A 113,382-nucleotide genomic window follows, 5' to 3' on the forward strand; every position below is an offset into this window, starting at 1 on the left:
GCGACGGCGGCGGCCTTCTTGGCAATGCTGAACCCGAACATGGGTCTCCTTGGGAGTTGCCGGTGGGGGGTCGCGCGGGTGGTGGTGCACGGGGACCCTGACGCCGTTGTTCGGATCTCCGTGTGCCCGGCGAGCGGCACGCCCCAAAGCTAGAGCCAGCACTAGGGGGCTCCCAATGAGGGAACCCCCTAAGGGAGTTGGGCAGGGATAACCCTCGGTCCGGCTCCGTAAACCCAGGTGGGGTCAGGTCGTGCGACGGCCCGCGGCCAGCCGGACGATGTCCACCCGGGAGCGGATCCCGAGCTTGCGGTAGACCCGGGTGAGGGTCGCCTCGACGGTCTTGACGCTGATGAACAGGCGCCCCGCGATCTCCCGGTTGGTCGCGCCCTCCATCACCAGCGAGGCGACCTGACGCTCCATCGCGGCGAGCCCCTCCAGCGCGTCCAGGGCGACGGGCGGCGCGGCGGCGGCCGGTTCCACCGCCGTGGGGCCGGCCGTGGCGGCGGCGTCGACCTGCCGCAGCCAGGGCAGCGCGCGACAGCGCCGGAACAGCCGGGCGGCCTCGTCGTACGACACCGGTCCCGGCAGGGGCCTGGCGCTGGCGCGGGGGGAGGCGGCGGCCAGGGCGCGCAGGCGGGCCAGCGCGAAGGCGGCCCGGGCCTCCTCCAGCCCGTATCCGAGTCGGCCGAGCCGGTCCTGCACGGACGCCAACCGGACGATGGCGGCCTCGTGTTCGCCGCGTGCCGCCCGCACCAGCGCCTCGGCCCGGTCCAGGACGGCCAGCACGCTCTGCCGGCCCAGCCGCAGCGCGTGCGCCCGGGTCGTGTCGATGACGTCCTGGGCCTCGCCCGGCTCGCCGATGCGGACCAGGGCCTCGGCGAGGTCGCCGTGCCAGCGCCCGCGCCCGGGGTCGTTGATGCCCAGGCCCTGCTCCAGCTCCCGCACCCGGCGCAGCGACCGGACGGTGGCGGCCGGGTCGCCGGCCACCAACTGGGCGTAGCCCAGCGCCGCCAGGGCCCGCGACAGGTACATCTGGTCGCCGTCGACCTCGGCGTGGTCCGCCGCCTCGCGGGCGAAGGCCAGGGCCCGGTCGACGTCCCCGGCCGAGGCCTCCGCGAGGGAGGCGAGCATGGCCGAGGCGCCCTCGCCGATCCCGGAGTCCCGGGCGAGCCGCAGGCTCTCACGGGCCAGGTCCAGGGCCCGGCCGCAGTGTCCGGAGCGCAGTTCCGTGTCGGCGAGGAAGCGCAGGAAGTGCACCTCGCTCTCGACCATGCCGCGCCGGCGCACCTCGCGCAGCAGCGCGGTGATGGTCGCCCGCGCCTCGGGCAGCTGGTCGCTCATGATCAGCCAGCGGAACCGGGCCGACCCGGCGCCGTTGTGGTGGCAGGCCACGTAGGGGTCCTGGGGTTCCTTCAAGGCCCGTTTGACGGTCACGGGGGCGTCCGGGTGGCCCATCAGGGTCTCGGTCGAGGCCTGGAAGGACAGCGCCATCAGCTCGGTGCGCCGGTCCCCGCCCCGGGCGGCCAGCTCCGCCGCGTGCGCGGCCTCCTGGCGGGCCTCGGCGAAGTCGCCCTCGACGACCAGGCCGCGCCAGGCCAGCTGGTAGTGGACCTGGGCGAGGAGGCACGGGTCGTCACCCGCGTCGGCCAGGACCTGCGGGAAGACGGCGTCGACCTCGCCGAGGGCCTGCCCGGCCGCCTCGATGACCACCATCCAGGCCCGCACCCGCTCGGCGGGCACGGTGGCACGCGTCAGTACGTCGCGTGCGATGTCCCGGGCGAGATCGGCCTCGCCGGCGGTGATCGCGTCCTCCGCGGCCAGCAGACGCCGCTCGTCGGGGCCGGGCGTGCTGTCCGCCGGTGTGTGCCGGGCGGACAGCAGCCCGAGCGAGGCGGCCACGGAGGGCGCCCCGCGGTCCCGGGCCAGCGCGCCGGCCTCGGCGAGCCGGGCCGCGACGTCCGGGTCGGTGCCGGTGCTCGCCAGGGCCAGGTGCCGGGCCCGCTCGATCGGGTCGGAGGCCGCCGTGGACAGCGCGGCGTGCACGGCCCGCCGCTCCTGCGCCGGGGCCTCCGCGTACAGCGCGGCCGAGATCAGCGGATGCGCGAACCGCAGGGCAGGCGCCTCGGGGTCCGTGGCCAGCAGCCCCAGGGCCGCCGCCTGGGCCGTCTCGGCCTCGGCGTGCTCCCGCCCGGCGGCGTGCAGCAGCGCCAGGGTGGGACGGGCACCGGCGCTGGCGACGAGCAGGGTGCGGCGCGCCTCGTCGGACAACATCTCCAGCCGGCTCAGGACCAGGGCCCGCAGCGAGGTGGGCACGGGCAGCGGCTCGCCCGGCCGGGGCCGGGCCGGGCTCTCGGCCAGGGCCCGGCCCAGCTCCAGCGCGAAGAGCGGGTTGCCGCCGCTGGTGCGGTGGATGTCGCGGATCGTGGAGCGGGACAGGGACGTGTAGCCGCGGTGGTCGAGCAGCGCGGAGACCTGCGTACGGGTCAGCGGGCCCAGCCGGACGGCGAGCGTGTCGGGCGGGGACGCGGGCAGGTGGCGGTCGTACTCCTGGCCCTCGGTCCGCACCGCGCACAGCATCTGCACGGGCGTGTCACCCAGCCGGCGGGCCGCGAAACCGAGCAGTTCCGCGCTGGCGGCGTCCAGCCACTGGAGGTCGTCGGCGACCACGAGCACCGGGCCCTTCGCGGCGAGGACGCGCAGCGCCGACAGCACCGCCAGGCGCAGCGCGAGCCCGTCCCGCTGGAGCGTGGACTCGCCGCGGCCGGTGAGCGCCGACTCCAGGGCGGTGCGCTGCGCACCGGGCAGTGCGCCGGACACCTCGTCGAGGACCAGCCCGAACAGGTCGGCCAGCGCCAGGAAGGGCAGGTGGGATTCGGACTCGGTCGCCGAGCAGCGCAACACCGTCCGGGCGGAACCGCCGTAATCCGCGGCCAGCGCCCGCAGGACCGTCGACTTTCCAATTCCGGCGGGCCCGTGGAGCAGCACACTGCCCCCTCGGCCGAGCTGCTCACGCGCCGAGGTGAACAGATCCTCCCGGCCGATGACCAGGTCGGGGCGGCTCCTGGGAGGCTCCTGGAAGTCCCGTCGTACGGTCACCGCTCCCCTCCCTGTGTCGTGTCCTGGCCAATATTAGGCAACAGCTGTTTGAATTTCGGAGGGACGACCTCGTGAGGGAAATAACAACACGTGACGGCGGGAGAATTCACCGGACTCCCGAATGCCGCGGAACACGGGGTCGGCGCCCCCCGGGGGAACCCGTCGGCAGAGCGATCGTGCAGGCACCACCGAAAACACCACCAACCTACGGCAACCACCCGGCCCGCCGCGCGGCGACCACGGCCTCGCCGCGGGTGCGGGCCCGCAGCTTCCGCATGGCCGATCGCAGGTATCCCTTGACGGTTTCCGGCGTCACGCCCAGCCGCTCCGCGGCGACCGCGTTCGTCGCCCCCGCCGCCACGCACGTCAGCACGTCCACCTCGCGCGGTGCGAGCCGGACCCGCGCCGGCCCGGCGGACTCGGCCGTCAGCAGCGCACACACCTCGTGCACCTCCGCGCGCAGCTGCGGGTCCGCGATCCGCGGGGTCAGCGCCCGCAGGGCCGCGTGCGCCTCCCGCACCCGCTCCCACCCCGGGCCCGCTCCGGCCCCGGCGGCGAGCGTTCGGGCCTCGTCCCGGACCACCAGGGCCCGCTCCACGTCCCGCGCCGCCTCCACGGCCGCGTCCAGCATCCGCTCGCCCAGCGGCTGGGACGTGCGCAGGGCCCCGTACAGCACCCCGCGCACCCGGTGCCGCACCACCACCGGCACGGCCAGCACCGAGCGCAGCCCCTCCGCGGCCACGGGAGCGTCGTACTCGTGGCTGATCTGCCGCGACGCCGAGTAGTCCGTCACCACGCACGGCCGGGCCAGCGCCACCGTCTTGCCGCCGAGACCGGTGCCGGACGTCACCACCAACGACCGCAGGGCGTGCGTCGCCGTGCCGCTCAGTTCGCTGATGCGCATCTGCTGCCCGGCCTCCAGCAGGCCGCCGAAGGCGACGGGAAGGCCGGTGCCCCGCCGCAGACGCAGCAGCGCGTTGCGTATCTCGACCGCGTCGGACGCGTCCGTCGTCACCTGATCCGACCCTTCATCACGGCTCCTGTGCGGGCGCACCCCCCGTTCGGGGGTAGTGAGACCTGCATCACGGATTACACGATGGCTCAGAGCCGCCCGGCAATGGTCCGGCACCCAGGAGGACAGATGACATCGGCGACGGAGCTGTTCCGCGACGCGCGGGATTTCCTGCTCGAACACCGCGAGGACTACCCGACCGCCTACGAGGGCTTCCGCTGGCCCCGCCCCGAGTACTTCAACTGGGCGCTCGACTGGTTCGACGCGATCGCCGACGGCAACGACCGCACCGCCCTGCACCTCGTCGAGGAGGACGGCCGCGAGACCCGGCTGTCCTTCGGGGAAATGTCCGTACGGTCGGACCAGTTCGCCACCTGGCTGCGTCAGCGGGGCGTGCGCGCCGAGGACCGGATCCTCGTCATGCTCGGCAACCAGGCCGAACTGTGGATCACCGCCCTCGCCGCGATGAAACTGCGCGCGGTGGTCATCCCGGCCACCCCGCTGCTCGGCCCCGCCGACCTGCGCGACCGGGTCGAACGCGGCCGGGTGCGGCACGTCATCGCGCGCTCCGAGGACACCGGGAAGTTCGCCGAGGTCCCCGGCGACTACACACGCATCGCCGCGGGCGCCGCCGGTGCGGTGCCGGACGGCTGGCTGCCGCTGGACGACGCCCACGGCGCCTCCGCCGCCTTCACCCCCGACGGCCCGACCCGGGCCGACGACCCGCTGATGCTCTACTTCACCTCGGGCACCACGGCCCGGCCCAAACTCGTCGAGCACACCCACACGTCGTACCCGATCGGCCATCTGTCGACCATGTACTGGATCGGCCTGAAACCCGGCGACGTGCACCTGAACATCTCCTCGCCCGGCTGGGCCAAGCACGCCTGGTCCAATCTCTTCGCCCCCTGGAACGCCGAGGCGACGGTCTTCCTGCACAACTACACGCGTTTCGACGCCGTCCGTCTCATGACCGAGATGGACCGGGCCGGCGTCACCACCTTCTGCGCCCCGCCGACGGTGTGGCGCATGCTCATCCAGGCCGACCTGACACAGCTGCGCACCCCGCCCCGCGAGGTCGTCGCGGCCGGCGAGCCGCTCAACCCGGAGGTCATCGAGCAGGTCCGCCGCGCCTGGCACCTCACCATCCGGGACGGCTTCGGCCAGACCGAGACGGCGGTCCAGGTCGCCAACAGCCCCGGCCAGCCGCTCAAGACCGGTTCGATGGGCCGGCCCAGCCCCGGCTACCGCGTCGAACTCCTCGACCCCGTCTCCGGCGCACCGGGCGCCACGGAGGGCGAGATCGCACTCGACCTGTCGGAGCGCCCCGTCGGCCTGATGACCGGCTACCACGGCGACGCGGACCGCACGGCGGAGGCCATGGCCGGCGGCTACTACCGCACGGGCGACGTCGCCTCCCGGGACGACGAGGGCTACCTGACGTACATCGGGCGCAGCGACGACGTCTTCAAGGCCTCCGACTACAAGATCAGCCCGTTCGAGCTGGAGAGCGCCCTGCTGGAGCACGAGGCGGTCGCCGAGGCGGCGGTCGTGCCCGCCCCGGACGAACTGCGGCTCGCCGTCCCCAAGGCGTACGTGGTGCTGGCCGAGGGCTGGGAGCCCGGCCCCGACACCGCCAAGGTCCTGTTCGAGCACTCCCGCGAGGCCCTGGCCCCCTACAAGCGCATCCGCCGCCTGGAGTTCGGCGAGCTGCCCAAGACCGTCTCCGGCAAGATCCGCCGGATCGAGCTGCGTGAGGCCACGGCGGCCGGGTCGGACGCCGAGTACCGCGAGGAGGACTTCCGGTGAACTCCTACAGCCACGGCACCGGCGCGACGGCGCTGCTCGGCGACACCATCGGGGCCGATCTGGACCGGGCCGTGGCGGCCTGGCCGGACCGCGAGGCCCTGGTCGACGTGCCCTCCGGACGGCGCTGGACGTACGCCGAGTTCGGCGCGGCGGTCGACGAACTCGCCTCCGCCCTGCACGCCTCCGGTGTCGCCAAGGGCGACCGGGTGGGCATCTGGGCCGTCAACTGCCCCGAGTGGGTGCTCGTCCAGTACGCCACCGCCCGCATCGGCGCGATCATGGTGAACATCAACCCGGCGTACCGCACCCACGAGGTGGAGTACGTCCTGAAGCAGGCGGGCGTGTCCCTGCTGTTCGCCTCCCTGAGTCACAAGACGAGCGACTACCGGGCGATGGTCGATCAAGTCCGCGGCGCGGTAACGGAGTTGCGCGAGGTGGTCTATTTCGGCGATCCGAGCTGGGAGGCGCTGCTCGGGCGGGCGACTCCCGAGGCGACGTACGACGAGCTCTCCTGCGACGACCCGATCAACATCCAGTACACGTCGGGCACGACGGGCTTCCCGAAGGGCGCGACCCTCTCCCACCACAACATTCTCAACAACGGCTACTTCGTGGGTGAGTTGGTCGCCTACTCCGAGCAGGACCGGATCTGCGTCCCGGTGCCCTTCTACCACTGCTTCGGCATGGTCATGGGCAATCTCGCCGCCACCTCGCACGGCGCCTGCGTGGTCATCCCCGCCCCGTCCTTCGACCCGAAGGCCACCCTGGAGGCGGTCCAGCAGGAGCGCTGCACCTCGCTCTACGGCGTCCCGACCATGTTCATCGCGGAGCTGAACCTCCCCGATTTCGCCTCCTACGACCTCTCCTCCCTGCGCACCGGCATCATGGCGGGCTCGCCCTGCCCGGTGGAGGTGATGAAGCGGGTGGTCGCCGAGATGCACATGGCGGAGGTCTCGATCTGTTACGGCATGACCGAGACGTCCCCGGTGTCCCTGCAGACCCGCAGGGACGACGACCTGGAGCACCGCACCGGCACGGTCGGCCGGGTCCTGCCGCACATCGAGGTCAAGATCGTCGACCCGGCCACGGGAGTCACGCAACCGCGCGGCACGGCGGGCGAGTTGTGCACCCGCGGCTACAGCGTGATGCTCGGCTACTGGAACGAGCCGGAGAAGACCGCCGAGGCCGTCGACGCCGGCCGCTGGATGCACACGGGTGACCTCGCCGTGATGCGCGAGGACGGTTACGTCGAGATCGTCGGCCGCATCAAGGACATGATCATCCGGGGCGGGGAGAACATCTACCCGCGCGAGATCGAGGAGTTCCTCTACGGCCATCCCAAGATCCAGGACGTCCAGGTCGTCGGCGTCCCGCACGAGCGCTACGGCGAGGAGGTCCTGGCCTGCGTCATCGCGCGCGACCCCGACGATCCGCCCACGCTGGAGGAGCTCCGTGCCTTCTGCGAGGGGCGGTTGGCGCACTACAAGCTCCCCAGCCGGGTGCGGATCCTCGACTCCTTCCCGATGACGGTGTCCGGGAAGGTCCGCAAGGTGGAGCTGCGGGAGAGGTTCGCAGGCGGCTGAGGGCACGGCGCGGCACGGCTCGGCCGCTCCGCCGGAGGGCACGGCACGGCACGGCCGCTCCGCTCACAGCGGCTTGCGCATGCACACGCGCGGCCAGCGGTCCAGGCCGAGTTCGGCTTCCGCCGCGCGGATCGCGCGCAGGCCGGGCGTGAGGTCCGCCTCGGCGAGGGGCCGGAAGCCGAGGCGGGCGTAGTAGGGGGCGTTCCACGGCACCTCCGTGAAGGTGGTGAGCGTCAGGGCCGTCAGGCCCTCCTCGCGGGCGTGGCCGGCGGCGTGGTCCAGCAGGGCGCGGCCCACGCCCTGGCGTGCGGCGCGTGGGTGGACCGAGACCTGCTCGATGTGCAGGGCGCCGTCGACGGGTTCGGCGAGGAGGTAGGCGGCCGGCCGGCCCCGCTCGTCCACCGCCACCCAGCAGCGGCCCGCCCTTCGGTGGTGCTCCAGGGTGTCGAGCGCGGGTGGTTCGTCGTCCGCGATCTCCGGCATGCCGAGGTCGCGGAAGGGGGCGCCGGCGGCACGTTCGACGTTCTGGAGGGCGGGGAGTTCGGCGGGGGTGGCGGGACGGATGCGCATGCGGTGAGTATGCGGTGCGCGGGGGTGGTCACGGGGCCCGGTTCTCGGTACCGGTGCCGGTCATGGCCAGGGCGTCGGCCGGGGCGTTCACCGGCCTCGGCGTGCCGGTGAGGTCGAGGACGAACAAGGCGATGCCCAGGGCGTCGGCGCGGGCCCGGGCGTCGTCCGCGTACCCGGCGAGGGAGAAGTAGAGGCAGTCCGCGGACTCCGTCATGGCCGTCAGCCACAGACATTCGACGTCCCTGAGGGTCGCCGGGCGTACGGCCGGGTCCACCTGCGCGACGACACCGCGGGCGGCGAGACCGATGCCGGAGGGCGGGCGCTGGTCCGCCCTGCGTACGCCCCGGTAGCCGAGCCAGCGCAGATACAGGGCGGTGGCCGTGACGGCGTCGCGCGCGGTGCGGATCGTGACGGAGAGGAAGGGGGGCCGGGCGGCCGGGGCGGCGCGCCGGACCGTCGCCGCCTCCGGGGCCGGTGTGACGTCCGGACCGGGTGCGCCGTCCCGAGCGGCAGCGTCCTGCCTGCCCTCCACCACCGCCACCCGCAGCACCACCCCGCACGCGCACCCCACTTCCGGGCGCGGCCACTCGCCGCGTCGCCCGCAGGAGCCGCACCGCACCGTCACCCAGTCGTCCTGCCAGACCCGGTGCGAGACGGGCGTCGCCGTCCCGTCCCGGTCCAGTCGCGGGGCGACCGGCGCGCCGCACACGCACGGGTACGCCGGTGTCGTGTAGCGGTGTTCGCGGCGGCAGGCCGGGCAGCGCACCGCGACGGTCTCGGTCATGGCACTCCAGAACCGTGTCGTATCGGGACGGCGTGCCCATCGTGCCCCCTCCGGCCCTGCCCTGTCCGGCGCTTTCCGTCTCTTGACGCCCTTCGCGCGCCCCGCATACATTAATTCCAGATAGTAGAAAGTAATTTCCGCAATACGGAAGAGCTCACCGCGGGGCGCGACGGGAGTGCGAATCCGACAGCCGAAGCAGGAGTACTCGATGGCTCGAATGACCGCTGCCCGCGCGGCAGTTGAGATCCTCAAGCGCGAGGGCGTCGCCGACGCGTTCGGTGTCCCCGGCGCGGCGATCAACCCGTTCTACGCGGCGCTCAAAGCCTCCGGCGGCATCGCCCACACCCTCGCCCGGCACGTCGAGGGCGCCTCGCACATGGCCGAGGGCTACACGCGCGCCCACCCGGGCAACATCGGTGTCTGCATCGGCACTTCGGGCCCGGCCGGCACCGACATGATCACGGGTCTGTACTCCGCGACCGGCGACTCCATCCCGATCCTGTGCATCACGGGCCAGGCCCCGACCGCCGTGATCCACAAGGAGGACTTCCAGGCCGTCGACATCGCCTCCATCGCGGGGCCGGTCACCAAGATGGCCGTCACCGTGCTGGAGGCCGCGCAGGTCCCGGGCGTCTTCCAGCAGGCTTTCCACCTGATGCGCTCCGGCCGCCCCGGCCCGGTCCTCATCGACCTGCCGATCGACGTGCAGCTCACCGAGATCGAGCTCGACCCGGAGACCTACGAACCGCTCCCGGTCTACAGGCCCGCCGCGACCCGCGCCCAGATCGAGAAGGCGATCGGGATGCTGAACGCGTCCGAGCGGCCGCTGATCGTCGCCGGTGGCGGCATCATCAACGCCGACGCCGCCGAACTCCTCGTCGAGTTCGCCGAGGTGACCGGCACCCCGGTCGTCCCGACCCTGATGGGCTGGGGCACCCTGCCCGACGACCACGAGCTGAACGCCGGCATGGTCGGCCTGCAGACCTCGCACCGCTACGGCAACGCCACGTTCCTGGAGTCCGACTTCGTCCTCGGCATCGGCAACCGCTGGGCCAACCGCCACACCGGCAGGCTCGACGTCTACACCGCCGGACGGACGTTCGTCCACGTCGACATCGAGCCCACCCAGATCGGCAGGATCTTCGCCCCGGACTACGGCATCGCCTCCGACGCCAAGGCCGCCCTGGAGCTGTTCGTCGAGGTCGCCCGCGAGCTGAAGACGGCCGGCACGCTCCCCGACCGCTCCGCGTGGGCCGAGGCCGCGCAGGAGCGCAAGGCGACGCTGCAGCGCCGTACGCACTTCGACGACATCCCGATCAAGCCGCAGCGCGTCTACGAGGAGATGAACAAGGCCTTCGGCCCGGAGACCCGGTACGTCTCCGCCATCGGCCTCTCGCAGATCGCCGGTGCGCAGATGCTGCACGTCCACAGGCCCCGCCACTGGATCAACTGCGGCCAGGCCGGCCCGCTCGGCTGGACCATCCCGGCCGCCCTGGGCGTGGCCAAGGCCGACCCGGAGGCGTCCGTCGTCGCCCTCTCCGGCGACTACGACTTCCAGTTCATGCTGGAGGAGCTGGCCGTCGGCGCGCAGCACAGGATCCCGTACGTCCACGTCCTGGTGAACAACTCCTACCTGGGGCTGATCCGTCAGGCACAGCGGGCGTTCGAGATCGACTTCCAGGTGAACCTGGAGTTCGAGAACCTCAACTCGCCCGAGCTCGGCGTCTACGGCGTCGACCACGTCAAGGTCGCCGAGGGCCTCGGCTGCAAGGCGATCCGCGTCACCGATCCCGCCGAGCTGGGTGACGCCTTCGAGCAGGCCAAGAAGCTGGCCGCGGAGTACCGCGTCCCGGTCGTCGTCGAGGCGATCCTGGAACGCGTCACCAACATCTCCATGTCGACGACCAACGACATCGGCAACGTCGTGGAGTTCGAGGAGATCGCCACCGAGCCCGGCCACGCGCCGACGTCGATCAGGGCGCTGAAGGTCTGACGCGCAGGGGAGCGGAGGGGCGGCCCGTCCATGGGAGACGGGCCGCCCCCCTCGTATGCCCGTGCCGCGTCGCCGCGCATGACCGCTCACTCACGCACGGGGGGCCGGCTCCGGGTCAGCTCCCGCCGCCTCCGCATCCGCCCCCGCCTCCGCCGCAGTAGTGGTGGCCCCCGCCCCCGCCGGCCCCGCCGCGCGGTGAGTTCTTGAGGAGGCTCTTGCCTCCCACCTCGGCCCGGCGGACCAGACCCGCCCGCAGGGCGAAGCGCGGCACCAGCACCCGCAGGGCCGCCTCACCGTGCAGGGCGACCAGCAGCAGGCGTTCGCGGTCGGTCAGACCCTGCCGGCTCGTCGGCAGGGGATGGACGTCCTGCACAGCCCGGACATGGCGGCGGGCGGCGCGCGTCGGGCCGAGCAGGGGATAGCGCAGCAGCCCCGCCTCGGCGAGCGGGATGCGCATGACGGCCACCGCGAGGCGGACTTCCGGATCCTTCACCAAGGCCTTCGGAGCCGCGGGCGCGCGCAGACAGGCGTGCACCGCGGCAGCCAGGGGAGAGGGCGGCCGCTCCGCCCGCCCGGCGTCCGCGACACCCGCCCGGACGGTCCCGGGCAGATCTGCCTCCACCAGGCCCCTCAGATGCAGGTCCACCACGGCGACGGTGATGGCGGCCCGCGGGCCTTCCCCCAGCAGTGCGATCTCGTGCGGCTCCAGCCGGACCGCCGTGCCGTCGCTCATGGCCTCACCCCCGTACCGGGGCCCGCAGCCCCCGTGCCGGCGGGCCCCGTGTGACGAGAATGTGCCCGGCCCCGGGGGCAGTTGAAGCCCCCGGGGCCGGGTTCAGAGGTTCATTTGAGGGTTCCGTACGGGCTGTACGACCGGTGCCGTAGGCGCGCTCACACCTCGTGGTGTTCCGACAGCCCCGGCCAGTCGTCCGGCCCGCCGCCCTGCCACTCGACGAGGTCGCTCTCGGCGACGTCGGTGACGTACAGGTCGGCCAGGCGCAGGATCTCGGCGACGTCGTCGGTGTGGGTGGCGACGCCCAGCGGCTCCTCGCCCAGGGTGACCCGGCGCGAGCCGTCCAGGGCGGGGGCGTGGACCACGACGTGCGGTTGCTCGGTGGGAGGTGCCATGCCTTCAGGCTGCTGCGAACGGGACCTATCCGCACCCTGAGAGGGCTTGGCCGTCCGGCGGCGCGAGGCTGGGCGCGACAGGACGTTCGCGCCGCCGGACGGGGTCTGGAGGACAGGGGTGGTGCTGGGACCGCGGCGGGTGCGACGGGCGCCGGGGCGGGCTTCCCTCAGGTCGAGAAGCCGGCCCGGGCCCTTCACCACCGCACTGGCTCGCAGCCGCCGCGGTCTGCGCCCTGACCGTGTCCGTGCCCGGGGGACCACCCCTCATCCGGGTCGCCCCGGGCGGTCGGGCACGGTCAGGGAGTTCGGTTCTCGCGCAGGGCGCGGACCGCCTCCTCCACGCGCCGCCCGTACCCGGGGTCGGCGGCGTGGAAGTGTGTCTCTGGGCGCGACAGGACAGGTGTCAGCGGTGGCGCCGCCCGGGATCGGGCCCCCGGGCTGCGAGGGCCGGGGGAGGGTCAGAGCTGCGCGCCGGAGAGCCGCTCCACGGCCCGCAGCAGCGCCGAGTGGTCGAGGCCGCCGTCGCCCTGCGCCCGCAGGCTCGCGATGAGCTGGGCGACCACGGCACCCACGGGCAGGGCCGCGCCGACGTTGCGGGCGGCGTCCGTGACGATGCCCATGTCCTTGTGGTGCAGGTCGATCCGGAAGCCCGGCTCGAAGTCCCGGCCGAGGAAGTTGTCCTTCTTGCGGGTCAGCGCGGTCGAGCCGGCGAGTCCGCCGCCCAGGACGTCCAGGGCGGCCTTCAGGTCCACGCCGGACTTCTCCAGGAACACCACGGCCTCGGCGCACGCCTGGATGTTCACGGCGACGATCAGCTGGTTGGCGGCCTTCACCGTCTGGCCGGAGCCGTGCGGGCCGCACAGCACGATGGTCTTGCCGAGCGCCTCGAAGATCGGCTTCGCGGCGTCGAAGTCGGCCTGCTCGCCGCCGACCATGATGGACAGCACGGCCTCGATGGCACCGGCCTCGCCGCCGGACACCGGGGCGTCCAGGACGCGGATGCCCTTGTCCTTCGCCGCCTTCGCCAGGTCGACCGAGGTCTGCGGGGTGATCGAGGACATGTCGATCAGCAGCGCGCCGGACCTCGCGTTGGCCAGGATGCCGTCCGGGCCGTAGGCGATGGCCTCGACCTGCGGGGAGGCCGGGACCATCGTGATGACGACGTCGGCGTCCTTCACGGCCTCGGCGATCGATCCGGCGGCGGTGCCACCGGCGGCGGCCAGGCGGTCCAGCTTGTCCCGCTCCAGCGTGTAGCCGGTGACCTGGTAACCCGCCTTGATCAGGTTCTCGGACATGGGGGAGCCCATGATGCCGAGGCCGATCCAGGCGACCGCCGGGCGGGTCGGGTGGGGGGAGGCCGCGAGTGCGTTGCTCATGCTGGGGTGCCTTTCGGTACGGGGGTCAGCGGGACAGCCAGTCGAAGGCCTCGGCGCTCGGGCGGTCGCCCGGCTTGTACTCGAGGCCGACCCAGCCGTCGTAACCCGCCTTCTTCAGCCGGTCGAGGAGGTCTTCGAGGGGCAGCGAGCCCGTGCCCGGTGCGCCGCGCCCCGGGTTGTCGGCGATCTGCACATGCCCGGTCTTCGAGGCGAACCGCTCGATCACCGCCGGGAGGTCCTCGCCGTTCATGGACAGGTGGTAGAGGTCCATGAGGAAGCGGGCGTTGCCCAGCCCCGTCGCCTCGTTGACCCGGTCGACGACCTCGACGGCCGCCGGGGCCGACACCAGCGGGTACAGCGGCGACTCGGGCTGGTTCAGCGCCTCGATCAGCAGGACCGCGCCGACCCGGTCGGCGGCGCGGGCCGCGAGGACCAGGTTCTCCAGCGCGAGCGCGTCCTGCTCGGCCGGGTCCACGCCCTCGACTCGGTTGCCGTACAGGGCGTTGAGGGCCGGGCAGCCCAGGGTGGCGGCGAAGTCGGCTGCCACGTCGATGTTGGCGCGGAACCGATCCGACTCCTCGCCGGGAACCGACAGGGCGCCGCGGTCGGGGCCCGGCAGCCGCCCGGCGTAGAAGTTCAGGCCGGTGAGCTGGACGCCGGCGTCCTCGATCGCGCGCTTGAGGGCGTCGGGCCCGGACCGCTCGGGGACGGGCGAGTCGGCCCAGGGCCACCACAGCTCGACCGCGGTGAAGCCCGCCGCGGCGGCGGCCGCGGGGCGCTCCAGGAGGGGGAGCTCCGTGAAGAGGATCGACAGGTTGACGTTGAAGCGCTGGTCTGCGAATCCCATCGGGGCGGCGCTCCCTTCCTTGTCTGCCGTGGTGAGCCTTCCACGGCATCATTTCCGTATTATGGAATCTCATTTCTGCTTAACGGAAGACTGCCCGTGGGGTGAGAGGGCTGTCAAGAGGGGCTGCCGGAAAGCCCGCCCCGCGCGTTAGGTTGAGCGCGTGCGACTGAGAGTGGAGTTCACGACCGAGCCGTTCGACCTGGACGAGGCGCCCGCGCACGCGGTGGTGGCCCGCGAGGTCGTGGAGGCCGCCGAGCTGGACGCCGTCGACGTGGGCCCGTTCGGCAACACCGCTGAGGGCGGTGCCGACGCGGTGCTCACCGCCGTGGACACCCTCCTCCGCAAGACCCTGGAGGCGGGTGCCACCCGCGTCTCGCTCCAGGTCAACGTGGTCAAGGAGGGTCAGGCGTGAGTGGCACAGGGGACGAGCCGTTCATCGCGGCCGTGAAACCCCTGGTCGACGCCATGGGCGGCGAGATGATCCCGCCCGACGAGGCCGGCCCCGACGACGTCGTCCTGGCCTGGGAGGGCAGGGGCGCCGTCGCCGTACGGCTGCCGCAGCTCGCCGACTCCCTCGATCACATCCTGGCCGCCATGGAGCGCCGCAAGGGCATGCCGCTGGCCGATCTGGACCGCAGGGCCAAGCAGGAGGTCGTACGGATACTCGAGGCGCGCGGCGCCTTCTCCGTGCGGCACGGGGTGGAGACGGTGGCGAGTGCCCTCGGCGTCAGCCGCTTCACCGTCTACAACTACCTCAACCGTGAGAAGGGGGCCTGACGGGCCCCGGACACAACCCGGGGCCTGACGGGCCCCGGACGGCAACTGTGAGGCCGGAGCCTGACCGGCCCCGGGTGTTTCGGTCCGGTTTCGTGCCGCCGAATTTTCAACAAACTGTTGACGTGCTGTCGGGCGAGGGCGTTAGCTGTCGGCACGCCCGTTCAGCACGAAGGCCGAATCCGGCCACGGAGGCTCCCGTGACGTCCACTTCCACGCCGCCGGGCCTGACCCGGTTCAACACCCTCGAGGAGCACGCGGCCTTCACCGCACTCCACGAGGCGTGCGCCGCCACGGCGTGGGCGAAACGCCTGCTGTCCGCCCGCCCCTACGCCACCGCCGAGGACCTGTACGCCGCCAGCGACGCCGCCATGGCGGAGCTGACGGCCACCGACCTCGACGAGGCGATGGCCGGCCACCCGCCCATCGGCCGTCCCAAGCCCGGTGACCCCACCTCGGCGCGGGAGCAGCGCGGCATGGCCGGTGCCTCCGACGCACTCAGGGCACAGATGCTGGAGTTGAACCTCGCCTACCAGGAGAAGTTCGGCCACGTCTTCCTGATCTGCGCCACCGGCCGCACCGGCGAGCAGATGCGTGACGCGGTCAGAGAGCGGCTCGGCAACACGCCGGAGCAGGAGCGGGAGATCGTCCGCACCGAACTGGGGAAGATCAACCGCATCCGCCTGGCCCGGCTCGTCGAAGAGGAAGCCTGACCCCATGAGCACCAGCACCACCGCCTCCGTGTCCACGCACATCCTGGACACCAGCGTCGGCCGCCCCGCCGAGGGCGTCGCCGTCCGGCTCGCCGCCCGCTCCGGGCGCGCGGCGGACTGGCAGGCGCTCGGCGGATCCGCGACCGACGCGGACGGCCGGTGCAAGGACCTCCCGGCGCTGCCGGAAGGCACCACCCACGTACGGCTCGACTTCGCGGTGGAGCCGTACTTCGAAGAATCTGCGAAGAAGCAAGCCGATGCGCAGCAGGACGCCCCCGCGAATCGGGACAGCGGTGCCTTCTTTCCGGAGGTGGCGATCACCTTCGCCGTCGAGGCCGGTGAGCACTACCACGTACCGCTGCTGCTCAACCCGTTCGGCTACTCCGTATACCGAGGGAGCTAGCTAAAGATGGCAGACACTTCCCGCCCTGCCCGCCCCGTGATCCTGGGACAGAACCAGTACGGCAAGGCCGAGAACCGAGTCGTCAAGATCACGCGGGACGGCGCCATCCACCACATCAAGGACCTCAACGTCTCCGTCGCGCTGAGCGGCGACATGGACGAGGTCCACTACTCCGGCGCCAACGCCAACGTCCTGCCGACCGACACCACCAAGAACACGGTGTACGCGTTCGCCAAGGAACACGGCATCGAGTCCGCCGAACAGTTCGGCATCCACCTCGCCCGGCACTTCGTCACCAGCCAGGAGCCGATCCACCGGGCCCGGATCCGCATCGAGGAGTACGCCTGGGAGCGGATCGAGGCCTCCGACGCCACCTCGCGGTCCAGCGGCGCCGACGAGGCCAAGCACTCCTTCGTCCGCAAGGGCCAGGAGGTCCGGCTGACCCAGATCACCTACGACGGCTCGTCGTGGGAGGTCGTCTCCGGCCTGAAGGACCTGGTCGTGATGAACTCGACCGACTCCGAGTTCTGGGGTTACGTCAAGGACAAGTACACGACGCTGAAGGAGGCCTACGACCGCATCCTGGCCACCGAGGTCTCCGGCCGCTGGCGGTTCAACTGGACCGACGACGAGCAGCGCATGCCGAACTGGGAGAAGTCCTACGAGCAGGTGAAGAAGCACATGCTCCAGGCGTTCGCCGAGACCTACTCGCTCTCGCTCCAGCAGACCCTGTACGAGATGGGTTCGCGGATCATCGACAACCGCGGCGAGATCGACGAGGTCCGCTTCTCCCTCCCGAACAAGCACCACTTCCTGGTCGACCTGGAGCCGTTCGGGCTGAAGAACGACAATGAGGTGTACTACGCCGCCGATCGCCCCTACGGCCTGATCGAGGCGACGATCCTGCGGGACGGATGCGAGGCGCGGATCCCCGTGGACCTCACCAACCTCTGAGGTTCCCTCTTTCGGCACCCGTGGCCGGGGAACCCTTCTCCCGGCCACGGCACTCAAATCTCCCGGGGTCCTGCCGTGCCCTCTCCAATTCAGCACACTTCGTGAAAAGGGACGAACCATGGCAGCAGACCGGCGCATCGTCATCGAGAACTGCGCGATCGCGACCGTCGACGGACACGACACCGAGTACGCCTCCGGGCACGTCGTCCTCACCGGCAACCGCATCGAGTCCCTCGGCGAGGGCGCGGCCCCCGAGGGCCTGGAGAACGTCGTACGCCGCATCGACGCCTCCGGCCACCTCGTGACGCCCGGGCTGATCAACACCCACCACCACTTCTACCAGTGGATCACCCGCGGCCTGGCCACGGACCACAACCTCTTCGACTGGCTCGTCGCGCTGTACCCGACCTGGGCGCGCATCGACGAGCCGATGGTCCGCGCCGCCGCCCAGGGGTCCCTCGCGATGATGGCCCGCGGCGGCGTCACCACCGCCATGGACCACCACTACGTCTTCCCGCGGGGCTCCGGTGACCTCTCCGGCGCGATCATCGGCGCCGCCCGCGACATGGGCGTCCGCTTCACCCTCGCCCGCGGCTCCATGGACCGCAGCGAGAAGGACGGCGGTCTGCCCCCGGACTTCGCCGTGGAGACCCTCGACGGTGCGCTCGCGGCCACCGAGGAGACCGTGCGGCAGCACCACGACTCCTCCTTCGGCGCCATGACCCAGGTCGCCGTCGCGCCCTGCTCGCCCTTCTCCGTCTCCACCGAACTGCTCCGCGACGGCGCCCGGTTGGCCCGCCGCCTCGGCGTCCGCCTCCACACCCACGGCTCGGAGACCGTGGAGGAGGAGAAGTTCTGCCACGAACTGTTCGGCATGGGCCCGACCGACTACTTCGAGTCCACCGGCTGGCTCGGCGAGGACGTGTGGATGGCGCACTGCGTCCACATGAACGACTCCGACATCGCCGCCTTCGCCCGGTCCCGGACCGGCGTCGCGCACTGCCCGTCCTCCAACGCCCGCCTCGCCGCGGGGATCGCCCGCGTCCCCGACATGCTCGCGGCCGGCGTCCCCGTCGGCCTCGGCGTCGACGGCACCGCCTCCAACGAGTCCGGCGAACTCCACACCGAGCTGCGCAACGCCCTCCTCATCAACCGCCTCGGCGGCCACAAGGAGGCCGCGCTGAACGCCCGTCAGGCCCTGCGTCTCGGCACGTACGGCGGCGCCCAGGTCCTCGGCCGGGCGGCGGAGACCGGCTCCCTGGAGCCCGGCAAGCTCGCCGACCTCGTGCTGTGGAAGCTGGACACGCTCGCCCACGCCTCCATCGCCGACCCGGTGACCGCCCTGGTGTTCGGCGCGGCCGCCCCGGTCACCGCCTCGTTCGTGGACGGCCGGCAGATCGTCGAGGACGGGCGGCTGCTCACGGCCGACGAGGACGCCATCGCCCGCGCCACGCGGGACGAGGCCCGACGGCTGGCGAAGATCGCCGCCGAGGCCTGACCACCCGGATGACTTCCGGCCGGGAGGGACGGCTCCCGGCCGGTGGCCGTGGACCCGAGCGGGGTCCACGGCGGTCGTCTCCGGGGTGCACGCCCACGCGTGCGCCCCGGAACGGCCAACCCCGCCCGCCGCACGTCCGGTCCCGCACGACCACTCCCGCACCACCTCCTTGACACCCACGGCGGCGTTCCGACGCGGCCGTGCAACCGACCGGAGGGACGCCGCCGTGGCCGACCACCCCGTTGACGAGAAACTCCCCGCGCTCAAGATGGCGACGACCGGCCTGCAGCACGTGGCCGCCATGTACGCGGGTGTCGTCGCCCCGCCCCTGATCGTCGGCGCGGCCATCGGCCTCACCGCCGGCGACCTGACCTTCCTCACCGGCGCCTGCCTGTTCACCGCGGGCCTCGCCACCTTCCTGCAGACCCTCGGTGTCTGGAAGATCGGCGCCCGGCTGCCGTTCGTCAACGGCGTCACCTTCGCCGGTGTCGCCCCGATGACCGCCATCGTCGCCTCCACCGACGACAAGTCCCACGCCCTGCCCGTCATCTTCGGCGCGGTCATCGTCGCCGGGCTCCTGGGCTTCCTGGCCGCCCCCGTCTTCTGCAAGGCGATCCGCTTCTTCCCGCCCGTCGTGACCGGCACGGTCATCACCCTGATCGGCATATCCCTGCTGCCGGTCGCCTTCGGCTGGGCCCAGGGACCGAACCCGGCGGCCCACGACTACGGTTCGGCGACCAACCTGGGCCTCGCCGCCGTCACCCTGCTGATCGTGCTGCTCCTGCGCCGCTTCACCACGGGCTTCGTCAAGCAGATCGCCGTGCTGCTCGGGCTGGTGATCGGCACGCTCATCGCGATCCCGTTCGGCGCCACGGACTTCGGTCCCGTCACCGACGCGGCCGTCATCGGCTTCCCCACCCCCTTTCACTTCGGCGCCCCGCAGTTCCAGCTCGCCGCGATCGTCTCGATGTGCGTGGTGATGGTGGTGTCGATGACCGAATCGACCGCCGACATGCTGGCGTTGGGCGAGATCGTCGAGCGCCCGGCCGACGAGAGGACCATCGCGGCCGGCCTGCGCGCCGACACCCTCGGCTCGGCGATCAGCCCCCTCTTCAACGGCTTCATGTGCAGTGCCTTCGCGCAGAACATCGGCCTGGTCGCCATGACGAAGATCCGCAGCCGATATGTCGTGGCGGCGGGCGGCGGCTTTCTGGTGCTGATGGGCCTGTGCCCGATGGCGGCCTCGCTGATCGCCGTCGTGCCGCGCCCGGTGCTCGGCGGGGCGGGCGTGGTCCTGTTCGGCTCGGTCGCCGCCAGCGGCATCCAGACCCTGGTCCGGGCCGCCCTGGACAAGGACAACAACGTCCTGATCGTGGCCGTCTCCCTGGCCGTCGGCATCGTCCCCATCACGGCGCCGGAGTTCTACCACGCCTTCCCGGAGACGGCCCGGATCGTCCTGGACTCGGGCATCTCGACGGGATGTGTGGCCGCCGTGCTGCTCAACCTCGTCTTCAACCACCTGGGCCGGGGCGACCGCGACGCCCACGACGTGACCCACCCGATGGAGGCGGGCGAGGAGCTCACGAACGTACCGAAGGCGCCGGCCGCGTCATGAGGCGGCCGGCCTCCGCTTAGGCTTCTGCCTTGGTCAACTCCTGGTTGACCGAGGGATCAGGGGACGAGGGGGAGAGGGGCCGATGAACCACGCGACCGAGGTGTTCCAGCCGTTACAGGCGGACGATCCGCCTGTGGTCGCCGGGTACCGCCTCGCGGCCCGGCTCGGCGCGGGCGGCATGGGCCGGGTCTTCCTGTCGCACACGCAGGGCGGCCGGCCCGTGGCGATCAAGGTGGTACGGCCGGAACTGGCCGACGACCCGGCCTTCCGGCGGCGGTTCCGCCGGGAGGTGGAGGCGGCCCGGCGGGTGCGGGGCGCCTACACCGCCGAGCTGATCGACGCCGACGCCGACGGCACACCGCCCTGGGCGGCAACGTTGTACGTCCCCGGCCCGTCCCTCACCGACGCCGTCGCCCGGCGCGGACCGCTCCCCGTCCCCGCGGTGCTGTGGTTGGTGGCGGGGGTGGCCGAGGCGCTCCAGGCCATCCACGCCGCCGGGATCGTCCACCGGGACCTCAAGCCGTCCAACGTGCTGCTCGCCGCCGACGGGCCGCGCGTGATCGACTTCGGTATCTCGCTGGCCGCCGACTTCACCTCGTACACCGCCACCGGCGCCGCCGTCGGCACGCCCCACTTCATGGCTCCCGAGCAGGCGTCCGCGGGTGAGGTCACGGCGGCGACCGATGTCTTCGCACTGGGCCAGACGGCCGCGTTCGCGGCCCTGGGCCGCCCGCTGTACGGGGAGGGCTCCGCGGTCGGTGTGCTGTACCGGATCGTGCACGACCAGCCCGACCTGTCCCTGCTGCCCGAGCAGCTCCGACCGCTGTTCGCCCGCTGCCTGGCCGCCGACCCCGGGGAGCGGGCCACCCCGGCCGAGATCGTCGGCTGGTGCCGGCAGCGGCTGGGCGCGGACGCCGACGCGGGTGCCGGCCCGGCCGTCTGGCGGGACGTCACGGGGCCGGAACCGACGGTGCCGGCGCCGCTCTCCACTCCCACCCGGGTGCTGCCGCAGCCGCTGGTCGTCACACAGCCCCAGCCGCTCCCGGACGGGCCGGGGGAGCGGCGCCGGCGAAGACGGCGTACGGCGCGTACGGCGCTGATCACGGCCGCGGCCGTGACGGCCGGAGTGGTGGCGCTGGGCGGTCTGTTGTGGACGGTGCAGGACGCGGGGAACAGGTTCCGCGACTGGGTGGCGGGCGCACCGTCGACGCCGGGCCCGGACACGTCCGGACGGTCAGATCGAGTGGAGTCACCGGCCGCGTCTCCGTCGGCTTCCCGTCCCGCGGCGGCTGGTGACGGTACACCGCGGGCATCGGACCCTTCTCCGAGTGCCCCCCGGACGCCGCGCCCCATCGGCCGCTATCTCCAGAGGCTGGACGCGAAGAGCTCGCTGAGCTTCGAGGAGCCGTTCCGGCGCGAGGACCGCAAGGGCGACATCCGCCTCGACTGCGAGGACACCGGCTGCGCGCTGAAGAGCGACACCAGCGTGCTGGTGCAGATGTTCACCGACGAGGGAGTCTCCCTGGACGAGTGCCGACTCATGCTCCGCAGTGCCGACCGGCACCGCTGGACGCTGGCCTCGGCGCCGGTCGGCACTCAGTTCTGCGTCAAGCACTCCAACGGGGACATCGCCCTGCTCGTGCTCACGACGAAGTCGACCGCGCTGCCGGAACTCGCCGCCCTCACGATGGACATGACGATCTGGCGCGACGCCGCCTAGAGCCCGAACATGCCCGGGTCCGCCGCCAGCTTCTTGAAGACCTCTGCGGGATCGGCGACCAGCCTGCGCTTCTCCAGGTCCAGGATCCCGCCGACCGCCGTGATCTCGGCGGCGACCGTGCCGTCGGCCTTCAGGACGCTCTGGTCGATCCGGAACGTCTTCCCGCCGCCCCACTCGAACACGCACGTCACCTCGACCTCGTCGCCCGCGAGGAGCTCGCTCTTGTAGCGGATGGTCGTCTCCAGGGCGACCGGGCCCACGCCGCTGCCGATGAGGGCGGCCTGGCTGATCCCCGCGGCCTGGAGCAACGACCAGCGGGCGTGCTCCGCGTAGTTCAGATAGACCGCTTGGTTGAGATGTCCCTGCACATCCGTCTCGTATCCACGGACGGTCACAGGGACGGAGAACGGCTCGCTCACGGCTTCCCCTCCGGGGTCTCGTGCACTGCACAACGATCCACCGATCTTGGCATGCTCCTCACGCCCGGCGCGGTGAAGCCAGCAGATACCGGTTCCCGGTGCGTGGCTCGCGGTGCTCGCTCACCTGCCAGCCTGCGCCTTCCAGGGTCGTCGCGCAGGACCGCAGCGCCTCGCCGTCCGGCTCGTGGACGGCGACGGCCTCCGGCTGCGGGGTCTCCCGCACGCGATACCCTCCGCCCGCCTGCCCCGCCTGCCCCGCCTGCCCCGTCTGCCCCGTCTGCCCCGTCTGCCCCGCCTGCCCCGCCGGGCTGTGCCCGGCGGCCTCCAGGGCCAGCGCGGCGGCCTGCACCAGATGCGTACGCTCCCAGCCGCACGGCCGGTCCGTGACCCCGCCCGGGTTGGTCATCCGGCGCAGCTCCAGCAGCCCCTGCCAGGCACTGTGCACCTCACGGTGCCGGGCGGGCCCTGCATCCGCCGCGGTCTCCTCGCCGCCCACGCGCGCGGCGAACACGCCCGTCGACGCGGGGGATTCCCCGGCGGGCTCGGGCAGCTGCGTGATGCCCTGACGCACCCGGTGCCCCTCCGGCGTCAGGAAGTGGTCGTGCGGCGGCCGGGGGTGGCGGAAGGCGAGACCCCGCTTCACCAGCGCCGTGAGCTGCGACTCCGTAGCCCGGAGCCGCCCGGTGACGGGATCGGCGGCGTCGATGACACGCCGCTGCGCGGCGGTCGGCGGTCGGGTCACGGCGTGCTCCTCTCCGGCCTCGGCCAGGCCCGGGGCTCCTCGCCCCACCTGCTCGAAGGCTACGACCCGCCACTGACATCGCGGGCCGGGGCAGCTCCCCGCCACGCACCACGGCTCGTCGCACGCCGGGGCTCGGGCCGCCACGTGGCGACCAGCGAGGCGGCCAGCAGCAGCTCGGCCACGTCGCCGCCGTAGTACATGATTTCCGCGCCGCCCTGCACCTGGTCGACCGGCGCGTGGATGTCGACCCAGAAGCCGCCGTACATCAACTGGGAGATCACGGCGTGTGCCGCGATCGCGACGCCGAGGCAGACCAGCCGTGCCCTGACACCCGGCCGGGCGGGGGCCGGGTCGGGGCCGGCGATGGCGTGGGCGAACAGGCATCCGGAGAGCAGGAAGTGCGCGTGCAGCAGCCAGTGCGCGGCCGGGCTGGTCGCGGTCGCGTTGTACAGGGGGGTGAAGTACAGCACCGCGAGGCTGCCCGTGGAGAGTGCCAGCGCGACCGCCGGGTGGGAGATCACGCGGGCCGGCGGGCTGTGCAGCACCGCCGTCAGCCGCCGGCCCCGGGACGCGGGCAGGGTGCGCAGCAGGAGCGTGACCGGGGCGGCCAGGACCAGTGCCAGCGGCGCGTACATGCCGATCAGGAGGTGCTGGGTCATGTGCCCGCGGAAGTCCTCGTGGGCGAAAGGGGCCACGGGCGGCAGCAGCGCGAGGCCGAGCAGGAAGATCCCGCCGAGGAAGAAGCCTGTCCGCCACGGGCTCCAGCCGAGGGCCGGATTGCGGTGGCGCGCCCGGCGGGCGAGCAGCAGGTAGGCACCGGCGGCGGCGAGCAGCATGAGCGCGGGCGCCAGCCAGTCCAGGGTGCCACTGCCCGCTTCATGCCCGTGCTCGTGCAGGTGGTGGCCCATCAGCCCTGCCGGCCCTCATGACGGTCGGCGGGGGCAGCGGGGGCAGCCGGGTCAAGGGGTCGGCCGCTGCGCCGGAGCAGATGGCCGCCGGCGACCAGCAGGGCGCCCAGGACGAGGAAGCCGACGTCCCACCACACCTGGCCCTCCCCGGCGTGGACGTGATGGATGCCGAGGACGTGGTGGTCCAGGACGCCCTCCACGAGGTTGAACAGGCCCCAGCCGACGAGCATCCAGCCCCACAGGACCCGGGAGGTCCACACCCGCAGCCGGTCGTGGGTGACCCGCCCGTACAGCACGGCCAGCCCGAGCAGGACCGACAGCCAGCACACCGTGTGGAAGACGCCGTCCCACAGGGTGTTCATCTCCAGGCCGGAGACGGTGTGGGGGTTGTAGTACTTCACTCCGATGCGGTCCTGGTTGGTGCTGGAGAGCATGTGGTGCCACTGCAGCAGCTGGTGCAGCAGGATGCCGTCGGCGAACCCGCCCATCCCGACCCCGAGCACGATGCCCGGCAACCGGATGTCCGCCGGTCGTGCGATGTCGAACCGGGCTTCACCCTGCGTGGTGGCCATCACTCGTCTCCGCTCCTGCCTGGGGGAAGGACCGAGGACGACGTTCCCCTCTGCGCGGCGCTCACGCCCTGTGCTCGGCCTCCATCCGGCTCAAAGACCCTTTCCGGCCGTCCCCGCGCGGCACCGGGAAACGCCCGGCGTCTACTGGTGGTACCCGCCGAGGAACTACGTGGCGTCTACTGGTGGTACCCGCCGCGGAACCACGCGGCGTCTACTGGCGGTACCCGCCGAGGAACCGCCCGATCCGGCCGATCGCCGCCTCGAGGTCGTCCGCGTGCGGCAGGGTCAGGATGCGGAAGTGGTCCGGTGAGGGCCAGTTGAAGCCCGTGCCCTGGACCACCTGGATCTTCTCCCGCAGCAGCAGGTCCAGGACGAACCGCTCGTCGTCGTGGATCCTGTGCACCTTGGGGTCCAGGCGCGGGAAGGCGTACAGCGCGCCCTTCGGCTTCACGCAGCTCACGCCCGGGATCTCGTTGAGCATCCGCCAGGCCACGTCCCGCTGCTCCAGCAGCCGCCCGCCCGGTGTGGTGAGCTCGCGGATGGACTGCCGGCCGCCGAGCGCGGCCTGGATGGCGTACTGCGCGGGCGCGTTGGCGCACAGCCGCATGGAGGCCAGCATGGTGAGGCCCTCCAGGTAGTCCTTCGCGTGCTGCCGCGGCCCGGTCACCACCAGCCAGCCGGAGCGGAAGCCCGCCACACGGTAGGTCTTGGACAGCCCGCAGAAGGTGAGGACCACCAGGTCGGGGGCGAGCGCGGCGGCCGAGTGGTGCACGGCGTCGTCGTAGAGGATCTGGTCGTAGATCTCGTCGGCGAAGACCATGAGGCCGTGCCGCCGGGCGAGGTCGAGGATGCCCTCGACGATCTCCCTGGGGTAGACCGCGCCGGTGGGATTGTTCGGGTTGATGATCACGACCGCCTTGGTGCGGTCGGTGATCTTCGAGGCCATGTCGTCGAGGTCGGGATACCAGTCGGCCTGCTCGTCGCACAGGTAGTGGACCGCCTTGCCGCCCGCGAGGGTCGTGACCGCCGTCCAGAGGGGGAAGTCCGGGGCGGGGATGAGGATCTCGTCGCCGTCCTCGATCAGCGCCTGCACGGCCATCGACACCAGTTCCGAGACGCCGTTGCCGAGGAAGACGTCGTCGACGCCGACCTCCAGGCCGAGCGTCTGGTAGCGCTGGGCCACGGCCCGGCGGGCGGAGAGGACGCCACGCGAGTCGGTGTAGCCGTGCGCCTGCGGCAGCATCCGGATCATGTCCTGGAGGATCTCCTCCGGCGCCTCGAACCCGAAGAGCGCGGGATTGCCGGTGTTCAGGCGCAGCACGCTGTGGCCCGCCTCCTCCAGCGCGTTGGCGTGCTCGATGACCGGGCCGCGGATCTCGTAACAGACCTCGCTGAGCTTGCTCGACTGCCGGAACTCCATGCGCCGCTTCTCCTCTGCCGAACTGTGTTGCTTGGTTTTACCAAGTACGCGCTTGGAAAGTCCAACAACTTGTCTAGACTGCGTCACATGCCACCTCGCCGAAGCTACGACCAGTACTGCTCCGCCGCCCGTGCGCTCGACGTCGTCGGTGACCGCTGGACCCTGCTGATCGTCCGGGAGCTTCTCGCCGGTCCCCGCCGCTACACCGACCTGCACGCGGACCTGCCCGGCGTCAGCACCGACGTACTCGCCTCCCGGCTGAAGGACATGGAGCGCGACGGCCTCGCGACCCGGCGCCGGCTGCCGCCGCCCGGTGCGGCCTTCGTCTATGAACTGACGGCGCGTGGAAGGCAGTTGCTGCCCGTGCTGCAGGCGCTGGGGCAGTGGGGGCAGGCCGAGCTCGGGGAGCGCCGGGCGACGGACGCGGTCCGGGCGCACTGGTTCGCACTGCCCCTGCTGCGCCTGCTGGACGGCGAGGGACTCGTCGAGGTCCGCCTCGAAGAAGGCCTGTTCCATCTGTACGCCGGTGCCGAGGACGGGCCCGTGTACGGCGACGGGCCCGCCCCCCGGGAGCCGGACGCCCGGCTGGTTCTGGACACCGGCACCTGCACGGCCATCGGACGCGGGGAGTTGAGCCTCGCCCGGGCCGTGCGCGAGGGGCGGGTCGAGGTGAGCGGCGACGGCACGCTCGCCAAGGCGCTGCGCGAGGCATGAAAGAAGGCCCGCGGGCGGCGGGCCTTCTGTGCGGCAGACAGATGAGGTTCGATCAGGGGGCGAGCAGGTGAGGCCCGGTCAGGCGCCCGGCGGCACCCGGGACGGCCGGCCCGTCCCGCGCGTCAGCGCGTACCCGCCGACCCCCGCCAACGCGGCCAGGATCCCGCCGACAGCGGTCCACACCCACCGGTCCGACCACCAGCCGGACGTCCAGCCGTCCTCGGGTTCCAGACCGGCCAGCACCGCCGCGTCCTCCTGCTCCTCCTCGGGCTTCGAGGCGATCCCCGGCACCAGCGGCTCGGCGAGCGAGCCGTCCACCGCCGCGGATCCGCCGATGTCCTTGGAGTCCACCTGTATCCCGGTGTCGACCGGGAGACCGAGGTCGGCGGTGGCGACGCCGGTGGCCGTCAGCCGGACGTAGTAGGTGCCCGGCAGCGGGTCGTTCGCCCACGGCTCCGACCAGGCCCGGACCGTGCGCAGGACGCAGGCCAGCTCCACGGAGGACGTGTCCGCCTCCGCGGTGCGCGTCTGCGCCCCCCACTGGCAGGCCTGACGGCGGCGCAGACCGTCGTAGACGTCGATCTGCCAGGTCTGGGAGGCGTGGGTCTCCGGCAGCTTCACCGTCGCCTCGACGGTGGGGCGCTGTCCGGTGTCGGCGGGGAACGACCAGTACAGGTAGTCGCCCGTGGAGCCGCTCGCCGTGGCCTGCTGCCCCTGCTCGACCTCCGTCGCCGTACGGAACGACGTGCCGGCCTGCGTGGGGGCCGAGGAGTCGTCCGGCGACGGACTCGGTGAGGCGTCGGCCGCGGCCGGGGCGGCCGCCAGGCCGAGGGTCAGCAACGCCGCGCTCAACGCTCGTGCCACTCGCATCAGTTGGTCCTCCAGACCGCGACCCGCCAGCGCGACAGCCAGCCCCAGACGAGACCGGCGAGGAAGCCGGTGAGGATCAGCACGCCGAGCAGCCACCAGCCGCGGCCGAGACCGAAGGCGGCCACGTCGCCCGCCTGGCTCGGGCCGTCCACGACGTCGACGGTCAGCTCCAGCGGAAGACCGGGCGTGGCCTTCACGCCGGAGGCCGCCGAGAAGGAGTGGGTGACGGCCAGGCACACGGTCTCCGCGGCCGGCTTGTCGCCGTCGGCGTCGTCCCGCTCGGGCTCGGGGTACCTGAGCCCCGTCGAGATCACGTCGGTGCGCCCGTTGCCCGCCGCCTCGCCGCGCACGATCTCGCGGCCCTTGGACGTGACGGCCCGCAGCAGCACGCCGTAGTCGGGATTCACGGCCCGGTCGGCCGCGACGCTCACCGAGGCGCGCAGCTCCTGCCCCGGCAGGACCTCCACCCGGTACCAGCGCTGCTGCCCGAACTCCTCCCGGTCGCTGTACAGGCCCGACTTCAGCGTCGGCGCCCCGGCGCACCGGTCGGCACCCTCCGCCGGCACCGGCGTCACCACCGGATCGGCCGCCCGGTCCACCAACTGGTTGACCCGGTCGGTGAGTTCGTCCTGGTGCTCGACCGAGGTGTAGGTGCCGCCAGTGGCCTCCGCGATGCAGCTCAGCTGCCGGCTCAGCTTGGCGGTCGGCACCAGGCCCAGGGTGTCGATGGTCAGGCCGATGCCCTTGGCCGCGATCTCGCGGGCCACCTCGCACGGGTCGAGCGGGGCGCAGGTGTCCTCGCCGTCGCTGATCAGCACGATGCGCTTGGAGCCGTCGCCGCCGTCCAGGTCACCGGCCGCCTTCAGCAGGGCCGGGCCGATCGGGGTCCAGCCCGTCGGGGTGAGGGTGGCGACGGCCGTCTTTGCCTCGGTGCGGTCGAGCGGGCCGACGGGGTAGAGCTGCGCGGTGTCCTTGCAGCCCGTCTTCCGGTCGTCCCCCGGGTAGTTGGCGCCCAGGGTGCGGATGCCGAGTTCGACCTCCTCGGGCGTCGCGTCGAGCACCTCGTTGAACGCCTGCTTCGCGGCGGCCATCCGCGACTGGCCGTCGATGTCCCGGGCCCGCATCGAGCCGCTCACATCGAGGACGAGGTCGACCTTGGGGGCGTCCTCGCCCGTGGGTTCGCCGGCGGCCGCCCCGGCCGGGAAGGCGAGCCCGGCCGTCAGCGCGGCGAGCAGGGCACAGACCCCTGCCGCCAGCCGTGTTCTTGTGATCATCGCCGGATCCTATTGATCACCCCGCTCCGGTTCCAAAAAGGGTTCTCACCGCAGGGGGTTGGGCAGTTCCGCCCACTGGTCCCCGGGCGTCTGCGGCGAGAGCCGCATCAGCGTCAGCGCCTTCGTCGGCAGGGGATCCGCGCACAGCGCCGCGAGGTCGGGGGTGCGCGGCAGATCCCGCACGGCCGTCTCCAGGGCCGCGCCGAGCGCCGGGCCCGACCCGGCCGTGGTGGCCAGCGCGCCCGCCACGAGCGAGCCGAACAGCTTGCGGCGGAGAGCGCGTTCGTCGTCCGTGACCATACGGGCGGGCAGCTCGGGCACCTCTATACCGTGCCGGGCCAGGCGGGCCGGGCTGACACGGATGTCGGCCAGGTCGCGATAGACCAGCCGCACCGGGTCGCCCGCCGCCGACAGGACCACCAGGAGGTTCTGGCCGTGCGCCTCCAAGGCCACGCCCAGCTCCAGCAGCCGCAGCCCGACCGTGAGCGTGAGCCGCGCGAAACCGGCCAGCCAGGCGGGGGAGTGCGGCAGGCCGGTGGTCGCGAGCGCCGCCACCGGCAGGACCCGTTCACCGCTGCCCGCGTACGTCTGCGGCGACTCCCGCAGGACGGCCGCCAAGTCCGGGGAACCGGCCGCCGCCGCACCCAGCGTGCGGGTGACGTGCAACAGACCGTCCGTGCGTGCCGCCGGCGTCCCCGCGAAGTCCGACAGCACCGCCGAGGCGGCGACCGAGGGCAGGGAGATGTCCCGCACCGAGGACGTCAGCCTGGCGCTCAGCGAGGTCTTCACCTGCGGCCCGCCGGGCAGGGCCAGTGTCCGCAGGGACATCAGCGGATGCGCGGGGCGCCGCTCCTGGCACGTCCGCTTCAGCACATGCGCCGCCTGCCAGGGATGCACCGGCAGCACCACACTCCCCCCGTCCCGCAGCTCGTCCGGCCACACGCCCGTCACCAGGCACTCCTGCGCCCGCACCGGTATCAGCCCCAGCTCCACGACCGGCCGGTGCTCGGGCCCGTAGGCCAGCTGCTCGGCCACCGAGAAACCGGGCCGGGACCGGCACGTCGGATGGAACGGGTGCCCGTCGACGATCCGCTGCTCCCACTCCCAGTCGCTCTCCGGCCAGTCCCCCGGGTCAGCCGGCTGTCCCGCCCGCGACAACGCCAACGAGGCGACACTGTGAGCGAGTTCGGCGGCGAAGGAAGCGGAGTGCGGTACGGCGAGGTCCGTCATCAGCCGCGCCGGATCCGCGTACGCCGCCTCGCCCAGCCGTACGACGGTGACGTACGCGCCGGTCGCGTACGGATCCGGCCGGGGGCCGTGCAGCCGGCGGCCGTCGGACAGGGACAGCGTCAGACCGTCCCGGGCCGGCTCCCTGCGGGCGACCCAGGGCAGCGGCTCATGGGCGAGACCACGCCACAGCCGGGACAGCACGGCCGCCCGGGCGCCGGGCAGGGCGGCCTCGTACCGCGGCAGGAGCCCGGGCCGTACAAGGGACAGCTCGTCGGCGACCTCGGCCTCGGCGGTGGGGGGACGGTGCACGGGCGGGCTCCTCGGGTACGAATAGGGGCGTCACAGCGGAATGGCGACGACCGACATACTGATCATCTCCGCCCGGAACGCTGGAAGGACCATAGGGACGAGTGGAACGCGTGGACCTCATGCCCCCGCCCGCCGACGACGACTCGGCCCACGGTGACGACCCGGCCACCGGAGCCCTCGCCGACGCATATGCCGCCGTGCCGCTGCTGAACTGCCTGCTGCGGGAGGTCGCCCGGCCGGTGCGCCGGGAGGGCGACCGTCGCGTCCACCGGCTGCCCGGCGGGGACCGGCTGCTGCGGGTGCGCGGTGCGCGCCGGCCCACCGAGCCGGAGATCGAGGTCGCGGGCACTTGGCGCCGCGTCGGCCACACCGAGCTGGTCAAGCTCGTCGCCGAGGAACTGCGCCGGCACACCGGGCTGTCCAACCATGAACTGCCCGCCGAGATGCTGGACAGCCGCGACGCCGTGGCCGCCCTGCTCGCCGCCCGGGGCCGGGCCACCCCGCCCGACGACCTCTACCTGCGCTCCGAGCAGTCCCTGCTGACCGGCCACCGTCACCACCCGGCCCCCAAGGCACGCGGCGGCGGCCCCACAGCCCGCTGGCTGCCGTACGCGCCCGAGGCGTACGCCCGCTTCCCGATCGCCCTGCTGGGGCTGCGCGAGGACACCGTCGTCGAGGAGGGCGACACCTCCGCCCTCGACGGCCTCGGCACGGCACCGCCCGGCTACCGGCTGCTCCCGGCCCACCCCTGGCAGCTCGATCTGGCCGGGCAGGAGCTCGCCGGAGCCTTCGCGGACGGCAGGCTGATCCGGCTCGGCACCACCGCCTTCGAGGCCTGGCCCACCGCCGCGATCCGCACGCTCTACACGCCCGAGCGGGACCTGTTCCTCAAGTTCAGCCTGGACGTGCGCATCACCAACGACATCCGCCGCCTGTGGCGCCACGACCTGCTCGCCCTGCGCAGGACGGACGCGGCCGTGGGCGCCGCCTTCGAGACGTTCGGCGGGCCCTCGGCCTGGCTCGGCGACCGCGGCTACCGCACCGCCGACTTCGCCTTCGAGGCCCTGGCCGTCCTCGTCCGTGACGGCTTCGCCGGCCGCCTGCGGCCCGGCGCGGTCCCGGTGCTCGCCGCCGCTCTCGTCGAGGGCTTCGACGGCAGCCCGCTCGACCGCGCCGCCGACCCGGGGCCCTGGTGGGCGGCGTACCTGGCCCACGTCGTGCCCCCGGCGCTGACGGCGTTCGCCGAGCACGGTGTCGTCATCGAGGCCCACCTGCAGAACACGCTGGTCGCCGTGGACGCCGGCGGGCTGCCGGTGCAGGCGCTGTACCGGGACGCCGAAGGCGTGAAGCTGCTGCCGGACGTGACGCGGCAGGCCGGCTGGGAGCGGCTCGTGTACTGCCTGGTCGTCAATCACCTCATCGAGATCGCCGGCGCCCTCACCGAGCGGCACCCGGGGTTCGACCCCTGGCCCGCCGCCCGCCGCGAACTCGCCCGTCACGACCTCCCCGAGATCCGCGCCCTGCTCATCTCGCCGACCCTCCCCGCGAAGACCAACCTGCTGCTGCGCTGGACCGGCGCGGACGGTGCCGACGCCCGTTACCGTCCGCTGCCCAACCCGCTCAGGGAAGGGACCTGACCCGCCGGGCCCGGCGCCCGCGTGACATGATCATCACCACGCGCAGAGAGGGAGGGAGCGGCATGCCCGCGACGCCGGACGCAGGGGTCCCCTGCCGCATCGTCGTCTGCCGCGACTGTTGCTGCGGCACCCGCAAGATCTCAGGCGTCGATCACGCCGCCCAGACGGACCGCCTGCGCGAGGTGGCACCGGTCCGCGTCTCCGACTGCCTCGACGTCTGCGACCAGGCCAACGTCGTCGTCGTCCAGCCCTCCGCCGAGGGCCGGGCCGCCGGGGGCCGTCCGGTGTGGCTGGGGCTGGTCAACGACCCGGCCGCCACCGAGGACGTCGTCTCCTGGGTGCGGGCGGGCGGTCCCGGCGTCGCGCCGGTGCCGGAGATCCTCGACCTGTACGTCTTCAGCCCGTTCACGAGACGCGCCGCCGACAACTCATGAGCCCTGTCGCATGAAACAGGGCTAATGAGGCAGGGCTAATGAGGCAGGGCTAATGAGGCAGGGCTAATGAGGCAGGGCTAATGAGGCAGGGCTCATGGCACGGGCGGCACGGGCGGCACGGCACGGCCGGCGTGACAGGAGCCTCATGACTCCGTCGCCGGCACGCAGAGCACCGGCACTCTGGACAGGTGCAGCAGCTTGTGCGGGGTCGAGCCCAGCAGCGCCCCGCGCACCGGACTCTCGCCCCACGTGCCCACCACGATGACCCGGGCGCCATGACGTGCCGCCGCTTCGATCAGCGCCTGCGCGGGCCGCTCGTCGATGAGCTCCACCGACGTCCGCACCCCGGCCTCGTCGGCCACCCGGACCGCGTGGCCGAGCGCGGTGTTGCCGGCCTCGCGGACGGCCTCGTGATGAGCGCCGTACTCCTCGCCCGTGACGCCGGGGGCGGCGACGCCGTAGACGATCACCAGGGGTTCGTCGTACGCGGTCGCCACCTCGATGGCGACGCGCAGTGCGCTCAGGGCGCCCGGGGACTCGTCGTAGCCGAGGACCACCGACATCTTCAGGACTCCTTGCCGTCGACGAGGGCCGGGTCGACCACGCTCGGGTGTTCCGACCAGAAGGCGGGCGCCATCAGCCGCCGCACGACCATGAGGACCACGCCCGCGACGACGATGCCGATGCCGATGACGAGCGGCGGACCGAGCCCGAACCACGAGACGCCGCTGTAGGAGTTGTCGGGGTCGGACATGTCCGTCACGGATTCCACCAGCAGCCATGCCAGCAGCCCCGCGCCGATCAGCGGTCCGAGGCCGATGAGGAAGAAGTTGCGCACGCTGCGGGTCAGTTGACGGCGGTAGTAGACCGCGCAGGCGAGACCTGTGAGCGCGTAGTAGAACGCGATCAGCAGGGACAGGGCGGTGAGGGAGTCGAAGAGGGCGTTCTCACTGATGTGGAAGAGGACGAGGTACCAGGCGATGGCGATGCCGGCGACCCACCAGGTGCTCACGTCGGGGGTGCGGAAGCGCGGGTGGATGCGGCCGAAGTGCGCGGGCAGCGCGTACCGGCGTGCCATGGACAGCCCGGTGCGCGAGGCGGGGATGATCGTCGTCTGCGTCGAGGCGAGCGCGGACGTCGACACCGCCAGCAGCACCACCCAGTCCCAGCCGCCCATGGCCTCCTCGGCGAGCAGCGCGAAGATGAACTCCTCCTCCGCCGCGTTCTCGGCGAGGTACTCCGTACCCGCGTAGGCCACGACCGCATAGGCGACCGCGAGGTAGGTCACCAGCAGCAGCACCGTCGACCAGACGGCCGCCCTGCCGGGGGCGGTGGCGGAGTTCTCGACCTCCTCGGTGAGGTTGACCGCCGACTCCCATCCCCAGTAGATGAACACGCCCAGCAGCAGGGACGCGGTCAGTGACGCTCCGCCGGCTCCGAACGGGTCGAGCCAGCCGAACTCCGGATCGATGGCGTCGAGGGTGCCGGTGTCGGCGTAGACACGGTAGAGCGCCACGACGGCGAAGGCGAGCAGGCAGGCGACCTGGGCGAGGATGAGGACGTTCTGCACCTTGGCCGAGATCTCGGTGCCGATCACGCAGACGGCCGTCATCACCAGGATCAACAGCACGGTCAGCACCTGGCGCACCACGTCGTTGTCGGCCCAGCCGTCCAGGCCGACGGCGAGCAGGAAGAACGTCACGGCCACGTCCGCGAGCGATCCGACGACCAGGACGCCGGTCATCGCGATGGCCCAGCCGCCGAGCCAGCCCGCCCACGGTCCTATGGCGCGGGTGACCCAGGAGAACGTCGTGCCGCAGTCCTGGTCGACCTTGTTGAGGTAGTAGAACGCCGACGCGATCAGCAGCATGGGCACGAACGACGCGAGCATCACGCCGGGGGCGTAGATGCCCACCAACGCCACGATCGGGCCGATGACCGCGGCCACGGAGTACGCGGGGGAGGTCGCGTTGAGCCCGATGACCAGCGCATCGACGAACCCGATCGCGTTGGGCTTCAGGCTCGCCTCCGGGGGCGGGCCCGAGTCCGTGATGTCCTTGGCCATGCTCCCTCGCTCCCGTTGTGCGTGCGTCCATACAACAGGCACTTTCGAGGGGTTTTGGTCATTTATGCACATTCAGGACTTCATGTCGCTCGCCGGCCGCGGATCGGCAGGTGCGGGAAGTACGGCGTGCCGATCACCGCCGTCGTCGCCCCCCGCTCAGCCGGGCGGGGGCGATGACGGTACGGCGCAGCAGGTCGGCCGTGCAGACCGGCGCGGCCCCGGGCAGGACGGCGACGGGTACGACCCGTACATGCCGCCGGCCGACCAGGGCGCGGGACGCGTGCGGAGCCACCGGGCCCACGACGCCGATCGTGCCCACCGAGGCGACGGCGGTCGCGGCGAGCGGCACGCCCACCAGGAGGCCCGGCCTGGCCCGGGGCAGTTCGAGGCCCGGGGCAGTTCGAGCCGAGCAGCCGCGGGGTGTCCTGGCCCAGGTCGCCCGCTCTGCCAGGACTTCCGATGGGCGTGGACCGCAGCAGGTGGCCGCGCTCAGTCGCCGGTCGTCCTGTCCAGCAGCGCGCCGTACGCGAGCTGCAGCGTGTCCGCCCCGGCCAGGGCGGTGAGCGCGCCCATGGCCGTACGGGTCGCGCGCGGCCAGAGCAACTGGCCGGCGGTCAGCGCCGAGGCGACCCAGACGCTCATGCAGAACGGGCAGGTCGCGAGCTCGCCGACGGTGTGCCTGCCCTGCTCGGGCTGCGCCTCCTCGAGCAGCTCGGCGGGACCCTGCGGCCCGACGTAACGGGTGAACGGGGCCCGCAGCGGGCTGGTCACCGACGCCTTGGTGAGCAGCCGGCTGAGCCGGAAGGTGGCCACCGAGGTCAGGACCACGTCCCAGGGCTCCGGCCGCTCCGGGATCGGGCGCCCGCGGCGTCGTACCACCGTGGTCCACGCCGCCGTGAACGCCGTGAATCCCGCCATGGCCGCGGCATAGCCGCCCAGCGGCCGGTCGTGCCCGGCCGCGTAGTCCCGGCGGGTGCGCCGGAGCGCTCCGTGCAGCCGGCGCGCGAGCCGGCCGTCAGTCCCTGTCGCCGTGCCCATGGGCAGCCCCCGATCGTGCTCGGCTCCGTCGCCCGGCCCTCTCCCGGCCCTTTCCCGCGTGCTGCGCACCGTCCTGGTGACGCAGGCGCACCTCGACATGGCCGTCGGCGACCCGCGTCTCGAAGGAGGGCTGGGGCGCGGTGGCCGGTCCGCGCACATTCCAGCCGTCGGAGAGCCGGAAGACGCTGCCGTGCCACGGGCACCGCACACATCCGTCGGCGACGGTGCCCTCGGACAGCGGCCCCGCGAGGTGGCTGCACCGCTCGGCGAGCGCATGGATCGCCCCGCCGGTCTCGCGCACCACCAGGACCGGCACGTCGTCCACACTGCGCCGCACCGCCTCACCGGCCGGGAACTCGGCCACGGCTCCGATCCGGTGCCAGCCCCCGGAGACGACGTTCGGGACCTCCTCGGCGTGGTTGGCTCCGGAGGCCTGCCGGTAGGCCAGGTGGCCGCCCAGCATGCCGCCGATCCCGACCGCGGTCAGCCCCAGGAAGCCGTACGCCCGGCCCGCCCCCTCGCGTCCCTTGACGCGGCAGGCGAGCGAGGTGGCGTACAGGCCGACGGCCGCCGTGTTGGACAGGGCGTGCACCAGCCCGACGCGCTGTTGCCGGCGGTGCAGCTCCGCCCAGTCCACCCAGCCCGTCAGGGCCGCGGGGGCGGCGGCGCCCAGTCCGACCCCGACCAGCAGCCGCGACTCGCGCGAACGGCCGGGGCGCAGGTCCAGGACCGCCGCCGACAGCCAGCTCCCGATCGGCACCTGCACCAGCAGCGGATGCACCGGGTGCCCCAGCCACCTGCCGTGCAGCAGGTCCCGGCCGCGCCCCAGGGGGAGCCCCCGCACGCCCTTGCGGAGCGTCTCTATCACCACATCGGCCCTGGATTCCCGCTCCAGGCGGTCCAGCAGCCACAGGACCCGGTTCTGCCGCATCAGCCGGCGAGACGAGGTTGCGCTCATGCCCCGCCGGGTCCCCACCGCCACCGGCGGCAAACGGAGCGCGGGTACGGCGGCGTTCCTGGTCAGCCGTCCGCCCGGGGAGCGCGCGGATCCGGCCTTCGTCGTCGGCGGAATCCCCGCGCGGGCGCCCGCGCCCACCCGCGCGGGGGTCCGCCGGTGCGCGCCGGCGCCCGCGTTTCCCGGCGGAGCCGGCGGGCACCCGCCGCGCCATGAATCACGGTCGCAGTCCACTGATCGCCGACAGCTCTCTCGCTCTCCTCGCCAAGGGATACGCATGGCTGCCCGACCGGAGACGCAGCACCTCCGCCCCGCTCGTGCGCACCCGGCTCATGGGACAGCCGGTCGTCGCCCTGCACGGTCCCGAGGCGGTGCGGTTCTTCTACGACGAGCGGCACGTGGAGCGCCGCTCGGCGCTGCCCGGACCGGTGCTGAGCACGCTGTTCGGGCACGGAGCCGTGCACACCCTGGACGGGCCGGGCCACCGCGTGCGCAAGGAGATGTTCCTGTCCCTGCTCACCGGGGCGGAGGCGGTCGCCGGACTGGTGGACCGCGTCGCCGCGGAGTGGGACGAGGCGGTGGAGTCGTGGACCGGCCGCCGGGTCGTGCTGTTCGACGAGACGAGCCGCGTGCTCACCCGGGGCGTGTGCCAGTGGGCCGGACTCGTCGTCGAGGACGTCGGGCCACTGGCCCGGGACCTGGTCGCCATGGTCGACGGTTTCGCGACGGCGGGCCCACGCCACTGGCGAGCCCGCCGGGCACGGGCCCGCTGCGAGGCCTGGCTGGGACGTCTGGTCGAGGACGTGCGGGCGGGGAGGGCCACCGCGTCGGCCGGGTCGGCCCTGGAGGGGATCGCCCGGCACCGGGACGCCGACGGCCGGCTCCTCGACCCGCACACGGCCGCGGTCGAACTGCTCAACGTCATCCGCCCGACCGTCGCGGTGTGCTGGTTCGTCACCTACGCCGGACACGCGCTGCGCCTCAGGCCCGAGCTGCGGGACCGCTTGACCGGCGACGACCCCGCCCACGCCGTGGCCTTCGCCCACGAACTGCGGCGCTTCTATCCCTTCGCGCCCTTCGTCGGCGGCCGGGCCGTCACCGACCTGGAGTGGCGCGGCGAACCCATCCGGTCCGGCACGCTGGTCCTGCTCGACCTCTACGGGCAGAACCACGACCCCGCCCTCTGGGACGATCCCTACACCTTCGAACCCCGGCGTTTCCTCGAGCGGCCGCCCGCGGGCGACGACCTGATCCCCCAGGGCGGCGGCGACCGGACCACAGGCCACCGCTGCCCCGGTGAGGACGTCACCATCGCGCTGCTGCGCGCCCTCGTGCCGCGGCTGGCCCGCCTGGAGTACGAGGTGCCCGATCAGGACCTGCGGATCCCGCTGAACCGCATGCCGGCCCGGGTCCGCAGCGGCTTCGTCATGGACGCCGTCCGGGTGCCCGCGCCCGCTCCGGCGCCCACGCCCGCGGCGCCCTGAGGCCGACCGGGACCCGCTCGCGGCCAGGGCCGCTGCGCGGCAGTCACGCCTGGTTACTATGGCCCCTTCGGATTCTGCCCCCGTGGAGCCCTGGACCATGCTGAGAGAGGTCACCGCGACCCGCTACGTCGAACCCCTGCGGTCCGGCGGCTCCGTCCCGGGCGTCGTCGAGGCGGACGACCTCGGCACGTACGTCGTCAAGTTCACCGGCTCCGCGCAGGGCCGCAAGGCGCTCGTCGCCGAGGTCATCGTGGGGGAACTGGCCCGCGCCCTCGGCCTGCGCTTCCCCGAGCTGGTCCTGGTGCACTTCGACCCGTCGATCGCCGACCACGAGCCGCACCAGGAAGTGCGGGGCCTGCACGCGGCCAGTGCGGGCGTCAACCTCGGCATGGACCACCTGCCGGGCGCACGGGACTTCACACCGGAGATCGCCCAGATCTTCCCCGTCGATCCGCTGGAGGCGGGCAGGATCGTCTGGCTCGACGCCCTGACCGTGAACGTCGACCGCACGGTCCACAGTTCCAACCTGATGGTCTGGCCCACCCTCGGCGTCGCACCCCCGCGCCTGTGGCTGATCGACCACGGCGCCGCCCTCGTCTTCCACCACCGCTGGGACGCCACCGACCCCCGCAAGGCCTACGACTTCCGGCACCACGCCCTCGGCCACCACGGCCCCGACGTCCGGGCCGCCGACGCCGAACTGGCGCCCCGGGTCACCGAGGAACTTCTGCGACGGATCCTCGACGAGGTCCCGGACGCCTGGCTCGCGGACGAGCCGGGCTTCGCCGGCGCGGACGAGGTGCGCGAGGCCTACGTGACGTACCTCCACGCACGCGTGCTGGCCTCCGCGGCCTGGCTGCCCACCGACTTCCCCAGCCGGGAGGAGCTCGCCGCCGAGGAGGCCCTGCGGGCGGCGAGGAACCAGCAAGGACGCCCCGCGTGGCTCAGGCAGGTGCCCGACCTGCACGGCAAGCCCGCGGCCCAGCAGGATTGGTCGGTGCACCTGGGATGACGGACGATCAGCGCGTCGAGATCGAACTGGCGGAGGACTCCCCGGGCGCCTCGCGGCGGGTCGAGATCGAGTACTGCACCCAGTGCCGCTGGCTGCCCCGCGCGGCCTGGCTGGCGCAGGAGCTGCTCACGACCTTCGAGGCCGAACTGACGGAACTGGCCCTCAAACCCGGCACCGGCGGGGTGTTCGTCGTCCGCGTCGGCGACGAGGTCGTCTGGGACCGGCGCGAGCAGGGCTTCCCGGAGCCCACGGCCGTGAAGCGGGCCGTACGCGACCGAGTGGCCCCGGGCAGGACCCTGGGCCACTCGGAGCGTTAGCCGGCCGGCTCGCGAGTCAGCCCTTGAGCTGCTCGTACGCCGGGAGCGTCAGGAAGTCGGCGTAGTCCTCGTCGAGGGAGACCGTCAGCAGCAGGTCGTGCGCCTGCTGCCAGTTGCCGGCCGCGAAGGCCTCGTCGCCGATCTCGGCCCTGATGTTCGCGAGTTCCTCGGCGGCGACCTTGCGGGCCAGGTCGGCTGTGACCTGCTCGCCGTTGTCGAGGACGACCTCCGCGTTGATCCACTGCCAGATCTGGGAGCGGGAGATCTCGGCGGTGGCCGCGTCCTCCATCAGGTTGAAGATGGCGACCGCGCCGAGACCGCGCAGCCAGGCCTCGATGTAACGGATGCCGACCTGCACGGCGTTGACCAGACCCGCGTAGGTGGGCTTGGCGTCGAGGGAGTCGACGGCGATCAGGTCGGCCGCCTCCACGACGACGTCCTCGCGGAGGCGGTCCTTCTGGTTCGGCTTGTCGCCGAGGACCTTGTCGAAGGACTCCATGGCGATCGGCACGAGGTCGGGGTGGGCGACCCAGGAGCCGTCGAAGCCGTCGCCGGCCTCGCGGTCCTTGTCGGCACGGACCTTCTCGAAGGCGACCTTGTTGACCTCGGCGTCCCGGCGGGACGGGATGAAGGCCGCCATGCCGCCGATGGCGTGGGCGCCGCGCTTGTGGCAGGTGCGGACGAGGAGTTCGGTGTACGCGCGCATGAACGGAGCGGTCATCGTGACCGCGTTGCGGTCCGGCAGGACGAACTTGGCTCCGCCGTCACGGAAGTTCTTGACGATGGAGAACAGGTAGTCCCAGCGTCCCGCGTTCAGCCCGGCGGCGTGGTCGCGCAGCTCGTAGAGGATCTCCTCCATCTCGTACGCGGCGGTGATCGTCTCGATGAGGACGGTCGCGCGGACCGTGCCCTGCGGGATGCCGCAGTACTCCTGCGCGAAGACGAACACCTCGTTCCACAGGCGGGCCTCCAGGTGGGACTCCGTCTTCGGGAGGTAGAAGTACGGCCCCTTGCCGAGGTCCAGCAGGCGCTGGGCGTTGTGGAAGAAGTACAGGCCGAAGTCGACGAGGGCGCCGGGCACGGGGGTGCCGTCGGCGTCGACGAGGTGACGCTCGTTCAGGTGCCAGCCGCGCGGGCGCATCACGACCGTGGCGAGCTCCTCGTTCGCCTTCAGCGCGTACGACTTGCCGGACCTCGGATCGGTGAAGTCGATGTTCCGGGTGTAGGCGTCGCTCAGGTTCAGCTGGCCGCCGACCACGTTCTCCCAGGTGGGTGCGGAGGCGTCCTCGAAGTCCGCGAGCCACACCCGGGCGCCCGAGTTGAGGGCGTTGATGGTCATCTTGCGGTCGGTGGGACCGGTGATCTCGACCCGGCGGTCGTTCAGCGCGTCCGGGGCCGGGGCGACCTTCCAGGAGTCGTCGGCGCGGATCGCGGCGGTCTCCGGAAGGAAGTCGAGGGTGCAGGTGCGGGCGATCTCGGCGCGGCGCTCGGCGCGGCGGGCGAGGAGTTCGTCACGCCGGGGCGTGAACCGCCGGTGCAGCTCGGCCACGAAGGCGAGCGCCGCTTCGGTGAGGACCTCCTCCTGCCGGGGCAGGGGCTCGGCGTCGACGACGGCCAGCGGGGACGGCGCTGGAGCGGACATGAACGGTCACTTCCTTCAGCGAGCTGTGAAGACGAGCCGGCGTGCTCGGCACCGGGTGCCAGTCTTCCCGAATACGGCGTTCCGCGCCCTCAGACCCCTCAGGCGCTTCTGATCAGTGGATACTAGTTTCCTCATGGTGGAAGTTCAATCGTCTGTTGATGTCGAGAGTCCCCGAGTCGAGGCAAGGTGGCGCTCCGTGCCACCCCGTTCACTCCAGGTGCGCCAGATCGGCTTCGGTGTCGATGTCGAACGGCCGGGCCACGTCCCCGCACTCGACGAGGGTGATCTCCTGCCGGTGCTCTCTCAGATAGGCGCGGGCCCCCCGGTCCCCGGTGGCGGTCGCGGCGATGCCCGCCCAGTGGGCGGCACCGAACAGCACCGGGTGGCCGCGCACACCGTCGTACGCGGCGCAGGCGAGCGTCTCCTCGCCCTCGTACGCCGCGAGGACCCGGGTCACCGCCTCGGGTCCGATGCCGGGCTGGTCCACGAGTGACACCAGGGCGGCCCGGGCGCCCGCGCCGGCGAGCGAGTCGAGCCCGGCGCGCAGGGAACTCCCCATGCCCTGCCCCCAGTCGGGGTTGTCGACCAGGGTGCAGCCCGGCAGTGAGGCCCGTGCGCGCACGTCGTCGGCCTGTGCGCCCAGGACGACGTGGACGGCCGCGCAGCCGCCCTCCCGCAGTACCCGCACCGCGTGCTCCACCAGGGGCCGCCCCCGGTGCGGGAGGAGTGCCTTGGGCCGTCCGCCGAGCCGCCGCCCGCCACCGGCCGCGAGCAGCAGTCCCGCAACCGCCTGTGTCCCGCCCGTCGTCTCCCGTGTCGTCATGGCTCCTGCATACCGCACGCCCCGAACGGAGGTACGGCGGAGCGAGGTGCGCGTCGGACAGGCGTGCGCCCTGGGCCAGAAAGTCACTCAGCGAAACAAGTCGATGACGCAATGGACTGGCGCCCGGCGGTCCGCGTCGTTTACTGTCGCCCGCACCGACCGGCCGGGCGCCCGACGGCTGCCCGGTGTGGGGGACTTCGTGTCGGGCGGAGACGCGCACGACGAGGTGCGAGGGGGAGGACTGTGTTGCGGAGCGTCGAGCAGAAGCGGCAGGGGCCTGTGACCGGCGGTGGCGAGGACCCGCGCGTGACGGAGCTGCGCTCCGCCGTGTCCCGGTTGCGCCGCCGACTGGCCGCCCATCCCGGCGAGTTCGCCGACCGGTCCATCGCCGAGGAGGAACTGGCCGCAGTGGCCGCCATGGCCGCCGACGGCATCCCAGAGATCCCGCGCCTGCGCCGCTCCCTCCTGCTCCTCGCCGGCGCGATCGGCTCGGTGAGCGCGCTGTCCGCCGAGCTGACGGAGGTCCGGCGGGCGGTGGATCTCTTCGGGGGGCCGGTGCGGGGCCAGGGCTAGGGTCTGTCGTTCGGATCAGGTCCCAGGGGATCGGCGGCCCTGGGGCGCCCGCCGCCGCGGACTCGCTCCGGTTGCGCGGGGGTAAGGGTCAGGGCGCCCGCCGCCCCGGCTTCACCCCGTCATGGGATCGGCGGCCCAGGGGCGCCCGCCGTCGCGGACTCGCTCCCGTTGGGCGGGGGTAAGGGTCAGGGCGCCCGCCGCCGCGGACCCGCTGCCGTTGCGTGGGGCAAGGGCCAGGGCGCCCGCTGCCCCGGTTTCACCCCGTCATGCGGGGCTCTGGCTGGCGAGCGCCTCGGACAGCTCCCCCGCGACCTGCTGGAGCACCGGCACGATCTTGCCCGTCAGTGCCTCGGTGACCCGGCCCGCCGGGCCCGAGATGGAGATGGCCGCGGGGGTGGGTGAGTCGGGTACGGGAACCGCCAGGCAGCGCACCCCGATCTCCTGCTCGTTGTCGTCGATGGCGAAGCCCTGCCGGCGCACGTCCTCCAGGGCCGCGAGGAACCCGTCCGGTGTGGTGATCGTCTTCTCCGTCGCGGCGGGCATGCCCGTACGGGAGAGCAGTGCCCGCACCTCCTCCGGCGGGAAACCGGCGAGCAGTGCCTTGCCCACGCCCGTGGAGTGCGGCAGCACCCGCCTGCCGACCTCCGTGAACATGCGCATCGAGTGCTTCGAGGGCACCTGCGCCACGTAGACGATCTCGTCCCCGTCGAGCAGGGCCATGTTCGCCGTCTCGCCGGTCTCCTCGACCAGCCGCGCGAGGTAGGGCCGGGCCCAGGTGCCCAGCAGCCGTGAGGCCGACTCGCCGAGGCGGATCAGGCGCGGGCCGAGCGCGTACCGCCGGTTGGGCTGCTGACGTACGTACCCGCAGACCACCAGCGTGCGCATCAGGCGGTGGATGGTCGGAAGGGGCAGGCCGCTGCTCGCGGACAGCTCGCTCAGGCCGACCTCGCCGCCCGCGTCCGCCATCCGTTCGAGCAGGTCGAAGGCGCGCTCCAGGGACTGGACGCCCCCGTTGGCGGAGGACCGGGCGGAGTCGGTGGTGCTGGCCCTGGACGTCGGCACGGCGCGTTCCTTTCGGGGCGGGCGGGAAGGGCAGCAGCCTACCCGGCAGTCGGTTGACTCCCCGCTTGTACGTAGCTACGTTCTGCTTGCTGGAAGTCTAATTCCGCCTTGTGGAAACGTCCAGGAGTGTTGTGTGAGGGCGCCGCGGTCAAGTGTGCCCTTGACGACGCGGAGGAGGGAGTGAAGACTCCTTCAACAGAAAGTTGAATTCCGTTACGCGGAAGTAAGGGGTTCGAGTGTCCGACGCTGAACTGGTGCTGCGCTCGACGCGAGTCATCACCCCCGAGGGAACGCGTGCCGCATCCGTCGCGGTGGCCGACGGCACCATCACGGCCGTCCTCCCGTACGACGCACCCGTACCGCAGGACGCCCGCCTGGAGGACCTGGGCGACCATGTCCTGCTGCCCGGCCTGGTCGACACGCACGTGCACGTCAACGACCCCGGCCGCACCGAGTGGGAGGGCTTCTGGACCGCCACCCGCGCCGCGGCCGCCGGTGGCATCACCACCCTCGTCGACATGCCCCTCAACTCCCTGCCGCCCACCACGACCGTCCCGCACCTGCGGACCAAGCAGCAGGTCGCCGCCGACAAGGCGCACATCGACGTCGGCTTCTGGGGCGGCGCCCTGCCCGACAACGTCAAGGAGCTCCGGCCGCTGCACGAGGCCGGCGTGTTCGGCTTCAAGGCGTTCCTCTCGCCGTCCGGAGTGGACGAGTTCCCGCACCTGGAGCGCGACTCCCTCGCCCGGACCATGGCCGAGATCGCCGCCTTCGACGGCCTGCTCATCGTGCACGCCGAGGACCCCCGGCTCCTCGCCTCCGCCCCGCAGCAGCCGGGCCCGAAGTACGCCGACTTCCTCGCCTCCCGCCCGCGGGACGCCGAGGACACCGCCATCGCCCACCTCATCCGCGAGGCGAAGGCCCTCGACGCGCGCGTGCACATCCTGCACCTCTCCTCCAGCGACGCCCTGCCGATGATCGCCGAGGCGCGCGCGGAGGGCGTCCGCATCACCGTGGAGACCTGCCCCCACTACCTGACCCTCACCGCCGAGGAAGTCCCCGACGGCGCCAGCGAGTTCAAGTGCTGCCCGCCCATCCGCGAGGCCGCCAACCAGGACCTGCTCTGGCAGGCGCTCGCCGACGGCACCATCGACTGCGTCGTCACCGATCACTCCCCGTCCACGGCCGACCTGAAGACCGAGGACTTCGCGACGGCCTGGGGCGGCATCTCCGGCCTCCAGCTGAGCCTGGCGGCCGTGTGGACCGAGGCGCGCAGGCGCGGGCACGGCCTGGAGGACGTGGTCCGCTGGATGTCCGCGCGCACCTGCGAACTGGTCGGGCTCGACGACCGCAAGGGCGCCATCGCCGTGGGCCGCGACGCCGACTTCGCCGTCCTCGCACCCGACGAGACCTTCACCGTCGACCCGATGGCCCTCCAGCACCGCAACCGCGTCACGGCGTACGCGGGCAGGACCCTGCACGGCGTCGTGAAGTCCACCTGGCTGCGCGGGCAGCGCATCGTCGCGGACGGCGAGTTCACCGAGCCGAAGGGGCGGCTCCTGACCCGGACCCACTGAATCCCCTCCCGGACACCCGAAAGGAAGACCTGATCATCGTGACGGCGATCCCCCGCTTCACCGGCGACGCGAACCCCTACGCGGGCGGCGACCCGTACGCGGACTACCGCACCGCCGACTTCCCCTTCACCTCGTACGCCGACCTCGCCGACCGGCGCCTCGGAGCCGGTGTCATCGCCGCCAACGACGAGTTCTTCGCCGAGCGCGAGAACCTGCTGGTGCCCGGGCCCGCCGAGTTCGACCCCGAGCACTTCGGGCACAAGGGCAAGATCATGGACGGCTGGGAGACCCGCCGCCGCCGGGGCGCCTGCGCCGACCACCCCTGGCCGACCGAGGAGGACCACGACTGGGCGCTGGTTCGTCTCGGCGCCCCGGGCGTGATCCGCGGGATCGTCGTCGACACCGCCCACTTCCGCGGCAACTACCCGCAGGCGGTGTCCGTCGAGGGCACCTTCGTACCCGGCTCCCCGTCGCCCGAGGAACTCCTCGGGGACGACGTGAAGTGGACGACCCTCGTCCCGCGCAGCGCGGTCGGCGGCCACGCGGCCAACGGTTTCGCCGTCGACGTCGAGCAGTGCTTCACACACCTGCGGGTCAAGCAGCACCCCGACGGCGGCATCGCCCGCCTGCGCGTCCACGGCGAGGTCGTCCCCGACCCCGCCTGGCTCGGGGCCCTGGGCACCTTCGACGTCGTCGCCCTGGAGAACGGCGGCCGGGCCGAGGACGCCTCCAATCTGTTCTACTCGCCCGCCTCCAACACCATCCAGCCGGGCCGCTCCCGCAAGATGGACGACGGCTGGGAGACCCGCCGCCGCCGCGACCGGGGCCACGACTGGATCCGCTACCGGCTGGCCGCCCAGGCCCGGATCCGCGCCCTGGAGATCGACACCGCCTACCTCAAGGGCAACAGCGCCGGCTGGGCAGCGGTGTCGGTGAAGGACGGCGAGGACGGCGACTGGCAGGAGATCCTTCCCCGCACCCGCCTCCAACCCGACACCAACCACCGCTTCGTCCTCCCGGCCCCGGCGGTCGGCACCCACGCGCGCGTGGACATCTTCCCGGACGGCGGCATCTCCAGGCTCCGCCTGTTCGGCTCCCTGACGCAGGAGGGCACGAGCCGACTCGCCGCCCGCCACCAGGAGCTGGGCGGCTGACCGGCCCCGGCCCGACCCGCGGGGCGCACCGGCCGGACAGCACCGGTGCGCCCCCACGGGTCTCACCGCACCGCGCGTTCCGCGGGCTTCACGCCGCGTGCCCGCCGTCCACCGAGAACTCCGCCCCGGTCACATACGTCGCCCCCGCCAGGTAGGCGACCATCGACGCCACCTCGTCCGCCGTCCCGAACCGTCCCAGGGCCGTCATCGCCGCCTGACCGGCCGCGTACGGCCCGTCCGCCGGATTCATGTCCGTGTCGATCGGGCCGGGAAGGACGAGGTTCGCGGTGATCCCGCGCCCGCCCAGTTCCCGGGCCAGGGCCTTGGTCAGACCGGCCAGGGCCGCCTTGCTCGTCGTGTAGAGCGTCCCGCCGGGCCCCGGCACCCGCTGGGCCATGCAACTGCCGATCGTGATGATCCGCCCGCCCTCGGGCATCCGTGCGGCGGCCGCCTGGGAGGCCAGGAAGACGGCCCGTACGTTGACGTCGAGGACCCGGTCCACCTCCGCGAGCGACAGGGTGTCCAGCGGTCCGAGCACCCCCACGCCGGCGTTGTTGACCAGGATGTCGAGCCCGCCCAGCGCCTTTGCCGCCGCGTCCACCACCTCGGCCGCCTCGGTGGCCTGCGCCATGTCCGCGCGCAGCGCCACCCCCCGGCGCCCCAGCGCCTCCACGGCCCGAACGACGTCCTCGGCCGCCTCCTTGCCGTTCACATAGCCCACGGCCACGTGCGCGCCCTCCCGGGCCAGCCGCACCGCCGTCGCCGCGCCGATTCCACGGCTCCCGCCGGTCACGAGAGCCACCTTGCCGTCCAGAATTCCCTGAGAAGTCATGGGTCCATCCCAGCGGCCGCGCGGCGCCGACGCTGGCGGCGAACGGACGTCGATGTTCCCCGGGCGCGCTGCGCGTTCCCCGGCCCGGAGCACACCCGGGACCCTTCCCTCCGGCTGTTCCCTTCTCCCGTCGTGACACTGCAGCAAGAGATCGTCGGCAACGCCATGCAGATGGCGCTCGTCATCCTGCAGCCCGGTCGGACGGTGTCCTGCGAGGCCGGAAAGTCCCTGTTCAAGACCACGAACGTGACCACGGAGACCCGCCTGGGCGGCCCGTCGAGCGGCGGCGAGAGCCTCGCCAACGCCCTGAGGAAGGCCCAGGGCGGTGACAAGCAGGGCCCGACGGGCGGGCTGTTCTCCACGAACGCCCAGTGAGCGGGCGTACGGCCCAGCGATGAGTTGCGGGTGCCGGCGGGGTCTGAACCGATGACAGCAGACCCCGTCCGATCCGGAAGGTAAGGCACCCGCCATGGGCAAGCTCGTCTCGACCCTCTTCGTCACCCTCGACGGTGTGTACCAGGCCCCCGGCGGTCCCCGGGAGGACACCCGCGGGGGCTTCACCCACGGCGGCTGGAGCTTCCCGTACGCCGACGAGGACTTCGGCCGGTTCATCGGCGAGGTCTTCACCCGCCCGGGCGCCTTCCTGCTCGGGCGCCGTACGTACGACATCTTCGCGACCTACTGGCCCAGGGTGACCGACCCCGCCGACCCGGTCGCCTCCCGGCTCAACTCCCTGCCGAAGTACGTACCCTCCTCGACCCTGACGGACCCCGGCTGGGCCGGCACCACGGTGCTGACCGGCGACCTCGCCGAGGAGGTCGCCGCCGTGAAGGAGCGCACCGAGGGCGAGGTCCAGGTGCACGGCAGCGGCGCCCTCGTCCGGTCCCTGCTGGCGCTCGACCTCGTCGACACCCTGCACCTGCTGACCTTCCCGGTCGTGCTCGGATCCGGGTTCCGGCTGTTCACGGAGGGCGCCGTACCCACCGCCTTCGAGCACGCCGGCGGGAGCGTCACCGGCGCGGGCGTCTCGGTGCAGACGTACGACCTGAAGGGCCGCCCGGAGTACGGGGAGTTCGGACTGCCGGAGGGCGCGTGAGGGCTCCCGACCGCGGGTGAGGGTGCGGTAGCGCGGGTGAACTCCCCGCGAACGCACGGGGCTTCACAGGAAATTCTCCGGGCTTGTCATTGACATGCCAGCGTCTACGCGCGTCATCATGAGGGCCATGAATTTCCCCCCACGCGCCTCGCGGCTCGGCGCAGCAGCCGCCCTCCTGTCCGCCCTCCTCGTCGGCGGAACCGTCTCCGCGACCACGGCCGACGCGGCCCCCGCCGCCGTCGGCGACATCTGCTACAGCGACCTTCCGTCCCAGGCCCACGACACGCTGGACCTGATCGAGCAGGGCGGCCCCTACCCGTTCGACCAGGACGGCACCGTCTTCCAGAACCGGGAAGGCATCCTGCCGAGCAAGTCGTCCGGCTACTACCACGAGTACACGGTCATCACCCCGGGCTCCTCCACCCGCGGCGCGCGACGCATCGTCACCGGTGAGCAGAACCAGGAGGACTACTACACGGCCGACCACTACGAGTCGTTCGACCTGGTCGACCACGGCTGCTGAGCCCTGACGGGAACCGCGGGCCGGACGTCCGTCGGCACGTCAGACGGACGTCCGGCTCCCGGCCGCCGCGAACAGGGCGACGCCCAGCACGAGCAGCGTGACGCTCGCGTAGACCTCGTAGCCGTCGAGGAACCCCAGACGCTGCACCAGGCCCCAGTTCCAGTCGGTGAACTCGTGCACCAGGCCCGCCACGCCCTGGACCAGGGCGAGGAAGCCGAGAATCTCCAGTACGTGCTTCACGCCACCAGCCTCGTCCCGCGGACCCCCCACGCACATCGGCCGCGGGACGAGCCTCCCGGGACGGAAGTCCCCGCTCCGGTGCCACGGCGGCATCGAAAGTCTGCGATGCGGCGACTTTGGTCGGTCATCCCGCGCGAGGACGGGTGCGCCGGACTCCCGCTGCGTAGATTTGGCGCTCGTGAGTGGTGACGACGTGGGGCACGCCTCCCCGGTACCGGCGGGGGAGACGCCCGCGCTGTTCACCCGGCGCAGATGGTTCTTCCCATCGGCCCTCCTGCACGACCTCGACCCCCACGCCGCACGGACCGGGCGGCGCCCCCGGCGTACCGCCCGCGACTGGGTCGTCGACTTCTGCTGTTTCCTGCTGTCCGTCCTGGTGGGCGCGACCGCCATGGAGGCGCTCGCCGACAACCCCCATGTGCCGAACGGACTCGCCGTCGTCGACCAGGTGATCGGTGCGCTGGCCTGCGCGGCCGTCTGGCTGCGACGCCGCTGGCCGCTGGGGCTGGCCGTGGCGCTGACCCCCCTCGGCTTCCTCTCGGACACCTCGGGCGGCGCGGTCCTCATCGCCCTGTTCACCCTGGCCGTGCACCGGCCCTTCCGGTACGTGGCCTGGGTGGGCGGCGTCAACGTGGCGCTGGTGCCGCTCTACTACTGGGTGCGCCCCGACGCGGACCTCTCCTACCTCGTGAGCGTTGCCTTCGTCGTGGTGCTCACCGTGGCGATCGTCGGCTGGGGCATGTTCGTCCGGGCCAAACGGCAGCTCATGGTGAGCCTCAGGGACCGTGCCCGGCGCGCCGAGACCGAGGCGCGGCTGCGGGCCGAACAGGCGCAGCGACTCGCCCGCGAGGCCATCGCACGGGAGATGCACGACGTGCTCGCGCACCGGCTGACGCTGCTGAGCGTGCACGCGGGGGCCCTGGAGTTCCGGCCCGACGCGCCCCCGGAACAGACGGCGCGGGCCGCGGGCGTGATCCGGGAGAGCGCGCACGAGGCGCTCCAGGACCTGCGGGAGATCATCGGTGTGCTGCGGGCGGGAGAAGCGGACGACACGGGCCGGCCGCAGCCGACGCTCGCGGCGCTGGACACCCTGGTCGCCGAGTCCCGCGAGGCCGGCATGAAGATCTGCCTCGACCACCGCGTCGAGGACCACGCCGGCGTCCCGTCCTCCGTCGGCCGCACCGCCTACCGGATCGTCCAGGAGGGCCTGACCAACGCGCGCAAGCACGCCCCCGGCACGGAGGTCGGGGTGACCGTCACCGGCGCACCGGGCACGGGCCTCACCGTCCGCGTGCACAACCCGCCGCCCGAGGGCGAGGTGCCACCCGTCCCCGGCTCCGGACAGGGCCTGATCGGCCTCACCGAACGGGCGACCCTGGCCGGGGGCCGGCTGGAGCACGGGCCCACCCCGCAAGGCGGGTTCGAGGTGCGGGCGTGGCTGCCGTGGGGGTGACGTCTTCGGCCCCACCGCCCGGCCCGGCCGTGATTACGTAAGGCTCATGACTGCCATCAGACTGCTCCTCGTCGACGACGATCCGCTGGTGCGGGCCGGGTTGTCCCTCATGATGGGAGGCGCCGACGACATCGAGATCGTCGGCGAGGCCGCCGACGGCGCCGAAGCGGAGGCCCTCGTCGACCGCACCCGCCCGGACGTCGTGCTCATGGACATCCGGATGCCGACGATGGACGGTCTCACGGCGACGGAGCGGCTGCGCGCCCGCGCGGACGCTCCGCAGGTGGTGGTGCTCACCACCTTCCACGCCGACGAGCAGGTGCTGCGCGCGCTGCGCGTCGGCGCCGCCGGGTTCGTCCTCAAGGACACCCCGCCGGCGGAGATCCTCGCGGCCGTGCGCCGGGTCGCCGCCGGCGACCCGGTTCTGTCGCCCGCGGTCACCCGCCAGCTGATGCGGCACGCCGTCGGCACCGCCGCCGACACGCGCCGCACCCGCGCGCGGGACCGCCTGACCGTCCTCAACGACCGCGAGCGCGAGGTCGCCGTCGCGGTCGGCCGGGGCCTGGCCAACGCCGAGATCGCCGCCGGGCTGTTCATGAGCGTCGCCACCGTGAAGACACACGTCTCGCGCATCCTGGCCAAGCTCGACCTCAACAACCGGGTGCAGATCGCGCTGCTCGCCTACGACGCAGGGCTCCTGGAGGAGGAACCGGAAGAGCACTGACCGGCCGGGCCCGCCGTCACGCCAACGCGAGGGAGGCGCCGCCGGGGTCCCCTCCGCTCGCCGTGAGGCGAGTTCCGGGGTGGTGCCATGTGGGGATCTCGGTCTGCTCGCCGTCCGGCGGTCTCCGGGGGTGGCATGTGGGATCTCGGTCTGCTCGCCGTCCGGCGGTCTCCGGGGGTGGCATGTGGGATCTCGGTCTGCTCGCCGTCCGGCGGACTCCGGGTGCCATGTGGGATGCCGGTCTGCTCGCCGTGAGTCGAATGCCGGGGGGTGCACGGCGGGATCGCGGTCTGCTCGCCGTGAGGCGAGTTCCGGGGTGGCGCCACGTGGGATCTCGGCCCGCTCGTCAGGCCAACCCCGAGGAGGCGCCGCCCGGGATCTCCGCCAGGTGTACCGGCCTGCGCTCGCGCCGCGACAGTTCGCACGCCTCGGCGACCCGCAGTGCCTGCAGCGCCTCGCGCCCGTCGCAGGGATTGGCCCGCTCGCCCCGGACGACCTCGACGAACGCGTTCAGCTCCGCCTCGTAGGCGGGTCCGAACCGCTCCAGGAAGCCCGTCCACGGCTTGTCCGCGGCCGGTGGCCCGGTCGGCTCGGTGGACGCGATCGGCGTACGGTCGTCCAGGCCGACCACGATCTGGTCGCGCTCTCCGGCCAGCTCCATGCGCACGTCGTAGCCGGCCCCGTTCATCCGGGTCGCGGTGAGCGTGGCGAGCGTGCCGTCGTCCAGGGTGAGGAGCGCGGCCGCGGTGTCGACGTCGCCCGCCTCGCGGAACATCCGTGGGCCGGCGTCGGACCCGGCGGCGTAGGCATCCGTGACCTCCCGGCCGGTCACCCAGCGCAGCACGTCGAAGTCGTGGATCAGCGTGTCCCGGTACAGCCCGCCGGACAGCGGCAGCCACGCGGCGTCCGGCGGCGCCTGGTCGCTGGTCAGGGCGCGCACGGTGTGCAGCCGCCCCAGCCTGCCGGACCGCACGGCCTCGCGCGCCCCCGTGTAGCCCGCGTCGAAGCGACGCTGGAAGCCCATCTGGAGAACCGTCCCGGCCGTCTCGACCTCGGCGATCGCGCTCAGACTCCCCGGCAGATCCAGCGCAATGGGCTTCTCGCAGAACACCGGCAGACCCGAGCGTGCTGCCCGACCGATCAGTTCGGCGTGGGCCGACGTCGCCGTCGTGATCACCACGGCGTCGACTCCCCAGCGGAAGATCTCCTCGACGCCGGGCGCCGCCGTCTCGCCCAGTCGGTGCGCCAGTTCCTGGGCCCTTGCGGGGTCCGCGTCCGTGAGGATCAGGGAGCCGACGTCGCGATGCCGACTGAGCGTGTTCGCGTGGATGGTGCCGATCCGGCCCGTACCGATGACGCCGATGCGCATGAGAACAAAGTGCGTGCCCAGCTCGCCGCTGTCAATCTGCATGTCCGGACAATCTGACTACACGACTTCCCGTCAACAACGCACAGAGCTACGCTCGGCCCGTGCCGAAACCAGAAGTGGACCCGACCGTGCAGCTCGAGCTGAGCGTGGACCGCAGCTCCCCCGTGCCGTTGTACTTCCAGCTGTCCCAGCAGCTGGAGGCCGCGATCGAGCACGGCACGCTGACCCCCGGCAGCCTGCTGGGCAACGAGATCGAACTCGCCGCCCGGCTCGGCCTGTCCCGGCCGACCGTCCGCCAGGCGATCCAGTCGCTCGTCGACAAGGGCCTCCTCGTACGCCGCCGCGGCGTGGGCACCCAGGTAGTGCACAGCCAGGTCAAACGCCCGCTGGAACTCAGCAGCCTCTACGACGACCTGGAGGCGGCGGGCCAGCGCCCGGCCACCCGGGTCCTCGTCAACGAACTGGTCCCCGCCTCCGCCGAGGTCGCCGCGGCACTCGGCGTCGCCGAGGACAGCGACGTCCACCGCGTCGAGCGTCTCCGTCTCGCCCACGGCGAGCCCATGGCCCACCTGTGCAACTTCCTGCCCCCCGGCCTCATCGACCTCGACACCGGCCAGCTGGAGACCACCGGGCTCTACCGGATGATGCGCTCGGCGGGCATCACCCTGCACAGCGCCCGCCAGTCGATCGGTGCCCGGGCGGCGACGACGGAGGAGGCGGACCGGCTGGCGGAGGAGACGGGGGCCCCGCTGCTGACCATGCAGCGGGTGACGTTCGACGACACCGGCCGGGCAGTGGAATACGGCACACACACCTACCGCCCGACGCGCTATTCGTTCGAGTTCCAGCTGCTCGTGCGGACGTGATGGTCATGCTGCTGAGGGGCGCGGGGAACTGCGCGACAAGCCCCCACCGGCCAGCACGCAGCGATGATCCGCACCACCCCTGTGCTCCGCACCGTGCCGTCCCGTGAGGCAGAATCGGGCCCGATGAGCACCTACCGCGACTTCACCGCCCCCATCGGCTCCCGCCGTGCCACGGCCCTGCGCACTGTCGGCACCCGGGAGCGCCGCTCGCACCTGACGGCCCCCCGCGTGCCCACGGTCGGCATCGACATCGGCGGTACGAAGGTGATGGCGGGCGTGGTCGACGCCGACGGCAACATCCTGGAGATGCTCCGCACGGAGACCCCGGACAAGTCCAAGAGCCCCAAGGTCGTCGAGGACACCATCGCCGAGCTGGTTCTGGACCTCTCCGACCGGCACGACGTGCACGCCGTCGGCATCGGAGCGGCCGGCTGGGTGGACGCCGACCGCAACCGCGTGCTGTTCGCCCCCCACCTGTCCTGGCGCAACGAACCCCTCCGCGACCGCCTCTCGGGCCGGCTCTCGGTCCCCGTCCTCGTGGACAACGACGCCAACACCGCCGCCTGGGCCGAGTGGCGCTTCGGCGCCGGCCGCGGCGAGGACCACCTCGTCATGATCACCCTCGGTACCGGCATCGGCGGCGCGATCCTGGAGGACGGCCAGGTCAAGCGCGGCAAGTACGGCGTCGCCGGCGAGTTCGGCCACATGCAGGTCGTGCCCGGCGGGCACCGCTGCCCGTGCGGCAACCGCGGCTGCTGGGAGCAGTACAGCTCCGGGAACGCCCTGGTCCGCGAGGCCCGCGAGCTGGCCGCGGCCGACTCGCCCGTCGCCTACGGGATCATCGAGCACGTGAAGGGCAACATCGGCGACATCACCGGCCCGATGATCACCGAGCTGGCCCGCGAGGGCGACGCCATGTGCATCGAGCTGCTCCAGGACATCGGCCAGTGGCTCGGCGTCGGCATCGCCAACCTCGCCGCCGCCCTCGACCCCTCCTGCTTCGTGATCGGCGGTGGTGTCTCGGCCGCCGACGACCTGCTGATCGGCCCGGCCCGGGACGCCTTCAAGCGGCACCTCACCGGCCGCGGCTACCGCCCCGAGGCCCGCATCGTCCGCGCCCAGCTCGGCCCCGAGGCCGGCATGGTCGGCGCCGCCGACCTCGCCCGGCTGGTCGCCCGCCGCTTCCGCCGCGCCAAGCGCCGCCGCGTGGAGCGTTACGAGCGTCTCGAGCGGTACACGCAGTCGCTCCGCAGTACCCAGGAGACGTCGTGACCGCTTCCCTGCCCCACCAGGGCCCCTGGCCCGACGAGCAGGACCGCCCGGTCGAGGACCGCCGCCACCGGAACCGCCGCAGGGCCCTCACCCTGCTGATCATCGTGCTGCTCATCGGCATCCCGGCCGGCTACCTCGTGATCTCCGCGAACCAGAGCCGCGACAGCGGCAAGGACAAGGAGGCGAAGTACTCGGCGACCGGCCTGACCGAGGGGTGGCCCTCCAAGCTCCAGCGCCGGATCTACCAGGTGCCCGTCCCGCACCCCGCCTGGCACGTGGCGTACTACGAGACCAACAACTGGAAGACCAGCCGCCTCTACACCCAGTTCGAGACCAACGCGGCCGGTCTGGACGCCTATCTGACCGGCCTGGGTGTGACCCGGAAGGACCTGAAGCAGGGCGACGTCGCCATCGGCGCCCGCGACCGGAAGGTCACCGGCTGGAAGTTCGCCACGACCGACTCGTGGTACGGCTTCGTCCACCGGCAGAAGAACCCGGCGCCCACCCACGACGTCGTCGTGGACCTGTCCAACCCGGCGTACCCCTGGGTGTACGTCGTGTCGCGGACCGTGCCCTGACCCGGCCGCCGGGGCCGATTGTCAGACCCCGCCCGTAGAGTCGGAGACAACTGATCCGACACGCGGGGCGGGAGGTGGCAGGACGTATGGGAGAGACGGTTTCGACGACCGATCGCGCGGGCGAGGCGACGGTCCCGGTCCGGCTCCCGGCCGTCTTCCTGCCCGCGCCCCTCCCGCGCGAGGGGCGCATCGCCTTCTGGGACCCCGAGGGTGCCCCCCTGCCCGCCCAGGAGCCGGGGGACGGCGAGGACACCGAGCACGCCGCGCAGACCGAGCTGACCGTCGTACGACGGCACGGCGCCACCGGCGTCCGGCGGCGCACCGCCCCCGCGCTGACCCTCCCGCTCGACGCCGCCCTGCCGCTCCTCGTGCGCGCCCGGCACGACCCCGCGGCCCACCCCGCCACGGCCTGCTGGGGCGCCGCCGCCCTGCACGCCCTGCGGCTGACCGCCCGCGGCCGGCTGCTGCCCGGCCTGACCGCCACCGGCCACGACGCCTGGCGCGCCGGCCCCCTCGACCCGGACGACATCGCACACCTGCGCGCGGTGGCCGCCGCCCTGCCCTACGAGGGTCACGCCGTGCCGCTGCCCGGCCCCGGCCCGCTCCGCCTTCCCGAACCGGAAGCGCTGGTGCGGGCCTTCCTCGACGCCGTCGCCGACACCCTGCCCCGCACCCCGGCCGCGCCCCACACCTGCGGCCGGCCCTTCGCGGCCCGCGAGGCACAGCAGCTGCCCACCGCCCACGACTGGGCCGCCGAAGTCGCCGCCGGCATGGACGCCGGCGTGCGGATCTCGCTCCGCCTGGACCTGTCGGCCTACGACCTCTTCGACGACGCCTCCGACGGCGGCGCCCGCAGCGCCGGCGCCGCGATCGTCCAGGTGCACAGCCTCGCCGACCCCACCCTCGTGGCCGACGCGGCGGCCCTGTGGGCGGGTGCGGCCGACGACGCCTTCGGCCCCCGCGCGCGCGTGGACGCGGCCCTCGCCGTCCGCCGCGCGGCTCGTGTCTGGCCCCCGCTCGACCGGCTCGCCGACCAGGACGTGCCCGACGTGCTGGCCCTGACCGAGGACGAGCTGAACGACCTGCTCGGCGTCGCGGCGACCCGGCTCGCCGCGGCCGGGGTCGCCGTGCACTGGCCGCGCGACCTCGCACAGGACCTGTCCGCCGCTGCGGTGGTCCGCCCGGCCCCCGGCTCGGCGACCGACGGCACCGGCTTCTTCGAGAGCGAGGACCTCCTCCAGTTCCGCTGGCAGCTGGCGCTCGGCGGCGACCCGCTCACCGACACCGAGATGGACACCCTCGCCGAGGCGCACCGCCCCGTCGTCCGGCTGCGCGACCAGTGGGTTCTGGTCGACCCGGCGCTGGTGCGCAAGGCCCGTAAACGGGACCTGGGCCTGCTCGACCCGGTCGACGCGCTGTCCGTCGCCCTCACCGGCACGGCCGACGTGGACGGCGAGACGGTCGAGGCCGTCCCGGTCGGTGCGCTGGCCGCCCTGCGCGACCGCCTGACCACGGGGATCCGCCCGGCCGAACCACCCCCGGAGCTGCAGGCCACCCTGCGGGACTACCAGCTCCGGGGCCTGGCCTGGCTCGACCTGATGACCTCCCTCGGCCTCGGCGGCTGCCTCGCCGACGACATGGGCCTCGGCAAGACCATCACCCTCATCGCCCTGCACCTGAAGCGGGCGCGCAGCGAACCCACCCTGGTCGTGTGCCCGGCCTCCCTGCTGGGCAACTGGCAGCGGGAGATCACCCGCTTCGCCCCCGGCGTGCCCGTGCGCCGCTTCCACGGCCCGGACCGCAGCCTCGACGGCCTGGAGGGCGGCTTCGTCCTCACCACGTACGGCACCATGCGCTCGGCGGCCCCCGCTCTGGCCGAGCACACCTGGGGCATGGTCGTCGCCGACGAGGCGCAACACGTCAAGAACCCCTACTCGGCCACCGCCAAGGCGCTGCGCACCATCCCGGCCCCCGCGCGCGTGGCCCTGACCGGCACGCCCGTCGAGAACAACCTCTCGGAGCTGTGGGCCCTGCTCGACTGGACGACCCCGGGCCTCCTCGGCCCGTTGAAGTCCTTCCGCGCCCGGCACGCGCGCGCCGTGGAGAACGGCGAGGACGAGGAGGCGGTGGAGCGCCTCGCCCGCCTGGTGAGGCCCTTCCTGCTGCGCCGCAAGAAGTCCGACCCGGGCATCGTGCCCGAGCTGCCGCCCAAGACGGAGACCGATCACCCGGTACCGCTCACCCGCGAACAGGCCGCGCTGTACGAGGCGGTGGTCCGCGAGTCGATGCTCGCCATCGAGACGGCCGAGGGCATGCCCCGCCGAGGCCTGGTGCTGAAGCTCCTCACGTCGCTGAAGCAGATCTGCGACCACCCCGCGCTGTTCCTCAAGGAGGAGCACACCGCGGCCGCCGGCGACCGGCTCGCCGCCCGCTCCGGGAAGCTCGCCCTGCTGGACGAGTTGCTGGACACGCTGCTCGCCGAGGACGGGTCCGCCCTCGTCTTCACCCAGTACGTCGGGATGGCCCGCCTGATCACCTCCCACCTGGCCACCCGCGCGGTCCCGGTCGACCTCCTGCACGGCGGTACGCCGGTCCCCGAGCGGGAGCGCATGGTGGATCGCTTCCAGGCAGGTTCGACGCCGGTCCTGGTGCTGTCGCTCAAGGCGGCCGGCACCGGCCTGAACCTCACCAGGGCGGGCCACGTCGTGCACTTCGACCGCTGGTGGAACCCGGCCGTCGAGGAGCAGGCGACCGACCGCGCCTACCGCATCGGCCAGACCCAGCCGGTGCAGGTCCACCGCCTCATCACCGAGGGCACCGTCGAGGACCGTATCGCCGAGATGCTCCAGTCCAAGCGGGCCCTGGCCGACGCGATCCTGGGCTCCGGCGAGTCCTCCCTCACGGAACTGACGGACCGGGAGCTGTCCGACCTGGTCTCCCTGCGGAGGTCGTCATGACACCCCGTCAAGACCGCCGACCGCCCGCCCCGCCGTCCCCGCGGAGTACGTCATGAGCGACCGCCCGTCCGACGAGGCCCGCCGTGCCCTGCGCGAGGCCCGGGAGCGAGCGGCCCAGGAGCCCGCTCCGGCCCCGGCGGCCGGTCCGGAGCCGCCGTCCCCGTCCGCGGGAGCGGCAGACCAGGGGGCGCCCAGGCCGGCAGACGTGGCCCGCGAGGCACTGCGAAGGGCGGTGTCCGAGCAGCGGGGGAGTGGGCGGGCGGACGCGGATGCTGTCCAGGCCGCCGACTCCTCCGGGGGCGGCGACGAGCCCGGAGACACCGGTGGTTCCGGGATGGCCGCCGGTGGGCGGGCGGATGCCGGTGGTTCCGGGGTGGCCGCCACTCGGCGGGCCGGCGGTGGCGCGCCCGAGGTCGGCCGTGCCCCCGAACGCTCCGGCGGGCCGGAGGGGAGCACCGACCCTGAGTCGGACGGTGCTGGTCCGGAGGTCGCCGGTGCACCCCATGTCAGGAGTGCGTCACAGGGCCTCCCGGCGGCCCTGACGCCGGAGCCGCAGGCATCCGGTGACCTGCGGACGAGCCCTCCGGAGGCCGCTTCGGCCGGTGCGGCCTCTGCGCATTCCTCCGGTCGGGCGGGGACCGGGCCGCGGGCCGCAGACGTTGCGCGCGAGGCGTTGCGCGCGGCACGGGACGACGCGCGGCGGGCCCGGGAGGAGACGGAACGGGAAGGTGCCCGCCGCAGGCGCCGGGCCCGGCAGCGCGCCGTCGACGACAGAGCAGCGGCTGCACGACGAGCGACCGGGGACGCCCCTGGCCGGGCTGCCCGTGACGTGGAGCAGCTGCTGTCCGGCGCATTCCTGATGCCGGACTTGCGAGACACGGCCGACGACGACCATGAGCCGACGGCCTGGCGGGCCGACCGGCCCGCCCGCAACGCCTCTCCTCCGAACTCCGAACCCGTCGCCCCCGCGCCGTCCACCACCTCGGCGTCCCTCACCCCCGCGCCGCCCCCCGCCCCGTCCACCACCTCGGCGTCCCGCACCCCCGCGCCGCCCCCCGCCCCGTCCACCGCCCCGGCGTCCCGCACCTCTCCGCCCTCCCGAACGCCCCGCTCCATGGCCGCCCCGACGCGCGACCACGAGCTCCGCCGCACCTTCCCGCCCCTCCCACCCCGGGACGGCGACCGCTTCGCCGAGAGCTGGTGGGGAAACGCCTGGATCGGGGCGCTGGAACAGGGCGCGCTGGACGTGAAGCGGCTGGAGCGCGGGCGAGGGTACGCGGGGCAGGGCCATGTCGACGCCGTCACCGTGACGCCCGGACTGGTGCTGGCCTACGTCCAGGGCAGCCGCCCCCGCCCGTACCGCGTCCAGGTGCACCTGCGCACGCTCGACGACACCGACTGGGACCGTTTCCTGGACGCCGCCGCCGACCGCCCGGGGCACATCGCGGCGCTGCTCGACAAGGAGATGCCCCAGTCGCTCGCGGAGTGCGGCGTCCCGCTGCTGCCCGGCCCCGGCGACCTGGAGCCCCGGTGCAGTTGCCCCGACCGCGGCCACCCCTGCAAGCATGCGGCCGCCCTCTGCTACCAGACCGCCCGGCTGCTCGACGCCGACCCCTTCGTGCTGCTCCTGCTGCGAGGCCGGGGCGAACGGGAGCTGCTCGACGCGCTGTCCCGGCTCAGTGCCACCCGTGCGGCGCGCGCCGCGCAGGACAAGGGCCCGGCGCCCCTGCCCGGCGTGCGGGCCGCCGAGGTCCTCGCCTCGCGCGCCCTCCCGCCCCTCCCCGCGCCCCTGCCTCCACTCGCGCATCCCGAGCAGCCCCCGGCCTATCCGGCGGCCCCCGGCGGCCCTGACCCCTTCGCCCTGGACCAGCTGGCCACGGACGCCGCCGCCCGCGCCCACGCCCTGCTCGGCACCGGCCGAGACCCGGTCGGGCAGCTGACCTTCTGGCAGGACGCGGTCCGCCTGGCCGCCGCCCGCCCCGGGGCGGGACTCACCGCCGGTACCCGGGCGCTGTACGCGTCCCTCGCCTCGGCGGCGGGCCGCACCACGTCGGAGCTGGCCCGCGCGGTAGCCGCCTGGCGGCAGGGCGGACTGGAGGGCCTCGCCGTGCTGGAGGAGCCGTGGGACCCGCCCGCCGGCCGGTTCGACCGTGCCAGGCCCCTGCTCCTCGCCGCCGACCTGCCCGCCTTCCGGCCCTGGCGCAACCACCTCACCCACCCCCAGGGCCATGTCCAGCTCCGGCTCGGCCGCGACGGCCTCTGGTACGCCTACGAGTCCGAGCCCGGCCACGACGACTGGTGGCCGAGAGGTACCCCGGACCTGGACCCGGTCGGCGCCCTCACCGGCCTCGGCCTGCCCGGTGACCTGTGAGGCACCGGGCAGGAGCCGTGCGACAGCCTCGCTCCTTCGCCGCCGTCGAGAGCCGGACGAAGAGGCGTTCTACGCATCGTCGCGTACGTCGTCGCGCCCCTGGGAGCCATGGTGCCGTTGGCGACTTTCATGGGACGTTGCACTCCGAGTGAATCAATATCTGTGCCCAAGAGGTCAGAGTTTGACGGACCGCGCAGTACGAGTTTTTGACGCGACGAGCAGAATGGAATTATCCAACGCGCACGGGCCGTTTCGGCGTGCTACTGTCGATCCCGGTTGCAGTTGTGGTTCCCAAGACTTCAAGTGCCCCACCAGTCTTATGCCGGTCGGGAGCGCTTTTGTATTTCCGGTCTTTTCCGGGCGGGGTAATCATCGCGGCGACATGGCGTTCGCACAGTGCGGATGCCGATGCATTGCCCCGAAGGAGATATGGCATGGCTGCTGGTACCGTGAAGTGGTTCAACGCGGAAAAGGGCTTCGGCTTCATCGAGCAGGACGGTGGCGGCGCCGACGTGTTCGCCCACTACTCGAACATTGCCGCGCAGGGTTTCCGTGAGCTGCTCGAGGGCCAGAAGGTGACCTTCGACATCGCGCAGGGCCAGAAGGGCCCGACGGCCGAGAACATCGTTCCCGCCTGACGCTCACGCACCACCCGTAGCCGGGGCCCGCATCCTTTGGGGTGCGGGCCCCAGCTGCACGCGTTTCCCGCATCGGCTTTCACCCGCGGGACGAGTCGGAGGAATGGAATCCGGAGTACCGCCACACGTGGTTCCTCTTCAGGGCGCAGGCGCGTCCTGAAGCGCTGCCCCGCAGCCGGCGCCCGGATCGCAAGGTCCCCATCGAGTCACCATTTCGTGCACCTACGCCGCGGGGATTTCGGTCGGACAGATCTGCTTTCTTTTGTCACCGGTCCATACTCGTAATTCTCCATGCCGTTCATCGCAGCGGGAATTCCTTGATATGCGCCGCATCGAGGAAGGTTCCGCATGAACCGCGCGAAGACGAACGACCGACTCCGCCCGCACCCGTGACGGCAGTGCCGACGCCGGAAGGGGCGGCAGCGGCCAGGGCCCGCAGACATCGCGCCGTTCCGGCGGGCCTGCCCGTCCCGGCGGTTACGGACGCCGGCCCGCCCCAGTGCAGGCAGGAGGCACCTTTGACGCTGCTTCAGACGCAGCCCCGCCCGGAGGATGTCGACCCCGTGCACAGGACGGTGGCTGAGGTCATGGACGCAGCCGGACCGCAGGTCTGTGACGACATGAGCGTCGAGGTGGCCCTGGCCGTCATGGCCGCCGCCCGCACGGGCCGGCTCGTCGTCTGTGACCAGGACGGCCAGTGCACCGGCCTGGTCACCCACACCGAACTCGTCGCCGTCCGTGACAGCTCCGACCACACGGACCGCGTCCGCCTGCGCGACATCCTCGACGACCACGGCTCGTTCACCTCACCCCTGACCACGATGGACGAAGCCGAGCACGCGATGCGCACCCGTCGGCTCGCTGCCCTGCCGGTGGTCGACGAGCAAGGCAGCGCTCTGGGCATCCTCGCCTCTCCCCATGAAACGCCCACCCCCGGTCGGACCGTTCTCCCCTTCTCTCTGTGAGGCCACATGCGCTGCGTCATCGCCCGCTTCCCCTTCGAGCTCACCAAGGACGGGGTGCTGGAATCGATGAAGGGCGTCAAGCCCGAGCCGGTCACCGGCGAATCCGTGACCATCGGCCGTCGTCACTATCCCGTCAAGCAGGTCGGCCAGGTCATCACCCGCCAGGACCGCCGTGACTTCAGCGCCGCCGAAGTCCTCCGGGCCATGGCTGCGCTCGGCTTCACCTGCCGCGCCGTCCCCGAGGCCGCGCCCCTGGGCATCCTCGGCTCGCTGCAGCACGCCTCCGCGATGCTCGGCACCCCCGTGCCGGTCCGACCGGGTGTACAGGCGGCCGGCAGCTGACCGGCGGTGCGGGCCCGGCCGGCGTACCGGTCGGGCCCGCACCGCCGGTCAGCGGGTTCCCACCGCCGTCGCTCAGTGGTCGGAGTAGCTGAAGTCGCCCACGGTCCAGGCGCTGACGTCCTCGATCGCAACCCGGTACATCCCGCCCGTCTCCGGGATCCCCACCGTGCCCTGCAGGATCCGGGCGACATGGAAGTGGAGATGCGTGGGCGGCCCGTCCTCCTTCACGGGGGCGTCGAAGACAGCGGCGAACTCGCCCAAGCGGGCGGAATCCCTCAGCACATCCGACACCCTCTGCCGCCACACCGCTTCGGCGGCCAGCCGACCGGTGATGACAGCGCCACCGGTGACCACGGTCAGGGACATCTGGTTGCTCTGGCCGGACTCCACCAGGGCGGCAACGTCAACCAGCAGTTCGTCAGGCATCGACATGGGTCGGATTATATTCGCCGGACATCCTGCTGCCTGAGCGGTGACGCTACCGGACAGGGAAGGCGCTCACGGCACCCCTCAGGGGCCGCGCAGCCGTCCCGTGCCCGGCCACGACGCCGGCGAGACCGTGACCGGTACCGCAGGCCGGGCGCCGGGCCGTGGCTCAGGCGTCGATGATGACGGGGATGATGAGAGGCCTGCGGCGATGGGTGCGGAACGCCCAGTTCGCCACTGCGCGGGCGACGAGTTGCTCGAGCTGGTGCGCGTCCCCGACGCCCTCCTCGGCCGCGGTGGCCAGGGTCTTCTCGATGACGGGGATGACGGGCTCGAACGTGGTGTCGTCGTGGACGAAGCCGCGGGCCAGGAAGTCGGGGGCCTCGGCGAGGGCGCCGGTGTCCGCGTCGACGATCGCCACCACGGTGACCACGCCTTCCTCCGCGAGGGTGAGGCGGTCCTTGAGGGACGCTTCGGTGGCGCCGCCGACCTCCATGCCGTCGACGTAGACGTTGCCGGCGGGGACCTTGCCGGTGATGGACGCGCGCCCGTCGACGAGGTCGACGACGACGCCGTCCTCGGCGATGACGACCCGCTGGGGGTCGACGCCGGTACGGATGGCGAGGTCGCCGTTGGCCCGCAGATGGCGCCATTCGCCGTGCACGGGCATGACGTTGCGGGGCTTGACGATGTTGTAGCAGTAGACGAGTTCGCCGGCGCTGGCGTGACCGGAGACGTGCACCTTGGCGTTGCCCTTGTGGACCACATGGGCGCCCCACCGGGTGAGTCCGTTGATCACCCGGTAGATGGCGTTCTCGTTGCCGGGGATCAGCGAGCTGGCGAGCAGGACGGTGTCGCCCTTGCCGATGCGGATGACGTGGTCGCGGTTGGCCATCCGCGACAGCGCGGCCATCGGCTCGCCCTGCGAGCCGGTGCACACCAGAGTGATCTTGTGGTCCGGGAGCTTCTCCAGCTCCTTGGTGCTCACGACCAGACCGGACGGGACCTTCAGATAGCCCAGGTCGCGGGCGATGCCCATGTTGCGGACCATCGACCGGCCGACGAAGGCGACCTTGCGGCCGTGCTGGTGGGCGGCGTCCAGGATTTGCTGGATGCGGTGCACGTGGCTGGCGAAGCTGGAGACGATGACCCGGCGTGGCGCGGTGCGCATCACCTGCTCGATCGCCGGGTTCAGCTCCCGCTCCGAGGTGGTGAAGCCGGGCACCTCGGCGTTGGTGGAGTCGGTGAGGAACAGGTCCACGCCCTCCTCGCCGAGGCGGGCGAAGGCGCGCAGGTCGGTGATGCGCTCGTCGAGCGGGAACTGGTCCATCTTGAAGTCGCCGGTGTGCAGCACCATGCCGGCGCCGGTGCGGATCGCGACTGCGAGGCTGTCGGGAATGGAGTGGTTGACCGCTACGAACTCGCAGTCGAAGGGGCCGAAGCGCCGCCGTTCGTCCTCCCGCACCCGCACCGTGCGCGGCCGGATGCCGTGTTCCTTGAGCTTGGCCTCCAGGAACGCCAGCGTCAGCTTGGAACCGACGACGGGGATGTCGCGCCGCTCGCGCAGCAGGTACGGCACGCCGCCGATGTGGTCTTCGTGGCCATGGGTGAGGACGACGGCCACGACGTCGTCCAGCCGGTCCCGGATCGAGGTGAAGTCCGGCAGGATCACGTCCACGCCGGGCTGGGTCTCCTCGGGGAACAGCACACCGCAGTCGACGATGAGCAGTTTGCCGGCGTACTCGAAGACGGTCATGTTGCGGCCGATCTCACCCAGGCCGCCCAGGGCAATGACTCGCAGCCCCCCTTCGGGAAGGGGAGGGGCGGCTTTCAGTTCGGGGTGTGGATGACTCATACCCTGACGTTACCCGTGGAGCGGGACCGCATGATCCAGTGCGTGTGTGATCTCTCCGTGACAGCGGGTGAGACGGCGAGGCCCCGCCGAGGAACATCCTGGGGCAACCTCGGTGCGACATACTTTCCCGATGAGTTCACGCACTTCCCCGATCGGCCGACCGATCACGATACGGAGGGCCGTCGCGCGGGATGCCAAACGGCTCACGCGGCTGGTGCGCGGCTCAGGTGCCTACGAGGGCAAGTACGCAGCCGCGGTCGAGGGCTACCGGGTCGGTCCTGATTACATCGAGGCCCACCGCGCCTTCGTAGCCGTCGGCGCCGACGAGCAGGGAGGCCGGGTCCTCGGGTTCTACTCGCTCGTCCTCGCTCCACCGGAGCTCGATCTGCTGTTCGTCGCCGACGATGCGCAAGGACGGGGTATCGGACGACTGCTCGTTGCGCACATGCAGTCCGAGGCCCGTGCCGCCGGGCTCGACCGTGTCAAGGTCGTGTCGCATCTTCCCGCCGCGGGCTTCTACCATCGCGTGGGTGCGGTGCGCACCGGGACCGCGCTCGCATACCCGCCCGCCGTGCCGTGGGACCGTCCCGAATTCGAGTTTCGCATTCCTTCGGCATGACGCGGTGTGCGCGCACCAGCCGCGTTCTCCAGGCGCGCGCACGAGAGCGGGTATGCGGTCGTGAATGAACTCGATGCGGTGCCGAACGGGCGGCAGTGCGTGTCCGTGCGTACAAGGTCATGGACGCAAACAGCCTCCGCAGGGCCCGTCTGTACGATGCCCGAGCGTCTTGCTTGACGTACCTCGCCGGCAGCGGCGTGCCGGATCACCTGCTTGCCATGCGAGCCGGGCACACCGACGTGACGACGACGAAGAAGTGGTACGTGAAGCCGGACGCGGCCGACCTGCTTCCAGCAGCGGAGACATGGGGAGGTCTCGCGGGGAGTGTGTGACAGATCGTGACAGATGAAGGTGTGATCTTGTGAGTGAGGCCCAGACCTCAACGCTGCAATACCGCTTCGACGGACCAGAACACCTACCCGTCCTGATCTTGGGGCCGTCCCTGGGTACCACATGGCACAGGTTGTAGAGACCGTCCAGGTACGTCTATGCCAGTCCAGTGCGGGATGGAATTGCAGGTCAGAGCCTCTTGGTCCGGGAGGGTCTGACCAGTTGGTGATGGCTGTGTGATACGCGGGTGATACGGCGAGACCCCACCGAGGTCCGTCCGGGCGGGATCTCTGCGCGGATCCGTGAGACGGCGAAGCCGCACCGGAGCACTCCGGTGCGGCTTCGCCGTGAGGTCGAACGCGCTGGCGCACAGGACGCGTTCGGCTCCTCACTCAGTCAGGTTCCTGCGTTGCTTGTGGGGACGACGGATTTGCGATCGCATCCGCTGTCAACATTGCAGCCGTGAGACGACGGAACCCCGCGGGGAGGCAGGGCGGGGCTGGCGCCAGAAAAGTCTCGTGCCAGGGACCACTGAAGCTCCGCCGTGGCTGCGACCACCGGCCGACCCGGAGTTTCAGTGCCCCGTCACCGTGGTGAGGGGGTCGTGCTCATGCGCGCAGCTCTCGCAGGAGCCGTAGGTGTCCCAGGCAGGGAAGGGATCGGAAGCGGGCAGAGCTCGCCTTCCTGTATGAGGCAGCCGTTCTGGTCGGCCCGCAGCAGCTCCGCGTCCATCTGGGTGCCGATGAAGACGAGTTCCTGCGCATAAGGGCTGGCGGTGTCACGAGCAGAGGAAGGCTCGAAGCGAGCCACCGAACCGGCCTGCGGCCACAGTCCCGTCACCCAGGGCCGGCTGGCGAGGGTGAAGAAGCCCTTGAACCTGAGGACCTGCCCGCAGGCGCCGCTGCCCGGTGTCTCCGTCACCAACGTCCAAACCGGTCCGGGGTGGAAGGACCTTCCGAGCAGAGGACGGTCGAGGAGATGGCGTACTGAACGAAGTTTCGAAGGAGGGCGTGAATACCGTGTCGCCGGGCACAAGGGCTATCGCACCGAGGTCCTGGCATTCGGAACTGGTCGGGATCTACCCACCAAGGGACGAACTCAGACCCTTGTGAAGCTCATACGCACACGCGCCTGAGCCGGAATTGACGATGGGGTTTAAAATGATCATTCTTGGGCTTATTCTGCTGATCATCGGCATGCTTGTCGGCATGGGTCTGCTGACGACGATCGGTGGCATCCTCATTCTGGTTGGCGCCATCCTGTGGATCCTGGGTGCGACCGGTCGCGCGGTCGGTGGACGCAAGCACTTCTTTTAAGTCAGGGCGCCTCGCCAACTCTCTGCGACGAGTGACGTGTCCATGACTTCCTCCGTGTCGGAAAGTCCACACCGTGAGGAGCTTCTGGACCACTTGAGGCCGGGACGAGGTGAGAGCCCGGCCAGATGCGGGCGCAGTGCGCGGTCAGTCAGTGGGCGCGGCAGGGCTGAGCTGACGGGCCTCGACCGCCTGCAGCAGGGCGATCAGGGCCTGGCGGCCACCGGCCGGCGCCACCGCGCGGGCCCAGGGTCACCACTGGATCGTCCCTGGAACCGACGGCGGCGCCTCCCGTGCCGTGACCGTCTCGCGTGCCGACGCGCGGACGTCGGGGTGTGCGTGCCGGCGCAGGGTGCGGAGCTGGCCGCGCCACGGCTCCGTCCACCGAGAGCGACTGCCGCCGGAGACGGTGAGCCTGATGGCGAACAGGCCCTGGGCCAGGCCCGGTTCCGCACCCAGCGTGCGGGCGGTCTCCAACCAGGCGTCTGGCGCGGGGCCGCTGATCGTGCTGAGCCGCGAGCTGATCCCTTCGGCGATGTCCCGGGCGAGCAGCGGACGTCCTTCGCAGTCGGCAGCCAATCGGCGCAGGCCCGACGACAGCGCGGTGGCATCCTTGTTCAGTTCGAGGGCATACAGCCGGAGTTCGGCGACGGAGCGCGCGAAATCCTCGTGCCCGGCAGCGGTGTCGGCCGCGCGCAGCAGCACGTCCACCGTCGGCCGGCCCCCGCCCCGGTAGCGGTGGTGGAGCAGGAGGTGGTGCAGCAGGGCCGTAACCCGCTGCCGGGCCGGCTGGTCGCGTTCGGGCTCGGCGTCGGGCTGGTCCGGGTCTCCTGTGGCTTCCAGCATCGCCCGCAGGGCCCGAAGATACGGGCCGTCGTCGTCCGCCGCGAGCTCCACCAGCTCCTGCCCGGCCATCGCCCACACCGCCCGATCGGCAAGGTCCGTGGTGGCGGCCACCAGCATCTCGGCGATCTCCGGCTGCCACGGCGCCCATTCCGCCAGCGCCGGGAACAGCGCCGCAGCCGTTTCCGGTTCGAGCGGCTCGCAGGCGCGATGCAGCAGCCCTGCGTACCTGGCCCGATGCTCCTCGTCTACCTCGGCCACGGCCGCCCGTGCCAGCGTCTGGCGGAGCTCCGTGCGTCCCTGCGCGGCTGACTCCAGCATGGGCCAGCTGGCCGGCTCCGCCAGCATCCCCTGGGTAAACGCGACGCACACCGACTGCACGTCGTGGTGCTGCCCGGGCAGCTCGAACGCCTCCCGCAGCAGCGGCGCCGCCTGCGCCGGGGGCAGCATCGTCGCCGCGAGGCGCACCGCCTCCTTGCGGCCTGTGACCTTCACCGTCCGCGGGTTCTTCGGCGTGAGCAGCCTGCGGAGCTCTGTGGCGAGTCGCGGCGGCGCGACGTACTGCGCGGCCCGCGTCGCCGCGTAGATCGCGACCCGGGCGCGGTCGCCGCCCGCGTGCTCCAGCAGCAGCGGCAGCACCTCGTCGGGGCGGTCGGTCCACGGCAGTGCGCCGAGGGCCGCCTCCGCCAGCGGGACGTTCGACGATCCCGTGTAGCGGCGGACGACTTCCAGGCCCGCCTCCGGGATCACTGCCGCCGCCGAGAGGGCCTGGACGCGCACATGCACCGGTTGCCCCGCGTCGCCCGCCGTGCGCGCGAGCAGCTCCGCCGCCGCCCGCTGCTGGCGCGGCACCCAGCGGTGGGCCTGGTAGGTGGGTGGCGTCCAGTGGCTGCGGGCGGTCAGGAAGCGGCCGTACGGTGGGGTGTCCGCCAGCAACAGGTCGAGTAGGTCCGTACGCCGCCCCGTCAGGACTCTCAGAACGGACGGCAGGACGGCGGCGGACGGCTCCAACCGCACGATCCGCTCCACCCGCTCGTCGCGCCCCTTCGGCTGCTCCAGCCAGAGGTCGACGGCGGTGCGGACGGACGCGTCGGTTCCGAACTGGACGGCCTGCCACAGGTACTCCTGGAGTTCGGCCATCCCCCACGCGCGCCGCCCGAGTGCCCGTACGAGGGCGAAGACGAGCGAGTAGTCGGCCTTGTCGGTGGCGGCCTCCAGCCACGGCTGTAGCGCCGCCAGCACCGCGTACTCCTGGCCGCGTCGCAGCACGACGTCGAGGCGGCCGACGTTCGCGCCGCCGGTGTGGCCGGACAGCCGGGTGAGGGTGTCGAGGGCCCAGCCGATGAGCCGCCTGCCGCCCGTGACAGCGTGCTCGCGCAGCACGGACAGGGCGAGCGTGCTGAGCGCGTGACGGGTGCTCCAGGAGGAGTCGCGGGCTTCGACGGCGTCGATGGCGATTCGTCCGAGGTCCTCGGCGGCGTCCTCCGCGAACAGCGAAGGGCGCATCTCCGCCAGTGCGGAGAGTGCGGCGCTGCGGACCGGCTCCTGTTCATTGCGCAGCCGCAGCAGCGCACGCAGCAACCGGCTCACTTCCTGTGGGTCGCGGGAGCGTGCCGCGTTGCGGACGAGCAGTGGGTACGCCGTGGCGCGGTCGTCCGCGGCGGAGCGGCGGACGGCGGTGAGAAGGTCGTCACGGACCTCGTCCGGGGGCAGATAGGCGGCTGCCGTCAGTATCTGCGTCCAGTGCGCGCCCCTGCCGCGGGCCAGCGTCGCTATCCGCCGAGCCTCGGCAGTGCGCCGCTCGTACGGCAGTACGTCGAGCAGGGCCGGGCTGAGGTCCGCGTGGGCGAGGTCCTTGCCCTCCATCGCCGCGTCGAACAGGGCGCCGCGGCGGGAGGGCGGCAGGCAGGCCAGCAGCCGGGCGAGAGCGGCTGCGTTGTCGTTCCAGGCGCAGGCGAGGTCGGTGAGTTCCGCCGGGACGTGGCGGACGAGGCGGCGCAGCACGGCGGGTTCGAGGTGGCCGCTGTTCAGCCGGGACCGCAGCTTCGGGCGTAGCAGCAGCCGCACCGTGCGGCCGGGATCCGCCTCGACCAGGAGGTGCAGCTTGCGGTCCACGGGCATCGGCAGCGTCTCGTAACGCTCGAGCACAGCCAGCACGCCGAGCGGATCCCGTTCGGCGAGGAGCGCGAGCGCGTCCGCGTGGGACGCCAGCCAGCCGTCCCGTACGACGGCGGGGAGGGTGTCGAGCTGCCGCTCCATCTCGGCGAGCAGCAGAGCGGGATGGCGGGCGGCGAGCAGCCGGTAGGAGCTCAGTCCGCGGAACAGGCGGGGCAGCAGCCGAGCGGCGGTCTCTGCCGTGCAGGCGGCGAGCAGTACCGCGGCGGCCTCGGCGCCCCATCGCCGGTACGTCGGCTCGACCAGCGCCGTGGCGAGGCCCGTACGCCCCGCCACGGCGATGGCGTGCACGAGCTGCTGCCGCACGGCGGCCGGCGCGTCCTCGATGGCCTCGATCACGGCGGCGTCCGTAAGCCGCCCCTGCTGCAGCGCCCTGATCGCGGGGGCGCGGACGAGGCGGTCGGGGTCCGCGAGGCAGCCCTCCAGATACGCGTCGTGGCGCACCATGTCCGCCACGGTGGCGGCGAGCCGCCGCCCGTGGACGCCGTGGGCGGCGAGCCCGGTCACAAGCTCGTCGACCGCCCCCTCTGCCGCGGCGCACCGGGCAGCGGAGGCCAGCTCACGCATGCGGTGCGGGTAGGAGAGTCGGTCGACGGCTGCGAGCAGGTGTTCGGCGCGCTGGGACATGAGGGCGATTCTGCCTGGCGGGCGGGGGTGGCGCCCGCGGATTTCGGCGGGGCGCGGGTCGTCGTGCGGCAGGCTGTGTGGCTGTCTGTACGGGCTCTGTGGCGGTCTGTGCAGGCTCGGTCAGCAACTCCTCCAGTCGGTGGGTGAACCGTTCCGGGTTCGGTAGGGACTCGATCATTTGAGAGGAGCGAGTCATGGCACGTCTCGCGCATGGGCGTCCTGCATGCCATCGCCGACACGGTCGTCGATCAGTACCTCGATGTCGTCACCGCGCTGGAGGCCGATGCCGACGAGGTCGCGAACGACGCTTTCTCCTTGGACGCAGGCCATGACGTCGGCCGCGTCTACCAGCTCAAACGCGAACTCGTCGAGCTCCGGCGCACCGTCGCGCCGCTGCGCGACCTCGCCGGACGCCGCGTCCCCGGCGTGGACAAGGTGTTGGCCGTCTACTTCCAGGACATTGCCGACCTCCCCCAACTCTCGGCTTCGCTCGAGCCGAGGTCCCCACCACTCAGGCCGCAGAACGCGTCACCTTCCTACCGAACTCGTCGACAACGCCCTGACCGTGGCCCTCGCCCAGACCAGCCTCCAGCAGAACCTCGACCTGCTCCGCATCAGCGCTGCCGCCGCCCTGATCCCCATCCCAATCGCCGTCGCCTGTATCTATGGCATGAACTTTGACCACATGCCCGAGCTCCGCCAGCTCTTCGGCTACCCAGCGATGCTCATCGCCAGCTCGACCCTGGTCACCGTCGTCTACCCGGGTTTTCTGTAAGAAGCGCTGACTCTGATGTCTGCCTTACGCCTGTTTTGCGCACTTTCTCCCGCGGGTTGACCCATGATCTGGAAGCCGTGGTCGCCCGGCTGAGTCTCCACTGGAGCTCAGAGGGTCTCGAGGGTGCCGTGAATCGGAGGAAGAGGGTCAAAAGGCAGCTCTATGGGCGGGCCGGATTCGATCTGCTCCGCAAAATGATCCTGCTCAAGCAGCCAAGCAGCCGCAGGCTCGGGGGATCAGCCGTGGTCGAGCCGCGGCAGCGACGCACAAAGGTGCTCGGGCAATTCCGGCAGGACTTTGTGGATCCCGGCGCACCCCGCATCGCCGTTCGTGGCGACCGGCCGCCAGCCCGAGGACTCGGCCCGGTAGAACCAGCGCCGGGAGACACCAGAGGAGGAGCATCCGTCGTCGGCGTCACCGCACGCCGGCCCCATCCGGGTCGACAGGTCCAGCACCAGCCACGTGTCGTCGCAGCCGCGTTCCTGCCAACTCGTGTGCTTGGGGATGTCCGTGTCGTTGACCGCCTGCCCGTACGAGGACGAGGTGCAACGCGGCGGCGTGGGGTCGCAGCCGTTCTCACCGCACTGCCGCAGAGCGGGTGGCGTGGCACCGACGGGGGTGTACACGTCCATGCTGTTCACCATGACCCTCCGGGAGCCCAGGGGCTCGCCCAGCTTCACCGTCGCTTTGACCCGCCGCGTGCCGGTGCAGCCGGAGTCCTGGTCCAGGGAACGGGTCTCGTACGTGACCTTCGCGTATACCGTGCCGTGCTCGACGGTGTCGAGCTCACCGCGCAGGCTGCGCACGCAGTCGCGTGCCCCGTCGGGCACTTCGGCATCGACCACCAGAGACTGGCCGCCGTCGGCGGTACGGACACCGTCGATGCGAATCGGAACGGCGAGCGTCCACGCGGAGGCCGTGGCCGCGCCTGTCGCCGCCTCATCGGTCTCGGCGGTTTGGGAACCGCAGCCGGCGAGGACCACCAGGGCCGCGCCGAGCACGACCACCCAAATCCCCCGCTGCCACATGCCATGCCCCCATCCTCCGAGGAACCGCAGACTAGTACTACAGCCGGTTGTTCACGTGACGTGACGGCGGTTGGCTCGTTGCTCCGTTCGTGGGATTAATGCTGCAGCCGGGTGGTGGTGCGGACGGGTGAGCTGGACGAGGCCGATATCCGTTTGCTGGAGCGGGAGTCGGAGGAGCTGTGTGCGGCGCTGGACGACGTGTTCGCGCGTCCGGCGTCGCGGGAGAACCTGCGGGCGATGGTGCGCGGGTTGCTGAGCGACGTGCCGCGCAAGACGTGTGGCACCTCGCGGAGGCGGCCGGGCAACCGAACCCCGACCGGCTTCAGGGCTTCCTGGCCAAGGCCGCGTGGGACGCGGACGATCTGCGGGACCGGGTGCGGGACTACGCTGTCGCCGCCTTGGTCGACCAGGACGCGGTGCTGATCGCAGACGAGACTGGCGACTTGAAGAAGGGTGCCAAGAGCGCGGGCGTGCAGCGGCAGTACACCGGAACCGCGGGCCGGGTCGAGAACGCCCAGGTCAGCGTGCACCTCTCGTGCGGATCCAGCCGGGGCAGGACTTTGATCGACCGCGAGCTCTACCTCGGCGAGGGCTGGGCCGGCACCACCGCCGAGCACCAGGCCCGCTGCGCGGAGCAGGGCGTCCCGCCCGAGCGAGCAGCGCAGGTGGCGACCAAGCCGGAGCTGGCCCGGCGCATGCTAAAAGCGCCCAGGTTCCCCACTCTTGCCGCTGGTGACCTCTGATCGCACTGCTTGCCTTTACGTGCTGTTGCGCTCGGTCGGGATCAGGTTCGGGGTGTTGCGTGAAGGGGATTGAGCATGTCCTGCGGTTCCTGAGTGGTGGTGAGATGGGGGCGGGAGGATGGGCGGGTGCTGCCCCGGGCCCATGGTCTGACTCATGGTATTTCTGACCGAAGTGTCCTGGTGTCACAGTGTCGGCCGGTGGTCGGGGATGGTGCGTTGTCGGTGCCGGGTCGGCGGGGTGTGTCCCGATAGGGGCCTGTCGATAGTTGTGGCGTCCTCACGATTCTGACCGTCTGACGCGGCCCGGTACCGGCAACGCGACGTGGTATCGGACGGGAGGAGAGGAACGGGCATGTCTGGTTCGACCGTGCCCAGTACGTCGCCTGCTCCCAAGACCGGCCGTCGCAGCCCGGCAGAGGAGGTGGTTCTGAGAGTGGATACGCACAGGGATGCGCACGTGGCTGCGGTGCTCTCAGTGACAGGGGCAGCCCTTGCCACCGACGAGTTCCCGGCCACCGCGGCTGGATACCGTGATCTGCTGAAGCGGGCCAGGAAGTCGGGAGCCGTGAGGCGGGCCGGGGCGGAGGGGACCGGCTCCTATGGAGCGTCCCTGTCCCGCTATCTGCTGGCCCAGGGTGTGGACGTGTTCGACGTGAACTGGATGGACCGGGCGGATCGCCGGCGGCGTGGCAAGTCAGATCCGTTCGATGCCCAGAATGCGGCGCGAGCTGTGTTGAGCGGGCGGGCCTCCGCTCGGGCCAAAACGGGCGACGGGCCGGTACAGATCGCGCGAATGTACAAGCTCACGAAGGCGTCGGCCGTCAAAGCCCGCACCCAGGCCATCAACCAGCTCAAGGCCGTACTCGTCACTGCGGACCCCGTCTTGCGGGAGGAACTGGCCGGACTGGGCAATTCCGAACTCTTCCGTACCTGCGCGCAGTTCACCGATTCGCGTGGTCGCGAGGAGGTCGGCGAGGAGTCAGTGGTGGAGGCCACCCGGATCACGCTGGGCCTGCTGGCCCACCGGATCGGCCAGCTCTCCGAGGAGGTCCGCGACCTGGAGGCTCGTCTGACCCGGCTTGTGGAACGGCATGCCCCGCAGCTGCTCGACGTGGTGGGGATCGGCCCGGACACGGCGGTCACGTTGCTAATCACGGTGGGGGACAACCCGGAACGGCTGGACAGCGAGGCGTCGTTCGCCGCGCTGTGCGGTGTCAGCCCTGTCGAGCGTTCCTCGGGACGCAGGCAATTCCGTCGCCTCAACCGCGGCGGTGACCGGCAGGCCAACGCCGCGCTCCACCGCATCGTGTTCACCCGCCTGCGGGTCGACCCGCGCACCCAGGACTACTACGAGCGCCGGATCAAGGAGGGCAAGACCCGCCGCGAAATCGTCCGCTGCCTCAAACGCTACGCGGCCCGGGAGGTCTACCACCTGATAAAACAGCTACGGTCAGCACCCCGCTCATAGGGGCTGTCGTGACAGATGAGAGGCTCAGACGGGTGAGCGAGACACCACCGAACACCCTGCAATACCGCTTTGACGGGCCAGAAGACGCTCCCGTCCTGATCCTGGGTCCCTCACTGGGTACCACATGGCACATGTGGGACCGCCAGATCCCCGAGCTGACCAAGCAGTGGCGCGTCTTCCGGTTCGACCTGCCCGGCCACGGCGGAGCTCCCGCACACCCGGCGAGCTCCGTGGGTGACGTCACCACGCGGCTGCTGACCACCCTCGAAGGGCTCGGCGTGCAGCGCTTCGGCTACGCGGGCTGCGCGCTCGGCGGCGCCGTCGGCATCGAACTGGCCCTGCGCCACCCGGAGCGGCTCGCCTCGCTCGCACTGATCGCCGCCTCGCCCCGCTTCGGCACGGCCGACGAGTTCCGGCAGCGGGGCGTGATCGTCCGCACGAACGGCCTCGACCCGATCGCCCGCAGCGCGCCCGAGCGCTGGTTCACCGGCGGGTTCGCCGCCGCGCAGCCCGCGATCACCGAGTGGGCCGTGCAGATGGTGCGCACCACCGACCCCGGCTGCTACATCGCCTCCTGCGAGGCACTCGCCTCCTTCGACGTCCGCCCCGAACTCGGGCGGGTCGGCGTGCCGACCCTGGTCCTGGTCGGGTCGGACGACCAGGTCACCGGCCCCGCCGAGGCCCGCACGCTGGTCGCCGGCATCCCGGACGCCCGTCTCGCCGTCGTCCCGGGCGCCTCCCACCTGGTCCCGGTGGAGCAGCCCGCGGCGGTCACCGACCTGCTGGTCCGGCACTTCTCCACCGCCTGGCAGCCCGCCTTCGAGTTCTCCACCGGCCAGACCGCCCTGCCCCATGCCACCCTCAAGCCGGTCCTGTCTCCCGCCCCGCCGCAGCCCCCGCAGTCCGGGCCCGTCGCCGAGATCGCCCCGGTCGCCGTACCGCCGCAGGCCCAGGGGCGGCCCGACCCGTACGACGCCGGGATCAAGGTCCGCCGCGAGGTGCTGGGAGACGCGCACGTGGACCGGGCGCTCGCCCAGGCCGACGACTTCTCCGGCGACTTCCAGGAGCTCGTCACCCGGTACGCCTGGGGCGAGATCTGGGACCGCCCCGGCCTCGACCGGCGCACCCGCAGCTGCGTCACCCTGACCGCCCTGGTCGCGGGCGGTCATCTGGACGAGCTGGCCTTCCACACCAGAGCCGCCCTGCGCAACGGCCTCACCCCGGACGAGATCAAGGAAGTGCTGCTCCAGGCGGCCGTCTACTGCGGCGTTCCGGCCGCGAACAGCGCGTTCAAGGTGGCCCAACAGGTGATTCGCGAGGAGACCACGCCCCAGGAGTGAGGCCGCGGGAAGCGCGGCACGATGGACCCATGAAGCTCACGAAGAAGTCGCACGCCTGCGTCCGGCTGGAGAAGGCCGGCCGGACCCTCGTCCTCGACCCCGGCGCCTTCAGCGAGGAGGACGCCGCGCTCGGCGCCGACGCGGTCCTCGTCACCCACGAGCACCCCGACCACTTCGACGAGTCGCGGCTGCGGGCCGCGATGGAGCACAACCCGGCCGCCGAGATCTGGACCCTGCAGGCCGTTGCGGAGAAGATCTCGTCAGCCTTCCCCGGCCGGGTCCACACCGTCGGCCACGGTGACACCTTCACCGCCGCCGGTTTCGACGTCCAGGTGCACGGCGAACTCCACGCGGTGATCCACCCGGACATCCCGCGCATCACCAACATCGGATACCTCGTGGACGGTGGCAAGGTCTTCCACCCCGGCGACGCCCTCACCGTTCCCGACCACCCGGTGGAGACCCTGATGCTCCCCGTCATGGCCCCCTGGAGCAAGATCTCCGAGGTCATCGACTACGTGCGCGAGCTGAAGCCGCAGCGCGCCTACGACATCCACGACGCCCTCCTCACCGACCTGGCCCGACCGATCTACGACCGGCAGATCGGGCAGCTCGGCGGCGCGCAGCACCTGCGGCTGAGGCCGGGCGAGTCCGCCGAGCTCTGAGGCCGCAAGTGGACCGGGCCGCGTTGTCAGACCCGCCGGGTAGGTTGTGGGGCATGCGCATCGCGACCTGGAACGTGAACTCGATCACCGCCCGCCTGCCGAGGCTTTTGGCCTGGCTGGAGAGCAGCGGCACGGACGTGCTGTGCCTCCAGGAGGCCAAGGTCACCGAGGAGCAGTTCCCGTCGGAGCAACTGCGCGAGCTGGGCTACGAGTCGGCGGTCCACGCGACCGGCCGGTGGAACGGCGTGGCGGTGCTCTCCCGCGTCGGCATCGAGGACGTCGTCAAGGGCCTGCCCGGCGACCCCGGCTTCGACGGCTCGGTGGAACCCCGCGCCATCTCGGCGACCTGCGGCCCGCTCCGCGTCTGGTCGGTCTACGTGCCGAACGGCCGTGAGGTGGACCACCCCCACTACGCCTACAAGCTCCAGTGGTTCGAGGCGCTCAAGGCCGCCGTCGCCGGCGACGCCGCGGGCAGCCGCCCCTTCGCGGTGATGGGCGACTACAACGTGGCGCCGACGGACGACGACGTCTTCGACCCCGCCTTCTTCGAGGGCTCCACCCACGTCACCGCCGCCGAGCGCGCCGCCCTGGCCTCCCTGCGCGAGGCCGGCCTGTCGGACGTGGTCCCGCGTCCCCTCAAGTACGAGCACCCGTTCACGTACTGGGACTACCGCCAGCTGTGCTTCCCGAAGAACCGCGGGATGCGCATCGACCTGGTGTACGGCAACGCGCCCTTCACGAAGGCGGTCGGCGACGCGTACGTGGACCGTGAGGAACGCAAGGGCAAGGGCGCGTCGGACCACGCACCCGTGGTCGTGGACCTGGACGTCTAGGACCGCAACAGCTCCAGGTCGACCGAGTCCGCCAGGGCCGCCAGCCCCGCGTCGCCCGGGTGCAGATGGTCCCCGCTGTCGTACGCGGGGAGCATCCGGGAGGGCCGCTGCGGATCACGGACCACCGCGTCGAAGTCGAGCACGCCGTCGAAGACCCCGCCGTCGCGGATCCACTCGTTCACCACGCCCCGCTCGGCGTCGACGGCGGGAGTGCACCGCGCCTCACCCTCGCAGGGCAGGATCGTCGCAGCGAGCATCCTCAGCCCCCTGGCGTGCCCCCGCGCCGCGAGCTCCCGCAGCCCCGCGACCAGCTGCTCCGCGGAGGCTCCCCACCGCAGGTCGTTGACGCCCTCGAAGACGACGGCCGTACCCGCCGACGGCTGGGCGAGGACGTCCCGGTCGAAGCGGTGCAGGGCGCTCACGCCGGCCGTGTCCGTGGAGACCCCGTCGCCGGGGTACCGGTCGGTGACCACGCGGTTGCCCGAGACCCCCAGGTTCAGCACGCCGTACCGCGGGACGGTGCTCTGCCTCAGGAGCCGGGCGGCCAGGACGTTCGGCCAGCGTCGGTTGGCGTCCGGTGTGGACTTGTCGCCGTCGGTGATCGAGTCGCCGAGCAGTACCACGGAGCCGGGCCCGCCGTTCACGTCGACCCCGGCGAGCAGCGGCCAGCGGGCGATCACCGAGGTGTACGCCGCGGCGGAGCCGTCCGCCGCGTGATCGCCGGGCTCGCTGACGTAGGAGCGCTGCTGCGCGAGCCCGTGCACCGGCGCCGCGGCCACCGTGCCGGGCAGATGGAAGCTCACCAGCAGATCGGTGTCCGCCGGGACGGCGAAACCGAGCGGATCGCTGTACGCCTGGCCCCCGGCCGGGATCGCGACGCCCGCCGCACCGCCGAAGGCCAACGCCACCGGAGTGTCCCGGGAGGCAGCGCCCGATTCCCGCACCGCGACCGTGGCGCTGCCGATCCGTACCGGCGCCGACGCGAAGGTGTTGTCGAACCGCACCCGCACCCGGGGGCCGCCAGCCGATGTGTGCACGACCAGCCGCAGTGTCCGGTCCGACCAGGGCCCCACGGCGGCGTAGCCGCCCGTGGCCGTGGTCCAGCTGCCCGTCCAGCCCCGCGTGGCGGTTCGCACCGACGCCGCGAAGACATGCAGTCCGGCCGCGCTCGGCAGCCGGACCGAGGTCACCGCGCGCCCCGGGACCAGCGGCACCGTCACGACGTACAGGCGTGCCTGCCGGGCGAGTTGGCCGCCGGGCGTGTTGATGTGCGGCAGGGCCACCGCCTTGGTCGCGAGCGGCCCGGTGCGCCAGTCCGGTGCGGTCAGCCGGTAGCCGGAGCGAGAGCCGTTCGCGTACGTGACCGTCCCCGGGCCGCCCACCTCCGCGCCGCCGGTGCCCGCGACCAGGAAGGCGAGGGCGTCACCCCGCCCCGTGACCCGGACGTCCTGCCCGGCGGCGCGCACGTTGTCCGCCTCGCCCGGCTGCCGCTTCGGCCAGGTCAGCCGGGCGCCCTGCACCATGAGGGCGCGGCCGGGCGTCCAGCCCGCGGCGGTGAGGTCCCGCGCGGACAGGGAGGCGCCGGACCCGTCGAAGTCGGCCTCCGCGGGCCGGCTGTCGTCGCTGACGGCCACGTTGTCGAACAGCCGCTCCAGCGGCACCGGCGCGGCCCGCCCCTCCGCGACGGCCCGGGCGGACACCGCCGGGACCAGCGACCCGCACAGGGCCAGGACGGCCAGGATCCCCCGGACACATCGGCGCACGGCCGACTCCTCCCACTCAGCGACAACCCGACGCGACAACACGACGCGACAACACGGAACACAGGGACGGAACCGAAGGGACAACGACGGCCGAGACGCAAGACGCACGGTGAAGTTAGGGAGACAGGAGTGACCCGTCAACGCGCGTCGCGTGAACTCGGCCTGAACTCGACCGGGATCGGCGGGTCCGCGCGCCCTGTGGTGCGTACGCCGGTACGAATGACACGCTGGGAGTATGAACATCCCTTTCCTGGGCCACCGGCGCCAGAAGGTCGGGTTCCCCGACCCGGCGGGCATCGCGGAACTCCTCGCCGAGTGTGAGCTTCTGCGCTCCCAGGCGTCCCGGGCGGGTGTCCGGCTGGACGACACGGCGGCCTCGCTGGAGGCACTGGACCAGCTCCTGCCGCGCTGGCGGGACGACGAGGAGACGCTGACCTGGCTGGGCAACGACGCCGGTCTCTACCTGGGCAGCGTCATCGTGCGCACCGTACCGGGCGCCGCCTGGGAGATCCGTCCCGACGGTCAGCCCGTCGTACGACTGGACTCCGGCCGCGAGTTCGACGTCGTCGACTCCGGCCACGAGTGGGCCGCGTACGGGGTGCCCGAGCTGTCGCAGCTGTACGCGGAAGTCGCCGAGTCATGAGCCCCCTGGCCAGAACCTTTGGCCTTAAGTCCGACGTAAATACGGCTAATGATCGAAAAGTGCGTGTCGCCCGCCACGTTCGATCTTGCCTGGATACGTTGCGGCAACCACCACACAGCTGAGAGTGAGTAGGGCTGAGTATGGCCGTCGAGCCGCTGATCGAGCTGCGTGACGTCAACAAGCACTTCGGGGAGCTGCATGTCCTGCAGGACATCAACCTCACTGTCGGCCGGGGGGAGGTGGTCGTGGTCATCGGCCCGTCGGGGTCGGGGAAGTCGACCCTCTGCCGGGCGATCAACCGGCTGGAGACCATCGAGTCCGGGCAGATCGTCCTCGACGGGCAGTCGCTGCCGGAGGAGGGCAAGCCGCTCGCGCGGCTGCGCGCGGACGTCGGCATGGTCTTCCAGGCGTTCAACCTCTTCGCTCACAAGACCGTCCTGCAGAACCTCTCGCTGGGGCAGGTCAAGGTGCGCGGGCGCAAGAAGGAGGACGCCGACAAGCGCTCCCGGGAACTCCTCGAAAGGGTCGGTGTCGCCGACCAGGCGGACAAGTACCCGGCGCAGCTCTCCGGCGGCCAGCAGCAGCGCGTGGCGATCGCCCGCGCCCTGGCCATGGAGCCCAAGGCGATGCTCTTCGACGAGCCGACCTCGGCCCTCGACCCGGAGATGATCAACGAGGTGCTGGAGGTCATGAAGCAACTCGCCCGTGAGGGCATGACCATGATCGTCGTCACGCACGAGATGGGTTTCGCCCGCTCGGCCGCCAACCGCGTCGTCTTCATGGCCGACGGCCGGATCGTCGAGGACCGCACCCCCGACGAGTTCTTCACCAACCCCAGCAGTGACCGCGCCAAGGACTTCCTCTCCAAGATCCTCAAGCACTGAACGGGCAGGCACCGGACGGCTCATCGCATCGGACCTCGACTACGATGTGCCCTTCATCCCTGTCGGAGAGGGGGACTTCGCCGAAGGCCGCCGATCCCGCCAGGGGGAGCAGACCGCCCGCCCGGTCCGCGGGGCATTCCCACCGGGTGCGGCCCCCACGGCCCGAAGGCCACGGGGGCAGGCGGTTCACATCGGCCAGGCCCGTCCGGCGGCAGCCGGAGATCACTGCTCGCGCAGCGGAACCGACACGTACGACGGGTCGTTCGCCGGCGAGGAGAAGGTCAGCTGCGCGCCGGACGGGTTGTGCTCGATGTAGAGCGGGTCGACCGTGTCGACGACCAGGGCGAGGCGATGCCCGGCCGGGACGTCGTAGGCCGTGGAGTACAGCTCCAGGTCGACGCCGAACGGCTTTCCGGGGGTGCGCCCGTGGAAGGTGTACGGCGCGTGGGTGACCAGCTTGCCGAGGCCGAGCGGCCCCACGTCGTACAGGTAGGCGACGAGGGTGCCGCTCTCCTTGGTCGGGGTGAGCGTCGTGTGCAGCGCCGTGGTTCCGCGCACCTGTTGGACCGTGGCGGACTTCTCCGTCTGCCAGACGGCGGCCCAGCGGCGGGGGAGCAGCGGGATCGAGGCCATCGGCGGCAGCTGGGCCACCTGGTCGAGGATGCTGGACAGGAAGACGACACCGCCGTCCGCCCCGGAGTTCACGTTCGCGCGGATCGTCTTCGAGCCCCCGAGGGCGATCTTCCGGTCGGTCGCGCCGGCCGACTTCCAGTCCGGGTAGCCCTCGTAGCCGCCCGTGGAACGGGACTTGAGCTGGACGGGCTGCTCACGGTCGATGCCGTTGTCCTCGCCCCTGAGGTAGCGGTCGAACCAGCGCTCGGTGTCCTTCCACACGTCGTTGGGCAGCCCGAACAGGCCGGGCAGCTCGGCGGTGGCGTGATCGCCCGGGCGCATCTCCAGCCGCTTCGGGCCGGTCAGCTTCTCGTAGAAGTCGGCGTACTGGTTGGGCGGGAAGACGCTGTCGCCCCAGGCGTTGGCGAGCATGATCGCCGCGCCGTTCTCGTTGATCCGGTCGACGTAGGTTGCAGCGGAACGTTTCTTCCCCCAGGCGATGAGCTCCGGCTCCTTCGCCAGGTTGGAGCCGTAGAAGTCGTCGAACGTCTGCCGAAGTTCCGCGCTCTGGCGGCCCGTCACCACGCTCGCGCCGTCCAGGAGGGCGGCGGCCTGGAGGTGCTGGGTGCGCCCGGCGTAGATCGAACCGATCAGGTCCGCCCAGCCGCTGAGCGAGGCGACCGCCTTGACCCGCTTGTCGTGCGCGGCGGTGAGCAGGCTGATGCCCGCGCCGTAGGAGACGCCCGCCATGCCGATGTGCCCGGCGTCCGCGGGAGTGTGGGCGAGCGCCCAGTCGATGACCTTCGACGCGTCGGCGACGTCGGGTGGACCCGCCACTTCTATCTCGCCGCCCGACTGCCAGAATCCGCGCACGTTGTAGGTGACGACGACGTAGCCGGAGTCGGCGAGCTTCTGCGCCTGGGCCAGGTACTCGACCTGGGGCAGACCCCAGCTCGTGGGCATGACGAGCAGCGGGTAGCGGTCGGTGCCGCGGGCGCCGGCCGGGGTGACGACGTTGGCCTTGAGGACGGTGCCGCCGTCGCCGGCGATGTCGACGAAGCGGACGGGGTGCGGCGCCGCCTGGGCGGTGGGGGCGAATCCGAGGGCGGTGCCGGCGACCAGGGTCGCCGAGACGGCGCCTACGGCGGTGGTGCGCAGGGCCTTGCGGGGGTGTCCCACGGGTCACTCCTCACTCGTGTCAGTGCAAAGTGACCGAACGGTAACCGCGACCTCTTACCAGAGGTAACCCGTCGGTAAGTTACGTGCCAGTAACGATTGTTGAGCAGTGGAGGAGTCTAGGAGGCGCGGTGCGTATTGCGTGGAACCGGCGTCGCCGCGGCGGGCGGTGCGGTCTGCGCCGCACGTGTCACGTCCTCCACCAGTTCGACGACGTCCGGACCGTACGCCTGTGAGTTGATCACCTTGAGCAGCAGGACGAACGAGCCGGTGCCGTACTTGCGGGTCAGCCGCTCGTGGTTGCGGGCGAGGTAGCGGGTGGTGGCCTGGTTGGTGATCGACGTCTGGCCGCAGAAGAGGAAGACGGGACGGGTGTTCCGGCTCCGGTCCGCGGTGAGCCGGGCGAGCAGCGCGTACTCCTCCTTGCCGTGGTCCACCCGATAGCGCTCGGTTCCGACCTGGAACGCGCCCCGGTCCGGGCTCGGTTCGGAGTCGACGTTCACCCGCACGCCCGGCAGCAGAGAATCCAGATGGGCCGCCATCCGTCGGTTGGACGCCGGCCCGCCCACGCAGAACTCGGTGCGCTCTCCGAAACCCTGCCGTGCCGTGTCGTGCGGAAGTATCTGGGCGTGGGCGTTGCAGTCCTTGATCAGCGCGGCGAGTTCGAGCAGCGCGAACACGTCGTAGCGCATCACCGCGAACTCGGGTCCGGCCGCGCCGCGGTTCACGACCAGCAGGGACTCGGAGTTGTCCGGGAGCCCGAAGAACTGCTGTTTCCGGCGGAGCCTGCGCTTCCACAGGTAGGTGCGGGCCACCCAGCCGAGCGCGGCACTGATGCCCGCCGCGACCACACCCAGAACGATGTTGCGCACGTCGTCATTCATGGGCGCGCATGCTAGCGGGCCCGACGCACCGGTGTTCGACGCCTTCCTGACGCGACCATGGTCATGAATTAAGCTGCGCGAACGGCCTTTGACTGGAGGTGCGGATGCGTCGCCCTGTCGCGCGGAATCTGACGGTCCTGGCGGTTTCGGCCGCCGTGGTGGTGTCGGTGGGAGCGGCGGCGCCGCCATCCGCCCCGCCGGGCACCGGCGGTGGGAAGACCCCACTGGCCGTCGGCTACGGCGGCGCCGTGTCGAGCGTCGACCCGGACGCCTCCGCCGCCGGGATCGAGGTCCTGAAGAAGGGCGGCAACGCCGTCGACGCCGCCGTCGCCACGGCCGCGGCGCTCGGTGTCACCGAGCCCTACTCCGCCGGCATCGGCGGGGGCGGATACTTCGTGTACTACGACGCCAAGTCCCGCACGGTACGCACCATCGACGGCCGCGAGACCGCGCCGCTGAGCGCCGACGAGAACCTCTTCGTCGAGAACGGCAAGCCCCTCGTCTTCGCCGAGGCCGTCAGCAGCGGCCTGAGCGTCGGCACCCCGGGGACGCCCGCCACCTGGCAGACCGCACTCGACCGGTGGGGCAGCAAGGGGCTCGCGAGTGTCCTGAAGCCGGCCGAGCGGCTGGCGCGCGACGGTTTCACCGTCGACGAGACGTTCCGCTCGCAGACGGCGTCCAACGAGACGCGCTTCCGCTACTTCCCGGACACCGCCGAACTGTTCCTGCCGGGCGGGCAGCTCCCCGTCGTCGGCTCCACCTTCAAGAACCCCGATCTCGCCCGCACGTACGCGGAGTTGGGGCGAAAGGGCGTCGACGCGATTTACCACGGCCGCCTCGGCCGGGACATCGTCGACACGGTCAACAAGCCGCCGGTGGATCCCGGCTCGGGCTGGAACGCCCGGCCCGGCGACCTGACCGCGAAGGACCTGGCCGCCTACCGCACCAAGCTCCAGGCGCCCACCAGGACCTCCTACCGGGGTCTCGGCGTCTACTCCATGGCGCCGTCCTCCTCGGGAGGCACGACGGTCGGTGAGGCGCTCAACATCCTGGAGCGGACCGACCTGTCCAAGGCGAGCAAGGCGAAGTACCTGCACCGCTTCATCGAGGCCAGCCGGATCGCGTTCGCCGACCGGGGCCGCTGGGTGGGTGACCCCGCCTTCGAGGACGTGCCGACGAAGGAACTGCTGTCGCAGCGGTTCGCCGACTCGCGGGAGTGCCTCATCAAGGACGACGCGGTGCTCACGAGTCCCGTGGCGCCGGGGGACCCGCGCAACCCCGCGCGCTGCGGCTCGGGGGGCAAGGCGGCTCCCACGACGTACGAGGGTGACAGCACCACGCATCTGACGGTGGCCGACAAGTGGGGCAACGTCGTCGCCTACACCCTCACCATCGAGCAGACCGGCGGCAGCGGGATCACCGTCCCCGGGCGGGGCTTCATCCTCAACAACGAGCTGACGGACTTCTCCTTCGCCCCGGCGAACCCGGCCGTGCACGACCCGAACCTGCCGGGGCCCGGCAAGCGGCCGCGGTCGTCCATCTCGCCGACGATCGTGCTGGACCGGCACCACAAGCCCGTGGTGGCGCTGGGATCGCCCGGTGGCGCGACGATCATCACGACCGTTCTGCAGACGCTCACCGGGTTCGTCGACCGGGGGCTGCCGCTGGTCGACGCGATCGCGGCGCCCCGGGCCAGTCAGCGCAACGCTGCGCAGACCGAGCTGGAACCGGGGCTGTACGACGACGCCGGGTTGCGCAGGCAGCTGGAGGCGATCGGGCACTCGTTCAAGGTCAACCCTGAGATCGGTGCGGCTACGGGTGTGCAGCGGCTGCCGGGCGGCAAGTGGCTGGCAGCCGCTGAGACCGTGCGGCGGGGCGGGGGGTCGGCGATGGTGGTGCGGGCAGTGCGTTGACGGCCGTGAGCGGGTGCGTGGGGGCCGGTCGCGCACACGCGGCGGAGCCGCACATCGATACAGCCCCGCGCCCCTATCGGGGCGTTGCCGAGCCCTGCGTCTCGAAGGCCAGGTGCCCGTCCTGGACGTCCACCGTCACCCGGCCGCCCTCTTCGACCCTGCCGTCCAGCAACAGCCGTGACAGCTCGTTGTCCACCTCGCGCTGGATCGTGCGGCGGAGCGGGCGGGCGCCGTACTCCGGCTGGTAGCCGCGTTCGGCCAGCCACTCCACCGCCCGGTCGGTGAAGGTCACCGCGATGCCCTTGTCCTGCACCAGGGACCGGGTGCGGTCCAGCAGGAGGTTGGTGATCCGGCGCAGCTGCTCCGTGGTGAGCTGGCGGAAGACCACGATCTCGTCGATGCGGTTGAGGAACTCGGGGCGGAAGTGCTCGCGCAGCGGGCGCAGGATCTGCTCGCGACGGGCCTCCTCGTCCGCGTCGGCGCCGCCCGCCGCGAAGCCCGTCGTGGCACCGCGGCGGGTGATCGCCTCGGAGCCGAGGTTGCTCGTCATCACGATGACCGTGTTGCTGAAGTCCACCGTGCGGCCCTGGGAGTCGGTCAGCCGGCCGTCGTCGAGGACCTGGAGCAGGATGTTGAACACGTCCGGGTGCGCCTTCTCCACCTCGTCCAGCAACAGCAGCGAGTACGGGTGGCGGCGCACGACCTCGGTGAGCTGGCCCGCCTCCTCGTGGCCCACGTAGCCGGGCGGGGCGCCGACCAGACGGCTGACGGTGTGGCGCTCCTGGTACTCGCTCATGTCGAGCCGGACCATGCGGTCCTCGCTGCCGAACAGCGCCTCGGCGAGCGCCCGGGCCAGTTCGGTCTTGCCCACACCGGTCGGGCCGAGGAACAGGAAGCTCCCGATCGGGCGGTCGGGGGCCGCGAGCCCGGCCCGGGAGCGCAGCACCGCGTCCGAGACGACCCGTACGGCTTCGTCCTGCCCGACCACCCGCTGATGCAGATGCTCCTCCAGACCCAGCAGGCGTTCCTTCTCCTCCTGGGTGAGGCTGCTGACCGGGATGCCGGTCTGCCGGGACACCACCTCCGCGATCGCCTCGGCGCCGACCACGAGGTCCTGACCCTCGTCGACCTCGCTGTCGCCACCGGCGTCGGTGATCCGCTGCTTCAGCTCCACGATCCGGTCGCGCAACTGGGTGGCCTGCTCGTACTGCTCGTCCGCGACGGCCTGGTCCTTGTCCCGGGTCAGCTGCTCCAGCTCCCGCTCCAGGGCCCGTACGTCCGTGCCCTTGGTCCGGGCCCGCAGCCGCACCCGGGCACCGGCCTGGTCGATGAGGTCGATCGCCTTGTCGGGCAGGCGGCGGTCGGAGAGGTAGCGGTCCGACAGCTCCACGGCGCTCACCAGGGCCTCGTCGGTGTAGCGGACCTGGTGGTGGGCCTCGTAGCGGTCCTGGAGGCCGCGCAGGATCTCGATCGCGTCCGCGGGCGTCGGCTCCGGCACCATGATCGGCTGGAAGCGGCGGGCCAGCGCCGCGTCCTTCTCGATGCGGCGGTACTCCTCCAGCGTGGTGGCGCCCACGATGTGCAGCTCACCCCGGGCGAGGGCCGGCTTGAGGATGTTGCCGGCGTCCATCGAGCTGCCGTCGCCGCCACCGGAGCCGGCGCCCACGACCGTGTGCAGCTCGTCGATGAAGATGATCAGCTGGTCGGAGTGGGCGCGGATCTCGCCCACGATGTTGTTCATCCGCTCCTCGAAGTCACCCCGGTAGCGGGTGCCCGCGACGACGCCCGTGAGGTCCAGGGCCACCACGCGGCGCCCGATCAGCACATCGGGCACGTCCGCCTCGGAGATGCGCTGCGCCAGCCCCTCCACGATCGCCGTCTTGCCGACTCCCGCGTCACCGATCAGCACCGGGTTGTTCTTGCCGCGCCGGGAGAGGACCTCGACGGTCTGCTCGATCTCCTGGTCCCGGCCGATCACCGGGTCGATGCGGCCCTGCCGGGCCAACTCGGTGAGGTCGCGACCGTACTTGTCGAGGGTCGGCGTGTTCGTCGGGCGCGGGCGCTCCGCCTGGGGGACCTCCGGCGCCTCGGGCGGTTCGGAGGGGGCGAAGCGGGCCGCGTTGAGGATGTGCCCGGCGGCCGAGTCCGGGTTGGAGGCCAGGGCGCTCAGCACGTGCTCCGGGCCGATGTAGCCGTAGCCGCGGGCCCGGGCCATGTCGTGCGCGTCCAGCAGGGCCCGCTTGGCGGCCGGGGTGAGGGACAGCGCGGTCGGCGGCGGGGCGTCGTCCGGGGTGTGCTGGGCCGGTCCCGACCGGTCGTCGATCTGCGACGCCAGCGAGTCGGGATTCGCACCGGCCTTGCTGAGCAGGGTGCGGGTCGGCTCCGTGGCGAGCGCCGCCCGCAGCAGATGCTGGGTGTCGAGGTCCCGGCTGCCGTGCTCGGCGGCGTACTGGGCGGCGCCGCGGACGAGCTCCCGGGCCGGCTGGCTCAGCAGCCGCCCGAGATCGATCTGCCGGGGACCGGGACGCGGTCCGCCGAAGAAGCGTGCGAGGAATTCTCCGAAGGGATCCGAGCCGTAGCCCTCCGGGCTCGTGAAGCCGCTGCTCATGGGCCTTCCGTTCCCGGCGTCCCCGGCGCGCGGGCGGGGGACGCCCTCGCTTGTCGACGTGCCGGTGTCGGGTAACCCGGGTGGCAGCCGGTTACACGTGGGGCGCGCTCGTAGAACACCTTCGCACGATCGTCGACGAGGGGCACCTTCGGGGCATACCAGGAGCAAGGGGGCGTGAGCCGGGGCTCAGCGGGCCGTGAGGATCCTCGGCCCGGAATCCGTGATCGCCACCGTGTGCTCCGCGTGGGCGGCGCGCGAGCCGTCGTTCGTCCTCAGGGTCCAGCCGTCGGGGGCCACGTGGAAGTCGTCCGTGCCGCCCGCGATGACCATGGGCTCGATCGCCAGCACCATGCCGTGCCGCAGCCGCATGCCGCGCCCCGGGCGGCCCTCGTTCGGCACCCCGGGATCCTCGTGCATCCGGCGGCCGATGCCGTGGCCGCCGAAGCCGTCCGGGATGCCGTAGCCGGCGCCCCGGCACAGCGTGCCGACCGCATGGGCGATGTCGCCGATGCGGTTGCCCACGACGGCCGCCTCGATCCCGGCCGCGAGGGCCCGCTCGGCGGTCTCGATCAGGCGGAGGTCCGCCGCGTGCGGGGCGCCGACGGTGAAGCTGAGCGCCGAGTCGCCGACCCAGCCGCCCAGTTCGGCGCCGAAGTCGATGGAGACCAGGTCGCCGTCGCGCAGGCGGTAGCGGCCCGGGACGCCGTGCACGATCGCGTCGTTGACCGAGACGCAGAGGACGGCGGGAAAGGGGGTCGGTGCGAAGGCGGGGCGGTACCCGAGGAAGGGCGAGGTCGCGCCCGCCTCGCGCAGCACGCCGTGTGCCACCTCGTCCAGCTCCAGCAGGGGGACGCCCACGTCGGCGGCCTTCTGCACGGCCGTCAGGGCACGGGCGACGACCTGGCCGGCCTCGTACATCGCGTCGATAGAAGTGTCTGTCTTCAGCTCCACCATGCCAATTACTATACCGGTATTAGAATGGGGAGCATGGTGCGCACCCCTCTCACCCCCGAAGAGCGCGAACGCGGCGAGCGGCTCGGCCGGCTGCTGCGTGAGGCGCGTGGCGGCCGGAGCATGACGGAGATCGCGGCGAGCGCGGGCATCTCCGCGGAGACCCTGCGGAAGATCGAGACCGGGCGGGCCCCCACCCCGGCCTTCTTCACGGTGGCCGCGCTGGCCGGGGTCCTCGGGCTGTCCATGGACGAACTGGCCGGGCAGTGCACGCCGGTGCCCGTCTGAGGCTCTTGCGCCGCGCGTGAAAACCCCCCGTAGCACTCCCGTAACACAACTGGTGTTCCCTACGGGGCAAAAGTGCTCCGGCATCACGGGAGTTGAGCGATGGCGGCGGATCAACTCCCGGCTGAGGTCGGGGAGTTCGCGACCTACCTGAACGGTCTGCTGGCACGCCTCGACCCGTCCGGCGGCTGGTGCGCGGTGTTCTGGCAGCGCGACCCAGAGGGCATGCGGGCCTGCCTCGACGGGCGCGAGATGCCGCCCTGGGACGTGGTCGAGGCACTGCTGCAGGACCTCGCCGGACAGTACGGCCCGGGAAGAGCCGGCCCCGAGACGGACCGTGCCCGCGCCTTGCACGCCACCGCGCTCGCCGCGTACGACACCTTGCCCGGCGGCCGCGACGCCCTCGGCGACCGCCTCGACGTCATGCTCCGCGAGCAGAGGTACGCCGCCGAACGCCAGGCAGCCCTCGCCCGCCACCTGGCCTCTGCCACCACCCGCGAACAGGCGGACGCCCTGCGCCTGGACCTGGCCTGGGCCCGGGACGACCACGAACGGGCCGGCGCGCGGTGTGCCGAACTCCGGGCACGGATGGCCTACGTGGACCGGCGTGAGCGGGGGGCGGCCCCGGCGGCGTGGAGTGCTGCCGAGGGGGCGCGCGGCGGCAGGGCGGCACGGTCGTCCCCTGGCGATCCGCCCGCCTTTGAGCCCTCCCCGCCGCCCGCATCCGACGCCACCCCTGCACCAGCCGCCGCCCCCGCCCCAGCCCCCGCATTCACCCCAGCGGCCGCCGAGCCCCAGGCCCCTCGCCCCGTCACCGTCCCCAAGCAGCGCAAACGCCGTCGGGGCAGCGCCCGCTTCGCCGGGATGGCGGACGAGGAAGCCGCACCCGTCGTCGTCCCGCCCGCCGCCGTACCCACCCTGCCCGCACCCGCCCCCACGACCACCGGCCGCACCCTCCGCGGCGCACGCTTCGCCGGGGTGGCCGACGAGACGGCGGCGGAGCGCCCGGCGAGGGAGGCCGACGCGGTCGGGGCGGACGACCGGGCCGAGGTGGGAAGGACCGTGGAGGCGCTGGCCCGGCTGCGCAGCGAGGGGCGCAGCGGGGAGGCCCACGCACTGATCGCCGAGGCCGCCTTGTGGGAGCCCGGCCGCTTCCCGCTGCTCGCGGAGCGGCTGCGCCTCGCCGGGCTGGACGCCGACTGGCAGACCCTGCTGTGGGAGGCCGCCTCGCTGCCCGCCGGACGGCTGGTCGCCGCCGCCGACGCACTGGTCGAGGCCGGGCGGGCGGGTGACGGCCGGCAGATGCTGCGGCAGGGGGTCGCACGGCCGCCGGCCGAGGTCGGCCGGGCCGTCCTCGGCCTGGTCGCCGAGGGGCGTCACCGCGAGGTGGGCGTGCTGCTCGACGCGTACGTCAGGGCCCGCACCCCCGAGGAGGCCGCGCGCAGCGCCGAACCCGGACCGGGGCGCCTGGTGCCGCTCCTGCTGGAGGCGGCCCGGGGTGTCTCGGACGAGAGCCACCGGGACCTCGTGCACGCCCTGCGGGTCGCCGGATTCGCCTCCTGACCGGCGACGTCGCGCCCCGTGCGACTCACCCACAGGAGTGCGAATCGCGCAATGCCCCGCGGGTTGGCGACGATGGTCTTGGCAACCCCGTGCCAGAGGCTTACGTTCGTGGCTCTACGGCCCGCTTCTACGGGCGTAGAGGCGCAGACGTCGCGTCGAAGGAGCAGCTCATGGCCAACGTCGTACGTGCCGCCCTGGTCCAGGCCACCTGGACCGGCGACACCGAGTCCATGGTGGCGAAACACGAGGAGCACGCCCGCGAGGCGGCTCGCCGGGGTGCGAAGATCATCGGTTTCCAGGAGGTCTTCAACAGCCCCTACTTCTGTCAGGTCGAGGAGCCGGAGCACTACCGCTGGGCCGAGCCCGTCCCGGACGGGCCGACCGTGCAGCGGATGCGGGCGCTCGCGCGCGAGACCGGCATGGTGATCGTCGCGCCGGTGTTCGAGGCGGAGCAGCCCGGCTTCTACTACAACACCGCGGCCGTGATCGACGCCGACGGCACCTACCTCGGCAAGTACCGCAAGCACCACATCCCGCAGCTCAAGGGCTTCCGCGAGAAGTTCTACTTCAAGCCCGGGAACCTCGGCTGGCCCGTCTTCGACACCGCGGCCGGCCGGGTCGGCGTGTACATCTGCTACGACCGCCACTTCCCGGAGGGCTGGCGGCAGCTCGGCCTGGCCGGGGCCCAGCTCGTCTACAACCCCTCGGCCACCCACCGGAGCCTGTCGTCGCACCTGTGGCGGCTGGAGCAGCCCGCGGCGGCCGTCGCCAACGGGTACTACATCGCCGCGATCAACCGGGTGGGCCAGGAGGAGTACGGCGACAACGACTTCTACGGCACCAGCTACTTCGTCGACCCGCGCGGGCAGTTCGTCGGGGACGTCGCCAGCGACAGCAAGGAGGAACTCGTGGTCCGGGACATCGACCTCGACCTCATCGAAGAGGTGCGGCAGACGTGGGCCTTCTACCGCGACCGCCGCCCCGACGCCTACGAAGGGCTGGTGCAGCCGTGACCAACGACCTCCTGGGCCGCCACCGGGCCGTGCTCCCCGACTGGCTCGCCCTCTACTACGAGGAGCCCCTCGAGATCACCCACGGCGAGGGCCGCCACGTCTGGGACGCCCGGGGCAACCGGTACCTCGACTTCTTCGGCGGCATCCTCACCACCATGACCGCGCACGCGCTGCCCGAGGTGACCAAGGCGGTGAGCGAGCAGGCCGGGCGCATCATCCACTCCTCGACCCTCTACCTCAACCGCCCGATGGTCGAACTCGCCGAGCGCATCGCCCAGTTGAGCGGCATCCCGGACGCCCGCGTCTTCTTCACCACGTCCGGCACCGAGGCCAACGACACCGCCCTGCTGCTGGCCACCGCGTACAGGCGCAGCAACACGGTCCTGGCCATGCGCAACAGCTACCACGGACGGTCCTTCAGCGCCGTCGGCATCACCGGCAACAGCGGCTGGTCCCCGACCTCGCTCTCCCCGCTCCAGACGCTGTACGTCCACGGCGGCGTACGCACCCGCGGACCGTTCGCCTCCCTCGGCGACGAGGCCTACATCGCCGCCTGCGTCGAGGACCTGAAGGACCTCCTCGGCCACACCCGCGCGCCGGCCGCGCTGATCGCCGAACCCGTCCAGGGCGTCGGCGGCTTCACCGCACCGCCGGACGGACTGTACGCCGCCTTCCGCGAGGTGCTGCACGAGCGCGGCATCCTGTGGATCGCCGACGAGGTGCAGACCGGCTGGGGCCGCACCGGCGAGCACTTCTGGGGCTGGCAGGCCCACGGCCGCAGCGGACCGCCCGACATCATGACCTTCGCCAAGGGCATCGGCAACGGCATGTCCATCGGCGGGGTCGTCGCCCGCTCCGAGATCATGAACTGCCTGGACTCCAACAGCATCTCCACCTTCGGCGGCACCCAGATCACCATGGCCGCCGGCCTCGCCAACCTCAACTACCTGCTGGAACACGACCTCCAGGGCAACGCCCGGCGCGTCGGCGGCCTGCTCATCGAGCGGCTGCGGGCCGTCGCCGCGCAGGTCCCGGCCGTACGGGAGGTACGCGGACGCGGGCTGATGATCGGCATCGAGATCACCAGGCCCGGGACCGACGAGGCCGATCCGCAGACCGCCGCGGCCGTGCTGGAGGCGGCCCGCGAGGGCGGCCTGCTGATCGGCAAGGGCGGCGGGCACAACACCAGCTCGCTGCGTATCGCCCCGCCGCTGTCCCTCAACGTCGCGGAGGCCGAGGAGGGCGCCGCGATCCTCGAGAACGCTCTGAGGAGCATCCAGTAGCAGTGCGCTGAGCAAGGGACCCGCCATGACCATCACCCTGGATTCCCTGGAGCCCGCCCTGTCGGTGCGCCAGGTCCTCACCCTGGAGCGGGTACTCGCCGGGGAGCCCGAGGTGGTGGCCGGCGCGGGCCATCTCGACCGGCTGGTGCGCTGGGTGCACGTCGCCGAGGCCGCCGACGTCGGTGTGATGCTCAGCGGCGGCGAGATGGTCCTCACCACCGGCGTGCTGCTCGCCGGCGACGAGGACAAACAGGCCGAGTACGTCCGCTCCCTGCACCGCGCCGAGGCCGCCGCTGTCGTCCTCGGACTCGGCCGCGCCTTCCCCGCGGCGCCGGACGTGATGCGCAGGGCGGCCGAACGCTGCGGACTGCCGATGGTCGTCCTGCACCGGCCCTTCCCCTTCGCCGACCTGACCGAGGAGGTCCAGTCGCGGCTCGTGCGGCGCAAGTTCGCCGCCGTCAGCCTCTCCGAAGCCGTCCGCACCGAACTCACCGCCCTCATCACCGCCGGCGCCCCGCTGCAGCGCCTGCTCGACGAGGTCGCCCGGCACAGCGCCTGCCCCGTCGTCGTCACCAACCTCGCCCACCGCGTCCTCGGCACGGCGGGGGAGCGGCCCGCGGTGGACGACGTGCTGCGCGACTGGGAGCGCATCGCCCGGCAGGCCGGCGGCACCGAGGGCGACGGCTGGATCCGGGCCGAACTGGGCGGACGCGGGGAACGCTGGGGCCGGATCGTGCTGTGCGGCTACCGCGGCGACACCGCCACCGGACGGCTGCTGGCCGACCGCGCCGCCGAGGCCCTCGTCCTGCACCGCATGCTCGGCGGCGGTGCCACCTGCTCCTGGGAGGAGCAGTCCGCGCAGGGCCTGCTGACCGACCTGGTCAGCGGCGTCGTACCGGCACGGCAACTGCTGCCCCGGGCCCGGGCGGCCGGGCTGCCCGTCAACCGGCGCACCTTCGTGCCGCTGGTCGTCCGCGACGGCGATCCCGCCCGGCTCGAACGCCTCCTGCGGCTGCTGGGCCTGCCCGGACTGGTCGCCGAACTCGCCGACGGGGCCACCGCCGTGCTGTTGAGCGTCCCCCGGGACCAGGACGCGGGCGCACTCGCCGCCCACTTCGCGACCCGGCTGCGCACCGAGTCGGGCCCGGACCACACGGTCGTCGCCGCGGCGGAACCCCGCGCCGCCTGGGACGACGTGCCCACCGGACTGCGCGAGGCCCAGCACGTGTCGGACGCCGTGGCCGACTCCTCCGCCGTCCTCGACCTCCCACCGGTGGTACGCCTGAAGGACGTCCACCTACGGGGCCTGATCCGGCTGCTGCGCGACGATCCGCACGTGCAGTCCTTCGCGGAGCGGGAGCTGGACGGGCTGCTGCGCGAGGGTGACGAGGACCTGCTGTCCGTCCTGCGCACCTACCTGGCCACCGGCCGCAACAAGTCCCGCACCGCCCAGCTCCACCACGTCTCCCGGCCCGCCCTCTACCGCCGCCTGGAGGCCATACAGGTCCGGCTCGGGGTGGACCTCGACGACTTCGAGCAGGCCGCCTCGGTGCACATCGCACTCCTCGCGCACGACGCGCAACAACAGTGAAACATGCGACCACCTGGGAAAACGGCGGTGAAACATGGGTCCACACCAGAGTGACACGGTGGCACGCCGCACGCCCTCGGACGTGACACGGTGCAACTCAAAGACGACCACGCGACTTCCTAGGCTCACGGCACACCGAGCGACCGGAGGTCCCGATGAGCCAAGTGATCCGTGCCGCCGTCTTCCAGACCGCCTGGACGGGCGACAAGGAATCGATGATCCAGGTCCACGAGCAGGCGGTCCGCGACGCGGCCGCTCAGGGCGCTCACGTCCTGTGCTTCCAGGAGCTGTTCTACGGACCGTACTTCTGCCAGGTCCAGGACCCGGCCTTCTACGAGTACGCCGAGCAGATCCCCGAGGGCCCCATCGTCCGGCGCTTCCAGGCACTCGCCGAGGAACACGGCATCGTCCTGGTGCTCCCGATGTACGAGGAGGAGCAGCCCGGCGTCCTCTACAACACCGCCGCCGTGATCGACGCGGACGGCTCCTACCTCGGCAAGTACCGCAAGACGCACATCCCCCAGGTCAGGGGTTTCTGGGAGAAGTTCTACTTCCGCCCGGGCAACTCCGGCTGGCCCGTCTTCGACACCAAGGTCGGCCGTATCGGCGTCTACATCTGCTACGACCGCCACTTCCCCGAGGGCTGGCGCGCCCTCGGTCTCGCGGGTGCCGAGATCGTCTTCAACCCCTCGGCCACCTCCCGCGGCCTGTCCGGCTACCTCTGGCAACTGGAACAGCCGGCGGCGGCCGTCGCCAACGAGTACTTCGTCGGCGCGATCAACCGGGTGGGGGTCGAGGAGTACGGCGACAACGACTTCTACGGCACCTCGTACTTCGTGGACCCCGAGGCCCAGTTCGTCGGCGAGGTGGCGAGCGACAAGGAGCCCGAACTGGTGGTGAGGGACCTGGACATGGCCAAACTCCGCGAGGTCCGCGACCGCTGGCAGTTCTACCGGGACCGCGCACCGGGGGCGTACGGACCGCTGACGGCACCTTGACACGTACGCGAGGGGAGCGACTTCAGGGGCGCGGGGCTGTATTCGATATGCGGCTACCGCCGCGCGGGCGCGACCAGCCACACACAACCGGCACGTACCGACTGCGAGGAGCGACCACGACATGAGCAGCCGTACAGTCATCCGCGGCGGCCTCGTCATCACCGCATCCGACGAGATCCACGCCGACGTCCTGATCGAGGACGGCCGCATCGCCGCCCTCGCCGCGTCCAACACGCCTGCGGCGCAGGCCTTCACCGCCGACCGCACCATCGACGCCACCGGAAAGTACGTCATCCCCGGCGGCGTCGACGCCCACACCCACATGGAGCTGCCCTTCGGCGGGACCTTCGCCTCCGACACCTTCGAGACCGGCACCCGAGCCGCCGCCTGGGGCGGCACGACGACGATCATCGACTTCGCCGTGCAGAGCGTCGGCCACAGCCTGCGCGAGGGCCTCGACGCCTGGCACGCCAAGGCCGACGGCAACTGCGCCATCGACTACGGCTTCCACATGATCGTCTCCGACGTCAACGAACACACCCTCAAGGAGATGGACCACCTGGTCGAGGAGGGCGTCACCTCCTTCAAGCAGTTCATGGCCTATCCGGGCGTCTTCTACAGCGACGACGGACAGATCCTGCGCGCCATGCAGCGCTCCGCCGAGAACGGCGGCCTGATCATGATGCACGCCGAGAACGGCATCGCGATCGACGTGCTGGTCGAGCAGGCACTCGCCCGGGGTGAGACCGACCCGCGCTACCACGGCGAGGTCCGCAAGGCCCTGCTGGAGGCCGAGGCCACCCACCGCGCCATCAAACTCGCGCAGGTGGCCGGCGCGCCCCTGTACGTCGTGCACGTCTCGGCGACGGAGGCGGTCGCCGAGCTGGCCCGGGCCCGCGACGAGGGACTGAACGTCTTCGGCGAGACCTGCCCGCAGTACCTGTTCCTGTCCACCGACAACCTCGCCGAGCCCGACTTCGAGGGCGCGAAGTACGTGTGCAGCACCCCGCTCAGGCCGAAGGAGCACCAGGCCGCACTGTGGCGGGGGCTGCGGACGAACGACCTCCAGGTCGTCTCCACCGACCACTGCCCCTTCTGCTTCACCGGTCAGAAGGACCTGGGCCGCGGCGACTTCTCCAAGATCCCCAACGGTCTGCCGGGCGTGGAGAACCGTATGGACCTCCTCCACCAGGCGGTCCTCGACGGGCACATCTCGCGCCGCCGCTGGATCGAGATCGCCTGCGCGACCCCGGCCCGGATGTTCGGCCTGTACCCGAAGAAGGGCACCATCGCGCCGGGCGCCGACGCCGACGTCGTCATCTACGACCCGCACGCCGAACAGGTCATGTCCGCCGAGACGCACCACATGAACGTCGACTACTCGGCCTACGAGGGCAAACGCACCACCGGCCGGGTCGAGACGGTGCTCTCGCGCGGCGAACCCGTCATCACCGAGCGGGAGTACACCGGGCACGCCGGGCACGGCGTGTTCACCCCGCGTTCCACCTGTCAGTACCTCAACTAGGAGTGGCGCAGATGGACTTCGGACTCGTCCTGCAGACCGACCCGCCGGCCTCGCGGGTGATCAGCCTGATGAAACGCGCGGAACGGAACGGCTTCACGTACGGCTGGACCTTCGACTCCGCCGTGCTGTGGCAGGAACCGTTCGTGATCTACAGCCAGATCCTGGCCAACACCACGACCCTGAAGGTCGGGCCGATGGTGACCAACCCGGGCACCCGCACCTGGGAGGTCACCGCCTCCACCTTCGCCACCCTCAACGACATGTTCGGCAACCGCACGGTCTGCGGCATCGGCCGCGGTGACTCCGCGATGCGGGTGGCCGGCCGCAAGCCCAACACCCTGGCCCGGATCAGCGGGGCCATGAAGGTCATCCGGGACCTCGGCAGCGGACGGGAGGCCGACCTCGGCGGCGGCACCGTCGTCCGGTTCCCCTGGATCAAGCCGGGCGCCGAACTGCCCGTGTGGATGGCCGCGTACGGCCCCAAGGCCCTGAAGATGACCGGCGAGGAGGCGGACGGGTTCATCCTCCAGCTGGCCGACCTCTATCTCACCGAGTACATGGTCAAGGCCGTGAAGGACGCGGCCGTCGCGGCCGGCCGGGACCCCGCCGAGGTGACCGTCTGCGTGGCCGCCCCGGCGTACGTCACCGAGGACGACTCGCCCGAGGCGCTCGCCCACGCGCGCGAGCAGTGCCGCTGGTTCGGCGGCATGGTCGGCAACCACGTCGCCGATCTGGTCTCCAAGTACGGCGAGCACTCGGCCGCCGTCCCCGAGGAACTGACCGACTACATCAAGGCCCGCGAGGGCTACGACTACTCCCACCACGGACGCGCCGACAACCCGGACACCCAGTTCGTGCCCGACGAGATCGTCGACCGGTTCTGCCTCATCGGCCCGGTCGAGAAGCACATCGAGAAGCTGGACGCGCTGCGCGCGCTCGGCGTGGACCAGTTCGCCGTCTACGACATGCACGACGCGCAGGAGGCCGTGATCGAGGCCTACGGATCCCAGGTGATCCCGGCCGTCAACGGCTGACCTCCTCCGCCGCACCACTCCCTGTGAACTCCCCCTTCCCAGCGGCTCGGGAAGGGGGCCCAGGACGCTCCCGAGCGCACCCCCCATCGGCATCACCGCACGGCCTTTCCCGTCCCACCTCCCCTGATTGGCCCGGCCCATGACCGATACCGCTCCCACGGCCCCACCGCCGACCACCCAAGTCACCCTCGCCGACGGCCGGGTGGAGATCCCCCCGGGCGCCCCCGCACCGACCGGCCCCTACGCCAACGAGGACCTGCTGCCGGTCCCGGTCGAGAAGCGCACCTGGACTACCTACAACTTCTCAGCCCTGTGGGTCGGCATGGCCCACAACACGGCCTCCTGGACCCTCGCCTCCGGGCTCATCGCCGTCGGCATGGACTGGAAGCAGGCGGTGCTCACCATCGCCCTGGCCAACGTGATCGTGCTGATACCGATGCTGCTCACCGGCCACGCCGGGCCCAAGTACGGCATACCCTTCCCGGTCTTCGCCCGGGCCTCCTTCGGTATCCGTGGCGCCAACCTGCCCGCCGTCGTACGGGCGTTGGTGGCGTGCGGCTGGTTCGGCATCCAGACCTGGATCGGCGGCGAGGCGATCTACTTCCTGGCCGGCAAGCTCATCGGCACCGGCTGGACGGACGCGGCGAAGGTCGGCGGCTACGCCTGGACGATGTGGCTGTCGTTCGCGATCTTCTGGGCGTTGCAGGTCGTCATCATCTACCGGGGCATGGAGACGATCCGCCGCTTCGAGAACTGGGCGGCGCCCTTCGTGCTCGTCGGTGCGTTCGTGATGCTGTGGTGGATGAGCGACAAGGCGGGCGGCTTCGGCCCGCTGCTCGACCAGCCCTCCAAGCTCGGCTGGGGCCCGGAGTTCTGGAAACTGTTCGCGCCCGCCCTCATGGGCATGATCGGCTTCTGGTCAACGCTGTCGCTGAACATCCCCGACTTCACCCGCTACGGCAGGAGCCAGAAGGCGCAGACGTGGGGCCAGGCCCTCGGCCTGCCGACCACCATGACCCTCTTCGCCTTCCTGTCGGTGATGGTCACCTCCGGCTCCCAGGCCGTCTACGGCGAGGCCATCTGGGACCCGGTACAGCTCGCGGCCAAGACCGACAACACGGCGGGCCTGCTCTTCGCACTGGTCACCGTGCTGGTGGCGACGCTCTCCGTCAACGTGGCGGCCAACCTGGTCTCGCCGGCGTTCGACTTCTCCAACATCGCGCCCCGGCGCATCAGTTTCCGCGCCGGCGCCCTCGCCACCTGCGTCCTCGGTGTGCTGATCTTCCCGTGGAAGCTGTACTCCGACCCGCAGGGCTACATCTTCACCTGGCTCGGCCTGGTCGGCGGCCTGCTCGGCACCGTCGCGGGCATCCTCATCGCCGACTACTGGATCCTGCGCCGCTCCCGGCTCGACCTCGCCGACCTGTACCGGCCCGGTGGCCGCTACTGGTACGAGGGCGGCTGGAACTGGCGGGCCGTCGTCGCCTTCGCGGTCGGCGGTGTCCTCGCCGTGGGCGGCGCGAGCTTCAAGCCGCTGATCGACGGCCGTCCCATCCCGGCACTGGCCGACCTGGCCGACTACGGCTGGGCCGTGGGCCTGGGAACCTCGATGATTCTGTACCTGGCGCTGATGGCCACCCGGGGCCGCAGCACCCGCTGAGGAAGACCGGCGCGCTGGAGAGCGCTCAGTCCTTGTCGCTCTCCAGCGCGGCCACCGCCTCCTTGGCGGCCTTGATCGCGCCCTTGTTGATCGTGTCCGTGCCGGGCGCCTTCTTCGACTCGAAGTCACTGCCGTTGTAGTTGATCGTCACCAGCGCGTTGGAGGCGCGGGCGAAGACGACGCCCTCGCGGGTCTCCTGCTTGTCCTCGGTCGTCAGGTTCACGACGGAGTACGCGCTGTCCCCCAGTCCGGGGACCGCCCCGCCGCCGCTCTGCTTCTCGATGTGCGCCTCGTACGACTTCTGCGCGGCCTCGTCCGACTCCATGACCTCGTAGGACACGTCGAGCCAGCGGTAGTCGTAGCCCTTGAGCGCGTTCCAGGAGCAGGTGCGGCGCAGCTCGGAGTCCGTGGACGGGATCTCCTTGCCGGCCGTCTTGGCGCCCGGCACCAGCGCCTCGACGGTCTTCTCGGCGACGCTCTCGCACGGGGCGGGCGCGGCCGAGTAAGCCTTCGACACCGTCGACGTCGACGGGGCGGACTCCGAGCGGGTCTCGGTCTTCTCTTCGGCCGGTTTGTGCTCGGCCGCCCGCGGCGCGGTGAGCGGACCGGACGACAGCGCCCAGCCCACCGCGGCGAGTACCACCACCGGGGACAGACGGGCGGTCAGGGCCAGGGGCAGAGGTAGGGAACGCACGGCGCCCTTCAGGTGGGGACGGACGGTGCGGAACGGGTCCGCACGGCGGACGGGACGACAGTTTCACATGCGTCCCTGTGCTGCGGAAGTGCGGCCTCCCCCACACGTTCTGTGGAACACCGTGCGTGTCGGCGCCGTCGCGCTGTGCCCGGCGCAACCTGCCTGCGCCGCCCGGGACAAGGCCGGACATGCACCGACTTCCCGTGACAGGAAGGGACATTCACTCCACGGTCGACGCCCGCAGCGCGTGGTCGAGGAAGCGCCGGGTGATCGGCGGCACGGCTCGGGAGCTCAGCCAGGCGATACCGATGTCCCGGGCGCCCCGCACGTCGGTGATCTCCAGGTAGCGGATCGGGGACTCGGAGGCCGCCGTGACGTCCGGCGACGACGGGATCAGAGACACACCAAGGCCCGCGGCGACCAGACCGCGCAGGGTCTCCACCTCTTCGCCCTCGAAGGCGATGACCGGCGTGAAGCCGGCCTCGCGGCACAGCCCCGCGGTGATGTCACGCAGCCCGTATCCCTGCTTGAGCAGGATGAACCGCTCCTCGGCCACCTCCGCCAGGCGGATCCGGCGGCGTTTGGCCAGCCGGTGCCGGGACGGGACGGCCAGCCGCAGCGGCTCCACCAGCAGGCGCCGCCACGTGATGAGGGGGTGGCCGGGGTCGCTGCTGGTGATGACCAGGTCCGCGGTCGTGTCGAGGAGGTGCCGGGTCAGGCCGATCTCGCCGTCCTGGTGCAGCTCGAACTGCGCCTGCGGGAAGGTCCGCCGGAAGTCGGTGACGAGCCGGGGGACCAGCCAGGTGCCCAGGGTGTGCAGGAAGGCGAGCGACACCACGCCCGAGTCGGGGTGGACCATCTCGGCCACGGCTCGCCGGCCCCGGTCGTAGTTGTCGAGCACCCCGTCGACGTACTCCTTGAACACCCGGCCCGCCGGGGTGAGGCGCAGCACGCGCCCGACGCGCTGGAGGAGCTCGGCGCCGACCTCGTCCTCCAGCCGGGCCAGGGCCCGGGACAGCGCGGGCTGGGTGATGCCGGCGTCCGCCGCGGCGTCGGTCACCGTCGTTCCCTCCGCGACGGACTGGAAGGAACGCAGCACCTGGAGATCCATGGTGCCATTCTTCCCCTTCATGGATCGCTGATGACCCAGGCGACGGCGGCATGGATCACACCGGCACACCGGCACGCCGGACCGGGAAGCGGCAACTGGACCAGGGCCCGACGCCGGGCGGGGTGTCCGTCGTCGGGCCGGGATCCGTTGCTGGGCGGGGGTCCGCTGCCGTGCTGGGAACTGGTGCCGGGGCGGGGGCGGTGGCCGGGGCTGGGACCGATGTCCGGGCCCGGCCCGTTACCGGGCCGGGATCCGGCACCGGGGCGGGTGCCGCTACCGGACCGGGCTCGCCGCGTCCGCGACCACCTGTCCCGTCACCTGGTCGCAGAGCTGTTCGGCCGCCGTGATCGCGCTCTCCCAGTCGGGCAGCGGCCGCCCGCGGCGGGCCGGTTCCCGCCGGGCGTGAGCGACCGTGCGGCGCGCCTCGGCCAGCTGGTGGTAAGCGGCACGGCGCAGCGACTGCCGATGGACCGGGCCCGCTTCCTTCGCGGCGTCGCGGTAGCGCAGTGCGGCGGCGACGGCGGCCTCGGTCTGTGCCTCGGCACGGTGGGCGGCGGAGTCCGGCCACACCGCGAAGTGCGCGACGAGCACCAGCGCGGACGCCAGCGCCGTGTCCACCACCCGCGTGCCGTACAGCGGACGGTGGTCGCCCAGCAGGTCGAGCAGCACGAACACGACCGCGGTCAGGCCCAGCGTGGCGAGCGCGTAGTGGTGCCGCACGCCGATGGCCATGAGCGCGCCGAACACGGCCACGACACCCACCACGGCGTACGTACCGGTGGCAGCCGCGGACACCGCCCCGATGGCGGCCACCCCGACGATCGTGCCGACGCACCGGTGCAGTGCCCGCGGGAACAGCGGCCCGAAGTCGGGCTTGTAGACGAAGGCCACCGTCATGGGCAGCCAGTAACCGCGAGGCCGGTGCAGCACCTCCGCGAGCACATGGGCGGCGAGCACACACCCGGCCAGCAGCAGGGCGTACCGCACCCGCGCCGCCCGTCCGGGCCCGTCGTTCGCCGGCAGACGCAACTCCAGGTCGGCCCCCTCCGGCTCACCGTCCACGGCGGTGACCAGCTCGGCCAGGGCGCGCCTGCCCGGCGAGCCGGTCACCGGTGCCGGCTGCGGCGCACGGTCCTCCGGGGCCGCGAGGTGGCCCGGCAGCAGACGTCCGGCCAGGTGCCGCGGTACGCGGGTCAGGGCGGGCGGAAGCGCACGGCCCTCCCACACCACCGCCGTCACGGCCTCGCCCAGCCGCACGGCGTAGTGGAACGCCCGGACCAGGTCCCCGGTTTCGTCCCGCTGCCTCCGCCCGCGCGGGGCGAGATGGAGGGCCATCACCTCGTGGGCGTGGTTCAGGGCCAGCGTCATCCGCCGGCGGGCCCCCTCGGCGGCCTCGGTACCCGCCGCGGTCAGCGCCTCGCCCGCGCTCCGGTACACGGCGAGCACGGCGGCCCGTTCGACGTGGTGCCGCCGCCACAGCCACGGCGCCGCGGACAGCACGAGGACGAGCGCGACACCGGCGAGCAGCGCCAGCGGCGGCTGCCACCACGGCCCCGGCACGGGGATGCCACTGCCGATCGTCACGCCGAGCAGCAGGTGCATGCCCGACACGGACGCGATCCGCCCGCGCAGGCCGACACCGCCCGCCACGAGCGCGGCCGCCACCAGACACCCCGCCACCGCCGCCGGCTCCCCGCTGCGCAGGGCGATCTCACCGGCGAGGAGGCCGAGCGCACTGGACACCCCGGTCCAGCCCAGCCGCCGCACCCGGACCCGGTACGGATCGGAACCGTCCTGGCTCACCCCCCACAGGGCGCCGATGGCGGCGATCGCCGAGAGCACGACCCAGCCGGTGGCGAGCCCGACGAGCAGGGGCAGCGCGAGCGCGACGGCCCCCCGCGCCGCCGCGGCGAACGGCAGGGATCCGGGCAGGCGGCCGAGAACGGAGCGCGGCCCCCACGGCCGCGACGGGCGGCGCGGGCGGTCCGGTCGCGAGTCGGCAGCTGATGTCATGAGGCCGTGTCCTTTCGGGTGGTCGGCTGCAGGCCGGGTGCGGAGCGCGCGAGGCGTGGCTCCGGCCGAGGTCAGCCGACCAGCTCGATGAGCAGGGGCAGGGTGACGAAGGAGAGGAGCAGGCTCAGTACGACGGCGGAGCCGATGGTCCGCACGTCCTCGGCCGAGCCGTGCCGGGCGGCGAACATCAGGGGGACGGGCGAGACGGGGAACGCGAGAATCAGCGCGGCCTGGGCGGCGACTGCCTCGGAGGACAGGAGCAGCCCCGTGCCGTAGACGAGCAGAGGCAGCACGACCACGCTGGTGAGCGAGATCGCCCACACGGCGGGGGACAGCGCGGGCCGGCCGATCCGGGCGACGGAGACACCGACGTACACCAGGGCCGTCGCCGAGGCGGCGCCCGCGAGCAGCCCCAGGGCCGAGTCGGCGATCTGCGGCACACCGACCCCGGCGACCGACAGCACCAGGCCCAGGAGGGGGCCCCAGCAGAACGGCTCGCGCAGCGCGTGCCCGACGGTGTGGAGCACGGAGGGGCGAGGGCCGGGCGTCCCGGACCCGGCCGGGGCCGGCCGGGCGGCCGCGTCGGGCGCGCCCCCGCCGACGGTGGCCGGGACGGGCCGCCGTGCGGGGGCCGCCCCGGCGGTGACCGTCGGGTGCTCCGGATGTTCCGGCATGCCCAGGAGGATCAGGACGACCGGGTCGAGAACGACGTTGACGATGATGCCCGCGACAGCGATCGGCACGGCGGCCTGCGCGGTCCCGAACAGGCCCCCCAGGATGGACGTGCCCATGAAGGCGTACTGCGGCTGGACGCAGGCCAGCGCGAACAGGGCCGCCCGCCTCAGTGACCGGCGGGCCGCGAGGCGCAGAACGCCCAGCAGGACGGCGTACACGGCGAGAAACCCGAACGCCAGCAGGCCCACCAGGGGCAGTTGCTCGACCAGCACGTGCCGAGGCGTCCGCCAGATGCTCAGCAACAGCGCGGCGGGGAGCGCGAGTTGCATGGTCAGCTCGCGCAGTGCCTGGGCGCCGCCCGCGTCGAACAGCGCCCGGCGGCCGGTGCCGTAGCCGACCAGGATGAGGAGGAAGACCGGCACCACGACGGTGAAGATCTCGGCGAAAGACATGACTGCGTCAATCCTTTGAAGCAAGGCGGGGACACGACCGTGCGGGCCGGTGACGGTACGTCAGAGAGCCGGGCAAGTCCGGTCGGCGCCCCTGTCGGGGGTGGGGAGCGATACCCGGGCTCAGGCCCGTCAGACGGCCTCGATCGGCGGGTACACCGGATGCCACATGGCCGCGCGGACGCGCTCCTCGATCGTGTCGTCGGCGCTCTCCCGGGCGACGCCGTCGGCGACCGCGGCGCGGGCCACGGCCACGGCCACCGCCACGGACGTGTCGCGCAGCCGGTCGATCGGGGGCAGGATCGGCGCGCCCGGTCCCGCGGGGTCGGTCTGGTCCGCGATGGCGCGGGCCGCGGCCACCAGCATGCCGTCGGTGATCCGCTCGGCCCGGGCGACGGCCGTGCCGAGACCCAGCCCGGGGAAGACCAGCGCGTTGTTGGCCTGCCCGATGTGGTGGGTGACGCCGTCGGTCTCCACCGGCTCGAAGGGGCTGCCGGTGGCGATCAGGGCCCGGCCGCCGGTCCAGGCGAGCAGGTCGGCGGGGACGGCCTCGGCCAGCCGCGTGGGGTTGGACAGGGGCAGGATGACCGGACGGTCGGTGTGCGCGGCCATGGCGCGGACGATGCCCTCGGTGAAGGCCCCGCCCTGCCCCGAGGCGCCGATCAGGACGCTCGGTCGCACCCGGTCGACGACCTCGGCCAGCGGCACGCCCCCGAGGTTCTCGTCGTGCCGCCAGTCGGCGACCTCGGCGCGGCCACGGGCGAAGGGCATCTGGAAGTCCCGCAGCCCCTCCTGGCCTTCGGTCAGCAGGCCGTGACGGTCCACGGCCCAGATGCGCTCCGCGGCCTCCCGCGGCGTCAGTCCGTCGGCGATCATCGCGTCGCGGAGTTGCTCGGCGATCCCGATGCCGGCGGTTCCGGCACCGAACAGCACCACCCGGTGGTCGCGCAGTGCGGCACCGCCGGCGCGCACGCCGGAGAGCACGGCGGCCAGATTCACGGCGCCGGTGCCCTGGATGTCGTCGTTGAACGTGAGCGTCTTGTCGCGGTAGCGGTCCAGGATGCGGCGGGCGTTGGACGAGCCGAAGTCCTCCCAGTGCAGCAGGGCGTCGGGGAACAGCTTCGTGGCCGCGGCGACGTAGGCGTCGACGAAGGCGTCGTAGCGGTCCCGGTCCGCGCGCGGATGCCGGTTGCCCAGGTACAGCGGGTCGTCCAGCAGTTCCTGCCGGTCGGTGCCGACGTCCAGCATCACCGCCAGGGTGCGGGCCGGGTCCACGCCGGCGGCGGCCGTGTAGACGGCGAGCTTGCCGACCGCGATGTCGATGCCGCCCACACCCCAGTCACCGATGCCGAGGATCGCCTCGCCGTCCGTCGCCACGATCAGGTCGACGTCGTCGGCGCCCAGCCCGGAGGCGCGCAGGGAGCTCTCGATGGACTCGGGGTCGTCGACCGAGAGGTAGACGCCGCGCGGGCGGCGGTACTCGTAGCTGTAGCGTTCGATCGCCGTACCCACGGTCGGGGTGTAGACGATCGGCAGCATCTCGGCGAGATGGTCACCGAGGAGCCGGTGGAAGAGCACCTCGTTGCGGTCGCGCAGCGCCGTCAGATAGACGTTCTTGGCGAGGTCGTCGGGCTGGGACCGGAACTGCGTGTAGGCACGGGCGGCCTGCTGGTCCTGCGTGAGGACCTGCGGCGGCACCAGACCGGTCAGTCCGAGCTCCTGCCGCTCCTGCCGGGTGAAGGCCGTACCCCGGTTCAGGCGCGGACTGTTCAGGACGGAGTGTCCGCGCGCGCTCGTCCGGATGACACCGTCGACGGTGCTCCTCTCTGTGCCCATGATGACTCCTCAGAATGTCGGTACCGGGGCTGGTTCCAGACTGTGACGCTGCGTGGCATGCGTCCAATGCCTGGCATGACACAGATCCATGACCTCAAGACATTCGAGCTTTGACCTGCGGTTATCCAGGGGCGGGACGTCAGCCGAGCCGCCCGACTGTGATTGACGTCGCCCGGGCGGGGGCAGCGAAGGGGAGGGAGTTCCGGACCCGACGGCTCCGGCCCCGGTCCGAGTCCCGAGGCCAGGTGAGAGGTCAGATGTTCACCACCCGCCCCACCCTCCAGGGCACCTTCGGCATGGTGTCCTCCACCCACTGGCTCGCCTCGCAGTCGGCGATGGCCGTCCTGGAGAGCGGCGGCAACGCCTACGACGCCGCCGTGGCGGGCGCGTTCGTGCTGCACGTCGTCGAGCCGCACCTCAACGGCCCGGCGGGCGAGGTGCCGATCCTGCTCGCCCCGGCCGGTGGCGAGGTGCGGGTGCTGTGCGGGCAGGGCGTCGCTCCGGCGGGCGCGACCGTCGCGCACTACCGGGGCCTCGGACTGGATCTCGTCCCCGGCACCGGGCCGCTCGCCGCCGCCGTGCCGGGCGCGTTCGACGCCTGGATGCTGCTGTTGCGCGACCACGGCACCAAGTCCCTCGACGACGTCCTGGCATACGCCATCGGCTACGCCCAGCACGGACACGCGCCGGTGGAGCGGGTCGGTGAGACCGTCGAGACCGTGCGCGAGCTGTTCGAGACGGAGTGGACCTCCTCGGCGGACGTCTACCTCCCGGGCGGCAAGGCGCCGCGCCCCGGCGAGCTCTTCGCCAACCCCGCCCTCGCAGCCACCTGGAAGCGCCTGCTCGCCGAGACCGCCGGCGCGGGTGACCGGGAGGCACGGATCGAGGCCGCCCGGCAGGTGTGGCGCACCGGCTTCATCGCCGACGCCCTCGTCCGCCAGGCCGGGCGCCCCACGAGGGACACCAGCGGTGAGCGCCACACCGGCACCCTCACGGCCGCAGACCTCGCCGCCTGGTCCGCGACCTACGAGACACCGGCCACGTACGACTGGAACGGCTGGACCGTGTGCAAGCCGGGCCCCTGGAGCCAGGGCCCGGTCCTCCTCCAGCAACTCGCCCTGCTCCCGCCCGAACTGCCCCCGTACGGTTCGGCCGACTACGTCCATCTCCTGGTGGAGAACTGCAAGCTCGCCATGGCCGACCGGGAGGCCTGGTACGGGGACGCCGCCGACGTGCCCCTCGACGACCTGCTGTCCGACGCGTACAACACGCCCCGCCGCGCCCTCGTCGGCGAGCGGGCCGAGAACGACCTGCGGCCCGGCAGCCCCGGCGGACGCACCCCGCGACTGTGCGCGCACGCGCGCGTGGCGGCCGCCGCCCAGGAAGGCTACGACGCCCTGGGCGTCGGCGAACCGACCGTCGCCAAGAGCCAGGCGTCCCCCGTGCCGGGCGAGCCGGAGATCCTCGCCGACGGGACCACCCGCGGCGACACCTGCCACCTCGACGTCGTCGACCGCTGGGGCAACATGGTCTCGGCCACCCCCAGCGGCGGCTGGCTCCAGTCCAACCCCGTCGTACCCGAACTCGGCTTCCCGCTCGGCACCCGGCTCCAGATGACCTGGCTGGAGGAGGGCCTGCCGAACTCCCTCACCCCCGGCCGCCGCCCCCGTACGACCCTGACGCCCTCGATCGCCCTGCGCGAGGGCGTGCCCGTGATGGCGTTCGGCACGCCCGGCGGGGACCAGCAGGACCAGTGGCAGCTGCACTTCTTCCTCGCGGTCGCCCTGCGCGGCCCCGTGCGCGGCGGCCCCGACCTCCAGGGCGCGATCGACGCCCCGAACTGGCACAACGACAGCTTCCCCGGCTCCTTCTACCCACGCGGCATGCGCCCGGGCAGCGTGACCGTGGAGTCCCGCACCGACCCCGCCGTCGTCGGGGAGCTGCGGCGCCGCGGCCATGACGTGACCGTGGGCGGCCCCTGGTCGGAAGGCCGGCTGTGCGTGGTCGCGCGGGACCCGGAGACGGGCGTGCTGTCGGCGGCGGCGAACCCGCGTGGGATGCAGGGGTACGCCGTGGGCCGGTGATCCGGCGGTGATCCGCAGCCGGGCGAGCCTGTGGCGCGCATCGGCGTCCGACCGAGCCCGCCGCCCCCGCTGTTCATCGCGATGCCACCCCGGGTGCACCCGGCGGGCAGGGCTTGTCAGTGGCCCGTGTTGTCATGGAGGGGTGATCGACAGCAACGAAACCATCGAAGAGTTTCTCGCAGAGCACGCCTCCGAGGTCGAAGAGGCGATCCGCAAGGCGGCCGCGGCCGAGATCCTGCCGCGCTGGCGCCGGCTCGCCGCGCACGAGGTCGACCAGAAGAGCGGCCCGCACGACCTGGTGACCGACGCCGACCGCAAGGCCGAGCTGTACCTGACCGAGGCCCTGGTCGCCCTGCTGCCCGGCTCGGTCGTGGTGGGCGAGGAGGCGGTGCACGCCAACCCGGCGTCGTACGAGGCGATACGCGGCGACGCCCCGGTCTGGATCGTCGACCCGGTCGACGGGACACGCCAGTTCGTGCGCGGCGAGGCCGGCTTCTGCACCCTGGTCGCGCTGGTCCACCGCGGCACCCTGCTCGCGTCCTGGACGTACGCGCCCGCCCGCGACCGGCTCGCCTTCGCCCAGCGGGGAAAGGGCGCCCACCTCGACGGGGAACGGCTGTTCGCCGGAGTGCCGGAGCCCGGCCGGGACCTGCGCGTGGCCACCTCCCACCCCGACTACACGACGGACGAGCAGAAGGACGCCCTGCTCGGCCTGCGCGCCGACGGTGTGGCACCGCGCCCGTGCGGCTCCGCCGGACTGGAGTATCTCGCCATCGCCCGCGGCGAGTTGGACGCGGTGGCGTTCTCCTGGGAAGCGGCATGGGACCACGCGGCCGGCCTGCTCCTGGTCGAGGAGGCGGGTGGCGCTCACCTCACTCTCGCGGGCGACCCGTTCCGCATCCAGGGCGGCAACGCCCTGCCCTTCACCGCCGCCCGGGACGCGGCCACGGCCCGCAGGGTGGTGGACCTGCTGTCGGGCGGGGCCTGAGCGCAGAGGTCGTTGCGTGTCGCACACAGATGATTACGCACCGTGTGCGCATGAGGGTTTCGGCCGCCGTGAAGTGCCCAACCGCAGCGGAAATCACCTGCGGCCGGTGACTGTCAGTCTCCGGGCATATCCTGATGCTCAGTGGCCGTCGGCTGACGAAGGGGTCCGAAGGTGCCGTCGATGCTCGATGCCGTCGTAGTGGGTGCGGGGCCGAACGGACTGACCGCGGCCGTGGAGCTGGCCCGCCGCGGTTTCTCCGTCGCCGTCTTCGAGGCCCGCAGCACCGTGGGCGGCGGAGCCCGCACCGAGGAGCTCACCCTCCCCGGCTTCCGTCACGACCCGTGCTCCGCGGCCCACCCGCTCGCCATCAATTCACCGGCGTTCCGCGCCCTGCCGCTCGAGCGGTACGGCCTGGAGTGGCTGCACGCCGAGCTGCCCATGGCGCACCCCTTCCCGGACGGCTCGGCGGCCGTCCTGGCCCGGACCGTCGGCGAGACGGCCGCCTCCTTCGGCCCGCGCGACGCCGGCGCGTACCGCAGGCTCGTCGAGCCCTTCCTGCCCAAGTGGGACACCCTCGCCCGGGACTTCATGTCACTGCCGCTGACCGCCCTGCCCCGCGACCCGGTGACCCTCGCCCGCTTCGGCCTGGCCGGGCTGCCCCCGTCGACGCTGCTGATGCGCCGCTTCCGCGACGAGCCGGCCAAGGCCCTCTTCTCCGGGCTCGTCGCCCACGTCATGGCACCGCTCGGCGGCTTCGCCACCGGGGCCATCGGCCTGGTCTTCGCCCTGGCGGCGCACGCCCGCGGCTGGCCCGTCGCCCGCGGCGGCTCCCAGTCCCTCTCCGACGCCCTCGCCGCCTACCTGCGCGACCTCGGCGGCAGCGTCCACACGGACTACGAGGTCAAGCGCCTCGACGACCTGCCGCCGGCCCGGGCCTACGTCTTCGACACCTCACCCACCGCCCTGGCCCGCATCGCCGGCTTCGGAAACCACTACGGCGGATACCGCTACGGGCCCGGCGTCTTCAAGGTCGACTACGCGCTGGACGGCCCCGTGCCCTGGACCGCGAAGGAGGCCCGCGCCGCCGGCACGGTGCAGGTCGGCGCGAGCAGCGCGGAGATCGGAGCGGCCCTGCGCGCGGCCTCCCGGGAGGGCCGGGCCCCCGACCCGCCGTTCCTGATCACGGTCCAGCCGAGCGTGGTCGACCCCACCCGGGCCCCGGCGGGCAAGCACGTCTTCTGGGCCTACGGTCACGTCCCGCACGGCTGGACCGGCGACCTCACCGACGCCATAGAGCGCCAACTGGAGCGCTTCGCCCCGGGGTTCCGCGACCGCGTCCTGGCCCGTGCCACGGCGGGGCCGCCCGAACTCGCCGCCCGCAACGCCAACTACATCGGCGGGGACATCGCCTCCGGTGCGGTCTCCGGCCTCCAGCTCCTGCTGCGCCCGAGGCCCACGCTGTTCCCGTACCGCACCCCGCATCCGGCCGTCTTCATCTGCTCGTCGGCGACCCCGCCCGGCCCCGGCGTGCACGGCATGTCGGGACACAACGCGGCGAAGGCCGTCTGGAAGCGACTGAGGCAGATATGACGGCCATCGAACTGGTCCAGGGCGACATCACCCGGGAGAGCGCCGACGCGATCGTCAACGCGGCCAACTCCTCGCTGCTGGGCGGGGGAGGGGTCGACGGGGCGATCCACCGCCGTGGCGGCCCCGCGATCCTGGAGGACTGCCGCAGGCTCCGCGCGGCGCACCTCGGCAAGGGCCTGCCCACCGGCCAGGCGGTCGCCACCACCGCGGGCGACCTGGACGCCCGCTGGGTCATCCACACCGTCGGCCCGGTGTTCAGCGCGACCGAGGACCGCTCGGGCCTGCTCGCCTCCTGCTACCGCGAGTCGCTTCGCGTCGCCGGTGAACTCGGCGCCCGTACCGTGGTGTTCCCCGCGATCTCCACCGGTGTCTACGGCTGGCCGATGGACGACGGCGCCCGCATCGCGGTCGAGACCGTCCGGGCAGCGGACACCACCGTCGAGGAGGTCAGGTTCGTCCTCTTCGACGAACGGGGGTACGAGGCGTTCGCCGCGCGGCTGCGCTGAGCCGGGCGAGGGCAGGGCTCAGACGGGCTCCGGCTCGAAGTGCTGCGGCAGGTCCCGCGTCTCGATCCCCCTTCGCGTGTGCAGGCTCTGGTCGATCAGCGAGTGCTGCGGGCGGTAGAGGACGTCGTCGAGCAGCACGAGAGTGCCCGAGTGGGCGAGCCAGCGGCACATGGCCGTACCCCTGTCCCGAGCCGCCCGGGCCGGACCCGGGCGGTTCCGTAGGTGGTGTCCGTGGAACCCAGGGAAGCGCGGGTGGCGCCGGGGGCGCATCGCCCGCGGCGGGTGAGAGCGTGACGCCCCGCCGGAGCGGATCCCGCCAGGACGAGGGCGTACCGCCGTCCGCCGGGGCCGCCCGGGCGCGGGGCGTCACTGCGCCGCCGCGCGCACACGGCCCGAGCGGACCGCCGCGCGCAGCGCCGCGAAGTCCCGCTCGTTCTGGTCGGCGTACGCCTGGGCGAACACCGTGAGGGCGCGGTCGAAGCGCTCGCCGCCGCCCACGTAGGCCGCGATGGCGATGGGGTCGCCGGAGCGGGCGTGGGCCCGTGCCAGGCTCGCTCCGCACAGCCGCCCGAACAGCCGGAGCAGGCCGGGGTCCATGGTCTCCGGCTGGGCGATGCCCTTCCAGTCGCGCAGTTGCCGCACGTAGAAGTCCCGCTCCTGCCCGTCGAGGCCCACGGCGTGTGTCCAGCCCAGCAGGATGTCGCTGGTCGTCTGGATCAGCCGCTGTCCCGCCACCACACGTCGGCCCTGGTTGTCGTAGCGGTCGCCGCCGGGCGCCGCGAGCACCGACTCCTGTGCCTCCTTGGCCTGGAGCAGCAGCGGATCGTCGTCGTCGCGGCCGAGCAGCAGCACGATCCAGCAGCGGGTGCCGACACTGCCGACCCCGACCACCTTGCGGGCGATGTCCACCAGGCGGTACCGGCGCAGCAGATGCCGGCGCTCGGACGACAGGCTGCGGGCGTACCCCTCCAGGACGGCGCGCAGCTCCTCTTCCCGTCCGTGGTCCGAGGAGTCGCCCGCCAGGTCCCGCAACGGGGTGATCAGCGGCGGGTCCGGTGTGATCCGGCGCCCCTGGGCCGTGGCCCGGGTGAGCTTCTCGTAGGCCTGCATGTGGGTGCGGGTCCGGGCACTCGCCGTGGCCTTCGCGGCGCGGCGCCGAGCCTCCTTGGACATCGACGCGGCCATCAGCTCCCGCATGTGGTCGGTGTCGTCCTGGGCGTACCAGATGTCCAGGTTGCGCATCCCGGCGAAGTCCCGCATCCGCCGCCGGTAGGCCCGGACACACGTCTCGACCGCGCTGTTCTGCTCGGCCTTCCCGAAGCCGTTGGCGCGCCCCGCGATGACGAAGCTGGCCGCCAGCCGCTTGACGTCCCACTCGAACGGACCGGCCAGCGTCTCGTCGAAGTCGTTGATGTCGAAGACCAGGTGGCGCTCGGGCGAGGCCAGCAGCCGGAAGTTCAGCAGGTGGGCGTCCCCGCACAGCTGCACCCGCAGCCCGGTGTCCGAACCGGCGCCCAGGTCCGCCGCCATGATCGCCGCCGCGCCGCGGTAGAAGCGGAACGGGGACTCCAGCATGCGGGCGTAGCGGAGCGGTACCAACTCCGGTACGCGGGTGGCCGACTGGCGCTCCAGCACGTCGACCGGGTCGAACCGGTCCGGCCCCGCCTCGAACCCGGCG

99 protein-coding genes and 4 pseudogenes (2 of these 103 running past the window's edge) are annotated in these 113,382 nt (G+C 72.2%); 58 read left to right on the forward strand and 45 right to left on the reverse strand.

Translation table 11 applies throughout. From position 1 onward, the window contains the following. From ACZ7EG_RS22450 to ACZ7EG_RS22460, 3 genes are all read right to left on the reverse strand, one after another. Positions 1–41 carry the beginning of a S1 family peptidase gene (locus ACZ7EG_RS22450; protein WP_471081533.1) on the reverse strand. It extends 751 nt beyond the left edge of the window, so the window shows 41 of its 792 coding nt (coding positions 1–41); the start codon lies at positions 39–41; its stop codon lies beyond the left edge, outside the window. Between the two features lie 202 nt (positions 42–243). Beyond that, complete coding sequence (locus tag ACZ7EG_RS22455; RefSeq protein ID WP_471081536.1) at positions 244–3,096, reverse strand: helix-turn-helix transcriptional regulator; 2,853 nt, start codon at positions 3,094–3,096, stop codon at positions 244–246. Positions 3,097–3,301: 205 nt separating this feature from the next. Next, positions 3,302–4,111, reverse strand: a complete 810-nt coding sequence (locus ACZ7EG_RS22460) for a helix-turn-helix transcriptional regulator (protein WP_471081539.1) — start codon at positions 4,109–4,111, stop codon at positions 3,302–3,304. Positions 4,112–4,237: 126 nt separating this feature from the next. Between ACZ7EG_RS22460 and ACZ7EG_RS22465 the strand changes: the two genes are divergently transcribed. Both ACZ7EG_RS22465 and ACZ7EG_RS22470 read left to right on the forward strand, forming a co-directional pair. Continuing rightward, positions 4,238–5,917 (forward strand): AMP-binding protein, encoded by a 1,680-nt coding sequence (locus tag ACZ7EG_RS22465; RefSeq protein WP_471081542.1) that lies wholly within the window; start codon positions 4,238–4,240, stop codon positions 5,915–5,917. Next, positions 5,914–7,500, forward strand: coding sequence for an AMP-binding protein (locus ACZ7EG_RS22470; RefSeq protein ID WP_471081545.1), 1,587 nt, complete (start codon positions 5,914–5,916; stop codon positions 7,498–7,500). The genes ACZ7EG_RS22465 and ACZ7EG_RS22470 overlap by 4 nt, the downstream gene beginning before the upstream one ends. 63 nt (positions 7,501–7,563) lie before the next feature. On the opposite strand, the gene ACZ7EG_RS22475 is transcribed toward ACZ7EG_RS22470, so the two are convergent. Together ACZ7EG_RS22475 and ACZ7EG_RS22480 are read right to left on the reverse strand one after the other, a co-directional pair. Further along, positions 7,564–8,070: a GNAT family N-acetyltransferase gene (locus ACZ7EG_RS22475; protein WP_471081548.1), complete on the reverse strand. Its 507-nt coding sequence runs from the start codon at positions 8,068–8,070 to the stop codon at positions 7,564–7,566. A gap of 28 nt (positions 8,071–8,098) precedes the next feature. After that, positions 8,099–8,854 carry a hypothetical protein gene (locus ACZ7EG_RS22480; protein WP_471081551.1) on the reverse strand — a complete coding sequence of 252 codons (756 nt, stop codon included), beginning with the start codon at positions 8,852–8,854 and terminating at the stop codon, positions 8,099–8,101. Positions 8,855–9,062: 208 nt separating this feature from the next. Here ACZ7EG_RS22480 and gcl point away from each other — a divergent pair, with 208 nt between their 5' ends. Beyond that, complete coding sequence (gcl, locus tag ACZ7EG_RS22485; protein WP_471081554.1) at positions 9,063–10,847, forward strand: glyoxylate carboligase; 1,785 nt, start codon at positions 9,063–9,065, stop codon at positions 10,845–10,847. 115 nt (positions 10,848–10,962) lie between these two features. Here gcl and ACZ7EG_RS22490 read toward each other — a convergent pair whose 3' ends face one another. The 4 genes from ACZ7EG_RS22490 to ACZ7EG_RS22505 form a co-directional block, all read right to left on the reverse strand. Continuing rightward, on the reverse strand, positions 10,963–11,580 hold the full coding sequence (locus ACZ7EG_RS22490; protein ID WP_471081557.1) for a TIGR04222 domain-containing membrane protein: 618 nt from the start codon (positions 11,578–11,580) through the stop codon (positions 10,963–10,965). A 158-nt stretch (positions 11,581–11,738) separates the two neighbouring features. Beyond that, positions 11,739–11,975, reverse strand: coding sequence for a hypothetical protein (locus ACZ7EG_RS22495; RefSeq protein WP_471081560.1), 237 nt, complete (start codon positions 11,973–11,975; stop codon positions 11,739–11,741). 458 nt (positions 11,976–12,433) lie between these two features. Beyond that, complete coding sequence (locus ACZ7EG_RS22500) at positions 12,434–13,351, reverse strand: 2-hydroxy-3-oxopropionate reductase (RefSeq protein ID WP_471081563.1); 918 nt, start codon at positions 13,349–13,351, stop codon at positions 12,434–12,436. A gap of 25 nt (positions 13,352–13,376) precedes the next feature. Beyond that, positions 13,377–14,198 (reverse strand): TIM barrel protein, encoded by an 822-nt coding sequence (locus ACZ7EG_RS22505; protein ID WP_471081566.1) that lies wholly within the window; start codon positions 14,196–14,198, stop codon positions 13,377–13,379. Positions 14,199–14,358: 160 nt separating this feature from the next. On the opposite strand from ACZ7EG_RS22505, the gene ACZ7EG_RS22510 reads away from it, so the two are divergent. The 8 genes from ACZ7EG_RS22510 to ACZ7EG_RS22545 all read left to right on the forward strand — a co-directional run bounded on the left by ACZ7EG_RS22510 (position 14,359) and on the right by ACZ7EG_RS22545 (position 21,875). Beyond that, the gene (locus tag ACZ7EG_RS22510; protein WP_471081569.1) at positions 14,359–14,610 is read left to right on the forward strand and encodes a YkoF family thiamine-binding protein; all 252 of its coding nucleotides are present in this window, start codon (positions 14,359–14,361) and stop codon (positions 14,608–14,610) included. Beyond that, complete coding sequence (locus ACZ7EG_RS22515) at positions 14,607–14,975, forward strand: helix-turn-helix domain-containing protein (protein WP_471081572.1); 369 nt, start codon at positions 14,607–14,609, stop codon at positions 14,973–14,975. The genes ACZ7EG_RS22510 and ACZ7EG_RS22515 overlap by 4 nt, the downstream gene beginning before the upstream one ends. A 197-nt stretch (positions 14,976–15,172) precedes the next feature. Continuing rightward, the gene (gene uraD, locus ACZ7EG_RS22520; RefSeq protein WP_471081575.1) at positions 15,173–15,685 is read left to right on the forward strand and encodes a 2-oxo-4-hydroxy-4-carboxy-5-ureidoimidazoline decarboxylase; all 513 of its coding nucleotides are present in this window, start codon (positions 15,173–15,175) and stop codon (positions 15,683–15,685) included. 4 nt (positions 15,686–15,689) lie between these two features. Further along, positions 15,690–16,088 (forward strand): hydroxyisourate hydrolase, encoded by a 399-nt coding sequence (uraH, locus tag ACZ7EG_RS22525; RefSeq protein ID WP_471081578.1) that lies wholly within the window; start codon positions 15,690–15,692, stop codon positions 16,086–16,088. Positions 16,089–16,094: 6 nt separating this feature from the next. Continuing rightward, positions 16,095–17,042, forward strand: coding sequence for a factor-independent urate hydroxylase (gene pucL / locus ACZ7EG_RS22530; protein ID WP_471081581.1), 948 nt, complete (start codon positions 16,095–16,097; stop codon positions 17,040–17,042). A gap of 118 nt (positions 17,043–17,160) precedes the next feature. Further along, positions 17,161–18,540 carry an 8-oxoguanine deaminase gene (locus tag ACZ7EG_RS22535; protein WP_471081584.1) on the forward strand — a complete coding sequence of 460 codons (1,380 nt, stop codon included), beginning with the start codon at positions 17,161–17,163 and terminating at the stop codon, positions 18,538–18,540. A 226-nt stretch (positions 18,541–18,766) separates the two neighbouring features. Continuing rightward, positions 18,767–20,155: a nucleobase:cation symporter-2 family protein gene (locus ACZ7EG_RS22540; RefSeq protein WP_471081587.1), complete on the forward strand. Its 1,389-nt coding sequence runs from the start codon at positions 18,767–18,769 to the stop codon at positions 20,153–20,155. A gap of 82 nt (positions 20,156–20,237) precedes the next feature. Further along, positions 20,238–21,875, forward strand: a complete 1,638-nt coding sequence (locus ACZ7EG_RS22545; protein ID WP_471081590.1) for a serine/threonine-protein kinase — start codon at positions 20,238–20,240, stop codon at positions 21,873–21,875. On the opposite strand, the gene ACZ7EG_RS22550 is transcribed toward ACZ7EG_RS22545, so the two are convergent. The 5 genes from ACZ7EG_RS22550 to ACZ7EG_RS22570 all read right to left on the reverse strand — a co-directional run bounded on the left by ACZ7EG_RS22550 (position 21,872) and on the right by ACZ7EG_RS22570 (position 25,936). After that, complete coding sequence (locus tag ACZ7EG_RS22550) at positions 21,872–22,294, reverse strand: acyl-CoA thioesterase (protein WP_471081593.1); 423 nt, start codon at positions 22,292–22,294, stop codon at positions 21,872–21,874. The genes ACZ7EG_RS22545 and ACZ7EG_RS22550 overlap by 4 nt on opposite strands. 58 nt (positions 22,295–22,352) lie before the next feature. Further along, positions 22,353–23,036 carry a hypothetical protein gene (locus ACZ7EG_RS22555; protein WP_471081596.1) on the reverse strand — a complete coding sequence of 228 codons (684 nt, stop codon included), beginning with the start codon at positions 23,034–23,036 and terminating at the stop codon, positions 22,353–22,355. Positions 23,037–23,095: 59 nt separating this feature from the next. Beyond that, a complete protein-coding gene (locus tag ACZ7EG_RS22560; protein WP_471081599.1) occupies positions 23,096–23,944 on the reverse strand; it encodes a cytochrome c oxidase assembly protein in 849 nt (282 codons plus the stop codon). After that, positions 23,944–24,516: a DUF2243 domain-containing protein gene (locus ACZ7EG_RS22565; RefSeq protein WP_471081602.1), complete on the reverse strand. Its 573-nt coding sequence runs from the start codon at positions 24,514–24,516 to the stop codon at positions 23,944–23,946. Before ACZ7EG_RS22565 ends, ACZ7EG_RS22560 begins: the two co-directional genes overlap by 1 nt. 211 nt (positions 24,517–24,727) lie before the next feature. Continuing rightward, on the reverse strand, positions 24,728–25,936 hold the full coding sequence (locus ACZ7EG_RS22570; RefSeq protein ID WP_471081605.1) for a pyridoxal phosphate-dependent aminotransferase: 1,209 nt from the start codon (positions 25,934–25,936) through the stop codon (positions 24,728–24,730). 87 nt (positions 25,937–26,023) lie between these two features. Between ACZ7EG_RS22570 and ACZ7EG_RS22575 the strand changes: the two genes are divergently transcribed. Then, complete coding sequence (locus tag ACZ7EG_RS22575; protein WP_471081608.1) at positions 26,024–26,650, forward strand: winged helix-turn-helix transcriptional regulator; 627 nt, start codon at positions 26,024–26,026, stop codon at positions 26,648–26,650. A 78-nt stretch (positions 26,651–26,728) separates the two neighbouring features. Here the strand turns inward: ACZ7EG_RS22575 and ACZ7EG_RS22580 are convergent, their stop codons facing one another. From ACZ7EG_RS22580 to ACZ7EG_RS22590, 3 genes are read right to left on the reverse strand one after another with little or no spacing between them, the layout of a single operon-like run. Then, positions 26,729–27,520, reverse strand: a complete 792-nt coding sequence (locus tag ACZ7EG_RS22580) for a hypothetical protein (protein ID WP_471081611.1) — start codon at positions 27,518–27,520, stop codon at positions 26,729–26,731. Further along, positions 27,520–28,794 (reverse strand): VWA domain-containing protein, encoded by a 1,275-nt coding sequence (locus tag ACZ7EG_RS22585; RefSeq protein ID WP_471081614.1) that lies wholly within the window; start codon positions 28,792–28,794, stop codon positions 27,520–27,522. The genes ACZ7EG_RS22580 and ACZ7EG_RS22585 overlap by 1 nt, the downstream gene beginning before the upstream one ends. 45 nt (positions 28,795–28,839) lie before the next feature. Beyond that, positions 28,840–30,333 carry an IucA/IucC family protein gene (locus ACZ7EG_RS22590; RefSeq protein WP_471081617.1) on the reverse strand — a complete coding sequence of 498 codons (1,494 nt, stop codon included), beginning with the start codon at positions 30,331–30,333 and terminating at the stop codon, positions 28,840–28,842. A gap of 101 nt (positions 30,334–30,434) precedes the next feature. Here ACZ7EG_RS22590 and ACZ7EG_RS22595 point away from each other — a divergent pair, with 101 nt between their 5' ends. Next, the gene (locus ACZ7EG_RS22595; RefSeq protein WP_471081620.1) at positions 30,435–31,970 is read left to right on the forward strand and encodes an IucA/IucC family protein; all 1,536 of its coding nucleotides are present in this window, start codon (positions 30,435–30,437) and stop codon (positions 31,968–31,970) included. A 62-nt stretch (positions 31,971–32,032) separates the two neighbouring features. Continuing rightward, positions 32,033–32,404, forward strand: a complete 372-nt coding sequence (locus ACZ7EG_RS22600; protein WP_471081623.1) for a (2Fe-2S) ferredoxin domain-containing protein — start codon at positions 32,033–32,035, stop codon at positions 32,402–32,404. A 143-nt stretch (positions 32,405–32,547) separates the two neighbouring features. Here ACZ7EG_RS22600 and ACZ7EG_RS22605 read toward each other — a convergent pair whose 3' ends face one another. From ACZ7EG_RS22605 to ACZ7EG_RS22625, 5 genes and pseudogenes are all read right to left on the reverse strand, one after another. Continuing rightward, complete coding sequence (locus tag ACZ7EG_RS22605) at positions 32,548–32,967, reverse strand: universal stress protein (protein ID WP_471081626.1); 420 nt, start codon at positions 32,965–32,967, stop codon at positions 32,548–32,550. A gap of 2 nt (positions 32,968–32,969) precedes the next feature. Further along, positions 32,970–34,469, reverse strand: a complete 1,500-nt coding sequence (locus ACZ7EG_RS22610) for an APC family permease (protein WP_471081629.1) — start codon at positions 34,467–34,469, stop codon at positions 32,970–32,972. 80 nt (positions 34,470–34,549) lie between these two features. After that, positions 34,550–34,860: pseudogene (locus ACZ7EG_RS22615) on the reverse strand (iron chelate uptake ABC transporter family permease subunit); the annotation flags it as partial. Between the two features lie 98 nt (positions 34,861–34,958). Beyond that, positions 34,959–35,507, reverse strand: coding sequence for a DUF1360 domain-containing protein (locus tag ACZ7EG_RS22620; RefSeq protein WP_471081632.1), 549 nt, complete (start codon positions 35,505–35,507; stop codon positions 34,959–34,961). Beyond that, the gene (locus tag ACZ7EG_RS22625; protein ID WP_471081635.1) at positions 35,485–36,465 is read right to left on the reverse strand and encodes a Rieske (2Fe-2S) protein; all 981 of its coding nucleotides are present in this window, start codon (positions 36,463–36,465) and stop codon (positions 35,485–35,487) included. The genes ACZ7EG_RS22620 and ACZ7EG_RS22625 overlap by 23 nt, the downstream gene beginning before the upstream one ends. A 209-nt stretch (positions 36,466–36,674) precedes the next feature. On the opposite strand from ACZ7EG_RS22625, the gene ACZ7EG_RS22630 reads away from it, so the two are divergent. The 3 genes from ACZ7EG_RS22630 to ACZ7EG_RS22640 all read left to right on the forward strand — a co-directional run bounded on the left by ACZ7EG_RS22630 (position 36,675) and on the right by ACZ7EG_RS22640 (position 39,275). Further along, positions 36,675–37,946: a cytochrome P450 gene (locus ACZ7EG_RS22630; RefSeq protein ID WP_471081638.1), complete on the forward strand. Its 1,272-nt coding sequence runs from the start codon at positions 36,675–36,677 to the stop codon at positions 37,944–37,946. 97 nt (positions 37,947–38,043) lie between these two features. Continuing rightward, a complete protein-coding gene (locus ACZ7EG_RS22635; protein ID WP_471081892.1) occupies positions 38,044–38,958 on the forward strand; it encodes a HipA family kinase in 915 nt (304 codons plus the stop codon). After that, positions 38,955–39,275, forward strand: coding sequence for an Rdx family protein (locus tag ACZ7EG_RS22640; RefSeq protein WP_471081641.1), 321 nt, complete (start codon positions 38,955–38,957; stop codon positions 39,273–39,275). The genes ACZ7EG_RS22635 and ACZ7EG_RS22640 overlap by 4 nt, the downstream gene beginning before the upstream one ends. Positions 39,276–39,291: 16 nt before the next feature. On the opposite strand, the gene aceB is transcribed toward ACZ7EG_RS22640, so the two are convergent. Both aceB and ACZ7EG_RS22650 read right to left on the reverse strand, forming a co-directional pair. Then, positions 39,292–40,917 carry a malate synthase A gene (gene aceB, locus ACZ7EG_RS22645; RefSeq protein WP_471081644.1) on the reverse strand — a complete coding sequence of 542 codons (1,626 nt, stop codon included), beginning with the start codon at positions 40,915–40,917 and terminating at the stop codon, positions 39,292–39,294. 208 nt (positions 40,918–41,125) lie between these two features. Further along, a complete protein-coding gene (locus ACZ7EG_RS22650; protein ID WP_471081647.1) occupies positions 41,126–41,740 on the reverse strand; it encodes a nucleotidyltransferase family protein in 615 nt (204 codons plus the stop codon). A 243-nt stretch (positions 41,741–41,983) separates the two neighbouring features. Between ACZ7EG_RS22650 and ACZ7EG_RS22655 the strand changes: the two genes are divergently transcribed. Beyond that, the gene (locus ACZ7EG_RS22655) at positions 41,984–42,313 is read left to right on the forward strand and encodes a DUF5955 family protein (RefSeq protein ID WP_471081650.1); all 330 of its coding nucleotides are present in this window, start codon (positions 41,984–41,986) and stop codon (positions 42,311–42,313) included. A gap of 264 nt (positions 42,314–42,577) precedes the next feature. On the opposite strand, the gene ACZ7EG_RS22660 is transcribed toward ACZ7EG_RS22655, so the two are convergent. After that, positions 42,578–43,375 carry an IclR family transcriptional regulator gene (locus tag ACZ7EG_RS22660; protein WP_471081653.1) on the reverse strand — a complete coding sequence of 266 codons (798 nt, stop codon included), beginning with the start codon at positions 43,373–43,375 and terminating at the stop codon, positions 42,578–42,580. Between the two features lie 236 nt (positions 43,376–43,611). On the opposite strand from ACZ7EG_RS22660, the gene allB reads away from it, so the two are divergent. Further along, complete coding sequence (gene allB / locus ACZ7EG_RS22665) at positions 43,612–44,952, forward strand: allantoinase AllB (protein ID WP_471081656.1); 1,341 nt, start codon at positions 43,612–43,614, stop codon at positions 44,950–44,952. Positions 44,953–44,990: 38 nt separating this feature from the next. Next, positions 44,991–46,106: an allantoicase gene (alc, locus tag ACZ7EG_RS22670; RefSeq protein ID WP_471081659.1), complete on the forward strand. Its 1,116-nt coding sequence runs from the start codon at positions 44,991–44,993 to the stop codon at positions 46,104–46,106. Positions 46,107–46,194: 88 nt separating this feature from the next. On the opposite strand, the gene ACZ7EG_RS22675 is transcribed toward alc, so the two are convergent. Beyond that, the gene (locus ACZ7EG_RS22675; protein ID WP_471081662.1) at positions 46,195–46,938 is read right to left on the reverse strand and encodes an SDR family oxidoreductase; all 744 of its coding nucleotides are present in this window, start codon (positions 46,936–46,938) and stop codon (positions 46,195–46,197) included. A gap of 132 nt (positions 46,939–47,070) precedes the next feature. On the opposite strand from ACZ7EG_RS22675, the gene ACZ7EG_RS22680 reads away from it, so the two are divergent. From ACZ7EG_RS22680 to ACZ7EG_RS22690, 3 genes are all read left to right on the forward strand, one after another. After that, positions 47,071–47,313, forward strand: a complete 243-nt coding sequence (locus ACZ7EG_RS22680) for a hypothetical protein (protein ID WP_471081664.1) — start codon at positions 47,071–47,073, stop codon at positions 47,311–47,313. Between the two features lie 94 nt (positions 47,314–47,407). Next, positions 47,408–48,034, forward strand: a complete 627-nt coding sequence (locus ACZ7EG_RS22685; RefSeq protein WP_471081667.1) for a dihydrofolate reductase family protein — start codon at positions 47,408–47,410, stop codon at positions 48,032–48,034. A gap of 127 nt (positions 48,035–48,161) precedes the next feature. Next, positions 48,162–48,557, forward strand: a complete 396-nt coding sequence (locus ACZ7EG_RS22690) for a guanyl-specific ribonuclease (RefSeq protein WP_471081670.1) — start codon at positions 48,162–48,164, stop codon at positions 48,555–48,557. Positions 48,558–48,596: 39 nt separating this feature from the next. Here the strand turns inward: ACZ7EG_RS22690 and ACZ7EG_RS22695 are convergent, their stop codons facing one another. After that, entirely contained in the window at positions 48,597–48,797 is a 201-nt protein-coding gene (locus ACZ7EG_RS22695) for a hypothetical protein (protein WP_471081673.1), read from the reverse strand. 235 nt (positions 48,798–49,032) lie between these two features. Between ACZ7EG_RS22695 and ACZ7EG_RS22700 the strand changes: the two genes are divergently transcribed. Both ACZ7EG_RS22700 and ACZ7EG_RS22705 read left to right on the forward strand, forming a co-directional pair. Next, complete coding sequence (locus ACZ7EG_RS22700) at positions 49,033–50,250, forward strand: sensor histidine kinase (protein ID WP_471081895.1); 1,218 nt, start codon at positions 49,033–49,035, stop codon at positions 50,248–50,250. 46 nt (positions 50,251–50,296) lie between these two features. Beyond that, the gene (locus tag ACZ7EG_RS22705) at positions 50,297–50,974 is read left to right on the forward strand and encodes a response regulator transcription factor (protein ID WP_471081676.1); all 678 of its coding nucleotides are present in this window, start codon (positions 50,297–50,299) and stop codon (positions 50,972–50,974) included. A 346-nt stretch (positions 50,975–51,320) separates the two neighbouring features. On the opposite strand, the gene ACZ7EG_RS22710 is transcribed toward ACZ7EG_RS22705, so the two are convergent. Then, positions 51,321–52,343 carry a Gfo/Idh/MocA family oxidoreductase gene (locus tag ACZ7EG_RS22710; RefSeq protein ID WP_471081898.1) on the reverse strand — a complete coding sequence of 341 codons (1,023 nt, stop codon included), beginning with the start codon at positions 52,341–52,343 and terminating at the stop codon, positions 51,321–51,323. Between the two features lie 128 nt (positions 52,344–52,471). Between ACZ7EG_RS22710 and ACZ7EG_RS22715 the strand changes: the two genes are divergently transcribed. The 8 genes from ACZ7EG_RS22715 (at position 52,472) to ACZ7EG_RS22750 (ending at position 62,332) form a co-directional block, all read left to right on the forward strand. Beyond that, a complete protein-coding gene (locus ACZ7EG_RS22715) occupies positions 52,472–53,209 on the forward strand; it encodes a GntR family transcriptional regulator (protein ID WP_471081901.1) in 738 nt (245 codons plus the stop codon). Positions 53,210–53,332: 123 nt separating this feature from the next. Next, complete coding sequence (locus ACZ7EG_RS22720) at positions 53,333–54,481, forward strand: ROK family glucokinase (protein ID WP_471081679.1); 1,149 nt, start codon at positions 53,333–53,335, stop codon at positions 54,479–54,481. Continuing rightward, a complete protein-coding gene (locus ACZ7EG_RS22725; RefSeq protein ID WP_471081682.1) occupies positions 54,478–55,059 on the forward strand; it encodes a sugar kinase in 582 nt (193 codons plus the stop codon). Before ACZ7EG_RS22720 ends, ACZ7EG_RS22725 begins: the two co-directional genes overlap by 4 nt. 86 nt (positions 55,060–55,145) lie before the next feature. Continuing rightward, positions 55,146–58,016: a DEAD/DEAH box helicase gene (locus ACZ7EG_RS22730; RefSeq protein WP_471081685.1), complete on the forward strand. Its 2,871-nt coding sequence runs from the start codon at positions 55,146–55,148 to the stop codon at positions 58,014–58,016. A gap of 52 nt (positions 58,017–58,068) precedes the next feature. Next, on the forward strand, positions 58,069–60,387 hold the full coding sequence (locus ACZ7EG_RS22735) for an SWIM zinc finger family protein (RefSeq protein ID WP_471081688.1): 2,319 nt from the start codon (positions 58,069–58,071) through the stop codon (positions 60,385–60,387). 434 nt (positions 60,388–60,821) lie between these two features. After that, on the forward strand, positions 60,822–61,025 hold the full coding sequence (locus ACZ7EG_RS22740) for a cold-shock protein (protein WP_023586116.1): 204 nt from the start codon (positions 60,822–60,824) through the stop codon (positions 61,023–61,025). A 518-nt stretch (positions 61,026–61,543) separates the two neighbouring features. Further along, complete coding sequence (locus tag ACZ7EG_RS22745) at positions 61,544–61,990, forward strand: CBS domain-containing protein (protein WP_471081691.1); 447 nt, start codon at positions 61,544–61,546, stop codon at positions 61,988–61,990. A gap of 6 nt (positions 61,991–61,996) precedes the next feature. Continuing rightward, positions 61,997–62,332 carry an SCO5918 family protein gene (locus ACZ7EG_RS22750; protein WP_471081694.1) on the forward strand — a complete coding sequence of 112 codons (336 nt, stop codon included), beginning with the start codon at positions 61,997–61,999 and terminating at the stop codon, positions 62,330–62,332. Positions 62,333–62,404: 72 nt separating this feature from the next. On the opposite strand, the gene ACZ7EG_RS22755 is transcribed toward ACZ7EG_RS22750, so the two are convergent. Both ACZ7EG_RS22755 and ACZ7EG_RS22760 read right to left on the reverse strand, forming a co-directional pair. Continuing rightward, positions 62,405–62,764: a hypothetical protein gene (locus tag ACZ7EG_RS22755; RefSeq protein WP_471081696.1), complete on the reverse strand. Its 360-nt coding sequence runs from the start codon at positions 62,762–62,764 to the stop codon at positions 62,405–62,407. A gap of 163 nt (positions 62,765–62,927) precedes the next feature. After that, positions 62,928–64,613, reverse strand: a complete 1,686-nt coding sequence (locus ACZ7EG_RS22760; RefSeq protein WP_471081699.1) for a ribonuclease J — start codon at positions 64,611–64,613, stop codon at positions 62,928–62,930. Positions 64,614–64,743: 130 nt separating this feature from the next. Here ACZ7EG_RS22760 and ACZ7EG_RS22765 point away from each other — a divergent pair, with 130 nt between their 5' ends. Beyond that, complete coding sequence (locus ACZ7EG_RS22765) at positions 64,744–65,232, forward strand: GNAT family N-acetyltransferase (RefSeq protein WP_471081702.1); 489 nt, start codon at positions 64,744–64,746, stop codon at positions 65,230–65,232. A 904-nt stretch (positions 65,233–66,136) separates the two neighbouring features. Here ACZ7EG_RS22765 and ACZ7EG_RS22770 read toward each other — a convergent pair. After that, a pseudogene (locus tag ACZ7EG_RS22770) lies at positions 66,137–66,551 on the reverse strand (CobW C-terminal domain-containing protein); the annotation flags it as partial. Positions 66,552–66,722: 171 nt separating this feature from the next. On the opposite strand from ACZ7EG_RS22770, the gene ACZ7EG_RS22775 reads away from it, so the two are divergent. Next, complete coding sequence (locus tag ACZ7EG_RS22775; protein ID WP_093436216.1) at positions 66,723–66,878, forward strand: hypothetical protein; 156 nt, start codon at positions 66,723–66,725, stop codon at positions 66,876–66,878. Positions 66,879–67,127: 249 nt separating this feature from the next. Here the strand turns inward: ACZ7EG_RS22775 and ACZ7EG_RS22780 are convergent, their stop codons facing one another. After that, positions 67,128–70,520 carry a hypothetical protein gene (locus ACZ7EG_RS22780; protein WP_471081705.1) on the reverse strand — a complete coding sequence of 1,131 codons (3,393 nt, stop codon included), beginning with the start codon at positions 70,518–70,520 and terminating at the stop codon, positions 67,128–67,130. 210 nt (positions 70,521–70,730) lie between these two features. Between ACZ7EG_RS22780 and ACZ7EG_RS22785 the strand changes: the two are divergent. Together ACZ7EG_RS22785 and ACZ7EG_RS22790 are read left to right on the forward strand one after the other, a co-directional pair. Further along, positions 70,731–70,868, forward strand: a pseudogene (locus tag ACZ7EG_RS22785) (magnesium transporter CorA); the annotation flags it as partial. Continuing rightward, positions 70,849–71,295, forward strand: coding sequence for a CorA family divalent cation transporter (locus ACZ7EG_RS22790; protein WP_471081904.1), 447 nt, complete (start codon positions 70,849–70,851; stop codon positions 71,293–71,295). The pseudogene ACZ7EG_RS22785 and the gene ACZ7EG_RS22790, both read left to right, overlap by 20 nt. Positions 71,296–71,531: 236 nt before the next feature. Here the strand turns inward: ACZ7EG_RS22790 and ACZ7EG_RS22795 are convergent, their stop codons facing one another. Next, positions 71,532–72,323 carry a hypothetical protein gene (locus ACZ7EG_RS22795; RefSeq protein WP_471081708.1) on the reverse strand — a complete coding sequence of 264 codons (792 nt, stop codon included), beginning with the start codon at positions 72,321–72,323 and terminating at the stop codon, positions 71,532–71,534. Positions 72,324–72,598: 275 nt separating this feature from the next. Between ACZ7EG_RS22795 and ACZ7EG_RS22800 the strand changes: the two genes are divergently transcribed. From ACZ7EG_RS22800 to ACZ7EG_RS22820, 5 genes are all read left to right on the forward strand, one after another. Then, a complete protein-coding gene (locus tag ACZ7EG_RS22800; protein WP_471081711.1) occupies positions 72,599–73,066 on the forward strand; it encodes an IS701 family transposase in 468 nt (155 codons plus the stop codon). 367 nt (positions 73,067–73,433) lie between these two features. Continuing rightward, positions 73,434–74,534 carry an IS110 family RNA-guided transposase gene (locus tag ACZ7EG_RS22805; RefSeq protein WP_471081907.1) on the forward strand — a complete coding sequence of 367 codons (1,101 nt, stop codon included), beginning with the start codon at positions 73,434–73,436 and terminating at the stop codon, positions 74,532–74,534. 32 nt (positions 74,535–74,566) lie between these two features. Further along, a complete protein-coding gene (pcaDC, locus tag ACZ7EG_RS22810) occupies positions 74,567–75,874 on the forward strand; it encodes a bifunctional 3-oxoadipate enol-lactonase/4-carboxymuconolactone decarboxylase PcaDC (RefSeq protein WP_471081714.1) in 1,308 nt (435 codons plus the stop codon). A 29-nt stretch (positions 75,875–75,903) separates the two neighbouring features. Beyond that, positions 75,904–76,539 carry an MBL fold metallo-hydrolase gene (locus ACZ7EG_RS22815; protein ID WP_471081716.1) on the forward strand — a complete coding sequence of 212 codons (636 nt, stop codon included), beginning with the start codon at positions 75,904–75,906 and terminating at the stop codon, positions 76,537–76,539. A 53-nt stretch (positions 76,540–76,592) separates the two neighbouring features. Beyond that, a complete protein-coding gene (locus ACZ7EG_RS22820) occupies positions 76,593–77,372 on the forward strand; it encodes an exodeoxyribonuclease III (protein ID WP_471081719.1) in 780 nt (259 codons plus the stop codon). On the opposite strand, the gene ACZ7EG_RS22825 is transcribed toward ACZ7EG_RS22820, so the two are convergent. Beyond that, complete coding sequence (locus tag ACZ7EG_RS22825) at positions 77,369–79,135, reverse strand: SGNH/GDSL hydrolase family protein (RefSeq protein ID WP_471081722.1); 1,767 nt, start codon at positions 79,133–79,135, stop codon at positions 77,369–77,371. The two genes, ACZ7EG_RS22820 and ACZ7EG_RS22825, sit on opposite strands and share 4 nt — an antisense overlap. A gap of 235 nt (positions 79,136–79,370) precedes the next feature. On the opposite strand from ACZ7EG_RS22825, the gene ACZ7EG_RS22830 reads away from it, so the two are divergent. Further along, positions 79,371–79,778 (forward strand): DUF6278 family protein, encoded by a 408-nt coding sequence (locus ACZ7EG_RS22830; RefSeq protein WP_344466021.1) that lies wholly within the window; start codon positions 79,371–79,373, stop codon positions 79,776–79,778. Positions 79,779–79,918: 140 nt separating this feature from the next. Next, positions 79,919–80,662, forward strand: a complete 744-nt coding sequence (locus tag ACZ7EG_RS22835) for an amino acid ABC transporter ATP-binding protein (RefSeq protein WP_471081726.1) — start codon at positions 79,919–79,921, stop codon at positions 80,660–80,662. Between the two features lie 222 nt (positions 80,663–80,884). Here ACZ7EG_RS22835 and ACZ7EG_RS22840 read toward each other — a convergent pair whose 3' ends face one another. Together ACZ7EG_RS22840 and ACZ7EG_RS22845 are read right to left on the reverse strand one after the other, a co-directional pair. Then, a complete protein-coding gene (locus ACZ7EG_RS22840) occupies positions 80,885–82,453 on the reverse strand; it encodes an alpha/beta fold hydrolase (protein WP_471081729.1) in 1,569 nt (522 codons plus the stop codon). A 116-nt stretch (positions 82,454–82,569) separates the two neighbouring features. Beyond that, positions 82,570–83,334, reverse strand: coding sequence for a hypothetical protein (locus ACZ7EG_RS22845; RefSeq protein WP_471081732.1), 765 nt, complete (start codon positions 83,332–83,334; stop codon positions 82,570–82,572). 104 nt (positions 83,335–83,438) lie between these two features. On the opposite strand from ACZ7EG_RS22845, the gene ggt reads away from it, so the two are divergent. Further along, positions 83,439–85,247 (forward strand): gamma-glutamyltransferase, encoded by a 1,809-nt coding sequence (ggt, locus tag ACZ7EG_RS22850; protein ID WP_471081735.1) that lies wholly within the window; start codon positions 83,439–83,441, stop codon positions 85,245–85,247. A 73-nt stretch (positions 85,248–85,320) separates the two neighbouring features. On the opposite strand, the gene ACZ7EG_RS22855 is transcribed toward ggt, so the two are convergent. Then, complete coding sequence (locus ACZ7EG_RS22855) at positions 85,321–87,855, reverse strand: ATP-dependent Clp protease ATP-binding subunit (protein ID WP_471081738.1); 2,535 nt, start codon at positions 87,853–87,855, stop codon at positions 85,321–85,323. Positions 87,856–88,041: 186 nt separating this feature from the next. After that, complete coding sequence (gene map, locus ACZ7EG_RS22860; RefSeq protein WP_471081741.1) at positions 88,042–88,809, reverse strand: type I methionyl aminopeptidase; 768 nt, start codon at positions 88,807–88,809, stop codon at positions 88,042–88,044. 33 nt (positions 88,810–88,842) lie between these two features. On the opposite strand from map, the gene ACZ7EG_RS22865 reads away from it, so the two are divergent. From ACZ7EG_RS22865 to ACZ7EG_RS22905, 9 genes are all read left to right on the forward strand, one after another. Beyond that, complete coding sequence (locus ACZ7EG_RS22865; RefSeq protein WP_471081744.1) at positions 88,843–89,094, forward strand: helix-turn-helix domain-containing protein; 252 nt, start codon at positions 88,843–88,845, stop codon at positions 89,092–89,094. Positions 89,095–89,193: 99 nt separating this feature from the next. Next, positions 89,194–90,654: a hypothetical protein gene (locus ACZ7EG_RS22870; protein WP_471081747.1), complete on the forward strand. Its 1,461-nt coding sequence runs from the start codon at positions 89,194–89,196 to the stop codon at positions 90,652–90,654. Between the two features lie 170 nt (positions 90,655–90,824). Further along, positions 90,825–91,667 (forward strand): nitrilase-related carbon-nitrogen hydrolase, encoded by an 843-nt coding sequence (locus ACZ7EG_RS22875; RefSeq protein ID WP_471081750.1) that lies wholly within the window; start codon positions 90,825–90,827, stop codon positions 91,665–91,667. Beyond that, a complete protein-coding gene (locus ACZ7EG_RS22880; protein WP_471081753.1) occupies positions 91,664–92,950 on the forward strand; it encodes an aspartate aminotransferase family protein in 1,287 nt (428 codons plus the stop codon). Before ACZ7EG_RS22875 ends, ACZ7EG_RS22880 begins: the two co-directional genes overlap by 4 nt. A gap of 25 nt (positions 92,951–92,975) precedes the next feature. Next, a complete protein-coding gene (locus ACZ7EG_RS22885; protein WP_471081756.1) occupies positions 92,976–94,541 on the forward strand; it encodes a PucR family transcriptional regulator in 1,566 nt (521 codons plus the stop codon). Between the two features lie 155 nt (positions 94,542–94,696). Then, positions 94,697–95,539 carry a nitrilase-related carbon-nitrogen hydrolase gene (locus ACZ7EG_RS22890; RefSeq protein WP_471081759.1) on the forward strand — a complete coding sequence of 281 codons (843 nt, stop codon included), beginning with the start codon at positions 94,697–94,699 and terminating at the stop codon, positions 95,537–95,539. A gap of 121 nt (positions 95,540–95,660) precedes the next feature. Then, complete coding sequence (gene hydA, locus ACZ7EG_RS22895; protein WP_471081762.1) at positions 95,661–97,064, forward strand: dihydropyrimidinase; 1,404 nt, start codon at positions 95,661–95,663, stop codon at positions 97,062–97,064. Positions 97,065–97,075: 11 nt separating this feature from the next. Continuing rightward, on the forward strand, positions 97,076–98,098 hold the full coding sequence (locus ACZ7EG_RS22900) for a TIGR03842 family LLM class F420-dependent oxidoreductase (RefSeq protein WP_471081765.1): 1,023 nt from the start codon (positions 97,076–97,078) through the stop codon (positions 98,096–98,098). 139 nt (positions 98,099–98,237) lie between these two features. Next, positions 98,238–99,758, forward strand: coding sequence for an NCS1 family nucleobase:cation symporter-1 (locus tag ACZ7EG_RS22905; protein WP_471081768.1), 1,521 nt, complete (start codon positions 98,238–98,240; stop codon positions 99,756–99,758). 25 nt (positions 99,759–99,783) lie between these two features. Here ACZ7EG_RS22905 and ACZ7EG_RS22910 read toward each other — a convergent pair whose 3' ends face one another. The 5 genes from ACZ7EG_RS22910 to ACZ7EG_RS22930 all read right to left on the reverse strand — a co-directional run bounded on the left by ACZ7EG_RS22910 (position 99,784) and on the right by ACZ7EG_RS22930 (position 106,536). Further along, positions 99,784–100,452, reverse strand: coding sequence for a hypothetical protein (locus tag ACZ7EG_RS22910; protein WP_471081771.1), 669 nt, complete (start codon positions 100,450–100,452; stop codon positions 99,784–99,786). 220 nt (positions 100,453–100,672) lie between these two features. Continuing rightward, the gene (locus ACZ7EG_RS22915) at positions 100,673–101,563 is read right to left on the reverse strand and encodes a LysR family transcriptional regulator (RefSeq protein WP_471081774.1); all 891 of its coding nucleotides are present in this window, start codon (positions 101,561–101,563) and stop codon (positions 100,673–100,675) included. 273 nt (positions 101,564–101,836) lie between these two features. Beyond that, complete coding sequence (locus tag ACZ7EG_RS22920) at positions 101,837–103,576, reverse strand: FUSC family protein (RefSeq protein WP_471081777.1); 1,740 nt, start codon at positions 103,574–103,576, stop codon at positions 101,837–101,839. Positions 103,577–103,647: 71 nt separating this feature from the next. Further along, positions 103,648–104,703: an AEC family transporter gene (locus ACZ7EG_RS22925; protein ID WP_471081780.1), complete on the reverse strand. Its 1,056-nt coding sequence runs from the start codon at positions 104,701–104,703 to the stop codon at positions 103,648–103,650. A gap of 129 nt (positions 104,704–104,832) precedes the next feature. Further along, on the reverse strand, positions 104,833–106,536 hold the full coding sequence (locus ACZ7EG_RS22930; protein WP_471081784.1) for an NAD-dependent malic enzyme: 1,704 nt from the start codon (positions 106,534–106,536) through the stop codon (positions 104,833–104,835). Between the two features lie 257 nt (positions 106,537–106,793). On the opposite strand from ACZ7EG_RS22930, the gene ACZ7EG_RS22935 reads away from it, so the two are divergent. From ACZ7EG_RS22935 to ACZ7EG_RS22950, 4 genes are all read left to right on the forward strand, one after another. Beyond that, positions 106,794–108,620 carry a gamma-glutamyltransferase family protein gene (locus tag ACZ7EG_RS22935; RefSeq protein WP_471081787.1) on the forward strand — a complete coding sequence of 609 codons (1,827 nt, stop codon included), beginning with the start codon at positions 106,794–106,796 and terminating at the stop codon, positions 108,618–108,620. Between the two features lie 142 nt (positions 108,621–108,762). Beyond that, complete coding sequence (locus ACZ7EG_RS22940; RefSeq protein ID WP_471081790.1) at positions 108,763–109,608, forward strand: inositol monophosphatase family protein; 846 nt, start codon at positions 108,763–108,765, stop codon at positions 109,606–109,608. A 180-nt stretch (positions 109,609–109,788) separates the two neighbouring features. Then, the gene (locus ACZ7EG_RS22945) at positions 109,789–111,198 is read left to right on the forward strand and encodes a phytoene desaturase family protein (protein ID WP_471081793.1); all 1,410 of its coding nucleotides are present in this window, start codon (positions 109,789–109,791) and stop codon (positions 111,196–111,198) included. Beyond that, a complete protein-coding gene (locus ACZ7EG_RS22950) occupies positions 111,195–111,704 on the forward strand; it encodes an O-acetyl-ADP-ribose deacetylase (protein ID WP_471081796.1) in 510 nt (169 codons plus the stop codon). Before ACZ7EG_RS22945 ends, ACZ7EG_RS22950 begins: the two co-directional genes overlap by 4 nt. A 57-nt stretch (positions 111,705–111,761) precedes the next feature. Here the strand turns inward: ACZ7EG_RS22950 and ACZ7EG_RS22955 are convergent. Together ACZ7EG_RS22955 and ACZ7EG_RS22960 are read right to left on the reverse strand one after the other, a co-directional pair. Beyond that, positions 111,762–111,875 (reverse strand): annotated as a pseudogene (locus ACZ7EG_RS22955) (class II glutamine amidotransferase); the annotation flags it as partial. Positions 111,876–112,070: 195 nt separating this feature from the next. Further along, positions 112,071–113,382 carry the 3' portion of a DUF2252 domain-containing protein gene (locus ACZ7EG_RS22960; protein WP_471081799.1) on the reverse strand. It continues 95 nt past the right edge of the window, so 1,312 of the gene's 1,407 nt are visible here — the last part of the coding sequence; the start codon falls outside the window, past its right edge — the gene reads right to left on this strand; it ends in the stop codon at positions 112,071–112,073.

This window comes from Streptomyces sp. NPDC037100, from assembly GCF_055606225.1.

Bases quoted from the DNA above. Each gene is read 5' to 3' on its own strand.
- ACZ7EG_RS22465 (WP_471081542.1), top strand. From the start codon at position 4,238: ATGACATCGGCGACGGAGCTGTTCCGCGACGCGCGGGATTTCCTGCTC.
- ACZ7EG_RS22475 (WP_471081548.1), bottom strand. From the start codon at position 8,070: ATGCGCATCCGTCCCGCCACCCCCGCCGAACTCCCCGCCCTCCAGAAC.
- ACZ7EG_RS22480 (WP_471081551.1), bottom strand. From the start codon at position 8,854: ATGACCGAGACCGTCGCGGTGCGCTGCCCGGCCTGCCGCCGCGAACAC.
- gcl (WP_471081554.1), top strand. From the start codon at position 9,063: ATGGCTCGAATGACCGCTGCCCGCGCGGCAGTTGAGATCCTCAAGCGC.
- ACZ7EG_RS22490 (WP_471081557.1), bottom strand. From the start codon at position 11,580: ATGAGCGACGGCACGGCGGTCCGGCTGGAGCCGCACGAGATCGCACTG.
- ACZ7EG_RS22495 (WP_471081560.1), bottom strand. From the start codon at position 11,975: ATGGCACCTCCCACCGAGCAACCGCACGTCGTGGTCCACGCCCCCGCC.
- ACZ7EG_RS22500 (WP_471081563.1), bottom strand. From the start codon at position 13,351: ATGAGCAACGCACTCGCGGCCTCCCCCCACCCGACCCGCCCGGCGGTC.
- ACZ7EG_RS22505 (WP_471081566.1), bottom strand. From the start codon at position 14,198: ATGGGATTCGCAGACCAGCGCTTCAACGTCAACCTGTCGATCCTCTTC.
- uraH (WP_471081578.1), top strand. From the start codon at position 15,690: ATGAGCACCAGCACCACCGCCTCCGTGTCCACGCACATCCTGGACACC.
- pucL (WP_471081581.1), top strand. From the start codon at position 16,095: ATGGCAGACACTTCCCGCCCTGCCCGCCCCGTGATCCTGGGACAGAAC.
- ACZ7EG_RS22535 (WP_471081584.1), top strand. From the start codon at position 17,161: ATGGCAGCAGACCGGCGCATCGTCATCGAGAACTGCGCGATCGCGACC.
- ACZ7EG_RS22545 (WP_471081590.1), top strand. From the start codon at position 20,238: ATGAACCACGCGACCGAGGTGTTCCAGCCGTTACAGGCGGACGATCCG.
- ACZ7EG_RS22560 (WP_471081599.1), bottom strand. From the start codon at position 23,944: ATGGGCCACCACCTGCACGAGCACGGGCATGAAGCGGGCAGTGGCACC.
- ACZ7EG_RS22565 (WP_471081602.1), bottom strand. From the start codon at position 24,516: ATGGCCACCACGCAGGGTGAAGCCCGGTTCGACATCGCACGACCGGCG.
- ACZ7EG_RS22570 (WP_471081605.1), bottom strand. From the start codon at position 25,936: ATGGAGTTCCGGCAGTCGAGCAAGCTCAGCGAGGTCTGTTACGAGATC.
- ACZ7EG_RS22575 (WP_471081608.1), top strand. From the start codon at position 26,024: ATGCCACCTCGCCGAAGCTACGACCAGTACTGCTCCGCCGCCCGTGCG.
- ACZ7EG_RS22580 (WP_471081611.1), bottom strand. From the start codon at position 27,520: ATGCGAGTGGCACGAGCGTTGAGCGCGGCGTTGCTGACCCTCGGCCTG.
- ACZ7EG_RS22585 (WP_471081614.1), bottom strand. From the start codon at position 28,794: ATGATCACAAGAACACGGCTGGCGGCAGGGGTCTGTGCCCTGCTCGCC.
- ACZ7EG_RS22600 (WP_471081623.1), top strand. From the start codon at position 32,033: ATGCCCGCGACGCCGGACGCAGGGGTCCCCTGCCGCATCGTCGTCTGC.
- ACZ7EG_RS22605 (WP_471081626.1), bottom strand. From the start codon at position 32,967: ATGTCGGTGGTCCTCGGCTACGACGAGTCCCCGGGCGCCCTGAGCGCA.
- ACZ7EG_RS22610 (WP_471081629.1), bottom strand. From the start codon at position 34,469: ATGGCCAAGGACATCACGGACTCGGGCCCGCCCCCGGAGGCGAGCCTG.
- ACZ7EG_RS22620 (WP_471081632.1), bottom strand. From the start codon at position 35,507: ATGGGCACGGCGACAGGGACTGACGGCCGGCTCGCGCGCCGGCTGCAC.
- ACZ7EG_RS22625 (WP_471081635.1), bottom strand. From the start codon at position 36,465: ATGAGCGCAACCTCGTCTCGCCGGCTGATGCGGCAGAACCGGGTCCTG.
- ACZ7EG_RS22630 (WP_471081638.1), top strand. From the start codon at position 36,675: ATGAATCACGGTCGCAGTCCACTGATCGCCGACAGCTCTCTCGCTCTC.
- ACZ7EG_RS22635 (WP_471081892.1), top strand. From the start codon at position 38,044: ATGCTGAGAGAGGTCACCGCGACCCGCTACGTCGAACCCCTGCGGTCC.
- ACZ7EG_RS22640 (WP_471081641.1), top strand. From the start codon at position 38,955: ATGACGGACGATCAGCGCGTCGAGATCGAACTGGCGGAGGACTCCCCG.
- aceB (WP_471081644.1), bottom strand. From the start codon at position 40,917: ATGTCCGCTCCAGCGCCGTCCCCGCTGGCCGTCGTCGACGCCGAGCCC.
- ACZ7EG_RS22650 (WP_471081647.1), bottom strand. From the start codon at position 41,740: ATGACGACACGGGAGACGACGGGCGGGACACAGGCGGTTGCGGGACTG.
- ACZ7EG_RS22675 (WP_471081662.1), bottom strand. From the start codon at position 46,938: ATGACTTCTCAGGGAATTCTGGACGGCAAGGTGGCTCTCGTGACCGGC.
- ACZ7EG_RS22685 (WP_471081667.1), top strand. From the start codon at position 47,408: ATGGGCAAGCTCGTCTCGACCCTCTTCGTCACCCTCGACGGTGTGTAC.
- ACZ7EG_RS22690 (WP_471081670.1), top strand. From the start codon at position 48,162: ATGAATTTCCCCCCACGCGCCTCGCGGCTCGGCGCAGCAGCCGCCCTC.
- ACZ7EG_RS22705 (WP_471081676.1), top strand. From the start codon at position 50,297: ATGACTGCCATCAGACTGCTCCTCGTCGACGACGATCCGCTGGTGCGG.
- ACZ7EG_RS22710 (WP_471081898.1), bottom strand. From the start codon at position 52,343: ATGCGCATCGGCGTCATCGGTACGGGCCGGATCGGCACCATCCACGCG.
- ACZ7EG_RS22720 (WP_471081679.1), top strand. From the start codon at position 53,333: ATGAGCACCTACCGCGACTTCACCGCCCCCATCGGCTCCCGCCGTGCC.
- ACZ7EG_RS22730 (WP_471081685.1), top strand. From the start codon at position 55,146: ATGGGAGAGACGGTTTCGACGACCGATCGCGCGGGCGAGGCGACGGTC.
- ACZ7EG_RS22735 (WP_471081688.1), top strand. From the start codon at position 58,069: ATGAGCGACCGCCCGTCCGACGAGGCCCGCCGTGCCCTGCGCGAGGCC.
- ACZ7EG_RS22740 (WP_023586116.1), top strand. From the start codon at position 60,822: ATGGCTGCTGGTACCGTGAAGTGGTTCAACGCGGAAAAGGGCTTCGGC.
- ACZ7EG_RS22750 (WP_471081694.1), top strand. From the start codon at position 61,997: ATGCGCTGCGTCATCGCCCGCTTCCCCTTCGAGCTCACCAAGGACGGG.
- ACZ7EG_RS22755 (WP_471081696.1), bottom strand. From the start codon at position 62,764: ATGTCGATGCCTGACGAACTGCTGGTTGACGTTGCCGCCCTGGTGGAG.
- ACZ7EG_RS22760 (WP_471081699.1), bottom strand. From the start codon at position 64,613: ATGAGTCATCCACACCCCGAACTGAAAGCCGCCCCTCCCCTTCCCGAA.
- ACZ7EG_RS22765 (WP_471081702.1), top strand. From the start codon at position 64,744: ATGAGTTCACGCACTTCCCCGATCGGCCGACCGATCACGATACGGAGG.
- ACZ7EG_RS22775 (WP_093436216.1), top strand. From the start codon at position 66,723: ATGATCATTCTTGGGCTTATTCTGCTGATCATCGGCATGCTTGTCGGC.
- ACZ7EG_RS22780 (WP_471081705.1), bottom strand. From the start codon at position 70,520: ATGTCCCAGCGCGCCGAACACCTGCTCGCAGCCGTCGACCGACTCTCC.
- ACZ7EG_RS22790 (WP_471081904.1), top strand. From the start codon at position 70,849: ATGACGTCGGCCGCGTCTACCAGCTCAAACGCGAACTCGTCGAGCTCC.
- ACZ7EG_RS22795 (WP_471081708.1), bottom strand. From the start codon at position 72,323: ATGTGGCAGCGGGGGATTTGGGTGGTCGTGCTCGGCGCGGCCCTGGTG.
- ACZ7EG_RS22815 (WP_471081716.1), top strand. From the start codon at position 75,904: ATGAAGCTCACGAAGAAGTCGCACGCCTGCGTCCGGCTGGAGAAGGCC.
- ACZ7EG_RS22820 (WP_471081719.1), top strand. From the start codon at position 76,593: ATGCGCATCGCGACCTGGAACGTGAACTCGATCACCGCCCGCCTGCCG.
- ACZ7EG_RS22830 (WP_344466021.1), top strand. From the start codon at position 79,371: ATGAACATCCCTTTCCTGGGCCACCGGCGCCAGAAGGTCGGGTTCCCC.
- ACZ7EG_RS22835 (WP_471081726.1), top strand. From the start codon at position 79,919: ATGGCCGTCGAGCCGCTGATCGAGCTGCGTGACGTCAACAAGCACTTC.
- ACZ7EG_RS22845 (WP_471081732.1), bottom strand. From the start codon at position 83,334: ATGAATGACGACGTGCGCAACATCGTTCTGGGTGTGGTCGCGGCGGGC.
- ggt (WP_471081735.1), top strand. From the start codon at position 83,439: ATGCGTCGCCCTGTCGCGCGGAATCTGACGGTCCTGGCGGTTTCGGCC.
- ACZ7EG_RS22855 (WP_471081738.1), bottom strand. From the start codon at position 87,855: ATGAGCAGCGGCTTCACGAGCCCGGAGGGCTACGGCTCGGATCCCTTC.
- map (WP_471081741.1), bottom strand. From the start codon at position 88,809: ATGGTGGAGCTGAAGACAGACACTTCTATCGACGCGATGTACGAGGCC.
- ACZ7EG_RS22865 (WP_471081744.1), top strand. From the start codon at position 88,843: ATGGTGCGCACCCCTCTCACCCCCGAAGAGCGCGAACGCGGCGAGCGG.
- ACZ7EG_RS22870 (WP_471081747.1), top strand. From the start codon at position 89,194: ATGGCGGCGGATCAACTCCCGGCTGAGGTCGGGGAGTTCGCGACCTAC.
- ACZ7EG_RS22875 (WP_471081750.1), top strand. From the start codon at position 90,825: ATGGCCAACGTCGTACGTGCCGCCCTGGTCCAGGCCACCTGGACCGGC.
- ACZ7EG_RS22885 (WP_471081756.1), top strand. From the start codon at position 92,976: ATGACCATCACCCTGGATTCCCTGGAGCCCGCCCTGTCGGTGCGCCAG.
- ACZ7EG_RS22890 (WP_471081759.1), top strand. From the start codon at position 94,697: ATGAGCCAAGTGATCCGTGCCGCCGTCTTCCAGACCGCCTGGACGGGC.
- hydA (WP_471081762.1), top strand. From the start codon at position 95,661: ATGAGCAGCCGTACAGTCATCCGCGGCGGCCTCGTCATCACCGCATCC.
- ACZ7EG_RS22900 (WP_471081765.1), top strand. From the start codon at position 97,076: ATGGACTTCGGACTCGTCCTGCAGACCGACCCGCCGGCCTCGCGGGTG.
- ACZ7EG_RS22905 (WP_471081768.1), top strand. From the start codon at position 98,238: ATGACCGATACCGCTCCCACGGCCCCACCGCCGACCACCCAAGTCACC.
- ACZ7EG_RS22915 (WP_471081774.1), bottom strand. From the start codon at position 101,563: ATGGATCTCCAGGTGCTGCGTTCCTTCCAGTCCGTCGCGGAGGGAACG.
- ACZ7EG_RS22920 (WP_471081777.1), bottom strand. From the start codon at position 103,576: ATGACATCAGCTGCCGACTCGCGACCGGACCGCCCGCGCCGCCCGTCG.
- ACZ7EG_RS22925 (WP_471081780.1), bottom strand. From the start codon at position 104,703: ATGTCTTTCGCCGAGATCTTCACCGTCGTGGTGCCGGTCTTCCTCCTC.
- ACZ7EG_RS22930 (WP_471081784.1), bottom strand. From the start codon at position 106,536: ATGGGCACAGAGAGGAGCACCGTCGACGGTGTCATCCGGACGAGCGCG.
- ACZ7EG_RS22935 (WP_471081787.1), top strand. From the start codon at position 106,794: ATGTTCACCACCCGCCCCACCCTCCAGGGCACCTTCGGCATGGTGTCC.
- ACZ7EG_RS22945 (WP_471081793.1), top strand. From the start codon at position 109,789: ATGCTCGATGCCGTCGTAGTGGGTGCGGGGCCGAACGGACTGACCGCG.
- ACZ7EG_RS22950 (WP_471081796.1), top strand. From the start codon at position 111,195: ATGACGGCCATCGAACTGGTCCAGGGCGACATCACCCGGGAGAGCGCC.